The sequence below is a fragment of the Streptomyces sp. 3MP-14 genome (assembly GCF_006334905.2).
GTDB lineage: Bacteria > Actinomycetota > Actinomycetes > Streptomycetales > Streptomycetaceae > Streptomyces > Streptomyces triticirhizae.
Map to the genome: position 1 here is coordinate 115,344 of NZ_VDLZ02000003.1, position 115,343 is coordinate 230,686.

Below are 115,343 nucleotides of genomic sequence, written 5' to 3' on the forward strand. Positions count from 1 at the left end.
CGCGTCGTGAGCCACGACGGGGTGTGGCGCAGCTTGGTAGCGCGTCCGCTTTGGGAGCGGAAGGTCGTCGGTTCGAATCCGGCCACCCCGACCACGTACGATGACTAGCCTGTCCGCCTGTGGTGTGTCCGGATATGGAGCGCTTCAGCGACGTTCGTCTAACTCTCGATTGTCAGCCCCAAGGAGACCGACCGTGAAGAGCGCCGTGGAGACCCTGAACCCCACCCGGGTTCGGCTCACTGTCGAGGTGCCCTTCGATGAGCTGAAGCCCAGCCTCGACGCGGCGTACCGGAAGATCAACCAGCAGGTCCAGGTGCCGGGCTTCCGCAAGGGGAAGATCCCGGCCCGCGTCATCGACCAGCGCTTCGGGCGCGGCGCGGTGCTGGAGGAGGCGGTCAACGACGCGCTGCCGAAGTTCTACACCGAGGCGGTCAACGAGGGTGAGCTGACGCCGCTCGGCCAGCCCGACGTCGACATCACCGAGCTGAAGGACAACGAGACCCTCACGTTCACCGCCGAGGTGGACATCCGTCCCGAGCTGGAGATCCCCGACTTCTCCGGCATCGAGGTCACCGTGGACGCGGTCGAGGTCGCCGACGAGGACGTGGACAAGGCCGTCGAGCAGCTCCGCGAGCGCTTCGCCACCACCACCGTCGTCGAGCGCGAGGCCGCCGACGGCGACGTCGTCAAGATCGACCTGGAGGCCAGGGTCGACGGCGAGCTGCTGGACGACGGCGTCGCCCAGGGCGTCAACTACACCATCGGCTCGGGACAGATGCTGGACGGCCTGGACGAGGCCGTCATCGGCCTGGCCGCCGGCGGCACCGCCACCTTCACCAGCGAGCTGCGGGGCGGCTCCGGCGCCGGCAGCGAGGCCGAGGTCACCGTCACCGTCGAGTCCGTCTCCTCCCGCGAACTCCCCGAGCTGGACGACGAGTTCGCCCAGCTGGCGAGTGAGTTCGACACCCTTCAGGAGCTGCGCGAGGACAGCAGCCGCCGGCTGGCCGACGAGCGCAGGTACCAGCAGGCCACCGAGGCCCAGGAGAAGGTCCTCGACGCCCTGCTGGAGCTGGTCGAGGTCCCGCTGCCCGAGAAGCTGCTGGCCGAGGAGATCAAGACCCGCAAGCACAACCTGGAGCACCACCAGCTGCCGCAGCTCGGCATGGACCTGGACGCGTACCTCAAGCTCCAGGAGAAGACCGCCGAGGAGTTCGACGACGAGCTGAAGGAGCAGGCGGAGAAGGGCATCCGCACCCAGTTCGTGCTGGACGCCATCGCCCGCCGCGACGAGCTGAACGTGAGCCAGGAGGAGCTGACCGAGCACCTGGTGCGCCGGGCCCAGTCCTCCGGGATGAGCCCCGACCAGTTCGCCAAGGCCGTCGTCGAGGGCAACCAGGTCTCGATGCTGGTCGGTGAGGTCAGCCGGGGCAAGGCCCTCGCTTCCGTGGTCGAGGCCGCCACCGTCCGCGACAGCAACGGTGAGCTGGTCGAGCTGGACGACGACGAGAACGCCGACGAGAACGCCGCCGAGGGCTCGGCGGACGCGGTCGCCGAGGCGGTGGAGGCCAACGAGGCCGCAGCGGCCGGCGAGTCGACCGAGGCGAAGCCCAACGAGAGCTGACCGGGCGTCAGTCCAGAAGCCACCGGCTCATGGGAAGGGGGCGGACGCGGATGCGCGTCCGCCCCCTTCCCGTTCGGCCGGCGCCCGCAGCGCCGGCCCCACACTCCGTCACCCTCCCGCCGCCCCGGTCCCGCCGGGGAGGGGCGACCCTGCGCTCACAGCGAACAGTTCCCTGGTCGGGATGGGTCTGTCGGGACCGCGCGTTAGGGTCCCTAGAAACACGCCAGATGTCGAGTGACGGACGGGCTCACGTGGCCTGGACCGTCCAGGAATGAGCAGGTGGATACGTGACGCTCTTGATGCCCTCCGCCGCAGCGGAGCCGACAAGCGGCAGCCTCGGCGATCAGGTCTACAACCGGCTGCTCGACGAGCGCATCATCTTCCTGGGTCAGCCGGTGGACGATGACATCGCCAACCGGATCACGGCGCAGCTGCTGCTGCTGGCCGCCGATCCGGACAAGGACATCTATCTCTACATCAACAGCCCCGGCGGCTCGATCTCGGCCGGCATGGCGATCTACGACACCATGCAGTACGTCAAGAACGACGTGGTGACCATCGCCATGGGCCTGGCGGCGTCGATGGGGCAGTTCCTGCTGACGGCCGGCGCCCCCGGCAAGCGCTACGCGCTGCCCAACGCGGAGATCCTGATCCACCAGCCGTCGGCCGGGCTGGCCGGCTCCGCCTCGGACATCAAGATCCAGGCCGAGCAGCTGCTGCGCACCAAGCGCAAGATGGCCAAGCTCTCGGCCGAGCACTCGGGCGTCTCCGAGGAGCAGTGGGAGCGCGACGCGGACCGGGACCGCTGGTTCTCCGCCGAGGAGGCGCGGGACTACGGGCTGCTGGACCGGGTCATCACCAGTGCGGCGGACATCACGGGCGGCGGCGGCACGGGCGCCTGAGCCCACAGCTCGCCCCGAAAGCCCCGACGCTCACTGCCCGTTCGCAAGCCTAGACCCAAGGCGGTACACACACCGATGAAGAAGTTCCCAGGCTCCGGCCTCTACGACCGTCTGCCGGCCGAGTCCCGCTATGTGATTCCGCGCTTCGTCGAGCGCACCTCGCAGGGCGTGCGCGAGTACGACCCGTACGCGAAGCTCTTCGAGGAGGGCGTGATCTTCCTCGGGGTGCAGATCGACGACGCCTCGGCCAACGACGTGATGGCGCAGCTGCTGTGCCTGGAGTCCATCGACCCCGATCGCGACATCCAGATCTACATCAACAGCCCCGGCGGCTCGTTCACCGCGCTGACCGCCATCTACGACACGATGGTCTTCGTCAAGCCCGACATCCAGACGGTCTGCATGGGGCAGGCCGCCTCGGCCGCCGCCGTGCTGCTGGCCGCCGGCACCCCCGGCAAGCGGATGGCCCTGCCGAACTCGCGGGTCCTGATCCACCAGCCGTACTCGGAGACCGGCCGTGGCCAGGTGTCCGACCTGGAGATCGCCGCGCGCGAGGTCCAGCGGATGCGCAGCCAGATGGAGGAGATGCTGGCCAAGCACTCCACCAAGCCGATCGAGCAGATCCGCGACGACGTCGAGCGGGACAAGATCCTCACCGCGGCCGAGGCCGTCGACTACGGCCTGATCGACCAGATCATCACCACCCGCACCTCCACGGCCGGCTAGGCCACTGTCGGTACCTGTGCCGGATCACACATTCGGCGCGCGAAACGGCTCTGTCCCCTTTGACGGGAAGGCCCCGCCCAGGGGGATTCCCGTCAAGGGGGACCATTCCACCGGGCCAACGAGGTACCGTCGTCTTCTGTAAGCACTCGGCACCGTCGCCCCGGCGGTGCGCAGTCGAAGGGGAAGCACCTCGTGGCACGCATCGGTGATGGCGGCGATCTGCTCAAGTGCTCGTTCTGCGGCAAGAGTCAGAAACAGGTGAAGAAGCTCATCGCGGGCCCGGGGGTCTACATCTGCGATGAGTGCATCGATCTCTGCAACGAGATCATCGAGGAGGAGCTGGCCGAGTCGCCGGACTCCGACCTGGGGGAGCTGCCCAAGCCGAGGGAGATCTACGACTTCCTCGAAAGCTATGTGGTCGGCCAGGAGGACGCCAAGAAGGCGCTCTCCGTCGCCGTCTACAACCACTACAAGCGGGTGCGGGCCAGCGACGCCCACCCCTCGCGCGACGAGGAGATCGAGCTCTCCAAGTCGAACATCCTGCTGCTCGGCCCCACCGGCTCGGGCAAGACCCTGCTGGCCCAGACGCTGGCCAGGATGTTGAACGTCCCGTTCGCCATCACCGACGCGACCGCGCTGACCGAGGCCGGCTACGTGGGCGAGGACGTGGAGAACATCCTGCTCAAGCTGATCCAGGCGGCCGACTACGACATCAAGAAGGCCGAGCAGGGGATCATCTACATCGACGAGATCGACAAGGTCGCCCGAAAGAGCGAGAACCCGTCGATCACCCGGGACGTCTCCGGCGAGGGCGTGCAGCAGGCGCTGCTGAAGATCCTGGAGGGCACCACGGCGGCCGTGCCGCCGCAGGGCGGGCGCAAGCACCCGCACCAGGAGTTCCTCCAGATCGACACCTCCAACGTCCTGTTCATCGTCGGCGGCGCGTTCGCCGGCCTCGACGACATCATCAGGGCCCGCTCGGGCGCCCGTGGCATCGGCTTCGGCGCCGACATCCGCTCCAAGCGGGAGCGGGACAGCGCCGGGCTGCTGACCGAGGCGCTGCCCGAGGACCTGGTGAAGTACGGCATGATCCCCGAGTTCATCGGGCGGTTGCCGGTCATCACCTCGGTGCACAACCTGGACCGCGAGGCGCTGCTGCGCATCCTGGTCGAGCCGCGCAACGCGCTGATCAAGCAGTACCAGCGCCTGTTCGAGCTCGACGGGGTGGAGCTGGAGTTCGACCTGCCGGCCCTGGAGGCCATCGCCGACCAGGCCATCCTCCGCGGCACCGGGGCGCGCGGCCTGCGGGCGATCATGGAGGAGGTCCTGATGTCGGTGATGTACGAGGTGCCGTCCCGGCAGGACGTCGGCCAGGTCGTGATCACGGAGGACGTCGTCCGTTCCAACGTGAACCCGACGCTGGTGCCCCGTTCCCGGCTGGCCAAGCGCGACGCCTCCGTGCCGCCGCAGGAGAAGACCGCCTGAGCGGTCACCACCGCCAACGGGCGAGGGGCCCGGGACCAACGTGGTCCCGGGCCCCTCGTGTGTGTCCGGTCGGTGCCGGGTCCGTTACGGAACGGTCTCCTCGCCCGGGGCCTCGCCCTCGGTCTCGGTGCCGCCGTCGGTCCCGCCGGCGGTGTCCTCGACGAGCGAGGCGGTGCGCAGCGCGGCGCTGTGCGAGGCGGCCTCGTCCAGCGACATCTCCAGGCTGCCGGAGCCGGTCTGCTTCTGGAAGAAGGTGAAGCCGGCGGTGCTGTAGTCGGCCCAGACGCAGACCGGGACCCGCACCATCTCGCCGGTGAAGGCGTCCTCGGTCTCGGCCTCCTGGCACTTCATGGCCGCGCCGTCGAGCCCGTCCGGGTTCACGGCCTGCGGCTCGCCCAGCAGGCTCATGTCGTCACCGGCCGACGCCTGCTCGGCGCCGTAGGCCAGGAACGCGTCAACGGAGGCCTCGGGGTCCTCGATCTCGCCCCACATGCCGACCGCGAAGAGGGTGGTGACCTCGGTGGAGCCCAGCTCCGACGGGTCCATGATCCCGGCGACCTCCTCGGGCGTTATCCCGGCCACATAGACGCCCGAGGTGCCCTCGGCGTCGGCCAGCCCGACCTCGGCCAGCTCCTCCTCGGAGAGGGTGTCGGTGGAGGAGGCCGGCTCCATCAGCCGGAACTCGCCGCTGGTCTCGGGGAACTCCAACGAGTAGCTGGCGTCCGGGTCGCTGCCCGGGCCGCTGCCGCCGTCGTCGTCGCCGCCGAGGAGCAAGAACGCGCCGCCGCCGATCACGGCGAGCGCCACCACGACGGACAGCACGATGAGCAGCGTCTTGTTGCCGCCTCCGCCGCCGGCCGGCGGCTGGGGCTGGCCGTAGGGGGGCTGGCCAGGGAACTGCCCGGGGGGCGGCGGCTGTTGGCCGTAGGGTCCCGGCTGCTGCGGCTGGCCGTACGGGCCCGGCTGGCCGGGGAACCCACCGGGCTGGCCAGGGGCGCCGCCCGGCTGCCCCGGCATCCCGCCGGGCTGGCCGGGAGCGCCGCCCGGCTGCTGCGGGTATCCGTATCCGGGGCCCTGGGGGGCACCGCCCGGTGCGTACGGGTTGGGGCCGCCGGGCGGCGGGGCGCCCTGCGGCGGCGGTGCCCCGTACGGGCCGGGCTGCCCGGGCTGCTGGCCCGGCGGGGGCTGCTGCCCGTAGGGACCCGGCTGGTTGTGACTCATGGTGCTTCCCCTCAAGAGCCCGACATCGTCTGCGTCAGGCACATCCTGTCGGATGGGACGGCTTCCTGTACATCCACCCCAATCACATCCTCGGCGCCGGCGCAAGGCCCTGGGCGTCCCTCACCGCGACCGGTTCCGGCGGCCGATCTCCCGTGCGGGCGGCGGGCGTTGGACCCCGGCCCCGAACGCGTCACGGGCGCCGGGGCGGCCCGGGGAAAGGCGTGCGCGGAGTGTCAGCGGGGCGTTCTAGACTTACCGCCGTGACCGAGAACACTCAGCCGCCCGCCACCGGGCCCCACAGCGCCCCCGCAGATCTGCCGACGCAGTACACGCCGGCCGACGTAGAGGGGAAGTTGTACGAGCGCTGGGTAGAACGCGGTTACTTCGAGGCGGACGAGAAGAGCGAGAAGGAGCCGTACGCGATCGTCATTCCGCCGCCCAACGTGACCGGAAGTCTCCATCTGGGCCACGCCTTCGAGCACACGCTCATCGACGCGTTGACCCGGCGCAAGCGGATGCAGGGGTACGAGACCCTGTGGCAGCCCGGGATGGACCACGCCGGCATCGCCACCCAGAACCGCGTGGAGCGCGAGCTGGCCAAGGAGGGCGTCTCGCGGCACGACCTGGGCCGGGAGGCGTTCGTCGAGCGGGTCTGGCGGTGGAAGGCCGAGTCGGGGGGCACCATCTCCGGGCAGATGCGCCGCCTCGGCGACGGCGTCGCCTGGTCCCGTGAGCGCTTCACGATGGACGAGGGCCTGTCCCGCGCGGTCAACACGATCTTCAAGCGGCTCCACGACGACGGCCTGATCTACCGCGCCGAGCGCATCATCAACTGGTGCCCGCGCTGTCTGACGGCCATCTCGGACATCGAGGTGGAGTACCAGGACGACGACGGCGAGTTGGTCTCCATCAGGTACGGGGACGGCGAGGACTCGCTGGTCGTCGCCACCACCAGGGCCGAGACGATGCTGGGCGACACGGCGGTCGCCGTCCACCCGGACGACGAGCGGTACCGCCATCTCGTCGGCCGCCAGATCGACCTGCCGCTGACCGACCGCTCCATCCCGGTCGTCGCCGACGCCCATGTGGACCCGGAGTTCGGCACCGGCGCGGTCAAGGTCACCCCGGCCCACGACCCGAACGACTTCGAGATCGGCCGCCGGCACGGCCTCCCGCAGCTGACGGTCATGGACGAGCACGCGGTGATCACCGCGCCCGGCCCGTTCCAGGGCCTGGACCGGCTGGAGGCGCGCTCGGCCGTCGTCGGCGCGCTCCGCGAAGAGGGGCGCATCGTCGCGGAGAAGCGCCCCTACCAGCACTCCGTCGGCCACTGCTCGCGCTGCCACACCACGGTCGAGCCCCGGCTGTCCATGCAGTGGTGGGTCAGGGTCGCCCCGCTCGCCAAGGCGGCCGGGGACGCGGTCCGCGACGGCCGGGTCGCCATCCACCCCAAGGAGATGTCCTCCCGGTACTTCGAGTGGGTGGACAACCTCCACGACTGGTGCATCTCCCGCCAGCTGTGGTGGGGCCACCGCATCCCCGTCTGGTACGGGCCCGACGGCGAGGTCCGCTGCGTCGGCCCGGACGAGGAGCCGCCCACCGGCCCCGGCTGGACCCAGGACACCGACGTGCTGGACACGTGGTTCTCCTCGGGCCTGTGGCCGTTCTCCACCCTGGGCTGGCCCGAACGCACGGCGAGCGTCGCCAAGTTCTACCCGAACTCGGTCCTGGTCACCGGGTACGACATCCTCTTCTTCTGGGTCGCCCGGATGATGATGTTCGGCCTCTACGCGATGGACGGCGTTCCCCCCTTCCACACCATCGCCCTGCACGGCATGGTGCGTGACCAGTTCGGCAAGAAGATGTCCAAGTCCTTTGGGAACGCGGTCGATCCGCTGGACTGGATGGACGCCTACGGCTCGGACGCGGTCCGCTTCACCCTGGCCAGGGGCGCCAACCCGGGCGTCGACGTGCCCATCGGCGAGGACTGGGTCCAGGCCTCGCGGAACTTCGCCAACAAGATCTGGAACGCGACGCGCTTCGCGCTGCTCAACGGCGCCACCGTCGAGGGCCCGCTGCCGGCCGCCGAGGAGCTGTCAGCCACCGACCGCTGGGTGCTCTCCCGGCTGAACTCGGTGGTCGCCGAGGCCGACGCGTACTACGACGACTACCAGTTCGCCAAGCTCAGCGACGCCCTCTTCCACTTCGCGTGGGACGAGGTCTTCGACTGGTACGTCGAGCTGTCCAAGACCACCTTCGCCGCCGGCGGCCGGCCGGCCGAGGTCTCCCGGCGGGTCCTGGGCGAGGTGCTGGACGTCACGCTGCGCCTGCTGCACCCGCTGATCCCGTTCGTCACCGAGGAGTTGTGGACCACGCTCACCGGCGGCGAGTCCGTGGTCGTGGCCGACTGGCCGACCGACTCGGGCTTCCGGGACGCGGCGGCCGAGCGCGAGCTGGACGCCGTCCGGCAGCTGGTCACCGAGGTCCGCAGGTTCCGCGCCGACCAGGGCCTCCAGCCGGGGCAGCGGGTGCCCGCCACCCTCGACCTGGGGGAGACGGGCCTGGCCGCCCACGAGCCGGCGGTGCGCGCGCTGCTGCGCCTGGAGCCGGCGGGTGACGCGTTCTCCGCCACGGCGACGCTGCCGGTCGCCGGCGCCGTGGTCGCGCTCGACCTGTCGGGGGCGATCGACTTCGCCGCCGAGCGCAAGCGCCTGACCAAGGACCTGGCGGCGGCGGAGAAGGAGCTGGCCCAGACCACCGCCAAGCTGGGCAACGAGGCGTTCCTCGCCAAGGCGCCCGACCATGTGGTGGCCAAGATCCGCACCCGCCGCGAGGCGGCGGAGGCCGACATCGCCCGGATCACCGAGCAGTTGGCGAAGCTCCCGGCGTGACCGCGCCCCGGCTCCCCCGGCCCGCGCCGGGGGAGCCGACGCCCGGCCCCCGGGCGGCCCGGGCCCCTTCCGTAGACTGGCCACCGTGAGCGACGCGCAGCCCGACAACGGCCAGGAGCCGGACGACCTCCCGGCCATCCCCTCCATCGACGACGAGCAGAGCGAGGGCGGCGAGTTCGACGCGATCGTCGACGCCGAGCGCGACCGCGACCCGGACCTGGCGGTCATCGAGGCCGGCAGCCGTACCCTGCGCGCCCAGGCCGGCCCGCCCGGCGGCGACCTGCCGACCCGGCCCGAGGACCCCGAACTCGACCGCGCCCTCGCCGACGTCGAGAAGGAGCTGCTGGCCCGCTGGCCCGAGACCAAGCTCGACCCGTCGACGGCCCGGATGAGCGCGCTGATGGACGTGCTGGGCGAGCCCCAACGCACCTATCCGGCCATCCACATCACCGGCACCAACGGCAAGACCACCACGGCCCGGATGATCGAGGCCCTGCTCGCCGGCTTCGACCTGCGCCCCGGCCGCTACTCCAGCCCGCATGTGCAGTCCATCACCGAGCGGATCAGCCTGGACGGCGCCCCGATCCCCGCCGACCGCTTCGTCTCCGTCTACCGCGACATCCAGCCTCTGGTGGAGCTGGTCGACGCCCAACAGGAGCACCGGCTCTCCTTCTTCGAGGTGCTCACGGGCATGGCCTACGCCGCCTTCGCGGACGCCCCGGTGGACGTGGCCGTGGTCGAGGTCGGGATGGGCGGCAGCTGGGACGCCACCAACGTCATCGACGGCACGGTCGCCGTGCTCACCCCGATCAGCCTGGACCACACGGCGCGGCTCGGCGACACCCCCGAGCGGATCGCCGTGGAGAAGTCCGGGATCATCAAGCCAGGCGCCCGCGTGGTCCTCGCCCAGCAGCAGATCGAGGCCGCCTCGGTGGTGCTGCGCCGGGCCGTCGAGGTCGACGCCACGGTCGCCAGGGAGGGCATGGAGTTCGGGGTGCTCGCCCGCGAGGTGGCCGTCGGCGGACAGCTGTTGACGCTGCGCGGTCTGGGCGGCGAGTACCCGGAGGTCTTCCTCCCGCTGCACGGCGCGCACATGGCGCACAACGCGGCGGTCGCCCTCGCGGCCGTCGAGGCGTTCTTCGGCGTCGGCGACGGCCGGCCGGCCGAGCCGCTGGACCAGGACGTGGTGCGCGCCGCGTTCGCCTCCGTCACCTCGCCGGGCCGGCTCGAAGTGCTGCGCACCAGCCCGACGGTGCTGGTCGACGCCGCGCACAACCCGGGCGGCGCGCAGGCAACGGCCGAGGCGATCACCGAGGCGTTCGGCTTCAGCCGGCTGATCGGCGTGGTCGGCGCCACCGAGGGCAAGGACGTGCGGGGCCTGCTGGAGGCGTTCGAGCCGGTCCTCACCGAGGTGGTGGTGACCCGCAACACCTCCCAACGGGCCGTGGACGTCGACGCGTTGGCGGCCGTGGCGGTGGAGGTCTTCGGCGCCGAGCGGGTGGTCGTCGAGCCCAGGCTCGACGACGCCATCGAGGCCGCCGTGGCGCTGGCCGAGGAGGAGCACGAGTACGCGGCGGCCGGCGTGCTGGTCACCGGCTCGGTGATCACGGTCGGCGAGGCCAGGCTGCTGCTGAAGGGCGGACGGTGATGCGCACCCTGTGCGCCAGCACGCTGCTGGGCGAGTTCTTCGTCATCGGCCTCGCCGGGCTGGCCGCCAGCCGGCTGTCCACGGCCTCGACGGGCACCGTGTGGTGGGTGTGCGGCGTGGCCATGGCCGTGTCCCTGCTGCTGTGCGCGATCGCCGGCCGGCCGTCGGGCGTGTGGCTCGGCTGGGCGTTCCAGGCGGCGCTGGTCGCGGCCGGCTTCGTGCTGCCGGCGATGTTCGTGCTGGGCGCCGCGTTCGCCGGGCTGTGGTGGGCCTCGGTGTACTTCGGCGCCCGCATCGACGCGTTGAAGGCCGCCAGGGAGCAGGGCGCGCCCGCCGGTTGAGCCGCCCTGGGTGCGGCCGGCGGACGCCCGCCCGGTACTCTTACGCTCCCCGCGCGTCCGGCCCGCCGGACGGCCACGCGGGTCGCGCGACCCCGCGCGGCTGCCGCCCGCCGAGGTGCTCCCGCCGCCACACCGTGCTTCGCCGTTCTTCGTCAGGTCATTTCCCAGGATTCCCAGGAGCCGCCCCCATGAGCCAGCGCACTCTTGTCCTCCTCAAGCCGGACGCGGTCAGCCGGGGGCTGATCGGCGAGATCGTGGGCCGGGTGGAACGCAAGGCGGGCTGGCGGATCACCGCGCTCGAACTGCGCACCCTGGACCGCGCCACCCTGGAGACGCACTACGCGGAGCACGTGGGGCGTCCGTTCTACGAGCCGCTGCTGGAGTTCATGGCCTCGGGCCCCAGCGTGGCCATGGTCGTGGAGGGCGAGCGGGTCATCGAGGGCCTGCGCGCGCTGGCCGGGCCGACCGACCCGATCGCCGCCGCACCGGGCTCCATCAGGGGCGACTTCGGCACCGTGGTCCGGGAGAACCTGATCCACGCCTCGGACTCGGAGGAGTCCGCCGAGCGGGAGCTGAAGATCTTCTTCCCCGAGCTGCCCCGCTGAACTCCCTGTTGAACGGCCGTCAGCGCGGCACGTTCCCCGAGCCACGCCGGCCCGGCGGAATGCGATGTTCCGCCGTGGTCGGTAAGGTCGGTCAGGGGAACCCTTCACCCGAACGCGACGTCACCATGATGGAGGGTGGGGCTGGTTCCGCCGACAATGGCGAAAGCGGCGCTCCGGCGCTCCGTGTCAGACCGGCCGTGGATACGATGGCATTGCCGCGCCTCTTCCCCCAGCGGCGGGAGAGGTCCCGCGCACGCAGCCCATCGCACCCTCCGCCGACCTCCCCGCACAAAACGCTCCAGCTGGAAGGCCAGATGCATCCCTATGGCGAACAATATGTCGTTCATCGGTCGTGACATGGCAGTTGACCTCGGGACGGCCAACACGCTGGTGTACGTCAGGGGTCGAGGGATTGTCCTCAACGAGCCGTCCGTCGTCGCGATCAACACCAACACGGGTGGCATTCTCGCCGTTGGTGCCGAGGCGAAGAAGATGATCGGCCGGACCCCCGGCAACATCGTGGCCGTTCGCCCCCTCAAGGACGGCGTGATCGCCGACTTCGAGATCACCGAGCGAATGCTGCGCTACTTCATTCTGAAAATCCACAAAAGGCGTTATCTCGCCCGACCGCGCGTGGTCGTCTGTGTGCCCTCGGGCATCACGGGAGTGGAGCGCAGGGCGGTCATCGAGGCCTCGACGCAGGCCGGGGCGCGGCAGGTGCACATCATCGAGGAGCCGATGGCGGCCGCGATCGGCTCCGGGCTCCCGGTGCACGAGGCCACCGGCAACATGGTGGTGGACATCGGCGGCGGCACCACCGAGGTCGCGGTGATCTCGCTGGGCGGCATCGTCACGGCGCAGTCGATCCGGGTGGCCGGCGACGAGCTGGACAACGCGATCATCCAGCACATCAAGAAGGAGTACAGCCTCCTGCTGGGCGAGCGCACCGCCGAGAGCATCAAGATCACCATCGGCTCCGCCTACGAGTTGGACCAGGACGAGCACACCGAGATCCGCGGCCGCGACCTGGTCAGCGGGCTGCCCAAGACCGTGGTGATCTCCTCGGCCGAGGTTCGCAAGGCGATGGAGGAGCCGGTCAACGCGATCGTGGACGCGGTCAAGACCACGCTCGACAAGTGCCCGCCCGAGCTGTCCGGCGACGTGATGGACCGGGGCATCGTGCTCACCGGCGGCGGCGCGCTGCTGCGCGGCCTGGACGAGCGGCTCCGCCAGGAGACGGGGATGCCGATCCACATCGCCGAGGACCCGCTGGACTCCGTGGCGCTCGGCTCGGGCAAGTGCGTCGAGGAGTTCGAGGCGCTCCAGCAGGTGTTGGACGCCCAGCCCAGGCGCTAGCCCGGCCCAGGCGCCAGCCCGGTCCAGCCGGGCCGGCCCCGGGAGTCGACTGACCGATCCAGAAAGGCACGGCCGCCGCACGTGAGGGACACCCGAGAGAGCCGGCTGCTTCTCGTACTGCTGGTCTCCATCGCTTTCGCGCTGATCACGATGGACATCAGGGGCGGGGACAACTCCCCGCTCAACGGTCCACGGGAGGCCGCCGCGTCCTTCTTCGGCCCGGTGGAGGAGGGCGTCGCCGGCGCCGTCGACCCCTTCGCCAACGCCATCGCCGCCGTCCGCGAGTCCGGCGAACGGCACGACCGCATCAGCGAGTTGGAGCGGGAGAACGCCGAGCTGCGGCAGGAGCTGGGCAGCGAGGCGCACCGCGAGTCGCGGATAGCACAACTGGACGAGCTGCTGCGGACCGCCGGCGCCGGCCGGTACGGGATCGTCGGCGCCCAGGTCATCGCGGTCGGCGCCGGACAGGGCTTCTCCTGGACGGTGACCATCGACGCGGGCAGCGAGGACGGCATCGCCAAGGACATGACGGTGCTCAACGGCGACGGCCTCGTCGGCCGCGTCACCACGGTCGCCCGGGGCACCTCGACGGTGCTGCTGGCCAACGACCCGGGCTTCACCGTCGGCACCCGGCTCGAGGACAGCGAGGAACTGGGCTTCGCCACCGGGCGCGGCGACAACACCCTGGACGTGCAACTCCTCAACCAGCGCGCCGAGGTCGCGGAGGGCGACCGGATGGTCACCTTCGGCTCGGCCGACAACAAGCCGTTCGTGCCGGGCGTGCCCGTGGGCGAGGTGGTCAGCGTCGAGCGTTCCAACGGCGACCTGACCCGCACCGTCCAGGTCCGGCCCTATGTCGAGTTCACCCAGCTCGACCTCGTGGGCGTCGTCGTCGAGCCGCCCCGGGACAACCCGCGCGACTCCGTGCTGCCCGAGCGTCCCGAGGACGTCGAGCAGCGGGCTGCCCGCGAGGAGGCCGAGGGCGAGGAGGGCGGCGCCGAGGCCGGCGAGGACACCGGCCCGGTGGACGAGTTCCCCGAGCCCGACGGCCTGGCCCCGCCGCCCGACGAGGACGGCGGGGACGGCGGCGAAGGCGGCGACGCCGGTGACGGGGCTCAGGACGGCGGCGAAGGCCAGGACGGGGAGCCCGACTTCGGCGCCCTGGCGCCCGGCCGTGACCGGTTCGACCCAGCGAGCAGGAGCTGACCATGCGCCTCTACCGCACGCTGCTGGCCGCCGTGCTGATCTTTGTCGCGCTGCTGGCGCAGGTCACCATACTGGCCAGACTCGGGCTGCCCGGAGCCGTTCCCGACCTGCTGCTGCTCACCGTGCTGGCGCTGGCGCTGGTCTACGGGCACACCGGCGGCGCGCTGGTCGGCTTCGCCGCCGGCCTGCTCGCCGACCTGGCCCCGCCGGCCGACCACGCGGTCGGCCGCTACGCCCTGGTGCTGTGCGTGATCGGCTACGCCGCCGGGCTGACTCGGCCGGAGAACGGCCAACACCGGTCGGCCACCGTCCCGATGCTGGTGGTCGCCGGCGGCGCGCTCAGCTCGACGCTGCTCTACGCGGGCGTCGGCGCACTGGTCGGCGACACGCCCGCCCGCGACGTCGGGCTCACCAGCCTGCTGCTGACCGCGACCTGTTACGACCTGCTGCTCGCCCCGTTCGTGGTGCCGCTGATCATGGCGGCGGCCCGCCGGGGCGAGGGCGACCCGCTCTCCGGCGACGGCTCGGGCCCCGGCTCGGACAACCCGATCAGCTGGCTGAGCGGGGCGGGCGCTGGGCTGCGCCCGCGTTCGCCGCGCCGGAGTCGCTACGGGCGGACCGCGCGCGTCGGCGGGCGTTCCCCGCTGTTGGGCCGCTCCGCGCGGAACAGCGCGGGGCGCATCAAGGGAGTCAAGCGACTGTGACCAACATCCCCGAAACCGGCAGGACTTCGCGGATCACCATCCGGCTGGTCGTCATCCAGATATTGGTCTTCTCGCTGCTGCTGACCCTGGGCGGGCGGCTGTGGTACCTCCAGATCCGGCAGGGCGACGAGTTCGCCGCCGAGGCGGCGGGCAACCACGTGCAGCAGGTGGTGCAGCCGGCCGTGCGCGGCTCCATCGTGGACGCGCGCGGGGTGCCCATCGCGGACAACGAGACCCGGCTCGTGGTCTCCGTCGACCGCACCGAGCTGTCCAAGCTGCCCGACGACGGCGAGGAGGTCCTCGCCGACCTGGCCGAGCTGTTGGAGCTGAGCGAGGAGGAGGTCGCCCACCGCGTCCGGCTCTGTGACGCCGAGACCCCGCAGCCGTGCTGGAACGGTTCTCCCTATCAGCCGATCCCCATCACCGACGAGGCCACCACCGAGCAGACCCTCCAGATCCGCGAGCGCGCCGAGGAGTTCCCCGGCGTCAGCGCCGAGCCCACCGCCGTGCGCCGCTACCCGGCGCCCGAGGGCGCCAGGAGCGCCCAGGTGCTGGGCTATCTCTCGCCGGTCACCGACGACGAGGTCGCGGAGTCCGAGGACACCGACTCGCCGCTGCTGCGCTCCGACCAGATCGGCCGGTCCGGCCTGGAGCGCACCTACGACGGCTATCTGCGGGGCGAGTCCGGGGTGACCCGGTACGAGGTGGACAAGTTCGGGCGGGTTCTCGGCGAGGCGGAGAACGACCCGGCGATGGCCGGCGCCAACGTCGTCACCAGCCTCGACTCCCGGCTCCAGGCCGTGGTCGAGGAGGAGCTGGTCGGCGCGATGGAGCGCGCGCAGGCCGAACGCGACGACATCACCGGCCGGAACTACGAGGCGGACTCGGGTGCGGCCGTGGTCCTGGAGAACGACACGGGCCGGGTGGTGGCGATGGCCTCGGCCCCGGACTACGACCCCAACGTGTGGGTCGGCGGCATCTCCAGCGACGAGTACGCCAGGCTCACCGACGAGGACGCCAACGACCCGCTGATCAACCGGGCCATCCAGGGCCAGGGCCCGCCCGGTTCGACGTTCAAGGTGGTCAGCTCGACGGCTGCGGTCAACGCCGGCTACGACTTCGACGGCCGCTACAACTGTTCGTCCTCCTACGACATCGGCGGCCAGACGTTCCGCAACTTCGAGTCCAGCTCCTACGGTCCGATCAGCCTGGCGCAGGCCATCGAGGTCTCCTGCAACACCGTCTTCTACGGGCTGGCGCACCGCGAGTGGCAGCGGGACGGCGGCAACGACCCGGTGGACGAGCCGAACGACTACTTCTTCAACACCGCCCTCGGCTTCGGCCTCGGCACCCAGACCGGCATCGACCTGCCCAACGAGGTGCCGGGGCGCATCCCGGACCGGCAGTGGAAGCAGGACTACTGGGAGGCCAACCGGGACGAGTGGTGCGAGATCGCCGAGAGCGACCGGGACGACTACCCGGCGCGGATCGCGCGTGAGAACTGCACCGAGGGCATGAAGATGCGCGCCGGCGACATGCTCAACTTCTCCATCGGACAGGGTGACGTGCTGGTCACGCCGATCCAGCTGGCCAGCGTCTACGCGGCGATTGGCAACGGCGGCACGCTCTACCAGCCGTCCGTCGGCAAGGCCGTGGTCGCCGCCGACGGGCGGGTGATCGAGGAGTTCGAGCCGCAGGCGACGGGGGAGCTGCCGGCCGACGAGCAGACCATCGAGGACCTGCGGGACGCCACGGCCGGCGTGATCACCACGGGCAGCGCGGCGTGGAAGTTCGGCGGCTGGCCGCAGAACGAGATCCCGCTGCACGCCAAGACGGGAACGGCGGAGGGCGCCGGCGACCAGCAGACCTCGTCCTGGCTGGCGACGTTCACCGACGACTTCACCGTGGTGATGACCATCTCCCAGGCCGGCACCGGCTCGGGCGCCTCGGGTGACGCGGTGCGGCACATCTGGGAGGCGATCTACGGGGTGCAGGGCGGCGGCGTCAACGAGGACGCGGCGCTGCTGCCGGAGCCGATCACCGAGCTGCCGGAGATCGACGAGACCGGGGCCATCGTTCCGCCGCCGGACGAGGAGGCTGACGAGGACGCTGACGGGGAGCGCGACGCGGACTCCTCGGGCGAGGCGGGTCAGGAGTCCGGTCAGGATTCCGGTCAGCAGGGCGAGACCTTCGACCAGGGGGACCCGGGCGGTCAGGGCGAACAGCCGGAGGGCGCCGAGCAGTTCGTGCCCGGCGGCACGCCGGTGACGCCGGACGCCGGGGACTCGCAGGCGTCGTGGGACGCGCGCGCGTCGTGGTCAGGGCCGGCCTCGTGGTCCTGGCCGGCGCCCGTTCCGCTCGCCGAGGACCCGCCGGAGCGGGAGAACCAGACGCGGCGGGAAGACGAGTAAGGGCTAGTCGTTGAACAACCACCACCTGCGGGTCGACGGGCTGGGCCCCGACCCCGGCACCTGGCGTCGGCTGACCGCGCGCGACTCGGTGCTGCGCCGCGTCGACTGGGTGCTGCTGCTGGCGGCGCTGGCGCTGTCGGTGATCGGCATCCTGCTGGTCTGGTCGGCCACCAGGAACCGCACCGAGATCAACAGCGGTGACCCGCACTACTTCCTGGTCAGGCAGGGCATCAACCTGGCGCTCGGCCTCGGGCTGGCGGTCGGGGTGATGTGGCTGGGGCACCACCGGCTGCGGTCGGCGGTCCCGCTGTTCTTCGGGTTCTCGATGCTGTTCATGCTGCTGGTCTTCACCCCGCTGGGCACGGAGATCAACGGGCAGCGGGCCTGGCTGTCCATCGGCGGCTACACCCTCCAGCCGGGGGAGTTCGCCAAGGTCGCGATCATCCTGGGGATGGCGGTGATACTGGCCGACCAGGTGGACGCCGGCGACCGCGACTACCCGAGCCGGCGGGCGGTGCTCCAGGCGCTGGCGCTGGCCACCGCGCCGCTGTGCATAGTGGTCATAGACGACATGGGCATGGCCATGGTGCTCAGCGTGATCGTGCTGGGGATACTGCTGGCCTCGGGCGCCTCCCTGAAGTGGTCGATCGGGCTGATGCTGGCCGGGATCGTCGGCGCGGCGCTGGTGTGGACGCTGGGCGTGCTGGACGACTACCAGCTGGACCGGTTCGCCGCGTTCGCCGACCCGTCCCGGGACCCGGCGGGCGTGGGCTACAACACCAACCAGGCCAGGATCGCGATCGGCTCGGGGCAGTTGGACGGCAAGGGGCTCTTCCAGGGCACCCAGACCACCGGGCAGTTCGTGCCCGAGCAGCACACGGACTTCATCTTCACGGTGGCCGGCGAGGAGCTGGGCTTCCTCGGCGCCGGCGGGATCATCGTGCTGATCGGCGTGGTGCTGTGGCGGGCGCTGCGGATCGCGCGGGACAGCAGCGAGCTGTACGGGACGATCATCGCGGCGGGGATCGTCGCCTGGTTCGCGTTCCAGTGCTTCGAGAACATCGGGATGGCGCTGGGCATCATGCCGGTGGCCGGCGTGCCGCTGCCGTTCCTCTCCTACGGGGGGACGGCGATGTTCGCGGTGTGGATCGCCATAGGGCTGCTCCAGTCGGTGCGGATGAAGCGGCCGTTGACGGCGTGAGCGCCCGGCGCTCGCCGGTGGACGGGCGGGTGCTTAGCCGGTGGACGGGCGGGTGCTTCGCCGGTGGACGGGCGGGTGCGCGGGGGCCGGTACGCTGAATGGTCCAGCCTTCGTCAGCCTGATCGAACCCGAGCGGTGCGTTGCCGGTCTGGATCGGTCTTCGTCGCGAAAGACGCAAGCCATGCCCATCGAGTCGGTCTTCCCTCGCCTCGAGGAACTCCTCCCGCACGTTCAGAAGCCGATCCAGTACGTCGGCGGTGAGCTGAACTCCACCGTCAAGGACTGGGACGCGGTCGACGTCCGCTGGGCGCTGATGTACCCGGACGCCTACGAGGTGGGGCTGCCGAACCAGGGCGTGATGATCCTCTACGAGGTGCTCAACGAACGCCCCGACGTGCTGGCCGAGCGGACCTACAGCGTCTGGCCCGACCTCGAGGCGCTGATGCGGGAGCGGGGGGTGCCGCAGTTCACGGTGGACGCGCACCGGCCGGTCGGCGCGTTCGACCTGCTGGGGGTCTCGTTCTCCACCGAGCTGGGGTACACCAACCTGCTGACGGCGCTCGACCTGGCCGGCGTTCCGCTGGCCGCCGCCGACCGCACCGAGGACCACCCGGTGGTGGTGGCCGGCGGGCACGCGGCGTTCAACCCGGAGCCGATCGCGGAGTTCATCGACTGCGCGGTGATCGGGGACGGCGAGCAGGCCGTATTGACGATGAGCGACATCGTGCGGGACTGGAAGCGGGAGGGGCGGCCCGGCGGGCGCGAGGAGCTGCTGATGCGGCTGGCCCGCACCGGCGGGGTGTACGTTCCGGCGTTCTACGACGTGGAGTACCTGCCGGACGGGCGGATCGCCCGGGTGGTGCCCAACCGTTCGGGGGTGCCGTGGCGGGTCTCCAAGCACACCGTGATGGACCTCGACGAGTGGCCGTACCCGAAGCAGCCGTTGGTGCCGCTCGCCGAGACCGTTCATGAACGGATGTCGGTGGAGATCTTCCGGGGTTGCACGCGCGGGTGCCGGTTCTGCCAGGCGGGCATGATCACCCGGCCGGTGCGGGAGCGGTCGATCACCGGCATCGGGGAGATGGTCGACAAGGGGCTGAAGGCGACCGGCTTCGAGGAGGTCGGGCTGCTGTCGCTCTCCTCCGCCGACCACAGCGAGATCGCCGATGTCGCCAAGGGGCTCGCCGACCGCTACGAAGAGGACAAGATCGGGCTCTCCCTGCCCTCGACCCGGGTCGACGCGTTCAACATCGATCTGGCCAACGAGCTGACCCGCAACGGCCGTCGCTCCGGTTTGACCTTCGCGCCCGAGGGCGGCAGCGAACGCATCCGCCGGGTGATCAACAAGATGGTCTCCGAGGAGGACCTGATCCGCACGGTCGCGACCGCGTACGGCAACGGGTGGCGGCAGGTGAAGCTCTACTTCATGTGCGGGCTGCCGACCGAGACCGACGAGGACGTGCTGGAGATCGCCAGCATGGCCACCAAGGTCATCGCCAAGGGGCGCGAGGTCACCGGCAGCAACGACATCCGCTGCACCGTCTCCATCGGCGGGTTCGTGCCCAAGCCGCACACCCCGTTCCAGTGGGCGCCGCAGCTCGCGGCCGAGGAGACGGACGCGCGGCTGGCGAAGCTGCGCGACGCCATCCGCGAGGACAAGCGGTACGGGCGGTCCATCGGCTTCCGGTACCACGACGGGAAGCCGGGGATCGTCGAGGGCCTGCTCTCCCGGGGCGACCGCCGCGTGGGCGCGGCGATCCGCGCCGTCTGGGAGGCGGGCGGCCGCTTCGACGGCTGGCGGGAGTACTTCTCCTACGACCTGTGGATGGACTGCGCCGGCAAGGCGCTGGAGCCCTACGGCGTGGACGTCGCCTGGTACACGACGCGCGAGCGTGGCTACGAGGAGGTCCTGCCCTGGGACCACCTCGACTCCGGGCTGGACAAGGACTGGCTCTGGGAGGACTGGCAGGACGCCCTCGACGAGACCGAGGTCGACGACTGCCGCTGGACGCCGTGTTTCGATTGCGGCGTGTGCCCCCAGATGCAGACCGAGATCCAGGTCGGGCCGACGGGGAAGAAGCTGCTGCCGCTGAAGGTGTTGTGAGGGGCTGAGCTGGGGGGAGTGGGGCGCGGGGCGGGGCGTCGGTTGGCCGGGGCCGGCCTGCCGGACGTGAGTGGAGCGGCCCGTGTCAGGTGACGCGGTCATCGGGACCCGTGAACCGGTCCGGGAAGATCTGCGCGAGACCGTGGAAGACGAGCAGGAAGCTGAGCAGGGCGAAGGCGACTCGGAAGACGAGCCGCGTGGGCAGGACATCGGGGTCTCCGAAGCCGAAAGGGGAGAGGAACAACCCCGCGACGCGGTCTGGTCCGTCGGGCGTGACGAGCACCACCAGGCAGAGGACCCATGCCGTGAGGACAACGAGAATCATCGTTCGGTCACCTCGCGCATCGGCCCGGATGACCGCTCAGAGCGGATCGGCGATGCCGTGGCGGCCTCCTCCTCGGACAGGTCCACCGCAACACCCCGTGCGAGCGCGTCACGGGTCGCCAACCCTCGATCAGCGCGACGCACTTCGTCGTACGTCACCGTATACGTCAGCTTCTGGCCACGACGCCCCCCGGACCGGCGCCGCGTTTGCCGGGGGCGGCGCGGCGCCGGCCGGGGGTTGCGTGCGTGGGTCAGCGTTGGAGTCGCCAGGTCTGGGCGGGGGAGGCGTTGCAGGCCCACTGTCGGATCAGGCCGTGCAGGGCGTCGGAGCCGTTGGCCACCTCCAGGCAGTGGCCGTTGATGACGGCGCGGAGCTGGACGGTGCCGTTGCCCAGCGGTTCGATGCGCCAGTTCTGCGGCACGAACCCGTTGCAGGTCCACATCTGGATCTCGGTGCCCTCGTCCATGTCGCCGCCCGGCACGTCGAGGCAGTTGCCCATGGCCGAGAGGGTGAAGACGTTCGGGGCCTCGACCTGCCGCAGTGTCCAGCGTTGGGCGTTGGTGCCGTTGCACTCCCACTGCTGGACGGTGGCGCCGGCCTCGGTGTTGCTGCTCTGCACGTCCAGGCAGCGGTCGTCGGCGGTGGAGGCGACGAGGTAGTAGGTGCCGCCGTCCTCGAACAGGGGCTGCTCGCGCAGGGGTTCGGGGTCCGGCTCCGGCTCCTCCTCCTCTTCCGGCTCGGGCTCGGGTTCCGGCTCCGGCTCCGGTTCGGGCGGGGGAACGGGTTCCGGCTCGGGTTCGGGCTCCGGTTCGGGTTCCGGCTCCGGCTCCGGTTCGGGTTCCGGCTCCTCGGTGGCCGCGTCGCTGGGCTCCGGCTCAGGTTCCGGCTCGGGTTCGGTGGGCGCGGGGGCCGCCACCGGCGCGCTGTCACCGCTGGGGAAGACGGCGGCCACCAGCCGGACGGAGCCGGTGACCACCAGCGCCGTCACCAGCGCCCAGAGCAGGGAGGTGTAGACGCGTCTGCCGGGCAGCAACCCCCGCCGGGCGCGGGCGGGTTGGCGGGCGAAGGCGTCGGCGAACCGGCCGTCGGCGCGGCGCTGCTGTCGTCTCATCGGGGCCTCACGGATCGGGACGGGCGGTGGGTCAGGAGGTCGGGTCGGGCAGGTCGTTCTCGTCGAGGGTCATCAGGTCGGTGGGTTGGACGGCGGTCAGCTCGGCCACGCGCATCGCCTGGCGCTCCGTCATCCGTTGGAAGATCTGCCGGGCGCTGCGCCCGTTGCCGAAGCCCTCGGTCCGGGGGATGGCACCGATGTGCGCGGCCAGCGCCTTGCGGGCGCCCTCCGTCAGTTCGTAGCGGTGGCGGCGGGCGTGGTGTTCGACGATCTCCACCAGCTCGTCGGTGGAGTAGTCGCTGAAGAGCAGGCTGCGGGTGAACCGGGAGGCGAGCCCGGGGTTGGAGTCGACGAACCTGGCCATCTCGTCGGGGTAGCCGGCGGCGATGACGACGACCTCGTCGCGGTGGTCCTCCATCAGCTTCACCAGCGTGGCGACGGCCTCCAGGCCGAAGTCCTGGGTCACCCCCGAGGGGGTCAGCGCGTACGCCTCGTCGATGAACAGCACGCCGCCGCGCGCCCGTTGGAACGCCTCGGTGGTCTTGGGCCCGGTGTGGCCGATGTACTCGCCGACCAGCGCGCTGCGGTCGACCTCGACCAGATGGCCACGGGAGAGCAGGCCGAGGGCGTGCAGCAGCCGGCCGTAGAGGCGGGCGACGGTGGTCTTGCCGGTGCCTGGGTTGCCGGCGAAGACCAGGTGGCGGCTGAGCGGCGGCGCCGGCAGCCCGGCCTCCTGCCGCATCCGGACCGTCTGCATCAGCTTGACCATGCCGCCGACGTCCCGCTTGACGGTCTCCAGGCCGACCAGCTCGTCGAGTTCGGCGAGCAGGTCGGTCAGCGACTCGGCCGGCGGGTCGCCGGAGTCGCCGTCCCGGCCGGCGGGTTCGGGCGCGCCGTGGGCCGCCGCGCCGGGGCGCGGGGCCGAGGGTCCGGCCGGCGCCGGCGGGCCGGCCGGGCCGCTCGGGCCGGCGGGGCGCGGGGGCGGCGGGCCGTCGTCGCGGGTGCGGGGGGCGGCGCCCTCGCCGGCGGGGGCGCCGCGCCGGGCGGTGGGCAGCCGGGGCGAACCCACGTTGATCGCCACGCAGTTCTCGAAGACCGGGCTGGCGCCCTCGAAGACGCCCAGGTCGTGCGCCGAGTCGAAGACCCGGCAGCCCCGGAAGCGGGGGGCGGCGTCGCGGCCGACGTGCAGCGCGGGGAAGCCGCTGGCGATCACGTCGCAGTGGTCGAAGGTGCCCCGGGCGCCCTCGCCGACCATCACCCCGTGCTTGCCGCTGCGCGCGACCCGCACGCCCCGCACCCGGGCCTCGGCCCCGTTCTCCAGCTCGACGCCGTTGCCCCGCTGGCCCGTCAGGGAGGAGTGCAGCAGCGTCGACTCCTCGGGGGAGCGCAGCCGCACGCCGGTCTCGCCGCCGACCACCCGCACCCCGCGCAGCGTGACGCGGGCCTGGTCGCGCACCTCGACGCCGGTCAGCCGGGCGTCCCGCAGCGTGGTCTCCTCGATCTCGGCGCGCGCGGTGTGGTCCAGGCGGATGCCGGAGCGGGCCGCGTTCTCCACCCGGCAGTCGGTCAGCAGCGCCTCGGCGGCGTCCTGCACCAGCAGCCCGTTGCGGCCCGAGCCGTAGAGGCCGCTGGCGCGCAGCAGGACGCGGGAGGCGTCCCTGGCGCGCAGCGCCGAGCCCGAACCGCCGTGCACCCGCAGCTGGTCGGCGCGGAGCACGGCGGTGCCGGAGACGGCGACGCCGATGCCCTCGACGTCCTCGATGGCGGTGTCGTCGAGGCGGGCCAGCGCGTCGCCGGTCAGGTGCAGCGCGGTGTGCCGGGCGGCGCGCAGGGTGCTGCGGCGGGCGACCAGGACGCCGCCGGCGGTGGGGTCGGCCAGGTCGGCGGCGAGGTCGTGGTCGAGGGGGATGTCGGTGACCGGCCGGTCGGGGCGGGGGTTGGGGGTGCGGGAGCCGAGGACCTCGACGCGGCCCTGGCTGACCACGCACTGCTCCAGCGTCAGCCCGGCGGCGTCCTCGACCCGCAGCAGCGCCTCGCCGGGGTCGACGCCCCGCACCACCAGGCCGCGCACCCGGCAGTCGGGGGCGGCGACGGTCAGCGCGCCGGCGGCGGCCGGGAGGGCGATGACGACGGAGCCGGTGCCGTGCTGCGGGATCAGCGAGACCCGGCGGATCAGCCGGAAGGACTCCCGGTACTCGCCGGGCGCGATGCTGATCACCGCGCCGGCCGGGGCGGCGCCCAGCGCCTCGGTGATGGTCCGGTGGGCGCCCCGGCTGCGGGGCGCGACGCGGATCGGGTCGCCGGTCGTCATGGGCTCTCCCCCTGGGCTTCGGTCGTGGTCTCGTGGGCTTCGGTCGGGGTCTCGGGCGGTGGGACGGTGTCGGGCGCCGGCGGTGGCGGCGGTGGGGCGGGCGGCGCGATGTCCAGCCAGTCGCGGACCTCGGGCCCGATGACGAGCCCGGCCAGCGGCTTGTCCACGAGCTTGCCGATGATCGGGACCACCACGAAGTCGACGACGCCCTGCCGGTGGTACCAGCGGGCGCCGGCGGTGTTGGCCATCACGGCCTTGAGCAGGCCGGTGGTGGCGCTGCCCAGGACGGTGCCGAGGGCCGCCGCGCCGGAGAGCGCCAGCGCCTCGCCGACGGAGACGTCCTGCCACTCGCCCTCGGCGTCCTTGACGCCGAACGCCTCGATGGCGGCCAGGCTGCCGAGGAACGAGCCGAGCGGGGCGACGACGAAGCCGTCCTTGACGAAGTCGTAGGCGCCGCCGCGCCAGCGGAGCACGAACTCGTTGGACGCCCACTCCCCGGCCCAGTCGTCGTCGTCCTGCCGGAAGCGGTAGGGGAAGCCCCGGTCCTGCCAGTTGAGGCCGACGCGGAACTGCGAGTGGTGGGCGGCGAGGTTGTGCAGGCCGACGAACGTGCCCTTGACCGCGCCGGAGACCAGGGCGCGCAGCGCGGCGGCGGCCACGTCGGTGGCGCCGAACTCGCCGGGCAGCGCGGCGGCGATGGCCAGGCCGATCGCGAAGTCGAGGACGAACTCCTGGGAGAACTCCACCAGCATGTGCTGGACGTTGCGCACCGCGAAGGGCGTGTAGGTGGACTCGCCGGTGGCCGTGACGCCCGGGCCCCAGGGCGTGCGGCGCGGCTGGCGGTACATCCGCTCGAAGCCGCGGAACTCGTTGAGGTGGCCGATGTAGTAGGTCTCCCGGCCGACGAGCCCCAGGTCGCCCGCGTACCTGCCGCCGTCGGCGGCGGCGAACGAGGGCGCCGGGCGCTCCCTGACGTAGCCGGCGACCGAGCGCTCGGTGAGCACCTTCCACTCGCCGGTGGCGGCGTCGTGGCCCCAGCGCCGCCAGTGCTTGGCCATGCTCTCCAGTTCGAGGAAGGTGCCGTCGGGCAGCGCCGTCTTCCGGCGGGCGACGGCGCCGCTCTCGAACTCCCGCCAGGCCAGCCCCCGCAGGTTGTCGGGGGTGCGGGCGGCGCCGGTCAGCGAGGCCGCGTCGGGGAAGTACTCGCGCACCCGCAGCGGCCGGTCGTTGAACGCCCGGCGCACCGCGCCGCCCACCTCGGCGGGCAGCTCCTGGACGACGGTGTGGCCGGTCGGGGTGACGACCCGGTCCTCCCAGCGGCGCATGTCGTCGAACCAGACGCGGACGCGCTGGTTCTGGGTGCCGAAGGCCATGACGTTGCCGTGCCGGTCGACCTTGTTCCAGCGCCACACGTCGGGCGCGCCGCCGGTGCCGGGGACCTTCCACGCGACGACGGCGGTGTTGTCGGCCAACACCCGGTACTCGCGGACCAGTTCGCGCTGCCGCCCGGTGCCGGTGTAGTCGCGGTAGGACTCCCGGTCGAAGTACTGGTGGTGGTCGAACTGGTTGCGGGAGGCGAGGCTGCGGCTGCCGGTCAGGGTGCCGCCGTCGACGGACCAGGTGACCCGGCCGCCGCCGTAGCGGCTGACGATCCGCAGGTCGGCGCCGCCGGCGCCGGCGCCCACCCAGGTGTCCTTCCGCGCCACCAGCTTGCCCTGGTGGGTGGTCAGCACCCAGTCGGCCTCCTGGTAGCCGGGGGGCAGGGCCTGGCCGGGGGGACGGGAGCTGTCGCCGGCGTGCACGGTGCGCTGGAAGGCGAGGTCGCCGTTGCCCGCCGGGCCGCCGGTGTGCGGGCGGGGGCGGAAGTCGAGGAGCGTGCCGTCGCTGAAGCCCATCCGGGCCACGTGCCAGGTGTGGCCGCCGCCCCGGCTGTACCAGTCGCCGTTCGGCGGGATGTCGGAGCGGAACTGGTCCTGCCAGACGACGTCGGCCCTGGTCCTGCCGCTGCCGGCCGGCGGGTCGACGAAGTCGGCCGCGTGGAAGGTGCGGTGGCCGGAGAGCTTGCCCGCGCCCTCGCTCCACGGCAGGTAGCCGGCCTGGCGGGCGACGCCGGGCGGCGGGGCCACGGCGTCGCCGACGAGGAGGGTGTTGCCGTTGACCAGGGGCCGGTTCTCGCCCGTGATCCGGCCGTGGTGGGAGACGCTCACCGTGTTGTAGCCACGGGAGCTGGTGACCTGCACGCCGGTCTCGTGGACGGTGTCGCCCCGCCCTGTGCGGTAGTCGAAGGTCTGGAGCCGGGAGTCCATCACGAACGCGGCCTCGCCGCCGGCGCCCCGGTAGCGGTTCTCCCTGGGCAGGAACGGGTGCGGCAGCGCGAAGTAGCGGCCCCTGCCGGTGGTGAGGTCCATCGAGCGGAACTCGGACGACAGCAGCGCCCGGTAGAGGTTGGTGGGGCGCTGCTCGGCGATGCGGTGGGTCTCGATCCAGGAGCCGTCGGGCTGGGTGCGGCGGGTGCGGATCTCCTTGCCCTGCGGGGAGACGGTGACGAAGCCGTCCTTCGGCAGCCCGTCGGCGCCCAGCTCGTGGGCCCGGAAGCCGCGCGGGTCGTGCCGGGCCAGCGCGCTGACCTTGGCGTTGACGGGGGCGAGCGACCCGGTGCGCGGGTTGGGCATCTCGTCCTGCCAGCCGTTGCCGAGCCGGCCCCAGCGGCGGTCGCCGGTGGCCTGGAGGCCGAGGTCCCCGTCGAAGCGGTACCAGCGGCCGTCCTCGCCGGCGCGGAACGAGAGCCCGGAGGAGGACTGGCGGACGCTCAGCACATAGCCGCCCTGCGGGGTCTCCCGGTAGTGGCGGACCGGGCCGGTCAACGAGCGGGAGACATGGGTCTGTTCGCGGTAGTCGTAGAAGGTCCGGCGGCTGGTGCCCCAGATCCGCAGCCCGTCGCCCACCGGCTGGCCGGCGGCGTCCAGCTCCTGCCAGCGCTCGCGCTGGGTGGTGCCCAGCGGCACGCCGCCCTTCCGGTCGACGAGGGGGGCGACGGCGCCCGGCGCGTGCGCGTCGAGCACGCCGCCGCCCGGCTGCGGGCGGCGCTCGAAGGCGAAGCCGCGCAGCCCGTCCGCGTTCTGGGTGAGCAGGAAGACATGGCCCTGCCCGGCGCCCTTGGGGTCGACCCGGCCCCGGTCGAGCCAGGGCGCGACGGGCGGCGGCGGGGCGCCGCCGCGCCAGTGCTCCCAGGTGCCGCCGTTGACCCGGCCGGCCGCGTCGTGCTGGTAGACGACGCGGTAGAACTCGCCGTCGACGCGGCGGCCCCGGTAGACGATGTTGATCCGCTGCTCCAGCAGCCGCCCGTCGGCCCCGTACTCCCGGTACTCGCCGGCGCGCAGGCCCTGGGCGTCGCCGGTGTAGCGGTAGCCGGTGCCCTGCGGGGTGAGGTGGTGGCCGCCGATCGGGTTGAGGTCGGCGTCCAGCACCCGCCGGGCGCCGCCGACATCGGCGAACCGCCGGCCGGCGAGGTCGCCCAACTCGATGACCTGGAAGTCCCGTTGGGTGACGGCGCCGCCGGGCGCGGCGCGGTGCAGGGTGCTGACGTCCCGGACGCGGGTGGCGGGGTCGGGGGCGCCGATCCGGGCGACCAGCCGGGCCTCGCCGTCGAAGACCCAGGTCCGGTCGCCGGCCGCGTCGCGCACCCGGAAGCCGTGGCCGGGGTCGGCGTCGGTGGGGACGGCCTGGCGGCCGGTCACCACCCGGTCGGCGCGCACCACCAGGTGGGCGTCGAGCACGTCGTAGGCGCGGTGGACCCGGCCCCGGTGGGTCATCTCGTGGACGCGGACGAAGGCGCCGGCGGTCGCGGCGTCGCCGCCGGTCAACGCCCGCATCTCGTGCTGGAACGCGCCGGTGGCGCCGTCGTACCGGCCGACCACCGGGTTCCCGGCGCGGCGCAGCAGCAGGTCGCCGCCGGGCAGCCGGGTGACGGTGTCGCCGACCGCCTGGGCGCCGTCGGCGGCCCGGGGCGTGGGCAGCAGCTGGTCGTCGGCCTGCCGGACGAACGCGAAGGAGGTGGCGCCGGGCCGGGTCAGGGGGACGACCCGGTGGGTGGCGTTCCCGGTGGCCGGGTCGACGACGACGTGCGAGCGCTCGAAGCGCACCCGCACGGTGCCGTCCCGCTGGACGACGGCGGTGACGGACCGCTCGCGGGTGGCGCCGGGCGCGGTGACCCGGGCCTGGCCGAGGTCGTCGGGCAGCCGCAGCCGGTGGCCGTCGAGCGGGCCGCCGTGCACGGTCAGCCGCTCCTCGACGAACCGGCCGTCCGGGCCGTGGGTGCGGGAGACGCCGGTGGCGGTGTCGGTCACGGTGAACCGGCCGCCGGCGACGGCCAGGTCGGCGGTGTGGTCGGCGCCGTTGGCGGCGCGCAGCACCGGACCGCCGGGGCCGGCGGCCGGGCGGAGGACGAAGGCGTCGAACGGGTCGGCCGTGCCGGCGCGCGGCGTCAGCGGCAGCGCGGTGTGGGTGACCCGGCCGGTGCGGTCGACCACGGTGTGCGGGGCGGCAGGACCCTCGGCGAAGCGGTAGCCGTCGAAGCCAGCCCAGTGCTGGGGGACCACGTCCCTGGGCGGCGCGCCCGGGGTGTGCAGTCGCGGGGGCTGCCCGTCGTGCGGGATCACCAGGGTGCGGCCGGGGACGGTGCCGCCGGTCACCGGGTGGGTCTCGCGCAGCAGTTGGGCGGTGAACCCGCCGCCCGGGCCGGCCTGGGCCCGGTACTCGAAGGCGGCGCCGCCCCGGGTGAGGGTGAACCGGTCGGGCAGCGCCGGGTTGAACGCGACGCCCAGCGGTTGGAGTTGGCCGTGTGCGTCGGTGAAGAAGTGCGTGCCGCCGGGGCGTTGGGCCCAGGCGACCAGCCCGTCGGTGCCGTCGGGCAGGGTGGTCTCCACGACGCGGTGGCTGAGCCGGCCGGTGTCGTCGAGGACCACCTGGCGGCCTGGCACCCGGACCAGGTGGCCGTGGGCGCCCAGCGGGGTGACGGAGCTGCCGGCGACGGGCGCGCCGGCCCGCTCCAACCGGGGCCCGGCGCCGGGGGTGTTGGGCACCACCAGGTCGGCGCCGTCCAGGTCGCCGGCGTCCCTGACCCGGTGGGTCTCGCGCAGCAGCGCGCCGTCCGCGCCGTGCAGGGCGGCCGTCTCGCCCCTGCGGACCTCGATCGCGCCGCCCACGATCCGCACGTTCCCGCCGGTGACGACCTCGTGGGTGACCGCGTTGACGGCGCGCGGCGCCTCGCCGGGGCGGGTGGGGGTGTGCAGCGTCCAGTCGGAGGCGGTCCCGTCGCGGCGGGCGAGCGGCAGCGGGACGTCGGCCGGGGTGCCGGCGCGGGTGACGCCGGCGACGGCGTCGTCGGAGAGCAGCAGCAGCCCGTCGTCGCCCCGGTCCACGACCCGCACGTCGGTGGCGCCCCGGGCGTCGGGCCCGGCCAGCCGGGGGGCGCCGGCGCGCGGGGTGACCAGCCAGTGGCCGTCGAACGCCGTTCCGCCGCGCACCCGTTGGGCGACGTGCGCCAGGTCGCCGTCCGCGCCGTGCGCGGTGACGGTGTGCGGCTGGCCGAGCCGCCGCACCTCGAAGCCGTCGGCGACGCGCTCGACGGTGGCGCCGGCGACCCGGGAGCCGTCGGCCGCCTCCAGCCGGGCGCCCTCGCCGGGCGCCGGCCGGTCGGGCACCACGACGTGCTCGCCGGAGGGCGTGGCGCCGCGCCGCAGCGGGACGCTGACGCCCTGTCGCCCGCCGTCCAGGCCGATCACCACGGCGTCGCCGGCGTGCGGGGTGACGCGGAACCGGCCTTCGGTGAGGACGTCCACCGCCGCGTGGACGGCGGGCCGGCCGGGCGGCGGCACCAGCGTCGGGCGGGCGGTCGCGGCGCCGGCCCCGTGCGGCACCCGCACCTCGTGGCCGTTCCACTGGCCGCGCCACAGGTGGTGGACCCGCTCGCGGAGGGCGCCGGTGGCGAGGTCGTGGACGTCGCCGGTGTTGCCCCGGCGGACGGTGACCGTGTCGGCGGTGAGGGTCAGGTCGCCGGCGCGCGGCCGGCCGGCCGCATCCAGCAGCAGCGCGGGGCCCCCGCCGACCGGGGTGAACAGGTGGTCGCGCGCGGCGCCGCCGCCGGGCGGGCCCAGCGGCAGCACGGCGTGGGTGCGGGCGCCGGCGTGGTCCACCGCGAAGTGGCCGGTGGGCAGCGCCACATGGAAGCCGGAGCCGTCGGCGAGCGGGGTGGCGGCGTCGTCCACCGTCGTCATCGTGCCGGCCGGGTCGACGCGGTGCACGGTCAGCCCGCCGCCGGTCAGCCGCAGCCGCAGGTCGGCGGCGACGGGCACCCAGCGCTCGGTGTGCACGGTCTCGCCCTCGCGGACCACGCGCACCACGTCGCCTTCGGGGCCGGCCTCGTGGCGCGCCGTCAGCCGGGGGCCGCCGCTCGGCTGGCCCACCGCCGCGCTGGCGACCCGGCCGGTGGCGGGGTCGAACAGCAGCCGCAGCCGCGCCCCCTCCAGCCCGGGCAGGTCGAACGAGGCGAGCCGGGGGGCGGACGACGACCCGCCATGCCGCATGTGCCGGACCTCGACGTTCCGCAGGTGCTCCAGGCCCGGCGGCGACAACGCGGGCGGAGCCGTGGGCCGTTCGGCCAGCCGGGCGCGCACCAGGGCCTGGTCGGCGGGGCCGAGCCGGCGGTACTCGTCGACGTCGACGCGGTTCATCCCGGCGGCGCCCGGGTCGTCGGAGCGGAAGCGGCCCGTCCCGGCGTCGAAGGACACCGCCCTGCGGTCGGGGGTGTGCACGGTCAGGGACGGCGGGGCGTCCGCGCCCCCGGCGCCGGGGCGCGGCTCCACCCGGTGGTCGGGGAGCGTCCTGCCGTCCGCCGCGCGCGGGAACGGGTGGACCGTCCCGTCGGCGCGGACGACGGCGAACAGGTCGGGGCCGGCGGGCCGGCCGGTGAGCGGGACGACCCGGTGGGAGGCGCCGCCGGCCGCGACCAGGTGGTGGGCGGCGCCGGCCGCGACCAGGTGGTCGCCGGTGGCGAGCCGGGTGACGGTGGTCTCCGGCACCGGCCGGCCTTCGCCGTCGAGCAGGCGCGGGGCGCCGCCCTCGGGCGTCAGCAGGACCCGGCCGGCCAGCGGGCCCTCGGCGACCGGGGTCGACCGGCCGAGCACGGCGCCGTCCGCGCCGAGGAACTCGGCCGAGCCGTCCGGGTGTTCGCGGCGCAGCGCGGCGCCGTCCGGCCAGGCGGCGTCGTGCGCGCCCGTCCGCCCGGACCCTGCGGGCAGCGCGACGAGCCGGTCGCCAGCGCCGGGCACGGGGACGACGTCGTGGGTGGCCCGGCCGGAGCCGTCCAGCAGGACGCGCCCGGCGCCCGGCACCTCGACCACGGCCAGCTCGTCCCCGAACCGGGTGACGCGGGCGCCGGCGACCGTCCGCCCGGCCGGGTCGAGGACCAGGTGGCCGCCCGCCCCGGGGGCGAGGGTGACCCGGTGGCCGGCGAGCGCGCCGTCGGCGACGACGTGCCGGACCCCGGTGAACCGGCCGGCCAGGTCGTAGACGGCGACGGTGCCGGCGCCCTCGCGGCCGACGAGCAGCGCGCCGTCCCGGTGGGTGAGGGCGACGCCGCGCGCGGGGGTGCCGTCCGGCCGCAGCGCTGCGGGGGCGACGCCGTCGCGCAGCGGCATGGTGGCCAGGCCGTGCGGCGCGCCGTCGGCGCCGCGCAGCGGGATGACGTCGTGGGTGTGGGCGCCCGTCGCGTCGACCACGCCGGGCCGCTGTCCCGGCACGCGCACCAGCAGGCCGCCGTCGCCCAGCGCCGTGACGGTGGCGCCGGGCACCGGGGCGCCGTCCGCGCCGACCACCCGCGCGGGGCCGCCGTCGGCCGGGAACTCCAGCCGGTTGCCGGCGCCCAGCGGCCCGCCGGGGCGGGCGGCGCCCGAGCCGAGCAGCGCGCCGTCCGGCCCGTGCACGGTCTGGGTGGCGCCGGTGCGGACCACGATCCGGTGGCCGTCGAAGCCGCTGAGCACGTCGTCGGTCAACAGCCGCCCGTCGCCCCGGTAGACGGCGCCGGCGTGGCCGGTGCCGGGGTGCCCGGTGCCGGTCGGCGGGACGTAGACCAGCTCGGTGGGCCGGCCGTTGCGGTCGTGCAGGCGCACCGCGTCCGTCACCCGGCCGGTGTCGTCGACGAGCCGGGGCGGTCCCTCGCCGAGCTGGACCAGGACGCCGCGCCCGCCCAGCCGCGTCGCGGACCCGCCGCCGACGGCGGCCACCGAGCCGGCGCCCTCGTCGCGGAGCAGCAGCGGCGCGCCGCCCCGGCCGCCGGTCGGCACGGCCAACGTCCAGGCGCCGTCGCCCCGTTCGGTCAGCGGGAACGCGTCGTGGGTGTGGCCGCCGTCCCGGTCGAGGACCACCGCGCGGTGGCCCGGGCGTTCGACCAGCCATCCTTCGTCGCCGAACCGGCTGACCCGCGCCTCGGGAAGCGGCCGGCCGTCGGGGCCCGCGACATGGGCGGCGCGGCCGGCGCCGGCGGGCGTCATCAGCTCGTGGCCCTCGGGCCCCGGCAGGCGGTGGGCGGAGCCGAGGGGGCGTCCTTCGAGGGTGTGGAAGTCGACCGTGCCGGGGGCCCGGCGCACCGCCAGGGAGTCGCCGACCACCCGGGCCTGGTCCGGCAGGAGTTCGCCGCCCCGGCCGAGGAGCAGCGCCTCGCCCCCGCCGTCGCGGGGGACCGCGACCAGGCCGCCGGTCGGCGCGCCGTCGGCGCCGCGCAGCGTGACCACGTCGTGGGTGCGCGCGCCGGAGGCGTCCACCAGCGCGCCGCGCGCGGCGCCGGCCGGGGTGACGGCCCAGCCGAGGTCGCCGACGCGGGTGACGGAGGCGCCGGCGGCCGGCTGCCCGTCGAGGCCGAGCAGGCGGGGCGGCTGGCCGCCCTGGCTGAGCACGGCGTGGCCGGCCAGCGGCCCGGTGCGGTGCACGCTCAGCTCGGCCTCGCCCGCGCCCCGGGCGGCGGGCGCCGCTGGGGGCGCGGCGGGGGCGGTGAACGCGCCCTGGGCGGGCGGGACATGGGCCGGCGGGTTGACGGAGGTCACGGCGGCCGGCGGTGGCATGGCGGTGACGGGTGCGGGCGGGGGTGGGGACGCCGGGGCGCCGACCCGCTGGGTGACGGCGATGCTCTCGACCGGCACCACGCCGTTGGCCGGGCCGTGGGCGGCACCGGACCCGTTGGCCCCGCCCGCGCCGTTGGCCGAGCCGTTCGCCGAGCCGGGCCCGTTCGGCGCGCCGCCGACCGGCCCCTCGCCCGCCGGCCGGGCGCCGGGCGCGCCCTCGCCGCCGCCCCGGGGGACGGGCGGCGGAACGGCCGCCGCGATCCCGTCGGCCGGGGCGCCTGAGCGGCCGGCGATCGCTTCGAGCCGCACCGGCGCCACCCCGCCGACCAGCGCCCCGCCACCCTCCGGCGCGCCGGCGCGCACGCCCGGCTGCCGCACCGGCGCGACGCCGCCCTCCGCCGTGGGGGCGGCGGGGGCCGGCGGCGGCGCCAGGGAGCGGGCGGGCGCCGGGGCCTCGCCGCCGGCGTGCGGGAGGCCGCCCAGGGGCCGGGCGAGCGGAACGTCCCGGGTGGTCCCGGCGGCCGTCTCGCCGAGGTCGACCACGGCCCGGCCGTTCCCGCCCAGGTCCGCGCCCGCCTGCGGGGGCGGGGCCGCGCCGAGGGTCGCCTCCTGCGGGGCCGCGCCGCCCAGCGGCGGCCGGTCGGCGCCCCGGAGCGGCGCGCCCTCGACGGCGCCGGGGTGGAGATCCGTCAACTGCCGTGCGCCGGCGCTGATCTGGGAGGCGTCGGGGGCCGCCAGGCCCATGCCCTGGTCGGCGAGGCCGACGCGCAGCGGCGGCACCGAGCCCGGGGTCAGCCCCGTGGCGGCCTCGCCGCCCGCCGGCCGGCCGACGCCGGCCCCCGGCATCGCCGTCGTGTTGACGGAGGTCACGGGGGCGACGGGGGTGCCGGTGGCGTGGGTGCCGGCGAGCGAGCCGGTCTCGCCGCGCGGCGCGGTCACCCCGGCCGAGGGGACCGTCATCACCTCGCCCAGCTGGGGCATCCCGGTGGTGTTGACGACCGGCATCCGCCCGGCGCCGGCGTCGGTCGTGACCGTCCGGGCGGCGTCCAGGCCGCCGACCTCGGAGCGGATCGGGGTGAACGAGCCGCGCGAGACGTCGATGACGGCCTCGCCGCCTGAGGCCGCCGACCCGGTCGGCGCCCCGGTGACCGGCGCCGTGGTGGCGGGCGCCGGCGGCGCGACGGTCGGGGCCTGGGAGAGCAGCGGCATCTGCACGCCCACGGTCTGCCCGCCGGGCGCCGGCATATGGGCGACGACGGACGGCGGGGGCGCCACATAGAGGTCGCCCGGCAGGTGGGCGACGCCGCCTTCGACGGAGCCGAGCCCGCCCGCCGGCGCGAGGTCGGGGACGCCCATGCGCGTGCCCTGGTCGGCCATGTGCACGGAGATGGGGCTCACCGGCCGCATGTCGCCCAGCGAGAGGTCGATGGCGCCGGCGCCGGTGGGCGTGTTGATCGTGGTCGAGCCGGGCGGCGCGAAGCCCGAGCCCGGCGCCGGGTTGGTGAGGGAGAGGTCGGTCAGCGAGGCGTTGGGGGTGGGGATCGGGGACCGGGCGCCGGGGCCGATCAGGGAGACCGTCGAGCCGGTGCCGGGCGCGGGGTTGGTCAGCGAGAGGTCGACCATGGACGCGTTGGGGGTGCCGGGCGGGGTGAAGCCGGAGCCCAGGGTGATCACCGGCGCGGTGCTGATGTCGTCCAGGGCGTGGGACATGCCGCCGAGGAAGCGCCCGGTGGCCGCCGCGCCCGGCTGGTAGCGGGCCCAGGCGGCGGTGTTGATCATCGGCCGGCCGAGGCTGTCGAAGCCGTGGATGGCGCGGATGTCGATGGCCTGGGTGCCGTGCAGGATGGCGCCGGTCCGGTACTGGTTGAGGACGCCCCGGTTGTAGAGGGAGATCTTGAAGGCGCCCCCGAGGCCCGAGAGCGACCAGGTCTTGGCGCCCATCTCGCCGACGTTGACGGGGAGCAGGATCGCCGCCGGGCCCATTCCCCTGAAGTGGGCGGCGACATAGCCGGCGAAGCCGTCGGGCCCGCCGAGGCCGCGGAAGATCGCGTTGTCGGCCCAGGAGCCGCCGCGCATCAGCTGGCCGACGCCCCGGACGGTGGTGACGATGATCCCGCCGATGACGCTGGCGGTCGCGACGGTGAACCGGACGGGCAGCCGGGTCATGCCGACCATGATCTGGCGGAACGTCAGCTGCGTGAGCTTGGTCCAGCTGCGGGTGGTCCAGGAGCTGGCCGCCTTGAAGATGGCGCTGACGTTCAGGCCGCGGGTGGTCGGCACCAACATGCCGAGGACGGAGAGGACGAGTTCGGTGACGCTGGCCCGGCCGCCGGCGAAGTCGATGGCGGTCTTGACCATCAGCACGGCGCTGAGGGTGAGGAAGAGCAGCGCGGTCGGGCCGCCGAGGATGATCGCCGGGAGGATCAGCGCGAGGACGAAGTAGGTGAGGAACTTCCAGAACTCCTCGCAGGGGTCGATCATCGAGCTGATGTCGGAGCCGGCTGCCGAGACGGCGTTGGCGGCGGTGGTGGCGGCCTCCTTGAGCGCCTCACCGGCGTTCCGCGCGGTGGTGCGGTGCTCCTCCCACTCGGAGTCCTCCTTGTCCAGGCCGTCGGCGGCCGTCAACGCGGAGGCGGCGATGCCCTGTTGGGTGACCATCACGCCGTGGTAGGTGGTCAGGGCGTCGTGCACCGACTGATGGGCGTCGCGGAAGCTCTGCACGAACTTGCGGACCCGGTTGTCCATCTCCTCGCGCAGCGCGTCCGCCGTGTCGCCGATGAAGTAGGAGCTGTTCTCCTTCATCAGCTCGTCGAGGCCGTCGTCGATGTCGGCGGCGAGTTCGATGATCTGCTGCTGGGCCTCCAGCAGCTGCTCCAGCCGGTCGGGGTCGCCCGGGGTCGGGTCGTCGTCCAGGTCGAGGGCGCTCCAGTCGGTGGGCCGGGCCACGACGTTCCTCCCTTCCCTCGGCGGGGTCGCGACGTCCGGGGCCGCCGCCTGATCGGCCCCTCGCACCCTCTACGCACGAGGCGGCCGGAAGGTTCAGCGCCGAACGGGAGTGATCCTTCCGTTGTCGTTCCGGCCTCGTGAACCTTCCGCGGTGAAACCTTCCGCGGTGAACCTTCCGCGGCGCCGGTGCGTAAAGGGGGTGAGGGCGCGCCCGGCGCGGGCCGCCGAGGTGAACGACGCGGAGGGAGAGGCACGTTGGCGGACTTCGCGATGGACTACGACAAGCTCTACGCCATGCAGCGCGGCCTGCACGCCCTGGTGGAGCGGGCCGACTCGGCGGGCGGCCTCGGGGTGTGGGAGGAGGTGGGCGGCGGCACGGCCAGCTCCAACGAGTCGCTCTTCGGGGACTACAACCTGTCGTACGAGTTCCAGATCTTCTACGGCCTGTCGCGGACCCGGATCGACGAGGGCAAGGACAAGTTGGAGCGCTTCGGCGACATGTTCGGAGGCGTCGCCGACGCGCTGCTCACCCAGGACTCGATGATCGCGGGCAACGCGGCCGTGATGGCGGGCCAGACCATCTTCGACCGCTGGCTGGCGGAGAAGGAGGCCGTCGAGGACTGGGAGCGGCGCGACGAGGCGTGGAACGCCTACCTGGAGGAGATCGGCGCCGCCGACTACTTCGCGGAGCACCCGGACGCCAACATCTGGGAGGTCTGCTCGGCCACCGACGCCCCCGACTGGTGCCAGACCTGGCGGGACGACTACGGCGAGGACCGCCCCTCGCCGCCGGGCGAGCGCCCGGAGGACCCGCCGGAGCACCCGCCCAGCCGGATCAGGATCGGGGACGAGGAGGGCGGCACGGTCGAGGTGGAGCTGACCTACGACGACGACCACAACATCGTCGGCGAGAAGACCACCGTGGACACCGGCGACGGCAAGTCGGTGACCACCACCGTCGAGTACGAGGGCCCGCCCGACCCGAGCGACCCCGACAACCCGGACGAGTCCTTCGACCGCCGCGACTACACGATCACCACCGTCAACCCGGACGGCAGCGAGACCGTCGCGGACGTGGTGATCAACGACGACGGCTCGGGGACCCAGACCGTCACCACCACCTCGACCAACGACGACGGCGAGGAGGAGGTCGAGGTCACCGAGTACACCCGGGCCGGGCCGAGGGGCGACGACGCCGAGTGGGTGGAGGTGGACGGGGACGACGACTGACGGCCGGCCGGCGGCCGGTCACCGAGCAGGGACCCCAGTCACGACAGGAAGCGAGTGGTCATGCCCAACATCAGCATCACCTACGAGGACGTGGACTCCGCCGCGTCCGCGATGAAGACCGCCAACGACGACACCATCAGGCCGGCCAAGGACGCGGCGAAGGCGGCGATCGACGACGCCCTGGGCACCTCGCTGGTGCTGCCGGAGACCAACGCCGCGATCACCGACCAGTACAACATCCTCCACGAGCAGCTCAGCCAGCTGTGCGACGCGATCGACAGCTTCGCCGACCAGTTCGTCGCCATCAAGGAGGGCATGATCGACTTCGACCAGCAGTACGCGGAGAACATCCGCAACCCGAAGTGAGGTCGGGACCATGGCAGACATCTCCGCCGACTACGCCGGGATCGCGGAAACCGCGGGCAAGCTCAGCACCCAGTGCAACATCATCGTGCCCGAGATCTACAGCCTGCTGAGCCGGGTGGGCACCCTGCTGGACGACGGCCTGTATCTGGAGCAGGCGTCCCCCGCGCTGAAGACCGCCTACGAGGAGTTCAGCAAGTCCATGCACATGGCGGCCAGCAACATCCAGAACTGGGCGAACCTGTTCACCGGGCTCAACGACGCCTTCCAGAACAATGACGCCGAGTTGTTCGCGGCGACCCTCTCCAGCATCGACGGGGAGGGCGGCCTGGAGCTGACCGCCGAGGAGGTCACCACCGACACCGAGGACCCGCCGGAGTGGGGCCCGCCGAACGGTGACCTCGGCGGCACGCCGGTGACCTGGAACGAGGACCGCTCCGCCATCACCCAGGGCTGACGTTCCGCGAGCGCTGGCGTTCCGGGAGCGTCGAACGGCCGGGCCCGCACGCCGGGTTGAGCGTGCGGGCCCGGCCGTTCGCGCGGCGCCGCCGGTCAGCGCCGCCGGTCAGCGCCGCGGGGTCAGCGGAGCACGGTCAGCGGAGCACCGTCAGCGGCACCTGGACCGCCGTCAGGCGCCCGTCCCGCTCGGCCGTCCAGGCCCGTCCGGGGACGGGCGCCGGGCGCAGCTGTTCCGCCGTCAGCCGGGCGCCGATCAGCTCGCCCTCGTTGAGGTTCTTGGGCCCCAACAGCAGCCCGCGCCGCCCCCGGCGGGCCACCCCGATCCAGCCCATGGTGGTCATCCCCTCGGCCGGGCCGGCCAGCAGCAGCCCCAGGCCCCGGTCGCGGCCGGAGGAGCCGACCGCGCGCAGCGGCCGGTCGACCCGGCTGTTGACGAGGAGTTCGGCGTCGTCGACCACCACCACGGCCGGCCGGTCGCCCAGCTCGGCCAGCGCCTCCTCCAGCGTCTCGGGATCGGGGTCGACCTCGGCGATCACCCGCGCCAGCCCGTGCCGGGACAGCTGGCGCAGCGGCGACTCGCGCGGGGTGAGCACGACCAGCGCGGTGCCGCCCATCACCAGCGAGACGCACATGGCGGCCAGCGCCGTGGAGCGCCCGCTGTGCGGGGGCCCGGCGACCAGGAACGATCCTGAGCCCTCGGCGAAGTCGTAGCCCAGCGGGCCGCCCTCGTCGCCGCCGACGCCGAGCAGCGCCCACAGCGGCCGGCGCCGCTCGTCGTCGATCCGGTCGGCGACCTCCTGGAAGCCGACCATGTCGGGGAGCGCCGCCACCGTGAACGGCCGCGACTCGTCGGCCACCCCGCCGTCCCGCAGCGTCGCCTGCCGGCCGATGGCACGCAACGCGTCCGCCTGGTCGCCGTTCTTGGCGAGCGCCGACAGCGGCAGGGTGAGGATCTGCCCCTCGACACCGCCGGGCGAGGACCAGCCGCGCCCGGGCGGCACGTGCTCGGGCACCATCCGGCGGTTGACGCCGACCACGCCGTAGTCCATGCGGTCGGGCTGGCGCAGCAGCAGCCGCCGGTCGTTGTGCTGGCCGGCCCGCCCGCCGAGCAGCATCCGCTCCGAGGTGGCGATCACGTGCAGCCCGGCGGTGGCGCCCTCCCGCAGCAGCCGCAGGAGTTCGTCGGTGGTCCGGCCGCCGTCCTGCTTCTCCAGCATGGTCACCAGGGCGTCCCAGCCGTCGATCAGCAGCAGCAGATGGGCGGGCCGCTCGGGCGCGGGCAGCCGGGGGCGCAGCTCGCTGAGGGAGGTCACGTCGTGCCGGGCGAGCAGCGCCTGGCGGCGGGTCAGCTCGTCGACCAGCCGCCGGACCAGCCGGTCCAGCCGCTCCCCGTCGTGCCGGGCCACCACGGCCCCGCAGTGCGGCAGGGCCTCCAGCGCGGCCAGGCCGCCGCCGCCCGCGTCGATGCCGTAGACGTGCAGCTGGTCGGTGGTCAGGTGCAGGGCGGCCGAGCCGGCGATGGTGCGCAGCGTCTGGGTGCGCCCCGAGCGCGGCGCGCCGACCACGTACAGGTGGCCGAAGGAGTCGAACTCGATGTGCCCCAGCCGCTGGTCCTGGTGGGCCGGCAGGTCGAAGAGGACGTACGGCACGGGCGGCAGCGCGGTCGCGCCCGGCCTCGGGTCCTGCTCCGGGGCGGTGAGCGGCACCTCCTTCGGCAGCGGCGGCAGCCAGGGGCGGCGCTGCTCGGCGAAGTCGTCCAGCGCTTCGGCGGCGGCGCGCACGGCGGCGACCAGCACGGTCAGTTCGGTGGGCGGGTCGCCCGCCGTCCCGTCGCCGGCCGGTTGTGGTCCGCCGGCCGCGTCGGTCGCGCCGGCCGCGTCGGCCACGTCCGCCGTGTCGGCCCCTTCGGCCGCCTCGGGCTCGCCCAGGGCGGGCGGCTCGTGGACGACCTGGGGCGGCGGCAGCGGCTGGCCCAGCTGCTCCAGGCTCAGCTCGGCGCCGCGCGCGGTGCGGGGCCGCGCCCGCTCCGCCGCGCCCTCGGCGTCCTCGGGCGGACGTTCCGCGCCGGCCCAGGCGGTCTGGAACGGCAGCGGCGGGCCGTCGCCCCGGCGGACCAGGGCGCGGCCGGGGGTGGCGGGCGAGATGGCGGCGGCGGAGGGCGCGTTGATGATGTCGGTGGACTCGGTGCGGTCGGTGACCCGCAGCGCGATCCGCAGGTTGGTGTTGGCGCGGATCTCGTGCGAGACGGCGCCGGCCGGGCGCTGGGTGGCCAGCAGCAGGTGCAGGCCCAGGGAACGGCCGCGCTGCGCCAGGCCCACCAGCCCTGGCACGAACTCCACCAGCTCCCGCACCAGGGTCGCGAACTCGTCGATGACCAGCAACAGCCTGGGCAGCGGGGGGAGTTCGGGCTCCCGCGCGCGCCTGGCCTGGTACTCGCGGTGGTCCTTGACGCCGACGTCGGCCAACACCTGTTCCCGGCGGCGGAGTTCGGCGTCGAGCGAGGCCAGGGCCCGCTGCACCAGGTGGCCGTCGAGGTCGGTGATCATCCCGAGGGTGTGCGGGAGTTCGGCGCACTCGCGGAACGCGCTGCCGCCCTTGTAGTCGATCAGCACGAAGGTCAGCTCGTCGGGCCGGTTCACGGCGGCCAGCGAGGCGATCACCGTCTGGAGCAACTCGGACTTGCCGGAGCCGGTGGTGCCGCCGATCAGCCCGTGCGGCCCGTCGGTGGCCAGGTCCAGGAACGTGGTCCCGTCATAGCCGGCGCCGACGGGGAAGCGGGTGCTGGCCGGGGTGCGGCGCCAGGCGCGCACCAGGGCGGCCGGGTCCGGGGGCTCCTGGCCGAGCAACGGCAGCAGCCGCACCTCGGACGGCATCCCGGCGTCGGCCTCCACGGTGACGTCGCGCAGCGGGGCCAGCGCGCGGGCGGTCTGCTCGCACCACTCGGGGGTGACCTGGTCGGCGCGGATGTCGGGCACGCTGGGTGTGCCGGAGACCCGCATCGTCAGCCGGTTCCCGGCGGCGGTGACGACGGCGGAGCACTCCTCGGGCAGCAGGTGTTCGCGCTCGTCGAGGCAGAGGCTGTAGATCCGCACCTGGGGGCCCTGGCGGAGGATGCCGACCACGCCGGGGACGTCGCGCAGTCGGTATGCGCCGTCCATCACGACCAGCACGTCGGGTTCGCCCGGCACCGCCTGGCGCCCGGTCGCCTGGCCGGCGGCGGCGAGCCGGGACTGGACGTCCGCGTACAGCTCGCTGACCCGGCGGGCGGTGGACTCCGGGTCGCGGCCGAAGGCGACCAACGGGGCGCGCGCGCCGGCGCGCACCGGGCGCAGGTGTTCCAGCCAGCGCGCCCAGGCCCAGTCGGCGGTGTGCGCCTCGTCGGTGAGCACGACGATCCGCAGGTCGCGGGGGCTGTGCAGGACGGCGGACTGGGCGACGGCCCAGCGCGCGACGGCGCGCACGGTGCGGTCGGTGCCGGTCATCCCGAGCACGCCGAGCAGCGGTAGTTCGGCGCCGACGGGCACGTCGGCCAGCCGCCAGTGCACCTGGCGGTGGTTGCTCTCCCTGGCCTGGTCGGTGATGCGCTTGAGCGAGGCGCGGGTCACGGTGCCCAGCCGGAGGGTGAGGTAGTCGGCGTGGTGGCGGCGGCGTTCCCACAGTTGGCTTCCCGGTCCCGAGGCGGTCAGCAGCACGGAGGCCGGGTCGGGCGAGGTGTTGTTGCGCTGCTGGCGCTCCTCCACCGTGGCGCGGCGCATCTCCCGTTCCAGCGCGGCCCGCCGCAGCCGGTAGCGGCGCAGCTGGTCCTCGTGCCGCTTGCGGTTGGTGCGGCGGCCGATCATCCAGTTGCCCAGCGCCATCAGCGGGGTGAACAGGATCAGGATGAGGAAGTAGAAGGAGCGGAAGATCGCCACCATGGCCATGCCCATGATCATCGGGGAGATCATCAGCATGAAGGGGAACGGCCGGGGCCCCTGCGGCGCCGGCGGCCCGGGGAGGCTGAGGTTCTCGGCGTCCAGGTGCGGCAGGATGCGCGGCGGCCGGCTGTACTCGACGGCCAGCCCGTCCTCGGCCGGCCGGACGGCCGCGTCGGCCTCGAACGGCGGCGCCAGCCGCAGCAGATGGTCGCCGAGGGTCAGGTCGGCGAAGAGCGGCCAGCGCACCGCGCCGTCGTCGGGCGGCGGCCGGTGTCCCGGCGGCGGCAGCGGCGGAGGAACGGGGAGGCCGTCCTCGCCGGCGGGCGGGGGCTCCTCGCTGTGGCCGCCGGGGCCGCCGTCGCGGGCGCCGGCGGGCTCCTCGTCGGTGAGTGGGGTGCCGGTCTCGGGGTCGACCGGCGGGGGCGGGGTGAGGCTGCGCAGCCCGCACCGCTCGGGGTCGGCGTCCTCGGGCAGCCGGAAGGTCACCGTGCCGTCGGTGTGCACCGTGATCCAGGTGCCGGACCCGGGGGTCCCCGACTCCTCGGCCGGCACCCCCGAGGCCCCCGGTCCCGCGGGCTCCGGGTCGGGGTCGGCGAGGCGGACGGCGCAGCGGCGGTCGGTGCCGACCTCGTAACTGCCGGGCCCCAGCCGCCACACCTGGCCGGCGCCAGGACCCGAGACATGGCGCAGCTCCAGCAGCACCGGGTCGGTGGCGGGCGGGCGCCAGGCGTGCGCGGCGTCCTCGTCGGCGGGCACGGGGGCGCCCAGGCCGAGCAGCGCGCCGTCGCGCACGCCGCCCGCGCCCAGCGGGGTGCCGGAGTCCAGCGGCCGGTCGCCGAGGTAGAGGCGGGGGGTGGCCAGCACGGCGGCGAGTTCGCCGACGGTGGCGTCGCTCGGCAGGTCGAGCAGGTGGTCCCTACGCCGCCCCTGGGGGTCGGCGGTGGTCAACGTGAGCTTCAAGGGCCTTCCAACGGACGTCGAGAACGAGTCGGAACGGTGCGGGAACGAGCGGGAACGGTGCGGGGGCGGGACGTGGGCCGGACGTGGGCGGGGGACGTGGGCTGAACGTGGGCGGGGGACGTGGGCTGAACGTGGGCGAAACGGAACGGTGCGGGTACGGAACGGTTCGGGCGCGTCAGGGCCGGGTGGAACGGGCCGAAGGGACGGGGGCGTTGGGGCTCTCCGGCGCCTCGGCCGGCTCGACCTCGTCCCCGTGCTCGCCCTCGCCCTCGGCCTCGTCCTCCCGCTCGGCGACCGGCGGCGCGGTGCCGGCGGTCGCGGTGGGGGCCGTGGGCAGCGGGTCGCCCTCCTCGGCCTCCTCGTCGGCCTCCTCGTCCAGCTCAGCGAAGGTGCGCGCGCTGCCCTCGGCCCCGCCGCCGGGTGGCTCGGGGGGCAGCACGGGCGGAATGAGGGAGAGCACCCGCGCCACGGCGCGGCCCAGCGCGTTGCCCTCGGCCACCAGGGGCGTGCCGACGACGGTCAGCTGGCCGGCGCCGTCGGTGAGCAGCGTCCGCAGATAGGCCCGGCCGCCGCCGCGCAGCAGCAGCCGCAGCTCGGGGAACTCGCCGGGCGGACCGGTCAGTTCGGGCGGCAGCGGGGCGGGCGGCTCGACGGCCGAGAGCACCGGCGCCAGGCCGGCCCGGGGACGCAGCCGCGTCGCGGTGCGGTAGGCGGCGCGGACCGGCAGGCCGTCGAACCCGCGGTGCACCCCCTCGGCCACCACCACCATGCCCTCGGGCAGCCGCACGTCCAACTGCGCGGTGAGCGCCTGGTGCAGGGCGACGGCGGCCCGCGCCTCGCCCTCGACGCAGACCACGGGCGGCCCGGACGCCAGGTCCAGCAGGACGCACGCGCCGCCGGTCTCGCCGACGGCCACCAGCACCGGGGGCGCGAGGCCGGGCACGGGGACCACGGGGGGCAGTTCGGCGCGCTCGGCGCTCCAGTGGTCGGCGGGGTCGCCCTCGGCGACCCACCAGGGCCCGTCGTCCGGCGGGTCGGCGCCGGGGCCGGTGAGCAGCACGGTCACCAGCCGGTCGGTGACCAACACGGCGTAGGGAACGGCCCCTTGGGGCCCGGCCGCCTGGCGGGCGGCGGCCAGGGCCAGTTCGGCGTCGCGCCAGGTCTCGGGGGCGCGCAGGCCGTGCACCAGCGCGCGCAGCGAGCGCCGGTGGCGCAGCCAGGCGCGCACGGGTGCGGCGAAGGCGTGTGCGGTGATGGCGCACTCCCGGCGCAGCCGGGCCCAGGCGGCGCGCCAGCCGCCCAGCCGCATGGCCACCGCGCGAACCACCAGGAAGAGCACCAGCAGCACGGCGAGCAGGCCGAGCACGCGGAAGATGGTCTCCCGGTGACGGTTCAGGAAGTCGATGGGGTCGGTGGTCCTCATCCGGCCGGGAACTCCCGTCGCAGGGTGGACAGGGCGTAGTGCAGCCGGGACTTGACGGTCCCCTTGGGTATGCCGAGTAAGCGCGCCGTCTCGTCCCGGGTGCGGTCGCAGAGGTGGACATGCGCCAGCACGGCGCGGTGCCCGGGGCTGAGCCGGGCCAACGCCCCGACCAGGGCGGCGCGGTCGGCGACGGACTCGGCCACGTCGGGGCCGGCGGCGGCCTGTCGCAGCAGCCCGGTGGGGGTGATGCCGACGGGCACGCTGCGCTCGCGGCGGCGGGCGTCCACCGCGAGGTTGCGCGCGACGACGTGCAGCCAGGCGGCGAGGCGGTCGTCGTCCTGCCGCGACCGGCCCTCCTCGCCGGCGCCGGCGAACTCGTCGGCGGCGAGCCAGGCGCGGAGCATCGTCTCCTGGACGATGTCCTCGGCGCGGTGCGGGTCGCCGTCGGTGAGCCGGTTGACATAGCGCAACAGACGGACCCGGTGCCGCTCCGCCGCCGGCGGGCGCGGGGCCGGACGGGCCACCGGCTGCGGGACCGGCATCCGGGGGAGGGCGACGGCCTGGTGGGGCTCGCCGCGCGGGGCGGGCACGGCGGCCCGTCGGGCGAGGGGGCGTGATGACTGAGGGTGAGACATCGCTTTGGGCTCCAACAGCGCGCTGCGGAAGGGCGCCTCCGAGGCTAGGCCGGGAGGGACCGACGAGGGTTTCGGCTGCGTTGCGTCCCTTGCTTTTATAGGGGCGAAAGACACCAGATGTAGCTCAAGGAAAGCTCTGAACTTGATCTGTCTCATTCGAAACGCTGTCAACTCCCGTCAAAAACCGCGCTGGTGAGGTGCCATCGGGTGCTGCCCCGAGCGTCGCGGCGGCCGGGCGCCCCGCCCGGCCCGCCCGTTCCGCCCCCGCCCGGCCCGCCGGCGCCCGGCCGTGGCCCGCACCGGCTCAGCCGAACTGGACCGACCGCTTGGCCAGCCCCATCCAGAAGCCGTCGATGACGCTGCGCTGCGCCGTGAGGTCGCCGGTCGCTTCGGCCGCCCCCAGCGCCACGAACAGCGGCGCGAAGTGCTCGGTGCGCGGGTGCGCCAGCGCCCCGGCCGGCGAGGCGTGCGCGAAGTCCAGCAGGGCGTCCGCGTCCCCGCCCTCCAGCGCCCGCCGCCCCCAGTCGTCGAACTCGGCCGACCACCCGGGCACGCCGTCCTCCCGGAGCGCGGCGAGGTTGTGGGTGAAGAAGCCGGAGCCCACGATCAGGACGCCCTCGTCGCGCAGCGGCGCCAGCCTGCGGCCCACCGCCATCAGCCGCTCCGGGTCGAGGGTGGGCAGCGAGACCTGGAGCACCGGGACGTCGGCCTCCGGGTACATCTCCACCAGCGGCACATAGGCGCCGTGGTCCAGGCCCCGGTCCGGCACGTCCCGCACCGGCAGGTCGTCAGAACGGAGCAACGCCCGTACGGACGCGGCCAGTTCGGGTGCGCCGGGCGGGGCGTAGCGCACCCGGTAGTAGCGCTCGGGGAAGCCCCGGAAGTCGTAGACGAGCGGGACGGGCGTGGTGGCGCCGAGGGCCAGCGGGGCCTCCTCCCAGTGCGCGGAGACCATCAGGATCGCGCTGGGCCTGGGCAGCGCGGCGGACCAGGCGGCGAGCTGGCCGGGCCAGAGCGCGTCGTCGGCCAGCGGCGGCGCGCCGTGCGAGAGATAGAGCGCGGGCATACGCCCCGACGCGGGTGCGACGGACACGACAGCTCTCCTTGAAGGTTCAACTTCTCTCGGCCAGCGTACTCCCCGTCGCCCACTCCACCGGCGCCGCCCGGCCTGGAGACGGCCCGTCATCACCGGGAAGCGGGCTACGACTTCCGGCCATCACCGCCTCACCGCCTACACGGCCGACGACGCACACCCGCAAGCGCAGGACCCGCCCGCCTGCGCGGCCTGGGTCGAGGTGCGCGCACACGCGCTGGAACCGGAGCTGTTGCTCACGGCCCTCAAAGCCGGGCACTTCAACTCCAGCACCGGCCCGCAGCTGTTCGACGTCCACTTGACCGAGGAGACCGTCGAGGTGCGCTGCTCGCCGGCACGCGAGGTCTTCCTCTCCGGCGGCGCACCGGGCGCCCGGGTCGTGGCGGGGACGGCGGTGACGGAGTGCTCGTGCCCCGAGCTGTCACATTCCGGGGCGCCTCGGCGTCTCAGTGGGGAGACGAACACTGCGTCCACCGAGCGGAAGGCCCGGTGGGTGTTCCTCTGGTTTCTCGGGAGATCCGCCATGACACGCACGAAGAAGTTCATCGCCGCGCTCTGCCTCGCCCTTGGCCTCGTGGGCGCCGTCGCCACGCCGTCCCTGGCCGACAAGCAGAAGCCGGTCTCCGGCGCCGATGTCGCAACGTTCGGCAACAGCAGGCCCTGAGCCAAGGGACCGCGACCGGTTCGGGCCGGCCACCCCGGCGGTACACCTTCTGACGCGGAGACGCGTCGGAGCACTGGCGTGTGGTCACCTTCGCGATCAGCGAGGTGACCGCACGCCCGAGGCCGGCCCGGCCGGGACGTCGTCGGGCGGGGGACTACGGGCAGGCGGGGCCCGCCTCGGGAGGGGGCTACGCCCCCGGTTCCGGCCTCTTCGTCGGCATCGCCGTCCCGGCGGCCCGGGCGCCCGGTTGCCCGCTGTCACCTCCGCCGCCCGCGCGCCAGGGCCCTGGCCGCCGTCACCTCCGTCGGGGGCCGGGCGTTCAGACCTCGATCGCCAGGCGGCTGATGCGGCCGGCGTGGAGGGTGAACTGGTAGCGGAGGGTCACGGTGCCGCCGGGGAAGCTGCCGTCGAGCCTGATCCGGACGACCGGATGGGTGGGGTCGGTGACGCGCTGGCCGACGCGGGTGCTGGTGTAGGTGTACGCGGTCGATGACCTTTCGAGCCAGGCGCGGATCGCCTCGGTGCCCTCGTGGGTGCCGCCGTCGTCGAGGACGGTCGCGTCCGGGGCGAAGGCGGCGAGGGCGTCGGCGTGCCGGTCGGCGTCGTGGGCGTCGAGGAACGCGACCACCGGCGTGGGCAGGGTCGCGGGGTCGTAGTCGGTGAAGGTGTCGGCCACGGGGTGCTCCGTTTCAGGTGGTGCGGACGGTTCCGCCGTCGACGACGATGTCGGCACCGAGGATGCTGGCGGCGGTGTCGGAGGCGAGGAACGCGATGACGTCGGCGATCTCCTCCGGGGTGGCGAAGCGGCCCAGCGGCACGCCGCCCAGCGCGGCGACGAGCGAGTCCCAGGCGGCGTCGCCGTCGCCGTCGAACCGTTCGGTGAGGCGCTCGACGAGGCGGTCGGCGGCCTCGGTCTGGATGCCGCCGGGGGAGACCGAGTTGACGCGGATGCCGTGGGCGGCGAGTTGGCCCGCCAGGCCCTTGCTGTAGGTGCGCAGCGCCGCCTTGGCCGCCGCGTAGGCGAGGGTCCCGTCCCACAGCGGCATCCGCGCCTGGATCGATGCGACATGGATGATCGTTCCCCGGCCCGCTTCGATCATCGCCGGAACGAGTGCGCGGTCCAGACGAACGGCCGACAGCAGGTTCAGGTCCAACTCCCGTGCCCACTCGGCCTCGCCCAGGGCGGCGAAGCCGCCGGCCGGCGACCCGGAACCGCCCGCGACATGCACCAGCACGTCCGGGGCGCCCAGGGCGAGAACGCGCCGGGCGGCCTCGGCCGCCGCGTCGGGGTCGGTCAGGTCGGCGGGAACGAAGCGAACGGCCCCGTTCTCCGCGTCCCCGTCTCCGGGGGTGCGGGCGATGACCGTGACGTCCATCCCCGAGGCGCGCAGCCGGCGCGCCACCGCCGCGCCCGTCCCCCGGGTCCCGCCCGTCACGATCGCTCGCGGGGTTGTCACTTCTATTTTCGCAGTCATGGTGACTGCTAGATTAGCAGTGAGCGGTGGACGCGTCGAATGGTGGACGCGTCGAATGGGGGCCGGCGGGCCGGAGGGCCGGCTGGCCGGCGAGGACTGGAGGAGGGGCGGAATGTCGCCACGTGTGCGAGGCGAGGACCGCGAGTGCCCGCTGTCGACGGCGGTCTCGTACGTCGGTGAGTGGTGGACGATCCTGATCCTCCACGACTGCTTCGACGGCTATACGCGCTTCGATCAGTTCGAGGCGAACATCGGGCTGTCGTCGAGTATGCTCACCAGCCGGCTCAGGACCCTCGTCGACAACGGCATTCTGACCAGGCGCGTTTACCAGGAGCGGCCGAAGCGCTACGAGTATGTGCTGACGGAGTTCGGGCGGTCCCTGCGGCCCGTCCTGGTGGCCCTGGCCGCGTGGCGGAACGCCCAACTGGCCCCGTCCGAACGGGCGATGGTGCTCGTGGACACGGAGACCGGCCGCGAGGTGGAGCCGGTGACGATCGATCCGGCCACCGGACTGCCGGTGTCGGACCCGCGCTTCGCGTTCCGCGCCGGCCCGGCGGCGGGCGAACGGATGCGGGCACGCTACGCCTCCCCGCCGCCCGGCGCCGGGCGCGGCGCTGCGGAGGGCGGCTGAACGGGGGGATGGGGGAGGGGGCGTGGCGCCACTCGACGGCGCTTCCTTCTGCCCGCCCTCCGCTGGTCGCTCCAGCGCGCGCTTTCTGGGCGGTATGCCGGAGGCGGCGGCTGTGTGGCGCGGACGCGCCGGGCCGTTTCGCCCTGCCGTATGTCGTTTCTTGGCGCGGGACGAGCGGTCTTGAGCAGCAGAGTGTCATCAAATGCACACCCCCTGTCGAAGTTGATCGGGGCGTAGGGCATACTGCTCGGTGTCTCTCTGGCACGAGAGCTTCACGGTGCGTAGTCCATCTGATGGTCTGCGCCCGCTCGTTCCGTGGGACGTTGCCTTGGCGGCTGGACGGCTGGACGGGAGCCGGTGGGAGCCACGGTCCGAGCCACCGCCGATGAAACGAGGGGGGGGAACCACATGACGCGTGTCGTGATGACCGGGAACTGCGGGCAGGGGGGCGCCGGATGACCTTCTGGCCGTCGACGCCGGTGGAGCCGGACGCGGAACAGGCAGGCCAGTACCCAGCGTTGGGGTTCGTGCCCTGTCCTGGTAGGCAGAGCGCCATTGACCATGTGGCCGAGCAGGTCAGGAGCACCACCACTGCGCTCGGCGACATCGTCGCGCTGCTGCGCGGGGCCGGGCAGGGCCAGTGGCGCGGGCAGTCGGCCGAAGCCTTTCGTGAGCGCTTCGACGACGACTTCAAACCCAAGGTGGAACAGGTCCACGAGTCTTTCCTGCTCGCTGCACAAGCACTGGAGGAATGGGCTGAGTTCGTGCCGGGGCAGCAGCGTGTCGCTCGCTCCCTGGAGGGGCAGGCCCAGGAGATCCAGACCTCCTTAGACGCGTTACCTCCCGCACCTGGCTGGGACGAGCTTCTCGGTCGCGAGGATGACCAGCGCGATGGGGGCGATGCGGAGAACCAGGAGGAGGCCGAGCGAGCGGCCCGGGAGCGGATGCGACTGCTGGAGCAGCATCAGCAGTTACAGGAACAGCTGGCCGAAGTGCGCCAGCAGGCCGAATGGTTACGCGACTACTTCATCGAGCAGGGCGACGCCATCGCCGACCGTATCGCTCGGGCGATGGCGATGGCGCCCAACGAGCCGGGCTTCTTCTCGCGACTCGGTAGTGCTTTGGTCGATGCCGCCACCGATATCGTCGAGGCGGTTGGCGAGATCGCGACCGCCGTCGGTGAGTGGATCGTCGAGCACGCGGCGATGATCGCAGCCATAGGTGACGTGCTGTCGTTCGTCAGCACGGTGGTCGGGCTGGCGGCCCTGGTAGCAGGCCCAGCAGCTCCTGTACTCATCGGCGTTTCGGCAGGTCTCGCGGCCGGAGCGTTGGTCGCTCACGGTACGGCGCGGCTCGCCGGTCATGACGTTCCACTGCGCAGTTTCGGGCAGGACCTGCTCGGCGCCATCCCAGTGATCGGAGCCTTCGGCCGTACCGGCGCCGCTATCGCCCGTACGCAAGGGGCCAACACGCTGAACAACGTTGGCACGCTGGACAGTGTCATTGGGCTCGTTGAGGACCCTTCGGTATTTGAGAGCTTCGTTCCCACGAACCCACGCCAGTGGCTCCAGGCCTTCTCGGGAGGCCATCTGCTCGTCGGCTTCGAGAACGCCTGGCAATCCGGTGCTCAGGAAGGCTGAGTCATGCAACGACCGGGAGTGATCCATGCCCGTTGAGGACTACGTTCCCGCGTTTGACGGTGCCGCGGCCGTCGAGGTGAAGATTTTTCGGGATGTGCACGAAGTCATCGCAGTTGCCCATGAGTTCGGCTACGTCCTGTCCGAGCATCGAGTGCAGTCGACGGGGGGACCTATCCGGCTGCGGTTCATTCGCGATGACGGTGAGGTTGCCCAGAGACGGGCGGCGTGGGCGCGTTACCACTACCGCGTGAATGGTTCATGGTGGGCGACGGCGCTGCCTCCGGGCGTGCCCCCGGGGGCGATCTCGCCGCAGGAGGCAGGCAAACACCGGCTGAAACTGTTTCTCCTTACGCGCCATTCGCTGCCAGCCGTCAGGCTCCGAGCCGTACTGTTGATGATGGGGTTGGTGGTCATCTCGGTGTGGCTGTTCTTTGTCAGCTGGGTGCTGATTCCGCTCTGCCTTGGAGTGGGAGTGCTTTATCTGGTGAACAACCCGGTGGGGCCGGGGCGAAGGGCCGAACTGGAGGCTCGCTACCGAGGCGCGTTGGCGAGATTCGAGGCGCAGCGCGTGTTCTGGAGTTATGACGGAAGGGGAGAGAGCGGCTGATGTTCGCCAGTTTCGAGACACCCGAGTGGTTCGCTCAGCTGCCCATCGGGATGACACCCGAGGAGACCTACGCTCTGGCTGCCGAGCGGGCTCGGGCCTACGCGGGTGGGGATGCTGATCGGGAACGGTCCTACCTCAACGAGGTACATGCCTGTTCCCTCGCGATGGAGCGGGCGGGAGCCGTCTACGCCGGTGCGGTGATGGGCTATCTGGAGGACGAGCTGTCCCTTGCGGTACTCACCGTCGCAGTCCGGGAGTTGGACTACGGTCCTGATACTCGCGTCGCGGCGGAGGGCGTCCTGCAATCCCTGGTCGCGTCGCGAGGCCCGCTGTGGTCCGGCGACGTGTACCCCCTGCCCTGCGGGCAGCCGGCCGCAGTGGTGACCGGACCCCGGGGATTCCGGTCGCCCGGCATGGAGCCGTCCGAGGTGCCCTTTGCGGAGTTACAGGCGTACGTTCCAGTACCCGAAGGAAGTGCGAGCACCGAACAGCGGATGCTCATTGTCACCTTCAGTACGCCCGCCGCTGGACACTGGGAGCGGTATATGCCATTGCTGGTGAGGCTGTTGCGCAGCCTGACATTCTCCGAGTCGCGGACCTCCATGGCGACCGAACTGAGCACCGGCTGACGTGGCCACTCAGGTCTGCCCCACCCCATGTTCCCATCCAGCCCTCGGGAGGCATCTGTGAGCAGTAGCGACCTGTATCTGGACTACGAAATGCTGAGCACCAATCGCGACAACATCCGCAGTATCGCGCAGCTGTTGGAGCAGCCCTGCCGGGCCATGGCCGACGTCAATGGTTCCGACATGGGCGTGGACCGGTTGGAACAGCGGATGGATGACTTCGGCGATGAATGGGAGTACGGAATCGGCAAGTTGGCCGAGTTCTCCGACGCGGCTGCCACGTGCCTGGACGAAGTGCTGGTCGCGTTTCGCGATATCGACGAGGCGCTGGCCAGGACCTTTGACGAATGCTGAGTTGTCCTCGTTCTCGCCGGTCGGGAGGCCGGGCGCTCCTCGCCATCGCGGCGGGGGCGGCTGAGCCCTGCCCCCGCCGGCGGCACGCCCCCGCCGCCGGCGGGACGCCCCCGCCGGCGGCGGCCGGGCCGCCGCCGGTGTCCCGCCCCCGCGTGTATCTGCTTTGTATGCGTCCGCGCTTGAATCGCCGCGTCATCGAGCCCGGCAGGACAGGGGAGTAACCATGCGCAGACGTTCCCACAGGTTATGGGCGGCTCTGGGGGCGGTCGCCGCCGTGGTGGTGGCCGCTCCGCTCGCGGGCGCCGCGCCGCAGGGCGGCTCGGCGGAGGGTGGCTCGGCGGAGGCCGCCGCCTCGGACGTGGACGCGCTGGCGCGGCCCGCGTTCCGGATGCCGTTCCGCTGCGACCAGGTGTGGACCGGCAGCAACTGGAACGGCCACAGCCCGGCGCACTCCATCGACTGGAACCACTACGACGCCAACGGCAACCCCGACGACCTGGGCCGGGTCGTGCTGGCCAGCGCCGGCGGCCGGGTGGTGTCCTCGCACTACTCCACGACCACCGGCTACGGCAACACCATCGTGATCGACCACGGCGACGGCTGGCGCACCCGCTACGCGCACCTCAAATCCCGGGGCGTCGCGGTGGGCGCGCAGGTGACGCGCGGCCAGCGGATCGGAACGGTCGGCGCCACGTCCGCGAAGTACAACCTGTCGCCGCACCTGCACTACGAGCAGATCCACAACGGCTCGGTCGTCGTCTCGGTGGTGCAGGGCGTCCGCTGGTCCGACTTCCTCAAGCGCACCCAGCGGAGCACCAACAACTGCTGACCCACCGCCCGCGCGCCGCCCCGCGAGGCGCCCACCCTGCGGCCCGTCAACCCGCCCGAAAGCTACGCGCGTTGACGGGCCGCGTGGTCAGCGCACCCCGCGGAGCTTGGCGTCGACCAGCTCGGCCTGGTCGCGGGCGTCGAGCCGGCGCCAGGCCGACAGGGAGCGGTGGAAGTAGCGCCGCGCCGTGTGCTCCCGCCCGGTCGCCCGGTGCAACTCGCCCAGCAGGCACGCCACCCGGGCCTCGGCCCGGCGGTCGCCCAGCTGCCGCTGCGCGGCCAGCGCGTCGACCAGCAGCGCCGAGGCCCGGCCCGCGTTGCCCTGCCGCAGGCACAACTCCCCGATGCTCTGCCGCACATAGGCGGCGCAGTGGGTGTCGGCCAGCTCGTCGAAGATGTCGAGGGCGCGTTCCAGTTCGCCGTGCGCCGCGTGCGGCTCGCCGCGCTGCTCGTGCGCCACCGCGATCCGGCGGCGCACCTGCGCCTCGCGGTGCCGGTCGCCGACGTCGCGGGAGAGTTCCAGGGCGCCGGCCAGCCAGGGCGCGGCGGCGTCCGGGTCCCGCCGCTCCAGCCACACCGAGGCGATGGCGTTGTGCGCCACCGCCTCCCCGTGCCGGTCGCCGGCCGCGCGGAAGTCGCGCAGCGACTCGGCGAACGTGTCGAGCGCGGCGTCGAGGTCGCCGAGGACCCGGTACACCGAGCCGGCGCCCACGGCGGCGACCGCCTCCCCGGACCGCAGGCCCAGCGCGGCGAAGATCTCGCGCGAGGCGACGAACGCGGCCACGGCGTCGGCGTAACGGTCCTGGTAGAGGTGGAGTTGGCCGAGGTTGCGGAGCAACGCGGCGGCGCGGGCGTCGGTCGGCAGCGCGGCGGCGCGCGCGTCCACCGGCGGCACGGGTGGCGCGAGCGGCGCGGGCGGGGCAGCGGCGGTGGCGTTCGGGGTCCCGGCCGGCGCCGGCCGCATCGCGTCGAGGACCAGCCGGTGGGTGCGGAGCCACTCGTCGTAGTAGCCGCGCATGTCGAAGAAGCTCGCCAGCTCAATGGCCAACTCGGCCGCCCGCGCCACCTCGCCGAGCCGCAGCGCCGACTCCACGGCCGCGACCAGGACCCGGCGTTCGGTCTCCAGCCACTCGACGGGCCTGGCCCGCACGGCCGGCGCTACGGCGGCGGCCGGCCCGGTCGGCGGCACCGCCTCGCCGAGGACGCCGAGGAAACGGGTGGGCATCGCCGCGTTGGCGCAGCGGGCGAGCGCGATCAGGGCGTCGAACGACCGGAGTTGGCGGGTGCGCCGCAGCTCGGATCGTTCCTCCTCGGCCAACTCCCGCGCGTAGCAGCGCAGCAGGTCGTGCATCCGGAAACGCCGCAGCCCGAGCGGGTCGGTGGCCACCACCTCCACCAGGTGCTCGTCGAGCAGCGTCTCCAGGCCGCCGGGCCGCTCGTCGGCGTGCCCGGCCGCCACCGCGACGAGCCAGCCGGCGACCGGCTCGTCGGGCAGCTGCCCGAAGACGCGGAACGTCTCGGCCGCCGGCCCCGGCAGGTGGCGGTAGCTCAACTCGGCGCTGGCGCGCACCTCCAGCTCGCCGGTCCGCAGCTGGTCCAGCCGGCCGCGCTCGTCGTGCAGGAAGTCGGCGAGGGTGCCGAGCGTCCAGCCCGGCCGGTTCGCCAGCCGGGAGCCGGCGATCCGCACCGCCAGCGGCAGCGCGCCGCAGCCGGCGAGCACCCGGTCGGTGTCGGCACCCGCCCGCCGCAGCCGGTCCGGGCCGACGATGGTGGCGAGCAGCGCGCGGGCGTCGTCGAGCGGCATCACGCCGAGCGGGCAGTGGTGCGCCGGCAGCCCCGGCAGCCGGCGGCGCGAGCTGACGATGACCGCCGAGCCGCCCGTGCCGGGCAGCAGCGGGCGCACCTGCGCGCCGTCCCCGGCGTCGTCGAGCACGATGAGGAACCGGCGTTGTGCCAGCCGGGAGCGGAACAGCGCGGCGCGTTCGCCCAGTTCGGCGGGGATGGCACCGTCGATGACGCCGAGGCCGCGCAGCATCTCGGCCAGCACGTCGGCCGGTTCGCGCGGCTGGTCGCTCATCCCGCCCAGGTCGACGAAGAGCTGCCCGTCGGGGAAGGCCGCGCGCACCCGGTGCGCCACGTGCACCGCCAGCGTCGACTTGCCGGAGCCCGGCGGCCCCGACACCACCAGGACCACCGGCGCGCCGCGCGCCGCCGACAGCCGGCGCTCCAGCGCGCCGACCTCCTCGGCCCGGCCGGTGAAGTCCGGGATGTCCACGGGGAGTTGGCAGACCGGTGCCGGCGCCGTGGCGCGCCGGGGCCCGGCGTAGCCGTTGACCTCGGCGCCCACGGTGCGCAGCGGCGCGCTGGGGGCGACGCCCAGCTCGGCGGCGAGCGTGCGTTCCGCCCTGGCGTAGGCGTCGCGCGCCTCGGCGGTGCGGCCGGCGCCGTGCAGCGCCTGCACCAGCATCCGCCACAGGTCCTCGCGCAGCGGGTCGGCCACCAGCCGGGTGCGCAACTCGGCGACCAGCGGCGGGTAGTCGCCCAGGCGCAGCCGCACCTCAAGGCAGCGGTCGGCCGCGACCGAGCGCAGCTCCTCGGCCCTGGTGACCGCCGGGTCCCAGACCACGCTGGGCGGCAGGTCGGCGAGGACGCCGCCGCGCCACAGCGCGAGCGCCGCCTCGTAGCCGTGCAGCGCGGCGGTGTCGTCGCCGCGTTCGTCCGCCGCCCTGGCCTGGTCGAGGCGCCGCTCGAAGAGCGACATGTCGACCTCGTGCGGCGCGACGTCCAGCGCGTAGCCGGCCGGCTCGGTGCGCAGCCCGTCGGTGGGAACGCCGGCGGCCGTCAACGCGCGTCGCAGCGTGCGCACATAGGTGCGGACGTTGGCGACGGCGGACCGGGGCGCGCCGCCGGGCCACAGCACCTCGGTCAGCAGGTCCAGCGAGACGAACCCGCCGGGTTGGAGCAGGAGCGTGGCGAGGACGGCCCTCGGCTTCGGCCCGCCGACGGGGACCGTCGGGCCGGCGGCGGGGGCCGTTGGGCTGGCGGCGGGCACGGTCGGGCCGGCGGGCGCCCGCACCTGGAGGGGCCCCAACACCCCGAACGTCGGCTCCCCCATCGGCGCGCCTCCGCGATCGTCCGACAACTGCGGCGAGCGTACTGGTGTCCGAAGGTCCGGGAACAGAGTGCCTGCGGGGGCGGGGCGCCGGGGCCACGGTGCGTCGGCCCCGGCGCGGAACGGGGCGCGGCGTGGCGGGAGTTGGGGCGTCAAGGGGACAGCGGCGGGGACAGGGGAGGGGCCGGCCGGCGCTGCCCGGGACCGTCGGAAGCGTCGGAAGCGTCGGAAGCGTCGGGAACCTCGGGAGCGGGGGCGGGCTGCCAGCCGGGGCCGCGGAACATCCGCCCCGCCCGTTCCCGCCAGCCGTGCGCGGCGCGGAGGTCGCGGGCGATGGCGGCGTACTCGTGGGTGGCGACGCGCAGCGGGTTGTGGGTGGTGATGTTCTTGGTCAGGCCGTAGACGGGCCGCTCTACCTCGCCGGCCCAGGAGCCGAAGAGCCGGTCCCAGACGATGAGGATGCCGCCGAAGTTCCGGTCCAGGTAGCTGCCCTGGGACGCGTGGTGCACGCGGTGGTGGGACGGCGTGTTGAGGACGAACTCAACGGGGCGGGGCAGCCGGTCGATGCGCTCGGTATGAATCCAGAACTGGTATACGAGGTTGAGGGAGGAGCAGAACGCGAGGGCCGCCGGGTGGACGCCGAGCGCGATCAGCGGCAGGTAGAACGGCCAGGACGTCACGCTCGTCCAGGGCTGGCGGAGCGCGGTGGTGAGGTTGAACTTCCGGCTGCTGTGGTGCACCACGTGGCAGGCCCACAGGACGCGGATGACGTGGTGGCCCCGGTGCGACCAGTAGTAGAAGAAGTCCTGCGCGAGCAGCATCAGCGGGACCGTCCACCACGTCAACTCGACCCGGAGCGGGGTCAGTTCATAGACGGCGGTGTAGATCGCGACGATCGGGATCTTCCACAGTATGTCGAAGAAGAGACTGCCGAGGCCCATGCTGAGACTGGTCGCGGCGTCCTTGGTTTCGTATCCGGCCTTGTCATCGTCGGGATGGAGGCGGTAACTGACCATTTCCACGACGGTGAGCAGCACGAACGCCGGTATGGACCACAGCACGATATCGGGCAGGTTCGGCATGGGACGACCGTAGAGCCGGGTGCGGGACCCGGCTAGCCCCCGTTACCGACAAGTAGAACGAGGCGGGGCGGGCCGGGCGTTGTCAGTTCCCCACAGAGGTGGCTCAGGCGCGTTCGTTGGTCTCGGCCGGTTCGGCCGGTTCGGCCGGTTCGGTCGGTTCGGCTGGTTCGGCGAGCAGGGTGAGGTCGTTGTCGCCGGTGAAGGCCGGGCGCACGGTCATGGTGCCGGTGCCGGTGCCGGTGCCGGTGCCGGTGGCGTCGCCGGTTCGGAGGGGCGCGGCGGGGTGGGCGTCCGTCCTGCGGCGGTCGGGGGTGTCGCCGGCGATGCGGGCGAGCGGGGCGGTGTGGCCCTCGGGGGTGGTGAGGTGGAGGCGCCAGGTGCGGGGCTCGGCGGGCGCGGGCGCGGTCCGGGGTAGCGGCAGGTCGGCGTAGGCGAGGGTGGCGGCGAGCTGGCCGTCGGCGGTGGGGGTGACGGTCAGCGGGGTCTCGCGGCCGGTGGCGTCGCGCGCGGCGACGCGGCTGCCCGGCGCGAACGGGGTCCCGACCACGATGGTCGCGGTGGTGTCGGTGGTGCGGATCGCGGTGACCTCGGCGTGGTGGGGGCGCTGCCAGGTGCGGAGGGTGAGGTTGCCGTCCTTGGTGGGGTAGGGAATCCAGGCGGTGGCGCCCTTCGGGGTGGGGCGGGGCCGGGCGCCGACCAGGGCGGCGGTCTCGACGAGGCGGGCGGCGAGGCGTTGCGGCTTCGGCCGTTCGGCGGTGGCGAGGAAGGCGTCCCAGCGGCCCTCGGCCAGGGTGTGCTCGGCGCGGTGGACGGTGGCGCGGCCGTGCCGGTCGAACGGCACGCGGACGGACCGGCGTTGGGGGTCCCTGCGCAGCCGGAGGAGGAGTTCGCCCCGGGTGGGGCGGTCGAGGGTGACGGTGAGGGAGCCGTCGGGGGCGGCGACGGCGTGGGTGGTGGGGTGCTCGGGCGGCGCCGGTTCGGGGCGCGGCTCCTCGGCGGCGGCGGGGCGGGCGCCGAACAGGCTCCGCAGGCGGGCGAGTCGGCCGGTGCGACCGGCTCGGGCGGCGGGGCGTAGCCGGGCCGTCAGGTCCTCGAACTGCTGAGCAATCAGGTCGGGGGAGTAACGCCGGGCGGTGGCCAGCGCGTTGGCGGCGAGGTGGCGGCGGAGCGCCTCGTCCTTCATCAATGTGCGCAGGCCGGCGGCTATGCCGGGCACGGCGTCGTCGTCGGGGTCGCCGCCGGCCGGGACCAGGTAGCCGTCCCGGCCGTGGGTGATGAGTTCGGCGGGGCCGTGCGGGCAGTCGGTGGAGAGGACGGGAACGCCGCAGGCCATGGCCTCGACGATGGTCAGGCCGAACGACTCCCACTGCGAGGTGACGGCGGCGACGGCGCCCTTGGCCCACTCGGTCTCGATCGGCGCGACCGCGCCCATGAGGCGGGCCCGGTCGGCCAGGCCGTGGCGGGCGATCCGGGCGCGGAGGGCGGGCCGTTCGGGGCCGCGTCCGTAGATGCGCAGGGTCCAGTCGGGGAACTCGTCGGCGAGCTGGGCGAAGGCGTTGATCAGGCGGTCGTAGCGCTTGGTCGCCACCAGGCGGCCGGCGGCGACGACGGTGCGGGTGGTGCCGGTGGCGGGCGAAACCTCGGGCAGCGGTGAGCAGTTGGGGAGCCGCTCGATGAGGGTGCGGGCCTCGGGCAGGGCCTGCCGGTAGGCGGTGGCGTCGGCCGCCGAGACGGGGGTGAACGCGTCGAGGAGCGGGACGGCCTCCAGCCGGAGGGCCTGGCCCTCGGGTGGGCGGGTGGCGAGCGGGGCGTGCTCCTGGCCGATGCGCAGATAGCGGCCGGTGCCGTAGTGGCCGAGGTAGACGCTGAGGGTGGGTCGGGTGGACACGACGACGTCGGCGTCGAGTTCGGCGAGGTGCGCGCGGACGCGTTGGTCGCTGAGCAGACTGACGCCGTCCTGCCAGGCGGGCAGCAGTTGGCTGGGGCGGGAGGCGGCGGGCAGCGACGGGTCAGCCGAGCCCTCGCGCTCGTCGATCAACGCCTCGACGGGCACGCGGGGATCGAAGGCGAAGCTGGTCGTGTCGCGGTGACGGTAGAGACTGGTGATGCTCACCGTGTGTCCGCGTTCCGCCAGGCCAGCGGACAAGTTTGCTACGGACCGGATGGTGCCGCCGATGCCGTAGGCGTTGTTCAGCAGGAACACGACCTTCACGAAAGCCCCCCACAGGCCATGCGACGCACCCGTCCCCCACGTCTGCGTCACCGTTTGGTTGATGGTTCGTCATGGTGGCACAGGGGGTTACGGGGTGTTGACGTACAGGCGTCAAGTGGGTGGGGGTGGTTGCGAGGTGTTGGTCGAGGGTGCGTCGCCGAGTCAACTCCGCTGTATACACGATGAGTTGAGCGAGCCGGCGAGGCGTGATGTACGCGCTCGGTCGCGACGGCGTGACGCCCTGGTGGTCGATACGGTGTGGCGCACATCACGATCACCGTTGATCTGAATCTTCTTGGTTATGCCTGAATGTCCATCAGCCTCGATCTGTTCGTGTCGTTTGCGTCGCCATAGAGTGACGGCCCGTCACGCCTCCATGGGGGGATGTGTGTGATCCGTGGAGGGGGTTCGACCGATGCGTGGGTCCGGAAACCTGGGCGGGACGAGACCGCTGCGGCTGGGCAGGGTTGCTCCCGCTGCGCGGGGGACGGCCGTCCGCCGAGGGGCGCCCGCGCGTTCCGCCGCCGCCCCGTCCCGGCGGGTGTCATTGGCGCTGGCGCTGTTGATGATCGGCTCGCTGTTGCAGGCCGCGACGATGAGCACGGCGACGGCCGACGACAGCGGGCGGCCGGAGTTGCCGGCGTCGGAGCCGTCGGTGCCCGGCACCGACGGGCTGCCGGTGCCGCCCCGGCCGGAGTCGCACGAGGTGACGCCGGCGCCCGAGCCGGCGGCCGCGTGGCCCGAGCCGGCACGGGTCGAGGTGCCGCTGCCCGGCGCCGCGAGCGCCGGGTTCAGCCCGGCCGTCGCCGACTCGGCGGTGCGGCTGGTCGCCCCCCGGGTGGCCCCGCCGATGGCCCAGCAGCCGCCCGCCGAGGGCGCGCGGGCCGGGCGAACGGCGACCGTCGAGACCTACGACCCGGCGGCCGCCGAGGCGACCGGCACCCGAGGTGTACTCCTCGCCGTCACCCTCCCCGAGGACGCCGGGAACGCCCAACAGACGGCCCCCGCCTCCCCGTTGAACCCGGCCGTCGCCCAACAGGTCGGCGTCGAACTGGACTACGCCGCCTTCGCCGACGCCTACGGCGGCAACTACGGCTCCCGTCTGACGTTCGTCCAGCTCCCCGCCTGCGCGGCGGAGCGCCCCGAGGACGCCGACTGCCGCGAGCGGCGGCCGGTCCGTTCCGTCAACGACACCGGCCGGCAGACGCTGACCGCCCCCGACGTGACGCTCGAACCCGGCGAGCCGCTGCTGCTGGCCGCCGTGGCGGCGGACGAGGGCGAGCAGGGCGACCACACGGCGTCGCAGCTCTCGCCGTCCGCCAGCTGGGAAGTCGGCCTCAACACCGGCGACTTCACCTGGTCGTACCCGATGCCGGCGCCCGACGTGCCCGGCGGCCTGGTGCCCGAGCTGTCGCTTGACTACTCGGCCGCGACCATCGACGGCCGCACCGGCGGCACCAACAACCAGGGCTCCTGGGCCGGCGACGGCTTCGACCTCGGCGCCGGCTTCATCGGTCTCCTTCGTGGATACCCCCGGCTTCAGCCGGGGGAGAGAACGAAGCTCGCGCGGAGCGGGGCAGGGAAAGCCGGTTCGCCGTTGGGGCGGACCGGCGTCCACCGGTCACCAAGCAACGTCCGGCGTCTACACGAGCGTTGATAGAGTGTGCGGTGTGACGCGGCAGGTCAGGCGGGCTTTTCGGTACCGCTTCTACCCCACGAGCGAGCAGGCGGTGGAGCTGTCGCGCACGTTCGGCTGCGTCCGCCTCGTCTACAACAGGGCGCTGGAGGAACGCACCCGCGCCTGGCACGGTGAGCGGCGCCGGGTCTCCTACGCGGAGTCGTCGGCGATGCTGACCGGGTGGAAGAGGACCGAGGAACTGGCCTTCCTGGCCGAGGTGTCCTGCGTCCCGCTCCAACAGGCGCTGCGTCACCTTCAGACCGCGTTCACCAATTTCTTCGGCAAGCGGGCGAAGTATCCGCGTTTCAAGTCGAGGAAGAGGTCCCGGGCTTCGGCTGAGTACACCCGCTCCGCGTTCACGTTCCGTGACGGGCAACTCACGCTGGCGAAGATGGTCGGGCCGTTGGATATCCGTTGGTCGCGTCCCCTGCCCGAGGGTGTGAGTCCTTCGACGGTGACGGTCTCCCGCGACGGGGCGGGGCGTTGGTTCGTCTCGATGCTGTGCGAGGACACGATCGCCCCGGCCCCGGCCACGACGAACGCGGTCGGTGTCGACGTCGGGATCGCTTCGCTGGTGACGCTGTCCACCGGGGAGAAGATCGCCAACCCGAAGCATGAGTGCCGGGATCGCGCTCGCCTGGCTCGCGCGCAGCGGGAGTTGTCGCGCAAGGCGAAGGGCTCCAACAACCGGGCCAAGGCCCGGCGCCGCGTCGCCAAGGTGCACGCCAGGATCGTTGACCGGCGTCGGGACCACTTGCACAAGCTGTCGACTCGGCTCGTCCGTGAGAACCAAACGGTCGTGATCGAGGACCTGTCCGTCCGCAACCTGCTGAAGAACCACTCGCTCGCCCGCGCCATCTCCGACGCCGCATGGAGCGAGCTGCGCTCCATGCTGGAGTACAAATGCTCCTGGTACGGGCGTGAACTGGTGGTGATCGACCGCTACTTCCCCAGCGCCAAGCTGTGCGGGGCCTGCGGCACGATCCGCGAGAAGCTGCCGTTGCACGTCCGGACTTGGACGTGTGAGTGCGGCACCACGCATGACCGTGATGGGAACGCGGCACGCACCATTCTGGCGGCCGGGCTCGCCGCGTCTGCCTGTGGAGACGGTGTAAGACCTCAACGGGAGTCCTCCCGGACAGGGCAGTCGTCGATGAAACAGGAAACCCAGCGGGCGACCACTGGAATCCCCTGCCTTTAGGCGGGGGAGGAAGTCAACGAGCGCCGCTATGTCTCCGACTGGGGCACCCGCTCCGCCCACCTCACCGGCACCGCCCGCGAGACGACGTTCACCTCACTCGACCAGGGCGCGGGCGAGGAGTGGCGCACCACCCAGCGCTCCCACAGCTATGACACCGTCGCCGGCCGGCTGGTCCAGACCGACGACCGGGGCGACCTCGCGGACGACGCGGACGACCGCTGCACCCGCACCAGCTACGCGCCCGGCGACCTGCTGACCCTGCCCAGCCGGGTGGAGACCGTCGCCGTCGCCTGCTCGGCGACGCCCGACCGCGCGACCCAGGTGATCACCGACCAGCGCCTCGCCTACGACGGCCTCGGCTACGGCAGCACCCCCACCGTCGGCGACCTCACCGCCACCGCCCAACTCACCGCCCACGACGGCACCACCGCCACCTACCGCGAGTCCGGCAGCACCTTCGACCGCTACGGCCGCCAGCTGACCGCCACCGACCTGACCGCCGACGTCACGGCCACCGGCGACACGGTCGAGCGCACCGCGCGGGACGACGGCCGCACCGTCACCACCGCCTACCAGCCCGCCACCGGCCTGCCGGCCACCGTCACCCAGACCTCGCCGCCGGCCGACCCCGACGACCCGGCCACCGCGCAGACCAACGTCATCGCGCTCGACCCGCTGCGCGCCCTGCCGGTGCGCACCACCGACACCAACGGCCACCAAACCGTCCTGCGCCACGACGCGTTGGGCCGCGCCAGCCACGTCTGGCTGCCCGACCGCGACCCCGACGACACCCCGACGTACCAGTTCGACTACCGCTTCGTCGAGGGCTCGCCCGTCGCCGTGCGCACCCGCACCATCGGCGTGGACGGCGAACAGGACTCCTCCTACGTCCTCTACGACGGCCTGCTGCGCGAACGCCAGACCCAGGACCCGGGCCCCGACGGCGGGCGGCTGCTGACCGACACCCTCTACAACGCCCTCGGCCTGCCGCACCGCACCCACGCCCCGTACCACGGCTCGGGCGCGCCGGCCAACCAGCTCTACCTGCCGGACGTGCCGCAGATCGAGACCCAGACCCGCCTCAGCTACGACGCCCTCGGCCGGGAGACCAGGCGGCAACTCGTCGCGGGCAACGGCGACGGCGGCGCGGTCCTCGGCACCACCGAGATCCACTACTTCGGGGACCGCACCACCGTCATCCCGCCCGAGGGCGACACCGCCACCACCACGATCCAGGACGCGCGCGGCCGCACCACCGAACTCCGCCAGCACCACGAACGCACCCCGGACGCCGCGTTCGACGCCACCCGCTACGCCTACACGCCCGGCGACCAGCTGGCCCGGGTCACCGACCCCGCCGGCAACGAATGGACCTACGAACACGACCAGTTGGGCCGCCTCACCCGCGCCCACGACCCGGATGCCGGCACCACCGTCACCGTCCACGACGACCGCGACCAGGTCACCAGCACCACGGACGCGCGCGGCGAAACCCTCGCCTACGCCTACGACAACCTCGGCCGCCGCACCGAACTCAGCGACGGGGCCGGCGAGACCCTCGCGACCTGGGAGTACGACACCGTGCCCGGCGCCCAGGGGCAGTTGGCCGCCGCCACCCGCCACGAGGACGGCGAGCCGTACACCACCCGCGTCCTGGAGTACGACGCGCTCTACCGCGCCCTGCGCACCGAGGTCACCATCCCCGAGTCGGAGGGCGCGCTCGCCGGCTCCTACGAGACGGCCACCAGCTACGCCGCCTCCGGCCTGCCCGAGGCGTACACCTACCCGGCCGCCGGCAACCTCTCCCCGTTGACCGTGACCCCGCGCTACGAGGACGGCACCCGACGCCAGGTCGGACTCGACGGCTCCCAGGGCCTGTACACCCGGACCAACTACAGCCTGACGGGCAAGCCGCTCCAGTTCGAGATGAAGCTCGACCCGGACGCGTACGAGGCGGCGTGGGTCACCAACACCTACGAGTGGGGAACGCAGCGCCTCAAGACCTCCTGGACCATGCGCTTCCTCGCCGGCGGGCCCGACCGGTACGAGACCTACTCCTACGACGAGGCCGGCAACGTCACCTCCATCAACGACGTCTCCCTCACCGGCAGCGAGACCCAGTGCTTCCGGTACGACCACCTGCGGCGCCTCACCGAGGCCTGGGCCCAGACCGAGGAGGAGTGCGCGGCCGACCCGGCCGACGCGACCATCGGCGGGCCCGCGCCCTACTGGCACTCCTACGCCTACGACCTGTCAGGCAACCGCCTGACCGAGACCTTCCACGAGCGGGACACCACCCGCACCTACGCCTACCCGGAGGCCGGCGGCCCGCAGCCGCACACCCTGACCTCCGTCGTCGAGGAGACCCCCGAGGTCACCTCGCTGGAGGAGTACGCCTACGACGAGGCCGGGAACACCGTCTCGCGCCAGACCGGCGGCGACACCCAGGAGTTGGCGTGGAGCGCCGAGGGGCGGCTGACCGAGGTCACCGAGGCGGACGGCACCCGCACCGAGTACCTCTACGACGCCGAGGGCAACCGCCTCATCGGCCGCACCCCGACCGAGACGACGCTGTACCTCGGGCACACCGAGGTCGTCCTCCCGGCGGGCGCCACCTCGGCCCGGGCCACCCGCTATGTGGACGCCGGCGGCGGGCACCTGGTCGTCCTGGAGGACAACGGCGACATCTCCTACACCCTCGCCGACCACCTGGGCACGGCCCGGGTCGCCGTCGACGCGTGGACGCTGGAGGCCAGCCAGCGACGCGTCCTGCCCTTCGGCGAGATCCGGGGCGCGGACGCCGACTCCTGGCCCGGCACCCGGGGTTACGTCGGCGGCACCACCGACACCTCGACCGGCCTGACGCACCTCGGCGCCCGCGAGTACGACCCGGCCACCGGCCGTTTCCTCTCCCTCGACCCGGTGCTGGACCTCACCGACCCGCAGCAGATCCACGGCTACACCTACGCCAACAACAACCCGCTGACCTTCGCCGACCCGTCGGGGCTGTTCTTCAAGGACATCGTGCGGGGCATCAAGAGCGGGGTGCGGAAGATCACCAACGCGACCCGCCAGACCGTCGGCAGCGCCGGCCGCACCTGGAGCAACCGGGCCAGCCAGGCCGCACGCGACTACCGCTGCGGGTTCAGCTGCTCACGCCAGGACGCGCAGGGGTACCAGCCGCAGTGCGACGACGCGTGCCGCGCCGCCGCGCTGTACCGCTGCGGCTGGGCGTGCACGGACGAGATGCCGGTGCCCGAGCAACCACCGGTGTGGATGCAGGCGTTGGGGCAGTTCCTCTACAGCGCCATTCCGCTGGTGGACCTGCCCACCTGCCTCGCCGACTCCGACGTGGGGGCCTGCCTCGACACCGGCACCGACCTGGCGGGCAGCCTGAAGGCGGCGTTCATCGCCGTCCGAGCCGTCGTCCCCGACACGACACGCCGCTCCGGCGACGGCGCGCTGTGCAACAGCTTTGTCCCCGGCACCCGCGTTCTGATGGCCGACGGCACCAGCCGTCCCATCGAGGAGGTGCGGATCGGTGACGAGGTGGTGGCGACGGACCCGGAGACGGGCGAGACCAGCGCGCGGACGGTGACCGCCGAGATCGCCACGACGGGGACCAAGTACCTGACCCGGTTGGTCGTCGACACCGAGGACGGCCGGGCCGTCCTCGTCGCCACCGACGACCATCCGGTGTGGAACGAGACGACCCGCTCCTGGACCGAGGCGGCCGACCTGCCGCCCGGCGCCAAACTGGCCGCCCCCGACGGCACGATGACCCGCGTCGCGGCCTCCACCCGGCACACCCGGGGCACCGCTGTCCACAACCTCACGGTGGAGGGCCCGCACACCTACTATGTGCTGGCGGGGGCTACGCCGGTGCTGGCGCACAATGCGGATTGCATCATTGGAACCCGGCAACTAGACCATGCCTGGGAGCAGCATTCGCATGGCGGCTCCTACCATCGGGATGGGCGGATGGAGAATGTATTCGCTGAAGACATCGACAAGTCACGTTTCGGTGGGATGGTGAATGAGGCGGTCGAGAACGGAGTGGAAGTTCCGAGGGCGAATGCTGACCCGCGTAGTGGTCATTACATTGACTATGACTTCGGAGATGTCGAGGTAGGTGCGATGGGGCAGAACGGTATGAGGGTCGTTGTCGATGGTGCAGGGAATTTTGTTACTGCCATGCCACGATTCATTTACTAGGGAGCTTCATGTTTTCCATAAGGTTTCTCCCTCGTCTCGATGACCCATCCTGGCGAGCGGGGGTTTCGGCGGGTGTGGCGCTTCGCGAGTTGACTGCGGATGATCTGACGTTCCACTGCTATCGTGCTGATGTAGTCATCGATGACGGAGCGAACGAGATCAGTCTGAGGACTCCCGGTCTGCCCGTCGTAGATTTTCTCCTCATGATGGTGCAGCTGCGTCGTGAGGTAATGTCCGCCGGAAAGTCCGTTGTTGAGTCGTCTCAAACCCAAGACCTCATCACGGCGGTGAGGTCCGGTGACGAGGTGGAGATCCAGTACAGCTTCTCGCAAGTGGTGTCACGAGTCTCTGTGCCCGAATTTCAAAGAATTCCTGAAGTTACACTGAAATCCGCTCTGTCTGTGCTCTACGGAGCCCATCCCGAGTTGAGGTTCAATCGCTATCTGGTTGGTCTCCCTCGGCTTGTCCGATCAGATTGACCGGATTTTTCGCCAGATCCATATCTCTGGCGGCGCTTCAATGGCCAGCTCCCGCGCTGGCGACGGTGGAAGGCGACCGGCGACGGCGCGCTGTGTGGCAGCTTCGTCCTCCGCACCCGCGTGTTGATGGCCGACGGCACCAGCCGTCCCATCGAGGAGGTGCGGATCGGTGACGAGGCGGTGGCCACGGACCCGGAGACGGGCGAGACCAGCGCGCGGACGGTGACCGCCGAGATCGCCACGACGGGGACCAAGTACTTGACGCGGTTGGTCGTTCACACCGAGGACGGCCGGGCCGTCGTCGTCGCCACCGACGACCATCCCGTCCTGGACCGAAGCCGCCGAGCTGCCGCCCGGGGCCGAACTGGCCGCCCTCGACGGCACGTTGAGCCGCGTCGCGACCGCCACCCGGCACACCCGGGGCGCGTTTGTCCACAACCTCACGGTGGAGGGCCCGCACACCTCCTATGTGCTGGCGCGCGACTCGGGAGCGTGCACCAAGTTGACGATCAGCCCACCACCCGGCAACGCGTCAGTTCGATCACAAGCTGGGATGCCAGGAACCACGACGCCGCCGGGTGGCCGTAGGGGAGGTAGTCGCTGGACGGCGACGGGAGAAGGCCGTTCGCGGTGGGGGTGAAGATCCCACCGAAGACGCCCCAGATCCGAGGCTTGCGGGAGCGAACGAACAGCGGGTCGGCGAGGTGTGGGCAGTGGCGGGTGGCGAGATCCGCGCACGGTTCACACAACGGTGGCTTGGTGGACAGCGCGCCTTCGGCCCAGTCGTGCGATGCCTCCCCACCGGCCGGGCGTGGCAGCAGAAACAGCACGCCTCGGGGGGTTCGGCTGGCGGGCCCGCCGCACACCTGGCAGAGCATCTCGAACATGCTGCGGCGCTGCCGGTTCGCGTGCAGGGAGCTGAAGTCGGGGCGTCCCTCGCCCGGGGCCTCCGTCATGCGGGCCCACAGGACGCCGTGCCGGTCGCGGTCGGCAGGTGTCTCGTCCCGGTAGGCCAGGCCGATACCACTGGGCTGGGTGGTGAGCGCGTTCCCAACGGAGGCCGTCTCCTCGCTCCACGCGGTGGCATAGGGGACGGGCAGGTTGTTCCGGCCCCACGTCAGAGGAAGCACGGGCGTCGTCAGGCGGGCAGACATCAACGTGGTTCTTTCCTGGTTGGTTAGCGAGGACGTTGGTTCTAGTGGTGGTGGGGGACTTCTCGGGACCGGAGGAGCGCGGCAGGGGTCGCCGGGCGGGTCGGGGCGATGGTGGCGCCTCAGGCGCGGGGCCTCAGCTCCAAGTCCGCCCAGACGCGTTTGCCCCACGGCAGCGGGTCCGCTCCCCAGCGGGTGGTCACGGCCTCCACGAGGGTCAGGCCGCGCCCGGAGCCGTCCTCGGCGCCCGAGGTCCGGGGCACGGGGAGGCAGTGGGACTTGTCGACGACCGCGACCCGCACGCTCCCCGGTGCGAGCCGCGTGACGCGGACCCTGATCGCATGGCACCTGGTGTGTTGGACCGCGTTGGCGACCAGTTCGGAGACGACCAACGCCACCTCGTCCGTGAGTTCGACCAACCCCCAGGTCGCCACCCGACCGTGATCTCGGGTCATCTCCAGACCGAGGGCTACGCTCGGGCGCTGCACGAGCTGACCAAGCCCGTTGACGAGACCACCACGGAGTTCGGGCAGAAGAGCGTTCAACTCCGCGTGAGGCGGAAGGAGGCCATCACCCGCGACGAGGAGCCGGTGAAGATCTGGGGCGTCCTCTACGAGCCCGCCCTGCGCTATGTCATCGGCGGTGCGGACGTGATGCGCCGGCAGTACGCTGAACTCGCCGAGCTGGCCGGCCGGGACAACGTGACCCTGCAGGTCCTGCCGCAGGCGGGGAGTGGCTATGTCGCCTACCATGACGTTAACATCATGATTCTGGGCGATGGTCTGCCCTCGGCGGTCCAGACGGACACCGCTTGGTTCACCGTCGCGGTATCGGACAAGCCCCGCGATGTGGGTCGCTTCTCCCGCATGTTCGACGCGATGGTGGCCGGGGCGCTGCCTCCGGGGGCCACCCCGAAGTTTCTCAGCAACGATCGAGAGCGATCACCGAATGAACAACCACCCTGCCGAGGTCCTGGCATCCGTCCTGGCGGATGCCGCGTGGTTCACGTCCTCGTACAGCAACGGCGGGGGCAACTGCGTCGAGGCCGCCGACCTGACCGCCACGCGCTGTGGCGCCGTCGCTCTCCGCGACTCCAAGGTCCATGGCGGCCCGGTGCTGCTGCTGGCCCCGGAATCCTTCGCCGCGTTCATCGACGACGTGCGCGAAGGCCAGTTGACCGCCTGATCCCAGCCGATCCGGTACGCGACGGTGGTTGGTGTGGGGGCGTGGGATCGGCCCCCCAACCACCGTTGCGGTACCAGCCGGCCGTTCACCCGTCCGTCGGGACGAAGCGGAGCGTGTTGCGGCGGGCGGTGGGGGCGGAGACCGTCGCGGGGAGGACGACGTGGTCGAGGGGGTCGGCGGCGCCCTCGATGCGGCGGTGGAGGCGGCGGACCGCCTCCTGCCCCATCGCGCTGGCGGGCAGCCGCGCTGAGACCACGGTCAGGAGGGCCAGCCCGGCCGGGCCCGAGTCGTCCGTGCTGGCCAGCTCGACGGAGTGCGGCAACTCGCGGTCCAGGGACAGCAGGTCGTTGACGGCGAGCGCCAGCGTTACCGCGTTACCGCGTTGCCGCAGATCAGCGCGGTCAGTCCCAGCGGGGAGTCGAGGAGGGACAGCAGCCGTTCGCGGCGCCGCTCGGGCGGCAGGTCGACGTAGCTGACCAGGGCGGAACGGTCCGGATGGCCGACGAGCCCCCGGTCGTGGAGCGCGCGCAGATACCCGCTGAACCGGTCGCGGACGCTGGTGACGTCCGACTCGCTCCACAGCACCGCCGGCGCCGCGTGCCCCCGCTCCAGCATCGCGTCGGTGACGGAGTGGCCGACGGCGAAGTCGTCGAAGAGGACGGCGTCGGTCGGCACGTCCCCTGGCACGGCCCCGCCGGCGCGCTTCCCGCTCGGCCCCTTCGTCCCGCACGGCGGCAACCCGATCCTGCGGACCAGGGGCGAGAGTTGGGAGTCGAGCAACCTGTACAACCCGGCGGCGATCGTCGTCGACGACGAGGTGGTGCTGCTCTACCGCGCGCACGCCGACGACATCGTGTCCCACATCGGGATCGCCACCAGCGCCGACGGTTTCACCTTCCGGCGCGAGGAGACGCCCGTGCTCTCGCCCGAGCACGACTGGGAGGCGCGCGGTTGCGAGGACCCGCGCGTGACCCGGATCGGGGACACCTTCCATCTGACGTACACCGGCTGGGACGGCGTTGCGGCCCGGCTGTGCCCGGCGACCTCGACCGACCTGCGCGCCTGGACCAAGCACGGGCCGATCCTCCCCGACGGTTTCGACACCTTCGCGACGACCAACCCCCGCCCCGGCGGCACCTGGCACAAGGCCGGGGTGATCGTTCCCCAGCGCATCGGCGGCCGCTGGCACCTGTACTTCGGCGAGGGCGCGATCTTCCACGCCACCTCGGACGACCTGCTGCACTGGACGCCCTGCCCCAACGACCAGCCCCTGTACGGCCCGACGCCCGGCGCCTGGGACGAGCTGCTGGTCGAGATCGGCCCGCCGCCGGTGCTGACCGAGGACGGGCTGATGGTGTTCCTGACCAACGGCGCGCGGCGCGGCGAGACGACCGACGTCGACTACCGCTGCGGCCAGATCGCGATCCCGCTCGCCGAGCCGACCGAGGTCGTCGCGGCCGGGACGGGTGCGGAGCCCTCCGGCGCCGTGTCCGGTGGGCCGGCGCGACGTCGTTCCCGGGGCGGCGCCAGCCCGTTGTCGGCGCGGTCCCGGCGCCACCTCCCGCCCGTATCGGCTGGTGTTCCCACATCCGGCCGGCGGTGCCATGCTGCCGACACCGGGTTGTCCATCGTGAGACAGCCCAACTCCCGTGCATCGTCCAGCGATTCAGGAGGAGATCCCTTGACACCCCCACGCAGAAGGACCGTTGCCGGCCTCGCCGCCGTGGCCTCCGCCACGGTGCTCGGCACGCTCGCCGCCGCCTCCGTCACCAGCGCCGCGCCACCGGCGGAGCCGAACGCCCAGGCCGGAACGTGCGCGACCTCCGTCGTCAACGTCACCCCCGATGCCGAAACCCAGTCGGCCTGGGCCGACTTCGGCAACGGCTCCCAGCTCGGCCAGTGGGCCGCCGCCGACGGCACCTACTCCGCCGCGCTGCCCGACGGCCGCACCGCCTGGCTCTTCAACGACACCTTCCTCGGGCCGGTCGAGCCCGACGGGAGCATCCCGCCGCAGGGCCTGCTCCACAACACCATCGTCACCAGCGGAACCGACTCCCCGCTCCCCGCCGAGACGATCATCGGCGGCACGCCCGAGGACCCGGCGCCCGTCGTCGGCTACGAGGGCAACGACCAGCCCTGGTACTGGAACACCGACGGCATCGCCCACGGCGACGAGCTGTTCGTCTTCGAGGCCCAGCAACAGCTCGCCGGCGACGGGCACTTCGGCTTCGAGTGGATCGGCACCGACATCGCCGTCTTCTCGCTGCCCGACCTCACCCTCGACCGGATCGTCCCCACCTACGACGGGGCCGGCATCACCTGGGGCGTCGAGCTGCTGCCCGCCGGCGACCACACCTACATCTACGGCGTCCGGGGCGACGAGAACCCGCCGCACGCCAAGTCGGCCTTTGTCGCCCGCGCCGCCGGCGGCCAACTGGAGGGCGACGGCTGGGAGTTCTGGGGCGGCTCAGGCTGGGTCGCCGACGAGAACGCGGCAGCGCCCATCGCCGACGGGGTCGGTTCCTCGTTCGGAGTCGCCGAGGTCCAGGGCCAGTTCGTCATGGTCACCACGGACAGCCACCTCAACCCGGGCATCGACACGCTCATCGCGCCCAGCCCCTGGGAGTTCGCGGACGCGCCGCGCGAGCGGATCTACGAAGCGCCCGAGGGGCAGCCGGAGTTCGACGAGGGCGCGGCCGGCGACATCTACGCCTACAACGTCGCCGTGCACCCGGTGCTGAGCGAGGACGACACCCTCGCGGTGTCGTACAACGTCAACTCCTCCTCGCTGGACGACGTGTTCGCCGATGTCAGCCTCTACCGCGCCCGCTTCCTGGAGTTGGCGTTCGCCGCCACCGAACCCGCCTGCTGAGCACGGACGTTGGAGGGCCCGGCCGGAGGCGTTTCCCGGCCGGGCCCGTTTCGTGCGACGCCGGTTCAGTCGGTGGGCGGCAGCCCCGGCGGGTTGATCTCGGACGCCTCGACGGCCTCGTCAGAAAGGCCCCAGCGGGCCAGCACCTCGCCGTAACTCCCGTTCTCGATCGCCTCGTTGAGCGCCGCGTGCAGCGCCTCGACCAGCCCGTTGTCGCGCAGCGTGGTGGCGGCGATCTCGCCCTGGATGTCGTCGCCGGCGCCGGAGAACGTGCCGACGATCCGGGTCTCGCCGGTGACCCGGGCGTGGTAGGCGGTGCTGGGGCTGGGCCCGAGGTAGGCGTCGAGGCGGCCGGAGGAGAGCGCCAGGTAGTAGTCGGTGGAGTTCTGGAAGTACCGGATGTCGGTGGGCTCCAGCCCGGCGGCCTCGTTCTGCTCGCTCCAACTGATCAGGATCGCCTCCTGGTTGGTGCCCGAGGTGACGCCGATGCTGCGGCCGGCGACGTCCTCGGGACCGGTCACCGTCCAGTCGGCGTCGGCCCGCGCCTCGAAGGCGATGTTGTCCAGCCGGTAGGTCGCGAAGTCGTACTTCTCCTTGCGCTCCTCGGTGACCGTGATGTTGGAGAAGCCCACGTCGTAACGGCCGCTGTCCAGGCCGACGAAGATGTTCGCCCAGTCCACCACGTGGTAGGTGACCTCCAGGTCCAGCACGTCGGCGACCAGCGAGGCGATGTCGGTCTCCACGCCGATCACCGTCTCGTCGTCGGTGGCGTAGAACGACAGCGGCGGCACGGTGCCGGACGTGCTGACCACCTCCAGGGTGCCCCGTTCCCTGATCTCCTCGGGGACCAGCGCGGCGATCTCGGGCACCGCCTCGGTGGTGACGCGGTCCTGGTCGGGGGAGAGGTTGACCTCCTGGGCCTGGCCGCCGGCGTTCTCCGAGGCCGGCTCGGTGCCGCCGTCCTCGGGGTCGGCGCAGCCGGCCAGCGCCAGCGGCAGCGCGACGGCCAGGGCCAGGGCGACGGGCAGCCGCGCGGTGGCGCGGGCGCGGGGCGGGCGGACGACGACGTTCATCGGGGCCTCGTTTCGTTGGCGGGGCGAGCGGGCTGGTCAGCGGACCTGGGCGAGGAAGGCGCGGGTGCGCGGGTGGCGGGGGCGGTCCAACACCGCCTCCGGCGGGCCCTGTTCGACGATCCGGCCCTGGTCCATGAAGACCACCGTGTCGGCGATCTCGCGGGCGAAGCCCATCTCGTGGGTGACGACGAGCATGGTCGTGCCGCCCCGCGCCAGGTCCCTGATCACGGTCAGCACCTCGCCCACCAGCTCCGGGTCGAGCGCCGAGGTGGGCTCGTCGAACAGCAGCACCCCGGGGGAGAGGGCCAGCGCGCGGGCGATGGCCACGCGCTGCTGCTGCCCGCCGGAGAGCTGGCGCGGGTAGGCGTCCAGCCGGTCGCCGAGGCCGACGCGCTCCAGCAGCTCCGCCGCCTCCCGCCGGGCCCGCGCTCGCGGGTGGCGCAGCGCCCCGAGCGGGGCCTCCGCCACGTTCTCCCACGCGGTGAGGTGCGGAAACAGGTGGAAGTTCTGGAAGACGAAGCCGATCCTGGCCCGCTGCCGCAGCACGGCGCGCTCCCGCAGCTCGTGGAGGCGCCCGCCGACCCGCCGCAGGCCCATCAACGCGCCGTCCACGCGCACCAGTCCGGCGTCGGGGCGTTCCAGGTGGTTGATGGCGCGCAGCAGCGTGGACTTGCCGGAGCCGGAGGGGCCGAGGATCACGGTCACCTCGCCGGCGGCCACGCTCAGGTCGATGCCGTGCAGCACCTCGACCCCGCCGAAGCTCTTCCGCACGCCGCGCACCTCGACCATGGGCGTGCCCGGGCTCACCGCGCGCCCCCCGCCCGCGCTCACCGCGCGCCCCCCGCCCGCGTCTCGCGCTCCCCGGGCGCGCCCGGCGGTGCCTGCCCCCGGCGCGGCAACCGGCCCGCCCACGGCCGCCGTTGAAGGACCTCGCGGACGCGCCGGAACGCGCCCGGCGTCTGCTCCCGCTCGGCGCCCCGCGCGAACCGGCGCTCCACGGCGTGCTGGACGACGGTCAGCACCGTGGTGAGCACGATGTACCAGACGGTCGCCACCATCAGCAGCGGCACCACCCGCCCGTTGCGGCCGTAGATCACCTGCACCTGGTAGAACAGCTCGCCCAGCGCCATCACCGAGACGATCGAGGTGCCCTTGAAGAGGCTGATGATCTCGTTGGCCGCGTTGGGCAGGATGCCGCGCATCGCCTGCGGCAGCACGATGCGGCGCAGCTGCCGCGCCTTCGGCAGGCCGAGCGCGGCGGCGGCCTCCCGCTGCCCCGAGTCCACGGCGATGATCCCGCCGCGCACGATCTCGGCGGCGTAGGCGGCCTGGTGCAGCGCGAGGCCGATCACGGCGGCGGTCAGCGGCCCGACCAGGTGCATCGTCTCGAACGTCCAGAACACCGGCCCGAACGGGATGCCGAGCCCCAACTCCCGGTAGAGATAGGCCAGGTTGAACCAGAACAGCAGCTGCACGATCAGCGGGATCGAGCGGAACGCCCAGACGTAGGTCCAGGCCACGGCGCGGAGCACCGGGCTGCGTGACAGCCGCATCACGGCCAGCAGCACGCCGAGCGTGAATCCCAACGCCGTTCCGTAGAAGGTGAGTTGGATGGTCAGCCAGACGGCCTTGAGGATGCTCTCGGCCAGCAGGTAGTCGAAGAAGGTGGGCCAGTCCCAGCCGGGGTTGGTGGCCAGTCCGTGCAGGAACTGCGCCGTCAGCACCACGACGAGCGCCCCGGCCAGCCAGCGGCCGTAGTGCCGGGCTGGGACCACCGGCAGGGTGGCCAGCTCCGCGAAGTCGTCGTCCGGCGGGGCGTGTTGGGCGGGCAGGGGGGCGGCGGGCGGGGCGCTGCTCACGGGGGCCTCCGGTCGGGGTGCGGTCAGGTGCGCGGGGCGGCGGTCGTCGCGGCGGGGGGCGGGAGGCGCTTCTCGAACGGCAGCAGGCGGAGGGTCTCGGGGTCGGCGGCCAGGTCGAACAGCGGGGCGTAACCGGCGTTCAGATACAGGTACTTGGCCTCCGGCTGCCGGGGCCCGGTGGTCAGCCAGACGCGCCGGTAGCCCCGGTCGGCGGCGGCCCGTTCCAGTTCGGCCACCACCCGGCGGGCCAGGCCACGGCGGCGGTGCGCCGGGTGGGTCCAGATGCGCTTCAACTCGGCGGTGTGTTCGTCGAGTCGGCGGTAGGCGCCGCCGGCGACGGCCGCGCCGTCGTGCAGCAGGAGCAGCAGCAGGCCGTGTGGCGGGGCGAACTCGGCCGCCGGATAGCGGCTCAGCTCGTTGGCCGCCGAGCCGTAGCGGGCGGTGTACTCGTGCGCCAGCCCGCGCAGCAGCGGCCGGACCAGCGGGTCGGAGAGCAGCGCGGGGGCGACGGTCAGCTCGTCGGAGGACGGCGGGGACGGCGGGGACAGTGGGGACGGCGGGGATGGCGAGGTCATGACGTGGCGGGCCCTTCGCTCGGGGCAGGGCGGAACGGCTCGGGTCGGGGTGCGGGAAAGCGCGCCGGCGCGCGGGTGAAGAACGCGGCGGGAGCGCGCGCCGGCGCGAGGGTGGTGAACGCGGGCGCGCGCGGGCCGGACGCCACCGGCGCGGGCGGGAACGCCGTCGCGCGGCGTCAGCGGGGGTGAGCGGTCAGGCGCGCCCCGTCGGTCCTCGCCGACGGCGCGCCGGGGGCATCAGCCCGGACAGCAGCCAGGACAGGAGGCCGACCACACCCGACCGAGGTCGATGTGGCCGCGCGTGGTCAAAGCCAACTCGGCGCTCACGGTGACTAGTTGACCGCAACCGCAGGAACGAGTCAACCGTTCGCCGGCCGCTTCACCGCCCGCCACCCCGGGCGGCGGCCAGGCGCGCCACCACGCTGACCTCGTTCCGGTTGTGGTGCAGCTGCCGCGCCAGCAGGACCTCGTACCGCCGGCCCAGCAGGTCCAGGCAGGAGCGCACCGTCCGCTCCGGCGCGCCCTTCCCGAGCTTGAGGGTGACGACGGCCAGCGCGCCGGGCCGCAGCACCCGCGCGACGTCGAGCATGGTCTCGCAGGACAGCTTCGGCGGCATCCGCATGTCGTTGACGGCCAGGTCGAACCGCACCGGGGTGCCCGGCAGGAAGCGCCCGACGGTGGTCCGCTCGTGGTGCACCAGCGGGTCCCGCGCCAGCGCCGGCGCCAGGTCGCCCGGGTCAACGGACCAGACCTCAAGGCCGCGTTCCCGCAGGATGCGGGTCCAGCCGCCGGGGCTGGCGCCCAGGTCGATCGCCCGGCCCCGGCGCGGGAACGGGAGGTCCGTCGTCGAGATCAGCTCCTCCAGCTTGAACTCCGCGCGCGAGACGGAGTCCCTGGAGCGGGCCAGCCGCACCCGCCCGCCGGGCCAGCCGCACAGCGCCTCGTCGGCGGCGGCCAGCCCGAGCGAGACGCCCCGGTCGTGGACGCAGGCCGAGAGCACCCACTCCGGGCCGGTGCGCCGCACGGCGCGGCCCGAGGCGCCCAGCGCGTCGGCGATCTCCCGGAAGAGCGCCGCCGAGCCGAAGCCCGTGCGGTCCTGCCCGCTCACCCAGCACTGGAGCGCCAACTCCCCGCCGGCGGGCAGCCGTTCGTCCACCACGGCGACGGCACGCGCGGCGACCGCCGGCAGCGTCACGCCGTCCAGCGGCAGCCGGGCCGCCTCGCCCGTGAGGTGCTTGGCGAAGACGACGGGCGCCTCGCGCACCACGGTCGCCAGCTTCCCGAGGCCCATGCCGTCGAGGGTGACCCCGGCCAGGTCGGGCCCCAGCCGCTCGATTCCGACCACCGGGGCCTCCCGGCGCAGCTCGCGTGAGACCGGCGCGAAGTACTCCTCGGCGAAGGAGACGAGGACGGGGGCCTGCGACGTGCTTCCGGTCATCGGGGCAGCGTACCGGGGCCCCGGCGCCCGCCCCGCCCCCGGCCGGGGGCGGGAACGGGACGGGTCACCCGGGGCGGGGGCAGGGGCGCGCGGGGTCTATGCCGCGCAGTACTCGTTCTCCAGCCCGGCCGCCCGGTAGACGCAGTCCGCGTAGGAGAGCAGCGTCAGCACGGCCTCCCGGTTGCGGGCGGTCTCCCGGTCGATCACGCTCCCCGGCGGATAGAACCCGCCGCCCGCCTGCGACGGCGGGTACATCTCGAAGGTGAACGAGAAGATCCCCTGGTCCGCCCAGGCCCAGTCGTTGATCGAGCCGTCCGTGATGTACAGGTCGCTGGACTGCTGTGCGGTGTAGCCGTTGGTGTCGGCCATGGCCGTGCCCAGCGCCTCGAACGCCGCCGCGTCGTCCTCGGTGAGGCCGGGGCCGGTGGCGTCGTAGGTGTAGCCGTAGGGCCACAGCACCAGCTCGGCGTAGGTGTGGAAGTCGATGTGCGCGGTGATCTGCTGCTCGCCGCCGATCACGCGACCGCGCACGAAGTCGGCGACCACCGCCGTCTCGGTGCCCGACTCGGGCGCCGAGCCCCGGTAGGTGTCGCTGCCGGGCGAGCCGGACGAGCCGCCGCAGCAGCCCCACTCGTGGTCCCAGTTGCGGTTCAGGTCGGTGCCGACGGCGGACGAACCCGCGTTGGGTTGGCGGTTCTTGCGCCAGTTGAGGAACGAGCCCGACTCCTGGTCGTAGACCTTGCCGTCCGGGTTGACCGAGGGGATCAGCCAGATCTCGCGGCTGTCGAGCAGCGCGGTGACCTCGGGGTCGGTGCCGTACTGGGAGGTCAGCTCGTCGAGGGTGTAGAGCGCCATCTCGACGGTCAGATGCTCGCGGGCGTGCTGGTTGTGGGTGAACAGCACCTCCGGCTCGTCCTCGTCGGCGGCCACATTGGCGCTGATCTTGACCGCGACCAGGTCGCGGCCCTCGTGGGACTGGCCGATGACCTGGCTGCTGACCAGGTCCGGATGGGCGGCCTCGGCCTCGGCGACCAGGGCGAGCGCCTCGTCGTAGGTGTGGTAGTCGGCGGGTGCGGCGGCGCTGACGCCGCGCTCGGCCGGCGCGCCGAGCGGGGTCAACGCGTAGCCGAGGTCGGCCAGTTGACGGGCGTGCCCGGCGTCGGCGGTGATCACCACGGACCCGGCGCGCACCTCGTCGATCGCGGTGCCGGTGCGGGCCAGCTCGGTGCGCTGCTCGGCGGTCGCGACGCCCGCGACCTCGTACTGCCGAACGGCGCTCTCCTCCCAGGTCTGCCGCGCCGCCACGGTGTCGGGGGCCGCGGTGGCCTGCGCGCCGAAGGCGAGGGCCAGGGAGAGGGCGAGAACGGTGGTGGCGAGGGCGGTCCGCCTGCCACGGGAAGGTCTGCGCATGACGCGCCTCCAGGGGTGGGGGTGGCGTCATGATCGCGACAATGGCATGGCCCGGTCAAGAACGCCTCCGGCCCGGCGACTCCGCTGAGCCGCCGGGCCGGGGCGTGCCCCCGTTCGATATCACTTGTGGGTGGCGCAGGCGCGAATCTCGCCCGAGGGCGTGTGCACGCTCCAGTGGAGCTTGGCGCGGGTCTCGGACCCGTAGATGCCGTCGGCTTCGGCGCCCCGCAGGCGCTGCGCGTTGGTCAACGCACGCTGGGTGGCCGGCCCGAACTCGCCGTCCACCACGAGCGAGGACTGCTCGTTGCAGTGCTTGAGCGCGGATTGGAGCGCGTTCACGGCCGGTCCCGAGGCGCCGGAGCCCAGCGTGCAGTTCCCGCTGCCGGTGGCCTTGTGATACGGCTGCGCCAGGTAGGTGCCGCCCGGGTGCGGGATGCGCTTGACCCCGTCGCACCAGCCCACGGAGCTGGCGGCGCTGGCGGTGGTCGGGCCGGTGAGGCCGAGCCCCCCGGCGAGCAGAGCGGTCGCGGCGGCGAGTGTGGCGAGTCGACGGCGCATGGTGGTTCCCCCTCGGGTCTGTGGTTCCCCCGCCGGAGCGGCCGGCGGGGGCCGGGGGGTGGGCCGCCCGGCCCCACGGTTCCCCCCGGCCCGACGAGGATGGCGGGGGCCGCTTGCGCCGCGCTTTCCTGCCGGTTCCCCCGGGATGGGCGGGAACGTCGCGGCGCTCACCGTTCGTGGTGGTTGGGTGGCTGTGGGGTGGGTTGGGGGTCCTTCGGGTGTGAGGGCCGGCACAGGTCGTTGGTCCTCTACGAGGCCGGGTCGTGGACGGGCGGGGGGTGTGGGCGTGGTGTCGTGGCGGGGTGTGGGGTGGGTCGAAGGTCCCGGGGTGTGGGGGTGTTTTCGCAGGTCAGGGCTTTGCCATGGAGGTGGTCGGCGGTGCATGTTGGGTGTCGGCCGCCCACCAGCGACCCGCACCCCCGCCCCCTTTCACGAAAGAGGACGCCTTCATGACCGCCAGCACCCACGGCACCTTCCGGACCATGACCCGTCCGGTCGTGATGGCCGGCATCGTGACCGTCGGCGCCACGGCCCTGACGCTCCCCTTCGCCACCACCGCCACCGCCGACGACACCACCCAGGCCGGCATCACCACCGCCACCGCCGACCACACCACCGCCCCCGCCGCCTACACCCCCCACGGCCCCGACGGCCTCCTCGGCAAGCCCACCACCAGTGACGACGCCGACGACAACGGTGACAACGGCGACGCCGACCACGCCGACGACGGCGACAACGCCGACGCCGAGGAGGGCGGCAAGCCCGCCGAGAAGACCCAGCCCGAGGACGAGAACCAGGCCGCGGAGGACGGCAAGCCCGCCGAGGGCGTCATCGACGGCCACGCGGACGGCTTCGACGCCGACACCGGCCGGGGCGAGAAGTACCACCAGGACGGCTCGCTGGTCGTCATCCCGCAGAACGAGCAGCCCAAGCCCGAACCCGCCTCCAGCGAACAGATCGACGGCTGGATCAAGGAAGCCCTCAAGATCATGGAGAAGGAGGGCATCCCCGGCACCTACGAGTCCATCCACCGCAACCTGATGCGCGAGTCCGCCGGCGACCCCCTGACCATCAACCTCTGGGACACCAACGCCGAACAGGACATCCCCTCCAAGGGACTCCTCCAGGTCATCGACCCCACCTTCGAGCAGTACCACGTCGACGGCACCAGCGAGAACATCTACGACCCCGTCGCCAACATCACCGCCGCCTGCAACTACGCCGCCGACCGCTACGGCTCCATGGAAAACGTCGACAGCGCCTACTGACCGACCGAGACCAGACAACAAACAGCAGGCACAGCCAGCAGGGCCCGGGCTCCGGTCACCACGACCGGAACCCGGGCCCTCGGCCCGTGCGGCCGGCGCGGGCTCAGCCCGCCCGGGCGACCTGGAGCGCCGGCCGCGCCGCGAAGTCCTCTATCGCGTCGAAGCCCGGCGCCGCCTCGATCTCCGCGCCGATGGACGCCGCCTTCGCCCGGTAGGAGTCCTCGCGGCGCAGCGTCGCGATGGCCTCCCCGATCTCCTCCCGGCTCGGCGAAGCGCTGCTCATCTTCAGTCCTGCCCCCGACCAGTGGACCCGGGCCGCCACCTCCGGCTTGTCCTCGGTGTCGCCGGCGATGACCAGCGGAACGCCGTGCCGCAGCGCGAGGTTGACCCCGCCGTAGCCGCCGTTGGTGACCAGGATGTCGACCTGCGGGAACAGCCAGTCGTAGTCGATGTACGAGCCGATCCGCACGTTCGCCGGCACCGCGCCGAGCGCGTCGACGATGGCGGCCTCGACCTCCGCCTCGGGCCGGCCGCCGCCGCTGACCACGACCAGCTCGTCGGAGTCCGCGAGCGCGGCGACCGTGGGGATGATGAGCGCCGACAGGTCGGCGTTGGCGACGGTGCCCTGGGTGACGTGCACCACGGTGCGGCCCTCCAGGTCGGGGGCCCAGTCGGGGCGGGTCCCGCCGATGGACTTCGACGGCAGCGGGCCCATGTAGATGATCTCGGTGCGGGCCGAGGGGCGGGGATACTCGAACCCCTGCGTGCCCAGGTGGAACAGGGCGTCGCCAAGACCGGGCATCTCGAAGAAGGAGCAGGGCAGCCGCTTTCCGACCAGCCTCCGCATCGCCCGCGAAAGGTATTTCTGCGCCGGCCGCAACACCACCGCCCGCGCCAGAACGCGGAGCGTCGCGTTCCGCACACGTTCCGCCGTGTTGGTCGCGGGAAGGAGCCCCATTCCATAGGGGGGAAGTCCCGGCGCCTTGAGCGTGAGCGGGCTGATGCCGAGTATCCCTATGCGTGGTCTCTCCTCGCGCGGCAGCAGCGTCAGCGGATAGACGCCGGCGAACAGCATCTCGGTGAGGATCACATCGGTCTTCTCGGCTTCGAGCGCGGCGGTCATCGCCTCGTACTGCGCGTCGATCGGCTTCGAGAACACTTCGAGCACGGCCGCGCTGAGTCCCTTGATTCCGGTCAGCTCGGCCACCTGCGGAAAGGCCGACCGCATATCGCGGTCGTCGAAGTCGGCGCCGGGCGGCAGCGGCAGAAACCTGACGCCGGCCGCCTCGACCCGTTCCTTGTGCCGGGTGCCGGTGAGAAAGCGAACCTGGTGACCTCGGCGGGTCAGCTCGGCGCCGATGGTCAGACAGGGGGAGACATGTCCGAGAAGGGGTGAACTGGCGATCAGGAAGGAAGTCAACTGCTCTCCTCAGTCAGGGGCGTGGGTGAGTCGTTGGGGGTGCGCACCGCCGTGATCACGGCGGCGGCGACGACGCCGGCGGTGACCAGCAGGGTGGTGGGGGTGGCGGCGGTGAATCCGGCGGCCGAGGAGTCGCCGTCGTTCCAGGCGAAGACGGTCGCCGCCACGGTGACGCCGAGCAGCACGCCGATCTCCCGGACGGAGTTGCCGACGCCCGAGGCGATGCCCTCGTCCTCCGAGCTGGCGAAGAAGATCGCCTGGCCGGTGATCAGGGCGAAGAAGACGCCCATGCCGAGGCCCGCGCAGACCAGCCCGGGCAGCAGCAGCGCATAGGGCACGTCGGAGCGCAGCACCAGCGCGAACCAGCCGAGCGCGCCCGCCTGGAGCGCCGTGCCGACGACCAGCGGCCACTTCATACCGACCCGGCTGGCGAGGATGCCGGCCGCCGGCGCCGCCACCAGCGGCACCAGCGTCCACGGCAGCGTCGCGAGCCCGGCGCGCAGCGGGTTGTAGGCGAGGACGACCTGGAGGTACTGCGTCATCAGGAAGACCGCGCCGAACACGCCGGCGCTGGTGAGCAGCGCCGTCGCCAGCGACAGCCGGAAGCCGCGCGAGCCGAGCAGGCGCGGCGGCAGCATCGGCGCCGGCAGTCGAAGCTCCACCTGCCAGAACGCCGCGATCAGCGCGAGGCCGAGCAGGATGAGGCCGCCGCTGTCGGCGCGCGGCCAGCCGGAGTGTTCCGAGCGCAACAGGCCGAAGAGGAGGCCGGTGAGCCCGAGCGAGAGCAGGACGATGCCGGGCACGTCGATGCTGGCGCGTGCGACGCGGGCGGTGCCCCGGAACGAGAGCGCCGCCAGCGGCACCAGGACGCCGGCGATCGGCACGTTGAGCCAGAAGATGACGTGCCAGTCGACGCTGTGCACGAGCCAGCCGCCGACGAACGGGCCGAGGGCGATGGCGAGTCCGTTGATGCCGCCGAGGATGCCGAGCGCGATCGGCCGCTCCTTCTGCCGCACCACCCCGATGAGCAGGGTCATCGCCAGCGGGATGATCATGGCGGCGCCGATGCCCTGGACCGCGCGGAAGAGGCTGAACCAGAGCATCGTCGGGGCCAGCGCGACCAGCGCGGAGGACGCCCCGAACACCGCGATGCCGACCGTGAAGATCAGCACCCGCCCGTACCGGTCGCCCAGCGCGGCGGCGGCCAGCATGAACACGGAGAACGCGATCGTGTAGGCGTTGACGGTCCAGGTCAGATCCGAGACGCCAACCTCGAACGAGGCCCGGATCGCGGGCAGCGCGGTGGTCACGACAAGGTTGTCGAGCCCCGCCATGAAGGTCGCGAGTCCGGTGATCAGATAGGCCAGAACAAGCCGTGCGGTGGAGAGTTCGGGTGGCCTGATCTCCACGGCTGAAGTCGCCATCATCGTGAGTGATCTTTCTGGTGATCTTTCCGATCCGGTGATCTCTCCGGCGATTGGCCAGGGGGTCACCGATCAGAGATCACTGACCAGACGCGCGGAGTGGTACGCGTGCGCGCCGAAGTGATCGCGGATGCGGGAAGTGCGGCTGCCCGTCCAACGGTTCCCGGCCTCTGCCGGAGTGGTTTCTCCCGGCGTGCGGCGGCGGTGCCGAAGTGTCGGCTACCCGTGGGAAATCGGCCGTGACGGCAGCGTGAACCTGCGCGAGTCGAGCGCGCTCAACATTCGGAACTCCATTTCGCTTGGCACCCCGTTGAGGACGTCGCCGGCCCTGGTCAGTGGAGCTATTCGGCGTGCGAAGACGTCCTCCCGGTCGCCACGATACTCACGCGGCGGTAGGAGAAACAAGCTTTCCCAGAGGGCTGTTGAATGCCTTTCGGGTTTCGCTTTGGGTGCCGTGTGACGTTCTGTCGGTTATGGCGCTCGGGGCGTTCGCCGGCGCGCGCCACCCGGCCGGCGGTCCCGCCCGCGCGCCCGCCCCCGCGCCCCGCGCGCCGCCGGTACGCCCCCCGCGCCCCCGCCAACTGACCGCCGCACCCCGGGAGTCTGCGACTTCTGAACGCGCGGGACCGGACTTGTCCCGGTTCCCGTTCGATCCATTGACACAAAATTTGCCGGTCTCTAGGTTCAAGCGCCAGAGAGCGCTCTCAGCCGTCCCCCTTCCCCCCACCGGTTGCGAGGTACGACATTCATGCGGCCACTCACCCACCCCAGACGCGTCGTCCTGGCCCTGACCGCCGTCGCCACGGCGGTCGCCGGACTGACCCTGGTCCCGGGCTCCGCGACCGCCGCCGAGATACCGGTCGGCAGCGGCAGTTACTCGGACACCAGGCCGGACGGCGCGGTCGGCCCGTTGGACTCCAACGGCAACCCGGTCCTGCCCCAGGTCACCGAGAACGTCGCCGACCAGCCCGTGCCCACCAACGACTGGTGGTCGTCGCTGGTCTTCAAGCGGTACGCGGACATCCCACACTCCCAGCCCATGTACGGGCACCCGCTGAGCTACCAGGCCGTGGCCAACGGCCTTGAGGTCGGCTACCAGACCCAGGCGGCCGTCGACGGCGGCTCCTACAACTTCCCCCACGTCGCGGACCTGACCCTCGGCCTGGCCGGGCTCAACTCCCCCGACACCAAGGCCGACGGCTGGTCCGACTGGACCGTCACCCCGTACTGGGAGGACGACGCCCACACCTTCCGCGCCACCATCGGCCACGGCAGCCCGTTCGTCTACGCCGAGGGCACCGGCGGCGACGCCGAGATCACCACCGGCGCGGCGCCCGAGGTCTTCGCCGACGAGGGCAGCACCCTGGGCGTCACCGTCAACGGCCGGAACTACGCGCTGTTCGCGCCCGGCGGCAGCGCCTGGACCGTCTCCGGCAACACCATCAGCTCGGACCTCGGCGGCAACGGCTACTACTCCGTCGCCGTGCTGCCCGACCAGTCCGCGCTCGACCTCTACGCCCAGTACGCCTACAGCTTCGTGACCGGCTCCACCGTCGACTGGTCCTACGACGAGGCCGGCGGCCAGGTCAGCGCGACCTACACGCTCCAGACCGAGGCCAGGGAGGGCGAGGAGACCGGCACCATCCAGGCCCTCTACCCGCACCAGTGGCAGCACACCACCGACGAGTTGACGGACTACGAGTACGTCTCCCCGCGCGGCACCATGCGGGTCCGGGACGGCGCCTCGTTCACCACCACCCAGAGCGTCGTCGGCGTGCTGCCGACGCTGCCCGAGAGCGGCGGCCCGGACCAGGCCCAACTCGCCTCGTTCGTCAACGAGGTGGCGGCCGACGCCACCGTCGGCTTCGGCGACACCTACTGGAGCGGCAAGCAGTTCGGCCGCCTCGCGCAGGTCGTCGGCATCGCCGACCAGATCGGCGAGACCGCCGCCAGGGACACCATCCTGGACGCCATGAAGGCCGGCTTCGAGGAGTGGTTCACCGCCGGCGGCGCCGCCCAGTTCGTCTACGACTCCGACTGGCGCACGCTCACCGGCTACCCCGCCTCCTACGGCAGCGACCAGGAGCTGAACGACCACCACTTCCACTACTCCTACTTCGTCTACGGGGCGGCCGTGATCGCCCAGTACGACCCGGAGTGGGCCGCCGAATCCGCCTGGGGCGGCATGGTGGAGGAGCTGATCGCCGACGCCGCCAACCCGGCGCGCGACGACGACCGTTACCCGTTCCTGCGCGGCTTCGACGTCTACGCCGGCCACAGCTGGGCCGCCGGCCACCAGGGCTTCGCGGCCGGCAACAACCAGGAGTCCTCGTCGGAGTCGGTCAACCTCAGCGCCGGCCTGATCCTGTGGGGCTCGGCCACCGGCGACACCGAGCTGCGCGACCTCGGCGTCTACCTGCTGACCACCGAGTCCGAGGCCATCCGGCAGTACTGGTTCGACGGCAACGAGGAGAACTTCCCGGCCGACTACCAGCACAACACCCTCGGCATGGTCTGGAGCAACGGCGGCGCCCACGCCACCTGGTGGACCGGCAACCCGGAGGAGATCCACGGCATCAACGTCCTCCCGGTGACCGGCGGTTCGCTGCACCTCGCCCAGGACCAGGACGCGATCGTCCGCAACCTGGAGGAGCTGGTCGAGGAGAACGGCGGCCCGCCCGTGGAGTGGAAGGAGATCCTCTGGGAGTTCCAGGCGCTCGCCGACCCGGCGGCGGCCCGCGCGGCCTACGACGGCGACGGCGGCGGCAGCTACACGCCGGAGGCCGGCGAGTCCTGGGCGCACGTCTACCACTGGATCTACACCCTGGACGCGGTCGGCGCACCCGACACCTCGGTGACCGCCGACAGCCCGACGGCGGCGGCCTTCTCCAACGGCTCGTCGACCACCTACACCGCGCACAACTACGGCGACAGCGAGCAGACGGTGACGTTCTCCGACGGCGCCACGCTCACCGTCCCGCCGAACTCGTCGGCCACCGGGACCGGCTGACGGGACCTCCCGGCCCGGGCCCCCCACACCGTCACGCCGGGCCGAAGAACCCCCCACCGCGCGCCGCCCCGTGCCCCGCTCCCGAGCGGGCCACGGGGCGGCGCCGTTCACGACGATGAGTTTCGGGTGCCGCCCCGGTCCACCTCCGAGAAGACAACCCCTCCCGGAGGTGCGCCCCATGGCCACGAACGAACCGACCACCACGCTGGACCCCGAGTTCAGCGCGCCCGGCGCCGAGCCCACGCCCTGGTCGGCCGCCCTCGAACTGCTGGAGAACGCCGAGGTCTTCTGGCTCTCCACCGTCCGCCCCGACGGCCGCCCGCACGTCACCCCGCTGCTGGCGATCTGGCGCGAAGGCCGCGCCTACTTCACCACCGGCGCCACCGAGCGCAAGGCGCGCAACCTCGCCGCCAACCCCGCCGTCGTCCTGACCACCGGCCGCAACGCCCTCGCCGAGGGCCTGGACATCGCCGTCGAGGGCGCGGCGGCGCGGGTCACCGACCCGGCCGTGCTGCGCCGGCTCGCCGACTCCTACGCCGCGAAGTACGGGCCCGACTGGGCGTTCCGGGTCGGCGACGGCGTGCTCACCCACGACGAGGGCGGCGAGGCGTTGCTCTTCGAGGTCACCCCGGTCCGGGCCTTCGGCTTCGCCAAGGGCGCCTACGCGCAGACCCGTTGGGACCTCGACTGACCCGCCGACGGCACACGCCGGCACCCGCCGGCCGGCCCGGCGAATCCCGCGAACCGCCCCGGAACGGCCCTCCGGAAGGGTCCCCGGAAAATCCGGGACGGCTGTCGCTGCCCGTAGTCCCGCTCTGACCTGGCGTTATGTCAACGGGCCCGCCGACGCCGCCCGAGGCGCTGTTGCCGGGGGCTGACCAGGCCCCCAGGATGGTTCGGTGCCCATGTTGATCACACCTCGCAGTTCTCTGCGGAACACGTTTCTTGACGCCGTCCGTGAGTTCCAGGGCGAGGGGCGCGGCAGCGCCTCCGACGACACCCTGCTCGGCCACCAGATCACGGTCTGGCGGGACCGCTGGGCCGAGCAGGGCGGGTTCGACGAGTACGTGAGATCGCTGATCGCCGACGCGCGCCCCGAGACCCCGCGCCCCGCCGGCATGGTGCCGACCACCACGCTCTGGTTCGTCGAGGGCGACACCTGGCTCGGCCGGCTCTCCCTCCGCCACCAACTGACGCCCCGGCTGCGGGAGTGGGGCGGCACCATCGGCTACGACGTCCGCCCCTCGGCCCGCAACCGCGGCCACGGCCGCGCCATGCTCCGCGCCGCGCTGCCGCACGCCTGGGGCCTCGGCTTCGACCCGGTGCTCGTCACCTGCGACGCCGACAACGCCGCCTCCCGCAAGGTCATCGAGGCCACCGGCGGCGTCTTCGAGGACCAGCGCGGCGAGAAGCTCAGGTACTGGGTGCCCACCTCCCCGTCGTAACCTGGGAATCCGAGGGGCCCGTGACACGGGCACCCGCCGCGCGCCACCGACGACGGCCGGCGCGGCCCCTGAGCGACCGAGGGACTGAGGACAAACTGGGCAAGCGACAGCCCGTAGGACCGCCGCCGGCACCCGTGGTGCAGCGCGTGCGGCTGCGGTACACCAAGCGCGGCCGCCTGCGGTTCACCAGCCACCGCGACTTCCAACGCGCCTTCGAGCGGGCGCTCCGCAGGTCCGAGGTGCCGATGGCCTACTCGGCCGGGTTCACCCCGCACCCCCGGGTCTCCTACGCGAACGCCGCGCCCACCGGCACGGCCAGCGAGGCGGAGTACCTGGAGATCGCGCTCGCGCAGCCCCGCGACCCCGAGGAACTGCGGCAGCGGCTGGACGCCTCGCTGCCCGACGGGCTCGACATCGTGGCGGCGGTCCCGGCCGCCACCGGCGACTTCGCCGAGCGGCTGGCCGCCTCCGAGTGGCGGCTGCGGCTCGACGGGGTGCCGCCGGCCGAGGCGGAACGGGCGGTGGCGGCCTTCCTCGCCGCCGACGAGATCCCCGTCCGCCGCCAGACCAAGAAGGGGATGCGGGACTTCGACGCCAGGGGCGCCGTGGTCACGCTGGGCGTCGAGCCGGCCGAGCCGGGTGGGTCCGATAGGCCCGGGTCCGCTCCCTGTGCGATACTGCGCCTGGTGGTACGGCATCTCACCCCCGCCGTACGACCCGACGACGTCCTGTCCGGTCTCCGCGCTGTGGCCGACCTGGCGCCGCCGGTCCCCGCAGCGGTGACCAGGCTGGCGCAGGGGCCGCTCGATGAGGAGACCGCCACGGTGCTCGACCCGTTCGCGCCCGACCGCGACGCCGCCCCCGCCGTGTCCGTCACGGCCGGTGGGCAGCCACCCGCGGCGGCGCCGGGAGCCACCGGACAGTGAGGCCGTCGCAGCGCCGCGAAACGGCCTGGTCCGGGAGCCACCCGGGCCCGACAGTTCCGGCCGGCGCATCGACCAGCAGACTTTCGCCGTAGCCGGACCTGGTCGGTCCGGAACCGGCGAGTGACACAACAGCTCCCGAGCGGCGCCCGCCGTGACTGGGTGGGGTGCCCGGGAGCGTGACGGGAGAACCGCCCGCAATGCACGATCGACACGACTCCGCCCAGGCGGACGGTGCGGAACGCACCGACGACCAGAGCACACAGGACCCGCAGACCCCGAGCGACACCCTGCCGCCGCGCCGCCGGCGCCGCGTGGCCAGCCGCCCGGCCGGGCCGCCGGCCCCCACCGCCGAAACCGCTTCCGGCGCCGCCGCTTCGGCGGAGCCGACGTTCGCCGAGCCGGCGAGCGTGCCGCCCGCCGAGTTCGTGGCGGCGCCCGAACCCACGGTCGTCGAGGAGCCGGCCCCGCCGCGCCGCCGGCGCCGCGCGACCCGCCCGGTCTCCGAACCGGCGCCCGTCGCCGGCCAGCCGGCCGCCGAGCAGCCCGCCGAGACGCCCGTGACCGCCGAGGAGACCGCGCCGGTCGCCGAGCCGACCGGGGTGCCCGAGGTCGCCGAGCTGGTGGACGTGGCCGAGCCCGTCGCCACCGGCGCCCCGGCCGAGGTACCGGCCGCCGAGGAGGAGCCGGCCCCGCCGCGCCGCCGGCGCCGGGCGACCCGTCCGGTCTCCGAGCCCGAGGCCGAGCCGCCGGTGCGCCGCCGCCGGGCGGCCAAGGCCGCCGAGGCGAAGGCCGTGGCCGACGCCGGGCCGGCCGAGACCGGGGCGGCGTCGGCCGCCGAGGTCGTCGCCGAACCGGCCGACGGCGGCGCCCCCGAGGTCGTCGAGGCGGCCGAGGCCCCGGCCCCCACCCGCCGCCGGCGCCGCGCCGCCCGTTCCACCGCCGGCGCCGAGCCGGGGGCCGAGGCCGCCGAGCAGCCCGCTGAGCAGGCCGACCAGCCCGAGGAGAAGGTCGCCGCCGAGGCGCCGGAGCAGCCCGCGGAGGCGCCCGAGACGCCGCGCCGTCGGCGCCGCGCCGCCCGTTCCACCGCCACGACCACCACTGCCGCAGCCGAGCCGGAGGTCGAGAGCCGGGACGAGCCCAAGCGGGCGCGCCGGGCCGCCGAGCCCGTGCCCGAGGAACGGCAGCCGCAGCCGCCGGCCGCCCCGGCGGCGCCCACCGCCGTGTTCCGCGCGCCGGTCTTCCAGGCGCCCATGTTCCAGACGCCGCAGCGCGCCGCCGAGGAGGCGTACCGCAGCGCCGACGCCGAGCCGGACGAGCACGACGAACTGGCCGAGGAGACCGACGAGCTGACCGAGGCGACCGCCGCCGAGGACGCGGAGCCGACCGCCGAGGCCGGCGAGCCGGAGGCCGACGCCGAGGAGCCGGGCGACGAGGGCGGCCGGGAGCGGCCGTCCCGCCGGCGCCGCAGGGGCGGCCGGCGCCGCCGCAGGGGCGAGCTGGCCGAGCGGGCCGCCGCCACGGCGGGCGGCGAGCCGGAGGCGGCCGGCCCGGCCGAGGCCGGCGAGCCCGAGCCGGAGCCGGAGGCCGAGGCGGCGGAGGCCGGCGCCGAGGAGGACTCCGCCGAGGACGGCGAGCAGCGGCGTTCCGAGGAGGGCGGCGGCTCGTCCCGCCGCCGCCGTCGGCGCCGCCGGCGCAGCGGGGACGGCGCCGAGCCGGCGGCCACCGAGGACGACCCCGAGCGCACCGTGGTCAAGGTGCGCGAGCCGCGCCGCAAGCGGGACGAAGCGTCCGAGGCCGCCGACGGGGTGCAGTCCATCAAGGGCTCGACCCGCCTTGAGGCCAAGAAGCAGCGCCGCCGCGAGGGCCGCGAGCAGGGCCGCCGCCGGGTGCCGATCATCACCGAGGCCGAGTTCCTGGCCCGCCGCGAGTCCGTGGAGCGGGTGATGGTGGTCCGCCAGCAGGGCGAGCGGACCCAGATCGGGGTGCTGGAGGACGACGTCCTCGTCGAGCACTTCGTCAACAAGGAGCAGTCCTCGTCCTATGTGGGCAACGTGTACCTGGGCAAGGTGCAGAACGTGCTGCCCTCGATGGAGGCCGCGTTCGTCGACATCGGCAAGGGCCGCAACGCGGTGCTCTACGCCGGCGAGGTCAACTTCGAGGCGCTGGGCTTCGGGCACGGGCCGCGCCGGATCGAGACCGCGCTCAAGTCGGGCCAGCCGGTGCTGGTGCAGGTCACCAAGGACCCCATGGGCCACAAGGGCGCCCGGCTGACCAGCCAGATCTCCCTGCCCGGCCGCTATCTGGTCTATGTCCCCGAGGGCTCGATGACCGGGATCAGCCGGAAGCTGCCCGACACCGAGCGGTCGCGACTGAAGCAGATCCTGAAGAAGATCGTTCCCGACGACGCGGGCGTGATCGTGCGCACCGCCGCCGAGGGCGCCACCGAGGACGAGCTGACCCGCGACGTGGAGCGGCTCCAGGCGCAGTGGGCCGAGATCCAGAAGAAGAGCAAGAAGGGCAACGCGCCCAGCTTGCTCTACGGCGAGCCGGACATGACCGTCCGGGTGGTCAGGGACATCTTCAACGAGGACTTCTCCAAGGTCATCGTCAGCGGCGACGCGGCCTGGGAGACCATCCACGGCTATGTCGCGCATGTGGCGCCCGACCTGACCGACCGGCTCCAGCGCTGGACCTCCGAGGTGGACGTCTTCGCCACCTACCGGATCGACGAGCAGCTGATGAAGGCGCTGGACCGCAAGGTCTGGCTGCCCAGTGGCGGTTCGCTGGTGATCGACCGGACCGAGGCCATGGTCGTCATCGACGTCAACACCGGCCGGTTCACGGGCCAGGGCGGCAACCTGGAGGAGACCGTCACCAGGAACAACCTGGAGGCGGCCGAGGAAATCGTTCGTCAGCTGCGGCTGCGCGACCTCGGCGGGATCATCGTGATCGACTTCATCGACATGGTGCTGGAGTCCAACCGGGACCTGGTGCTGCGCCGCCTGCTGGAGTGCCTGGGCCGGGACCGCACCAAGCACCAGGTGGCCGAGGTCACCTCGCTGGGGCTGGTCCAGATGACCCGCAAGCGGGTCGGGCAGGGCCTGCTGGAATCGTTCTCCGAGTCCTGCGCGCACTGCAACGGGCGCGGCGTCATCGTGCACATGGAGCAGGCGCACCTCGCGGGCGGTGGCGGCGGCAAGAAGAGCCGCCGGCGCGGCAAGGGCGGGAACGCGCCCGAGCCGACCGAGGTCCCGGAGCCGGTGGGCGCCACCGAGGCGCCGGAGCCGGTGGGTTCGGAGGAGGCCGTCGAGCCGATCGTTCCCGAGGAGACCGCCGAGGTGGTCGCCGAGCCGGAGCCGGTCGAGCCGTTGGCGTCCTCGGAGGCGGCCGAGCAGGTCGAGCCGGCCGAGCCCGCGACCGGGCGTCGGCGTCGGCGGGCCACCCGCAAGGTGAGCGCGCCGGCCGGGCCGCCGAAGGTCGCGGAGGAGGGCGTGGTCACGGTGGTGACGACGCCGGAGCCGGAGCCCGTGGCTGTTGCCGAGCCGCAGCCGGAGCCCGAGCCGGTGGGCGTCGAGGAGCCCAGGCCGGCGCGTCGGCGGGGCAGCCGCAAGGTGACCGTCCCGGCGGGCGCCCCGCGCGCCACGGCCGAGCCGGCCGTGCTGGTGGTGTCCCACGAGTCGGCGAACGGCGCGGCCGCCGAGCCGCAGCCGGAGCCGCAGCCCGAGCCCGAGCCCGTCGCGAGCGAGGCGCCCGCCGCCGCGCCGGCCCGCCGCCGGGTGGCCCGCCGGGCCGCCGGCTCGCCGGAGGGCGCGGAGGAGGCCGTGGTCACGGTGGTGACCGCCGAGCCCGCCGAGGCTGAGGCCGAGCCGGCCGAGCCCGCCGCCAGGAAGACCACCGCGAAGAAGGCCACGACGAAGAAGGCCACCGCCAAGAAGACGACGGCCAAGAAGTCCACGGCCAAGAAGGCGGCCAAGAGCGCCCCGGCGAAGAAGTCGGCGGCGAAGAAGGCCACCGCGAAGAAGGCCACGACGAAGAAGACGACCGCCAAGAAGACGACGGCCAGGAAGGCATCCTCCACGGCGGCCGAGGACTGACCGGCCGAGGACTGACCGGCCGAGGACTGATCCGACCCGGGTGTGACGGTCGCCCGCCCACCGGCGGGCGGCCGTCACCACGGCGGATTTGACCGGCTTGTTGAGCCGTCCGTATTCTTGGCGATCGGCGTGTCACTGGACACGCCCTGCCTCTGAGCACCTTCCTCCCGACGACTGCCAACGGCCGTTCGCCGCGCGGTCGGGAGAGGCCGGGCGCCTCGCCGCCCGTCGCTGGCATCAGGGGTTCCGCATCGAGTGAGAGAGAGTTTGGCGTGTACGCGATTGTGCGCACCGGCGGTCGACAGCAGAAGGTCGCCGTGGGCGACGTCATCGAGGTCGACCGGCTGGCGACGAAGGAGGTCGGCGACACCGTCGAACTCTCCACCCTGCTCGTGGTGGACGGGGAGACCGTGACCAGCGACCCGTGGGTGCTGGCCGGCGTGAAGGTTCAGGCCGAGGTGCTTGACCACCACAAGGGCGAGAAGATCCGGATTCAGAAGTTCAAGAACAAGACCGGCTACCGCCGGCGGATGGGTCACCGTCAGCTGCACACCCAGCTGAAGGTCACCGAGATCCCCGCCCCGGCCGCGAAGTAAGGGACTGAAGCGAGATGGCACACAAGAAGGGCGCGTCCTCGACGAGGAACGGCCGTGACTCCAACCCCCAGTACCTTGGCGTGAAGCGGTTCGGCGGCCAGGTCGTCAACGCGGGCGAGATCCTGGTCCGGCAGCGCGGCACCCACTTCCACCCCGGCAAGGGCGTGGGCCGTGGCAAGGACGACACCCTGTTCGCGCTCCAGCCGGGCGCGGTGCAGTTCGGCACCTACCGTGACCGTCGGGTCGTGAACGTGGTGCCGGTCGCCGCCAGCTGAGGCGCGGCCGGGAGAAGCATCCGGGGCGGACCGCACTTCCCTCGCCGGGAAGCGGTCCGCCCCTGGCGTTGTTGCCCCAGCAGGACACCCCTGTTCGGAACAGTTCGAAACCGCCGGGAGGCACCTGTCATGACCACCTTCGTGGACCGCGTCGAGCTGCATGTCGTCGCGGGTAACGGGGGCCACGGCTGCGCCTCCGTGCACCGGGAGAAGTTCAAGCCGCTGGGCGGCCCGGACGGCGGCGACGGCGGGCGCGGCGGGGACGTGATCCTCGTGGTCGACCCCGAGGTCACCACGTTGCTCGACTACCACCACCGCCCGCACCGCAAGGCCACCAACGGCAAGCCGGGCGCGGGCGGGAACCGCACCGGCGCGCTCGGCAAGGACCTGGTGCTGCCGGTGCCCGACGGCACCGTGGTGCTCAGCCCCTCGGGCGAGGTGCTGGCCGACCTGGTGGGCGCGGGCACCTCGTTCGTCGCGGGGCAGGGCGGCCGGGGCGGCCTGGGCAACGCGGCGCTCGCCTCGCCGCGCCGCAAGGCGCCCGGCTTCGCGCTGCTGGGCGAGCCGGGCGAGAGCCGGGACCTGGTGCTGGAGCTGAAGACCATCGCGGACGTGGCGCTGGTCGGCTACCCGAGCGCCGGCAAGTCCTCGTTGATCTCGGTGCTCTCGGCGGCCCGGCCGAAGATCGCGGACTACCCGTTCACCACCCTGGTGCCCAACCTGGGCGTGGTGACGGCCGGCGAGACCGTCTACACGGTGGCCGACGTGCCCGGGCTGATTCCGGGCGCGAGCGAGGGGCGGGGCCTGGGCCTGGAGTTCCTGCGCCATGTGGAGCGCTGCGCGGTGCTGGTGCACGTGCTGGACTGCGCGACGCTGGAGACGGAGCGCGACCCGCTCACCGACTTCGAGGTGATCGAGCGGGAGCTGGCCCAGTACGGCGGGTTGGACGACCGGCCCCGGCTGGTGGTGCTCAACAAGACGGACATTCCCGAGGGCCAGGATCTGGCGGACATCGTGCGCCCCGAACTGGAGGCGCGCGGCCTGCGGGTTTTCGAGGTCTCCGCCGTTTCCCGAAAAGGTCTTCGGGAACTCTCCTTCGCGCTCGGCGAGCTGGTCGCCGCCGCCCGCGCCGCGAAACCGCGCGAGGAGGTCAAGCGCGTGGTGATCAGGCCCAAGGCCGTTAACGAGGTCGGCTTCACCGTTAGCCCGGAAGGTGAAGGTTTGTTTCGGGTTCGGGGAGAGAAGCCGGAACGTTGGGTGGTGCAGACCGACTTCAGCAACGAGGAGGCCGTCGGTTATCTGGCGGACCGGCTCAACCGGCTGGGCGTGGAGGACGAACTGCTGCGCCTGGGCGCCAGGGAGGGCGACGGCGTCGCCATCGGGCCCGAGGACGACGCGGTGGTCTTCGACTGGGAGCCGTCGGTCACGGCGGGCGCCGAGATGCTCGGCCGACGTGGCGAGGATCACCGGATGAACCCGCTGCGCCCGGCGGCCCGTCGGCGCCGCGACCGGGAGGCCCAGCGCCGGGACGCCGCCCAGCGGGAATTCGAGGAATTCCGGCCCTTTGACTGATTTGCGCGATTCGGGGCTTGTAAGCAACGCGTGAAAACCCCTGCTCCGCTGGCCGTTTGGGGGCCCCGCAGGGTAACGGTACGCTGTCTCAAAGCGATAACGGTCAACAACGTTAGTCCGGCTTGGGGGTCAAGCTTCGACGGGGGTTAACCTTCTCCTCGCGTAGGCGACACTTCTTGATACCGGCAGGAGCTTCCTTGACCATGCAACCCAAAGGGCCGTCCCCGCACACCACAGCGGTCGTTCTCGCCGGTGGCACGGGCCAGCGTGTGGGGCTTTCCATACCGAAGCAGCTGATCAAGGTCGCCGGTAAGGCCGTCATCGAGCACACCCTGGCCATCTTCGAGGAGGCCGACGACATCGACGACGTCATCGTGCTGATGGCCCCCGGGTACGCGCAGGACGTCGAGCGCATCGTCGCCAAGAGCGGGCTGACCAAGGTCAGTCGGGTCCTGGAAGGCGGCGCCACCAGGAACGAGACCACCCAGCGCGCCATCGAGGCGCTGGGCGAGGGCCTCGCCGAGGGCGAGGACCGCAACGTCCTCTTCCACGACGCCGTGCGCCCGCTGCTCTCCCAGCGCGTGATCAGCGACTGTGTCCGGGCGTTGGAGCGCTACCAGGCGGTGGACGTCGCCATACCGTCCGCCGACACCATCATCGTCACCCGCACCCACGGCGAGGACGGCGAGTTCATCACCGACGTCCCCGACCGCTCCCGGCTGCGGCGCGGCCAGACCCCGCAGGCGTTCCGGCTCTCCACCATCCGCCGCGCCTACGAGATCGCCGCCGACGACCCCAACTTCCAGGCCACCGACGACTGTTCCGTGGTGCTGAAGTACCTGCCCGACGTGCCGATCCACGTCGTGCCCGGCGACGAGTTCAACATGAAGGTGACCCAGCCGGTCGACGTGTTCCTCACGGACAAGCTCTTCCAGCTGGCCTCCACGGCCGCCCCCGCGCAGTCCGACGAGGACGCCTACCGCGAGCGGCTCGCCGGCAAGACCGTGGTGATCTTCGGCGGCTCCTACGGCATCGGCAAGGACATCGCCGACCTGGCCGCCGGCTACGGCGCGACCGTCTACCCGCTGGGCCGCTCCACCACCGGCACCCACGTGGAGAACCCGGAGGACGTCGCCGCCGCGCTCGCCAAGGCGCACGCCGACACCGGCCGCGTCGACTACGTGGTGAACACCGCCGGCGTGCTGCGCATCGGCAGGCTCGCCGAGACCGACGACGCCACCATCGAGGAGGCGCTCAAGGTCAACTACCTGGCCCCGGTGCGGATCGCCAGGGCCGCCCACCGCTACCTCGCGGAGACCGGCGGCCAGCTGCTGCTCTACACCTCCAGCAGCTACACCAGGGGCCGGGCCGAGTACAGCCTCTACTCCTCCACCAAGGCCGCCATGGTCAACCTCACCCAGGCGCTCGCCGACGAGTGGGCCGCCGACGGCATCCGCGTCAACTGCGTCAACCCCGAGCGGACCGCGACGCCGATGCGCACCAAGGCGTTCGGGCAGGAGCCGGCGGGCACGCTGCTCTCCTCCGAGGCCGTCGCCCGCACCTCCCTCGACGTGCTGCTGTCCACCATGACCGGCCACGTCATAGACGTCCGCCAGCAGGACCCCACCGCCGACGCCACCCAGGCCGGCTCCTTCGAGCGCGCCCTGGCCGCCGCCCTCAGCTCCGACGCCGCCGGGGGGGTGGCATGACGGCAGGACTGCTGCGCCGCCTCGCCGGCGTGACGACCACCGCCGAGCTGCTGGCGGCGCTGGTCGTGGTGGTCAGCTACCCCGTGATGCTGCTCACCGCACTGCTGCCGGCCACCGGCGGCTTCGTCGTCGCGGCGGCCGCGAGCTACCTCGGCGACCACTACCTGCACCGCAGCGGCAGCTATCTGCTGGTGCGGATGGGCAAGGCCAGGGTCGGCCTCACGGTCCGCTTCCTGGTCCGCCAGCTGCTGCTGGTGCTGCTGCTGGCCCGCACCGGCTGGACCGAGGAGACGGTGGCCCAGGTCGCCGTCGTCGGGCTGCTCGCGTTCTACGCGCTCCAGATCCCGCACACCGCGCTGGTCACGGTGCTGCGCCGCAAGCGCAGGCTGCCGTTCGCCACCCGCAACATCGACCTGTCGACGATGCCGGTGCCCGACGGCGCCCCGCGTTGGCTCACCCACCGCGCGGTCGAGAAGGTCCTGCACGCCGAAGTCCCCATGTTCGCCGGCCTGTTGGCGGTGGTGATCACCGAGGACACCCGCTACGGCTACGTCGGGATCGTCGCCGCCCCCGCGCTGGTGCTCGTCTACCTACTGGTGCTGCTGCCGTATCTGCGCGCCGCCAAGCTGCCGCCCGACCCGGACGCCGCCCTGGAGTGGTTCGACGGCTGGCTGCGCGAGCACCGGCCGGAGACCGCGCTCTACTTCTCCGGCTCCAAGGAGTCCGTCTACCAGGTCGACATGTGGCTGGAGACCATGGAGCGGCTGGACACCAAACCGCTGGTCATCCTGCGGGAGCGGGCCATCCTCAACCGGCTGGCCACCACCACCGTGCCGGTGGTGTGCGTGCCCAGCGCGGTCCACCTGATGAACATGGACCTCTCCATGCTCCGCGTCGGCCTCTACCCGGCCAACGTCGGCAAGAACCTCCACCTGCTGCGGGTGCCCACCATGAAGCACGTCTTCATCGGGCACGGCGACAGCGACAAGATCGCCAGCATCAACCCGTACGCCAAGGCCTACGACGAGGTGTGGACCGCCGGCCGCGCCGGCCGGGACCGCTACGCGCTGGCCGACGTCGGGGTGCGCGACGAGGACATCGTCGAGGTGGGCCGCCCCCAGCTGGCGTCCATCCTGCCGGCGAGCGCCCGCCCCGAGGGCCGCATCCCCACCGTGCTCTACGCCCCCACCTGGGAGGGCTGGACCGACGACCCGGGCAACACCTCGCTCATGCTGGCCGGCGAGAACATCGTCCGCCGGCTGCTGACCGCCGAGCGCCCGGTGCGGGTCATCTACAAGCCGCACCCGTTCACCGGCACCCGCAACCCGGCCGCCGGCGCCGCCCACCAGCGGATCGTCGCGCTGGTCGAGGAGGCGGCCGTCGCGCGCGCCGCCGACCCGCGCTGGGCCGCCGAGGCCGAGCGCACCGCCGCCGAGCGGGCGGCGGCGCGGGCCAGGCTGCGCGCCATCGACGAGGCCGGCCGGGGCCGCGGCGCCACGCTCGCCGCCGTCTGGGACGACGCCTCGGTCTCCCGCGACGCCCAGACCCCGGCGGACCAGGCGGCCGTCGAGGAGCGCGGCTTCGCCGAGTGGAACGAGGCGTTCTGGCGCTCGTTCGGCTGGTGGGAGCACCGGGTGATCACCGGCTCCGAGCCGCGCCTGTTCGACTGCTTCAACGAGTCCGACGCGCTGGTCTCCGACATCTCCAGCGTGGTCTCCGACTGGATCGCCAGCGGCAAGCCCTACGCCGTCAGCGACTCGGCCGAGCTGGGCCCCGAGGAGTTCCGCCGACAGAACACCGCCGTGCGGGCCGCCGTCATCCTGTCCAACGACGCATCCCAGATCGACGAGTTGCTGGACGCGGTGACCACCGGACCCGACCCGCTCGCCCAGGACCGCGTCGAGCTGCGGCACTACCTGCTCGGCCCGGACGAGCCCAGCTCGCTGGAGCGGTTCAACACGGCGGTCAACGCGCTCGCGGCCCGGGCCGAGGCGCGCAACCAGGCCCTGGGCGAGACCGGGGCCGCCGCCGTGGTGAGCACGTCCTGACCCTTGGGCAGCAGCCGGCGCCCCGCCGGCCAGTCCCACCGCCCACTGGTTCGTAGTAAGAGGAAGAGGCACGAGGTCCGTGGTCGCGAAGCCTGAAGAGATGATCCCGGAGGAACTCCGGCGACGGATGCGGTTCCTCCCGGAGGCCACCGGGGCGGAGCGCGAGGAGTTCTTCGACGCGGTCGCCGCGTTCCTGGCGGAGGCCGACGAGAACAAGCTGCGGAAGTTCCCGCCGGTGGCCCGGATCAAGTGGCACCTGGCCAGGGAACGCCGCGTCGACGAACTGCTGGCCGTGCTGAACTTCGAACGGGACAACCCGACGGCGTTCCCGGTGCGCGGCCGGCTGCGGCCCTGGGTCGCGATACCGGGCGTCGACACGGCCCGGCTGCCGTCGGCCGTCAACCGGCTGCGGCTGCGGGAGATGCCGGTGCGGGCCAAGGCCACCGACGTGCTGTGGCAGGACGGCAAGCTGGTGCTGCGCGGCTTCGGCTATGTCGTCAACCTGCCGGACGGGGCGCACGCGCCGCTGCCGAGGCTGGCCTGGCTGCGGGCCAAGGGCGGCCGGCGGGTCCCGGTCAAGCTGCGCGCCGAGGAGTCGACGCGCGCCACCCGGGACTCCAAGCAGGCCCTGCACAACTACGACCACGCCGGCTTCGAGCTGGTCATCGACCCCAACAAGCTGAAGTCGCGGGGCCGTTGGCGGGCCGGCACCTGGGGCCTGACGCTGGCCCTGCCCCGGCCGGGCGGCTACGTGCCGGGCCATGTGGACCGGGTGGACGTCGGCTCAGCCGGCCACTCCCAGTCCCGCGACCTGGGCGACGGCGCCCGGCTGGTGGCCAGCTTCGTCGAGGGCCGCTTCCAGGTCGCCGTCGAGCTGCCCGAGGCCGAGGTCACCGACCAGACGCTGGTGGACGGCGAGACGCTGCGCCTGGGGCTGCGCGCCCCGGCCGGCGGCAAGGTGCCCACCAAGCTGCGGATCGCGCGCAAGGGCCAACAGGCCGGCCCCGCCTACCCGTTGACCGCCGGCGAGTCCAACGAGGCGGGCTTCCGCCGGTTCACCGCCGACGTCCCGCTGGACGACCTGACGGCGGCCGCCACCGCCACCGAGAAGACCATCGACTTCATCGCCCACATCGAGTTCGTGGACGGCAGCGACCGCCGCGCCACCGTTCGCGAGGGCTTCGCGCCGGGCCGCTACGCCCGCCCGTTGAACCGCGAGGTCGCCGTCACCACCGACGGGCCCGGGCTGCTCAAGCTCCACGACCGGGCCCGGCAGGCCGTCGTCGACTCGCTGCGCTGGGAGGGCGGGGCGCTGCTCGTCGAGGGCGCCTACGAGGGCCCCGGCGACACCAAGCGCTTCATCCTGCGCCACGGCGAGCGCTTCGAGGAGCACGTCCTGCCGCTGGAGTGGGCCGACGGCCGGTTCAGCGTGCGGATCAAGCCCGACCGGATGGCCGTCTACGACGCCACCCTGCCGCTGCGCGCCGGCCGTTGGTACATGTGGCTGCGGGACCGGGACGCCTGGGGCAACGGCGCCGACACCCCGGTCAAGCTGCGCGCCGACCTGATCGACACCGCCCTGCCGGCGCGCAAGCGCGTCGCCGGCCGCACCTACACCGTCAACCGCCGCTACTACGACCGGCTCTTCCTCGGCTCCGGCCCGGTGCTGAAGGCGGAGGAGCGCGGCGCCTGGCGCCAGCGGCAGCTGCGGCAGGTCCACACGCCCCGGTTCAAGAAGGAGCCGCTGCGCGAGGCGGTCTTCTACAACAGCTTCGGCGGCAAGCAGTTCTCCGACTCGCCGCGCGCGATCTACGAGGAGTTCGTGCGGCGCGGCATCGAGGTCGAGCACCTGTGGTCGGTCGCCGACGAGCAGGTCGCGCTGCCCCCGGGCGTCCGCCCGCTGGAGTGGCACAGCACCGAGTGGTACGAGGCGCTGGCCCGCAGCCGCTACGTCGTCACCAACGTCGGCCTCGGCGACTGGTACGAGCGGCGCGAGGGCCAGTGCGTGGTGCAGACCTGGCACGGCACCCCGCTGAAGAAGATCGGCGCCGACCTGCTGGGCACGCCCAAGGCCAACCTCGCCTACATCGCCAGCCTGCCGCACCGCTTCCGGCAGTTCGACATCGTGGTCTCGCCCAACGCGTTCACCACCCCGATCATGCGGAACGCGTTCCGCTGCGAGGGCGAGGTGCTGGAGGCGGGCTACCCGCGCAACGACATCTTCCACCGGCCCGACCGGGAGAAGATCGCCCAACGGGTCCGCGCCACCCTCGGCATCCCCGAGGGCAAGAAGGTCGTGCTCTACGCCCCGACCTGGCGGGACGACCAGCGGCACACCGCGTCCAAGTTCAAGCTGGACCTCCAGGTGGACCTGACGGCGGCCGAGCGGGCGCTCGCCGACGACCACGTCTTCCTGTTCCGCAAGCACCCCAAGATCCTGGACGCCATCCCCGGCGCCGGGCAGGGCTTCGTCTGGGACGTCTCGGCCTACCCGGACATCGCCGAGCTGTACTTGATCACCGACGTGCTGATCACCGACTACTCCTCGGTGCTCTTCGACTTCGCGCACTCGGGCCGGCCGATGCTGTTCTTCACCTACGACCTGGAGCACTACCGCGACACGCTGCGCGGCTTCTACTTCGACTTCACCGAGAAGGCGCCGGGGCCGCTGATCAAGACCTCGGAGGAGCTGGTCTCCGCGATCCGCGACATCGACGACGTGGAGCGGGAGTACGTCGGCAAGTACGCCCGGTTCGTCAAGGACTTCTGCGAGCCGTCGGACGGCCTGGCCACCAGCCGGGTGGTCGACCGGATGCTGGAGATCGCCAAGCGGTACGCGGACGGCGGCCGCGCGTAGCGGCGCGGCTCCTTACGAACGTCGGACAAACGTCAACGGCGGGCGCGCACCCGGTCCTTCGGGCGGCGCGCCCGCCGTTGACGTTCGCGTTCCCGTTCAGCCGTTCCGCTCGGCGGGGCGCTCCGCCTGCGGCGGGGTGGCGGCCGGTTCGGCGGCCTGGGGGTTGGCCTGGGGGTTGGCCGGCTTCGCCGGTTTCTTCTCCTCCGGGCGGAAGAACCAGCGCATGTTCGGCTCGACCAGCGGCCGCAGCAGTCGTTGCACCGGCGTCGAGCAGAGCAGCGAGATGCCGACGGCGGAGACCACCGAGGTGATCAACAGCGCGGTCGGGGTGTCCCGCATCAGCTCCGGCTCGTACCAGCCCCACTCCACGGAGCCCCTGATCAGGAAGCCGTGCAGCAGATAGCCGTAGAGGGTGCCCGCGCCCAGCGCGGTGAACCAGCCGTGCCTGCCCGGCACCCACGCCAGGAAGCAGCAGGTCAGCAGCACCGAGCAGCCGAAGAGCGCGAAGGTCATCAGCACGCCGACCCACCAGGGCTCGCCCAACTCCTGGGCGCTGCCCCGGTGGTAGAACCAGGCGTACTCCATCCTCGGCTCCGCCCAGTACGCGAACAGCGCGGCCCCGGCGCCGACCGGCAGCGCCAGCAGCCGCGCCGACCGGCGGCGCAGCATCCGGAAGTGCTCGGCCTTCAGCGTGGTGCCCAGCACGAAGAACGGCAGGAACTGCACCACGCGCTGGAGCTGGAGGTCGCCGCCCATCGTCGGCGAGGCGGTCGCCACGGCGGCCAGCCCCAGCGCCAGCGGCACCGGCCAGCGCACCGCATTCCACAGCGGAACGGTCAGCCGCCAGATGAACAGCGCCACCAGGAACCACAGCAGCCAGCGCGGCTCGAACAGCGGCAGGTAGTCGTTGTCGTTGCCGTCGAGGCGGCGCAGGAAGTAGGTGTAGGCGATCTGGAAGATCACATAGGGCACCAGCACCCCGGTGACCAGCCGCCGCACCCGGTCGGGGCGGCCGTCCCAGTTCCGCGAGAAGTAACCCGCGATCAGGATGAACGCCGGCATGTGGAACGCGTACACGAACATGTACAGCGCCGTGACCGCGCGGGAGTCGCCGCGCAGCGGCTCCCAGGCGTGGCCCATGGCGACCAGCACGATCGCCAGGTACTTGGCGTTGTCGAAGAACGCGTCGCGCTGCTTGGGCGCCGCGCCCTGTCTCGGCAGGCGCAGCGCCATGGTCTGCTCGGCGGGCCGCTCGGTGGGGGGCGGCGGCGAGCCGGTCACGATGCCCTCCGGGGTGCGCGGGGGCGGGTGTGGGGAGGGGAACAGCTCATCACCCTGGCACCCTAACGGCAGTGGGCGCCCCGGTGACCCGGCGGTGTCCACTCGGTGTCCCGCCCGTGTTCCGGCGGGGCCGGCGGCAGACTGGCCCCATGACGGCAGCGACGAGCGGGACGCGGCGCGCGGACCGACGGCAGACGGTGGCGACGGACGCGGGCGAGGCCCGGATCAGCTGGTGGGAGGCGCGGCGGGCGCGCACGGTGCTGGCGCTCGGCCACGGGGCGGGCGGCGGGATCGAGGCGCGCGACCTGGCGGCGCTGGCCGCCGCGCTGCCCGCGCGCGGGGTGAGCGTGGCGCTGGTCGAGCAGCCCTGGCGGGTGGCGGGCCGGCGGGTCGCGCCGGCGCCGCGCACCCTGGACGCCGCGTGGCGCGGGCTGGCGCCGGCGCTGGCCCAGCCGGGGCTGCCGGTGGTGGTCGGCGGGCGCAGCGCGGGCGCGCGGGTCGCGTGCCGCACGGCGGGGGAGACGGGCGCGGCCGGGGTGCTGGCGCTGGCCTTCCCGCTGCACCCGCCGAGCCGGCCGGAGCGCTCCCGCGCGGCCGAACTCCCGCTGGACGGCCCGCCGTTGCTGGTGGTCCAGGGCGGCCGGGACCCGTTCGGCCGGCCGTCGGAGTTCCCGAAGGGCGTGGAGCTGACGGAGATCCCGGAGGCCGACCACTCCTTCGCCGTCCCGAAGCGGGCGGCCCTGAACCAGGAGGAGGCGCTGACGCTGCTGACGGAGACGGTGGGTGAGTGGCTGCTGGCGCGAGGCTTCTCACACGGAAGCGGTCGGTGACCGGCCGGCGCGCTATGGCGCGAACGCCCCCGCCCTTCGCGGCGGGGGCGTTCGTCCGCCTGGCCTCCCGTAGGCGGTCACTCGTCCCCCGATGGGACGACGAAGCCTCGGGACGGCCCCGAACCCGGTCTCCCCTCGGGGAACTTGGCGGTAACGGACGCCAGCACGTCAGCGGTCACATCCCGGCGCGTGACCGGATCGGCCGTGTCGTACACGCGCCACGGCCCTGACGCGTTCTCCGGGTCTTCCGGCGCGACCTCTCCGGGAATGCCCAACCGCCGAAGCACGGCGGCCACATGCCGGGCCTGTTCAGCGTCCACTCGTCCGCCCTCCCTCCGAAGCGGCGCCAGCCTCGCCACCCTCACCTCCGCCGTCGCCGCCCGAGCAGTGCGCGGCGCATCCGCCCGGATTGATCGGGCCACAGCCGCCGGGCTTCGGCGTGTGGGAGCAGTTCGCCACCACCGACACCAGGGCCTTGCCTGGGCCGGTCCACAGTTCGCTGTCCGCGGTGTGCCCGGTCCGCTCGATGAAGGTCACCGTACGCGTGAGGGCGTGATCGTCGTGTCGCCCGACATCGGGACGCTCGGGCCAGTGGTGCACGAAGCGTCCCAGGCACCGGCACAGTCGCTCGTACAGTTTCGTGTGCAGGATCAGGGCGTGCCACCCTTCGTCCACCACGTTGGACGGCGTGATCCTGGCGGCGGGGAACTGCGCGGCCGCGTCCATGAACTTGAGTGCTTCCACCACGACCCGCTCAGCCGTGGGCACCGCCATGCCGGGGTTGTTGTCGATGACCGTCGCGACGACATCCCCGAATGCGGCGGGGGTGAGTAATGCCCGTACATCGTGCATGTGTGTTCCTCCCTGTCGCGGCCGCCCGGCGGACTACCGGCGGTCCGTGGCATTCGATGGTCCTTCGGATGCGAGGAACTTTCTCCGACGATGCGCGTTGTCGGCTAAAGATCATCGACGGCAGTGCGCGGCCCAGGTCCGTAGACGTTCTCTGGCCTGTTCTCCGAAGAGCGCGTGTTCTTCGTATCTGGCGAAACGCTGAACAAGGTCCTGCACGTCCTGACCCGAGCGGAACACGATGGCGCCCAGGTCGAGTTCGGCGGTGGCCAGGGTGTCGTCGTAGATGGTGAACGTGTTCAGGGCGCCGGAGGTGAAGTGGACACCCATGGGGATCACGCCGATGCGGATGTTCGGTTGGTGGGTGAGGGATGCCAGGCGGTCGATCTGTATGGCCAGTTCGCCGGATGGGACAAGCGGATACCTGACGGCTTGCTCGGTCAGGATGAACGTGAAGTGCTTGGAACGATCGAACAGGACCCTCTGCCGGTCGAGCTTCATCGCCACGGCCTTCGCCCGCTGCTCCGGTGGAGCCTGGGCCAGGCTCGCACGGACGTACTCGGGCGTGGCCAAGAGTCCTGTGACCATGGAGAGAAGGAAGTAACGGAACGTCGTTGTCGACGCTTCGAGGCCCGCCAACTGCCCCTGCTTCTTGTCGATGCCCTTCCTTCGCAGGGTTCTGCCGTCCTGCCATTCCGTCTGGGCGATGCGCGCCAAGGCCATGACGTCGGCCGCCAGAGCGGGCGGGGCGTCAAGGCCCCGAAGGAGCTGTTCCACGTCGAGAAGTGACGGCCGGCTCTTGTTGCCCTCGATCCTGCTGATCTTGGATTGGGACATGTTGCAGCGCGCGGCGAGCCGGACCCCCGAGAGTCCGGCCTCTTCGCGGAGACGTCTGAGGATCGCCGCCAGTTCGCGACCGCTCTGGTCTAGCTTGTCAGGCTCGATGGCCACCGTTTCACGTACTCCCCGAACGGTGTCGACTCCGCGAGGGCGATGCGCTGGTACTCGATGTAGGGGGCGGGATCGCCCTCGTGGAGTTCACGGCCGATCTGCGTACCATCGTCGTCGTAGTGCATGAGGACAACTTCCGTGCGGTCGAACAACCAGAAGTCCGGGACCCCTTCGAGGGGGTTGGCGCGGTCCGTCACGTCGAGAATGCGGATATCGTCCCCTGCCAGGGAGTGGGCCTCGTAGTACATGAACTCGAAACGCAGATAGTCCGTCAGAGGCCGGGTGACGATGTGCACGCGCCCCTTCGTCCTTCCCTCGGCCCGGATTCTCCGTAGGCCCTCCGTATAGTTGGAGGAGTAGTTCTGAGGAGAGATTCGACGCCCGGCAAGGAAGTCGCGGATATCCCCGTCCTCGCTCGGAACTCGGTACCACGGAAGTGTTTCGAGCCTCCATGCCTCCTGACGGAAGTCCTGGACCCTGGCGATCCAGGCTTCACCATCCAAGAGCACGTACGGCCTCCCTCAGCACGCTTTCGGGGATCTCCACGAGCCCTTCTCCCTCGGGGGGACGGAAGGCGTGGGACACGTCGCCCTGAACGATGAAGGTGCCTCGCGCGGTCCGGTAAACGTTGGAACAGTCATCGTTGTTGCAGTTCCCGTTCCCGTTGCCGGTGATTCGGGTCAGTTCCTCATGCGTCATGGTTACGAGCCTTCTCGCTCCGGCCCAGGCAGGGCTCACTGATCTCGACGGTACGAGTCGGGGCGGCGACCCGTCTATGCGGGAACGCGACGATGCGCGTCATTGCATAAAGTGCCCTCGGCGAGCACGCCGGCCGGTGCTGCTCCCCGCTCCGCGCGCGCCGCGCGGCGGGCGTGCGCCGTCACTCCCGGAGCCCCGCAGGGCTCCCGCTCCCGCTGCGGGCGCGGCGCGCCGCCGCCCTGGCGCACAGCGCCGTCACCGCCCGCTGGAAGCGGACCTGGGACGGCGGCTCGGTCGGGCCCAGCAGGAAGGCCCGCAGCTCCTGGCGCGCGCCGGCCAGCCGGTCCCGGCGCGGGTCGACGACGGAGGCCAGCAGCTCGGGCAGCTCCGAGGCGTCGGGGCTGAGCACCGTCGCCGCCCTGACCGTCGGGTTGGCCGCGCGGAACTCCTTCGCGTCCAGCCCGCTGGTGTTGACCACCGCATAGGGCTTGGCGCTGGCCAGATAGTCGGCGACCACGCTGGAGACGTCGGTGACCAGCACGTCGGACTGGTTGTAGCAGCTGTAGAGGTCGGGGCGCTGCCCGGTCAGCACCAGGTGGCCCTCCGGGTCCTGCGCCGCCCAGAACGCCGCGCGCCAGGCGCGGGTGGCGGCGGCCACCGCCTCCGTGTGGCCCTCCTCCGGCGCGGACTGGCACATCATCCGCTCCATGTCGTCCGCGCCCGGCCGCCCGCCGCGCGCCGTCAGCTCCTCCAACCGCTCGGTGCGCCGGGCGAGTTCCCTGGTGGTCGTCGCGTCGTGCGGCGCGCGGGTCGCGGTCAGCGCGCCGCGTTCGGCGATGGGGCCCGCCGAGCGGCGCAGCAGCGCGCGGCGGGACGCGAGCGCGGGGGCGGGCGCGCCGGCGCGGGCGGCCCGGCGGGCCTCGGCCGCCTCGACCAGCGCCCGCAGCCGCCGGTCCGCCTCGCCGAACCGGGGGTCGACGGAGCCCGTCATCGGGTGCGGCTTGTAGAGCAGCCGCACCCTCGGGTCGGCCAGCAGCGCGGTGACCAGCTGCTCGCCGGCCAGCAGCACCGAGCTGTTGCCCGGGTCGGTGGTCCAGCCCTCCCAGGTCGGGGCGTAGAGCACGGTGATCGGCCCGTCGGCCGGCGGCGGCCCGGCGTACGGGTGGACCGGCGCCAGCTGCGGCCGGCCCACCTCCACCACGTCGCGGTCGTCGACGCCCACGTCGGCCAGCGCGTACCGTTCCCTGGCCGCCGGGCCGGCGACCCACACCTCGTCGTAGACCTTGGCGTACGGGTTGCAGCTGGAGAGCTTGTCGCTCTCGCCGTGGTTGACGAAGGCGTGCTTGATCGTGGGGATGCGCAACACCTGGGACGTCTTGGGCGCGTTGGCCGGGTGGATGAGGACCTTGAGCGTGGAGTGCTCCAGCAGCATCAGGTGCACCACCTTCGGCAGGCACACCACCGGCAGCTCGGTCGGCGCCAGCTGCTGCACCATGGGCCGCTCCCGCAGCACCACCATCGCGTTGCCCTCCAGCGCCGCGATGGCGCCCAACCACATGTTGGCCTGGTAGGCGGTGCCGCTGCCGCCGGAGAAGTAGAGGCCGACCTCGGGCCGGTAGGAGTCCAGCCAGCGTTGGAACCAGGCGATGACCTCCTCGGTGCCCGGCGGGCGCCTGCCCGGCAGCAGCCAGGTCGCCAGCCAGGCGGCGCAGCCGGCGAAGAGCAGCAGCGAGCAGCCGACGCCGAGCAGGCTCCAGGCGGCCTGCCCGGTGGCCACGGTGAGCAGCATCCCGACGGTGCCCGGCACCGCGAACAGCGGCATCCGCCGGTGCGCGCCGGTCAGCAGCCGGGGCGGGGCCGGGGACAGCCGCAGCCCCGAGGTGTCGATGTTGCGGGTGACCACCGGCAGGGTCCGTCTGCGGCGCACCAGCACCGCCAGCCCGCGCGTCAGGAAGTGCGCGCCATAGCTGGCCAGCAGCCCGGCGACCACCAGCAGCCGGACGGCCGTCGAGACCTCGGCCAGCTGCGCCAGGCCCAGCAGCACCAGCAGGTCACGCAGCAGCTGGCGCACCGTCTCGTCGCAGCGGACCCGGCCCAGCGGCACCAGCGGCGCCGGCCACCACTGCCGCAGCGCCAGGTCGAGGGCGAGCCCGGCGCCGCCGGCCACGCAGAGCAGCGGCGCGTTGGGGAGTTGGGCGCCCACCAGCTGGGCGCAGAGGAGCAGCAACAGCGCGCCCAGGGCGAGCCCTTGGGCGACGCGGGGCGACGACGGTCCAGCAGCCACGGGAAGTCAGCTCCGGTTCGGGCGTGGGGCGTTCGGGGCCGGGGCCCGCGAACGTGGTCGGGGGGAAACGGGGGTGCGCCTCGGCCGGCACGGGGCGGCCGGCGGGGCGGCCGACGAGGAGGCCGCGCGGAACGGCGGACGCCCCGGCGGGGCCCCGGCGGAAGGGCCAGGAGAACGCAAGTACCGCACGGAACGGCAGGGATCACCCGGGAAACGGTGGAATTCACCCTTGCGGGTGGCCGCGCCCGGTGTCGCCCGTTGAGACGGCGGGGCGCGCGGCGGTCACGTTGACATACATTGCATACGTCTCGGTCGGCGGACCGGCCGGGCGCCGGGGCGCTTCGGCGACCCGAAGTCCCAGGTCGCGCGGGGAGCCACGGCGGCCGAGCGGTTCGGGCCCGTGGTCTCCGACACGTCCCTAGACGCGGGGGCGCGCGGCCCTGGGTATCGCGCCCCAGGCGCGCGGGCCGGACGGCCAACGCGCACCCGCACGCGCGCTGGGACGGGAACTTGGACGCGAACAGGAAGGTGCCATGACAGCGGCACGGCAGGACGTCTCCGACGCCCGCAGGATCGTCGTCAAGATCGGCTCATCCTCGCTGACCACGGCGGCCGGCGGGCTGGACGCCGACCGGGTGGACGCACTGGTCGATGTGCTGGTGAAACAGGACGGGAGGCAGATCGTACTGGTTTCGTCGGGTGCGATCGCCGCCGGGCTCGCGCCGCTGGGCCTCAGCCAACGACCGCGTGACCTCGCCCGCCAGCAGGCCGCCGCCAGCGTCGGCCAGGGCCTGCTGCTGGCCCGCTACACCGCCTCGTTCGCCCGCTACGGCCGCCGCGTCGGCCAGGTGCTGCTCACCACCACCGACACCAGCCGCCGCGCGCACTACCGCAACGCCTACCGGACGTTGGACCAGCTCTTCGCCATGGGTGCCGTGCCGGTGGTCAACGAGAACGACACGGTGGCGACGGACGAGATCAGGTTCGGCGACAACGACCGGCTGGCCGCCCTCGTCGCCCACCTGGTGCGGGCCGACCTGCTGGTGCTGCTCTCCGACGTCGACGGGCTCTACGACGGCGACCCGTCCCGCCCGAACAGCCGCCGGATCGGCGAGGTCACCGGGCCTGCCGACCTCGCCGGCGTCGAGCTGGGCCGCGCGGGCCGGGCCGGCGTCGGCACCGGCGGGATGGTCACCAAGGTGGAGGCCGCCGGCATCGCCACCGAGGCCGGCATCCCCGTGGTGCTGACGGCGGCCAGCCAGGTCGCCGACGCCCTGGCCGGCGCCGCCACCGGCACCTACTTCCGCCCCACCGGGCGCCGCGCCACCGGCCGGCTGCTGTGGCTGGCGCACGCCTCGGTGCCGCGCGGCGCCGTGGTCCTGGACGCCGGCGCCGTGCTGGCCGTCACCGAGCGCGGCGGCTCGCTGCTGCCGGCCGGAATCGTCGACGTCCAGGGCGAGTTCGTGGCCGGCGAACCCATCGAGCTGCGCGACGAGGCGGGCCGCGCCATCGCCCGTGGGCTGGTGAACTTCGACGCCAAGGAGCTGCCGCTGCTGCTCGGCCGTTCCACCAGGGAACTGGCGCGCGAGTTGGGCCCCGACTACGAAAGAGAGGTCGTTCATCGCGATGACCTGGTGCTGTTGCGGGCATAAGTCATCCTGAGGGGGCCGCACACGGCGGGCTTGCCGAGCCGGTGCCGGATCTGTGAAAGACCAGCCTTTCCACCGAAGGTTCGGGGAAAAGCGCCCGGCCGCGCCGGTGAGCTGGTCCACTCGTGCGTGGTGCCCAGCCGGCACCCGAACTTCACACGCAAGCGACGACCATGCCCGGAACAGCACCATGTCAGGAGGCTGTCGGTGAGACGACTGGCCAGCGTCGAAGGAGGCCGGCCGGCCCGCGAGCGGGACAGTCCCGCCCAGGCGGAGCGAGCACGGGGGACCACCGAGGCACCCGAAGGCGAGGAACAGCACGCGCGGCTGTGGCACATCACCCTGAGCGTCGCCGGGCGGGCCCAGCCGCTGCCCGACGTGCGGCGCGCCCTGGAGCGGCTGGCGGACGACCACCCGTTCCTGCTGACCAGCCGCTACGCCGAGGACCACGCGGAGATCAGGTACTGGGAGGAGGCCAGGGACCTGCACGACGCGGCGGCCCTGGCGCTGCGGCTGTGGGGCGAGCACCGGCGCACCGCCAAGCTGCCGGCCTGGGAGATCGTCGGGCTTGAGGTCATCGGCCGGGAGACGTACCAGCAGCGGATCTCCGAGGGCTACGGCCCGCCGCCGGCCCACCCGGTGGGGGTGCACCCCTTCTGAGGTTCTGAGTGCTTCTGCGGCCGGGCGGTTCGGTGCGGTCCGGTGCGGTCGCCGGGCTCCTCGGTTGTCGGTGCCGGCCGCTAGGCTTCCTGGCATGAGCAGCTCCGCGCCCTCCACCACGACCGACGCCGTTTCCTCGTCCGTGACCTCGCCCGTCATCGCCACCGCCCGCCGCGCCCGCGCGGCGGCGGCGGACCTCGCGCCGCTGCCGCGCACCGCGCGGGACGCGGCGCTGGCCGCCGTCGCCGACGCGCTGGAGGCGCGGTCGGCCGAGGTGATCGAGGCCAACGCCGAGGACGTCGCGCGCGCCAGGGCCAACGGCACGCCGGACGCCATCGTGGACCGGCTGACCCTCACCGAGCGGCGGATCGCCGCGATCGCCGCCGACGTGCGGGACGTGATCGCGCTGCCCGACCCGGTGGGCGAGGTGGTGCGCGGCTCGACGCTCCCCAACGGCCTCGAACTCCGCCAGGTCCGCGTCCCGTTGGGCGTGGTCGGCATCATCTACGAGGCCAGGCCCAACGTCACGGTCGACGCGGCGGCGCTCTGCCTGAAGTCGGGCAACGCGGTGCTGCTGCGCGGCTCGTCCTCCGCCTACGCGTCCAACACGGCGCTGGTGTCCGTCCTGCGGGACGCGGTGGCCGGCGCCGGGCTGCCGGCGGACGCGGTGCAGCTGGTGCCGGGCGAGAGCCGGGAGTCGGTGCGCGAGCTGATGACCGCGCGCGGCCTGGTGGACGTGCTGATCCCGCGCGGCGGCGCCTCGTTGATCCAGACCGTGGTCGCCGAGTCCACGGTCCCGGTGATCGAGACCGGCACGGGCAACTGCCATGTCTATGTGGACGCGGCGGCCGACCTGGAGATGGCCGTGGAGATCCTGGTCAACTCCAAGGCCCAGCGGCCCAGCGTGTGCAACGCGGCCGAGACGGTCCTGGTGCACGAGGCGATCGCCGACCGCTTCCTGCCGAGGGCGCTGGCCGCGCTGACCTCGGCCGGGGTGACGGTGCACGGCGACGAGTCCTGGCGGAAGGCCGGGGCCGAGGCGGGCGTCGAGGTGCCGGCGGCCACCGACGAGGACTGGGCGGTCGAGTACCTCAGCTACGACATCGCCGCCGCCGTGGTGCCGGACCTGGACGCGGCCGTGGCGCACATCCGCCGCTGGACCTCCGGGCACACGGAGGCGATCGTCACCTCGGACACGGCGGCCGCGCGCCGCTTCGTCTCCCGGATGGACTCGGCCGCGGTGATGGTCAACGCCTCGACCCGCTTCACCGACGGCGGCCAGTTCGGCTTCGGCGCCGAGATCGGCATCTCCACGCAGAAGTTGCACGCCCGGGGCCCGATGGGGCTGCCGGAGCTGACCTCGACGACCTATGTGGTGACGGGAGATGGTCACACCCGGGGGTGAATTCCCGTCGGGCCTCCCTAAGCCGCGCTCTTCCGCCTACGCTGGGAGACGTGCCGGACGACGTGGGAGGCCCGCCGTTCCCGGACGGTGAGGGGCCCGACAGCCAGGACTCGGGTGCGGCGGACGAGGACTTCCCCGCCGTGGTGCTCGACGAGGACTTCGTGTCCGCTGCCCAGATCCACGAGCCCAGCGCGGCGGAACGGGCCCGCACCGCCGCAGCCGGCCGGGCCGACGCGGAGGGCCCGGCGTTCTACCGCGACCCGGACCTCGACCCGGGCGGGCTCGGCGGCCGTTCGTCGGGCGGCCGGTTCGACGAGGCGGACCAGGACGCGACGGACCTGGACGGCGTCGATCTGGACGGCGTTGACCTGGACGAGTTCGACCGCCGCGATCCCCAGGGCAGGCTGGACGAGTTGGCCGGTCCCGACCGACTGGACGACCTCGACGGCCTCGACGACCTCGACGGGTTGGGCGCCCTGGGCGGGATGGACGATCCCGACGACGCGGACGACGAGGGCCGGTTCGACCGCTCCGACTACACCCGCTACCTCACCGAACCCGTGGAGATCTGGGAGCCGCCCGAGCGGTCCGTGCGGCCCGGGTCCTCGGGCGCCGGCGCGCGGCGGCCAGGGCCGGGCGCCGGGGCGTCCGCGCCGGGGGAGCGCCGCCCGGCCCGCCGCCCGATGCGCTGGCAGCGCCCGATGGCCTGCCTGTTGGCCATGGTGATGAGCCTCAGCGTCATCGCGCTGACCCTGATAGCGATCCAGCGCGCCAACTCCACCCGCGAGCAGCACCCGGCCCCGCCGCCGCCCGCGAGCCACCCGGACGAGGACGCCACCCAGGCCCTCGCCGAGCAGGCCGAGCCGTTGGTTGACCGGGTGGTCGAGCCGGCGGCGGACGACGGCCGATGACCGCCGCCGCACGGTCGCACCGGCCCGGCGTCGCGCCCCAACACGCGCCCCGCACCCCGTTCTTGACCACCGGACGGACAAAGTTCCGGCGGCGGGGGCTTTTGACACCCCCACCGGCGACTTAGGCTGGAGAGGTGGCCGGGAGAGCTGACCCTCCCGAAGGAGGCCAGAGTGGCGCTCCGGGTGCGGGGGACGAGGAGTACCGATCGATCGTCTTCGACGACTCGTTCGTCCAGGCTGCCCGCCTCCAGGAGTACTCGGCGGAGCAGCGGCTGGTCGATCACACCGTCGCCGTCCGCGACCGGGAGCCCGAACAGCCCTTGGGCATCGGCCGCACGGTGCCCAAGCAGGGCCTGGCGCTGGCCATGATCATCCTGTTGGCGTTCGCCGCCGCGATCTATCTGGGCGCCAACAACCCCTACCAGTCCCCGCGTTCGCTGGCCGCCGGCCGGCCGGCCGGCGCCACGGTGGCGCTGGTGCCGGACGGCGCGGTGCCCGGCGAGGTCGACGTCGAGGTGCTCTTCGGCACCGGCCCGGTGCGGGAGTTCGGCGTCGGCTCCGGCGGCCTGGAGCTGCCCGACCCGCGCTCCACCGCGCACTTCTCCCGCGAGCAGGTGCTGACCGCGCTCACCCTCGCCAAGGAGTATCTGACCGCCAGCGCGCTCAACCCGGACGTGCTGGTCGGCGGCTCCCTCGCCGAGGTGCGGCAGCTGCTGGGCGCCGAGCAGCAGGGGCAGTTCGACGTGGCGATGGAGGGCGAGGCCGGCCCGTCCTGGGCCACGGACTGGCTGGTGCGCTTCGACCGGGGACGGGTCGAGATGGCCGACCCGCACGTGCGGGTCAGCGGCGTCTTCACGTTCACCGAGGCGACGGAGGACGTGCTGGAGATAGCCGGCCACCATGTTTTCGTCTACGCCCTGCGCTCCCCGGACTCGATGGGCGCGCCCGCCTCGCTCTTCGGGGTGCGGCGCGAGGTGCGGTTCCAGTTCGGCAAGGAGGAGCTGCGGGACCGCAACGTGGTGCTGCGGCAGGTGGACACGCTGGCCGGGCCGATGGCCTGCGAGGCCGACCCGGCCGACGCCTTCGACCCGCTGCTGGCCGGGGAGTCCGCGCCCCAGCGGGTGGTCACCGGCATCGACCCCCTCGCCCCGGAACACGAACGCCCGGTGCTCTGCGCGGCCCTCACCCCCGGCCAGCTCAACGCGTCCTAGGGTTTTTCCTCCGGATCTTCCTGGATCAGTGGTGGGTGGGTGGGTGGGTGCGGGTGGGGTGGGTGGTGCGGGGTTTGTCTGCGGGCCGGTGGCCGGTGCGGGGCAGCCCGACTGGTCGTTTCGTTAGTCGACGAGACTCTGCGGTGTGGTGGAGGCTCTGGCGCGGACCACGACGCCTGGCCTAGATGGCGCACGATCGGCCGGGTGCGGGCGTAACGAATGCCGGCGGGAGGCTGGCTGGGAAGGGGGGCGCGGCTTCCGGGAGGTGGAGTTCGTTGCCGCCAGGGTGATCGGGAGTGCGGTGCGTGCCCTCCGGGCGCGGGGACTGCGGCTTGTTCGAGGGACGGCCGGCGGCTGGGGGCGTGCGTAGCGCGCACCGGCTTCGCCGGCCTGCCCCGGCATGTCGCCCGTCTCGAAGTGTTGCGGAGCGTCGGGCTTATCGAGGGGACGGTGGCGGTCCACTGATGGGCAGGCGGTAGGTGATGGGTTCGGTCAACGACCACGCTGCCGCGCGAACATCGCCTGCCGGTGGGGTAGTCCGCGCCTTGTCGGCTTCCGGGCAGGGGGGTGGGGGCCTCTTTCTGTAGGTGCCCGTCTAGAGTTGAACGATCTGTTCACTTCCAAACGGGCACCTAGAAAAAAGGTCCCCCACCCCCCGCGCCCGCCCTCGGAAGTCGACGGCCCGCGGACTACCAAGACGGCAGGCGATGTTCGCGCGGCAGCGTGGTCATTAAGC

81 protein-coding genes, 1 tRNA gene and 1 pseudogene are annotated in these 115,343 nt (G+C 73.0%); 49 read left to right on the forward strand and 34 right to left on the reverse strand.

What is annotated here, in order from left to right:
• Nucleotides 1-17: 17 nt before the first annotated feature.
• From FH609_RS05150 to clpX, 5 genes are all read left to right on the forward strand, one after another.
• A tRNA-Pro gene (locus tag FH609_RS05150) sits at nucleotides 18-94 on the forward strand.
• A 99-nt stretch (nucleotides 95-193) separates the two neighbouring features.
• A complete protein-coding gene (gene tig / locus FH609_RS05155; protein WP_139665989.1) occupies nucleotides 194-1,621 on the forward strand; it encodes a trigger factor in 1,428 nt (475 codons plus the stop codon).
• 287 nt (nucleotides 1,622-1,908) lie between these two features.
• Nucleotides 1,909-2,523: an ATP-dependent Clp protease proteolytic subunit gene (locus tag FH609_RS05160; protein ID WP_319789580.1), complete on the forward strand. Its 615-nt coding sequence runs from the start codon at nucleotides 1,909-1,911 to the stop codon at nucleotides 2,521-2,523.
• A gap of 75 nt (nucleotides 2,524-2,598) precedes the next feature.
• A complete protein-coding gene (locus FH609_RS05165) occupies nucleotides 2,599-3,249 on the forward strand; it encodes an ATP-dependent Clp protease proteolytic subunit (RefSeq protein ID WP_139665990.1) in 651 nt (216 codons plus the stop codon).
• Between the two features lie 192 nt (nucleotides 3,250-3,441).
• Complete coding sequence (gene clpX / locus FH609_RS05170) at nucleotides 3,442-4,734, forward strand: ATP-dependent Clp protease ATP-binding subunit ClpX (protein ID WP_139665991.1); 1,293 nt, start codon at nucleotides 3,442-3,444, stop codon at nucleotides 4,732-4,734.
• 84 nt (nucleotides 4,735-4,818) lie between these two features.
• Here the strand turns inward: clpX and FH609_RS05175 are convergent, their stop codons facing one another.
• Complete coding sequence (locus FH609_RS05175; protein WP_226961417.1) at nucleotides 4,819-5,955, reverse strand: hypothetical protein; 1,137 nt, start codon at nucleotides 5,953-5,955, stop codon at nucleotides 4,819-4,821.
• A 260-nt stretch (nucleotides 5,956-6,215) separates the two neighbouring features.
• On the opposite strand from FH609_RS05175, the gene FH609_RS05180 reads away from it, so the two are divergent.
• The 10 genes from FH609_RS05180 (at nucleotide 6,216) to FH609_RS05225 (ending at nucleotide 20,422) form a co-directional block, all read left to right on the forward strand.
• A complete protein-coding gene (locus tag FH609_RS05180; RefSeq protein ID WP_139665992.1) occupies nucleotides 6,216-8,846 on the forward strand; it encodes a valine--tRNA ligase in 2,631 nt (876 codons plus the stop codon).
• A gap of 136 nt (nucleotides 8,847-8,982) precedes the next feature.
• The gene (gene folC / locus FH609_RS05185) at nucleotides 8,983-10,494 is read left to right on the forward strand and encodes a bifunctional tetrahydrofolate synthase/dihydrofolate synthase (RefSeq protein WP_226961456.1); all 1,512 of its coding nucleotides are present in this window, start codon (nucleotides 8,983-8,985) and stop codon (nucleotides 10,492-10,494) included.
• Nucleotides 10,494-10,835 (forward strand): DUF4233 domain-containing protein, encoded by a 342-nt coding sequence (locus FH609_RS05190; RefSeq protein WP_139665994.1) that lies wholly within the window; start codon nucleotides 10,494-10,496, stop codon nucleotides 10,833-10,835. Before folC ends, FH609_RS05190 begins: the two co-directional genes overlap by 1 nt.
• A 188-nt stretch (nucleotides 10,836-11,023) precedes the next feature.
• Nucleotides 11,024-11,440: a nucleoside-diphosphate kinase gene (gene ndk, locus FH609_RS05195; protein ID WP_122182309.1), complete on the forward strand. Its 417-nt coding sequence runs from the start codon at nucleotides 11,024-11,026 to the stop codon at nucleotides 11,438-11,440.
• 336 nt (nucleotides 11,441-11,776) lie between these two features.
• On the forward strand, nucleotides 11,777-12,796 hold the full coding sequence (locus FH609_RS05200) for a rod shape-determining protein (RefSeq protein WP_122182308.1): 1,020 nt from the start codon (nucleotides 11,777-11,779) through the stop codon (nucleotides 12,794-12,796).
• 81 nt (nucleotides 12,797-12,877) lie between these two features.
• Nucleotides 12,878-14,002: a rod shape-determining protein MreC gene (mreC, locus tag FH609_RS05205; protein WP_139665995.1), complete on the forward strand. Its 1,125-nt coding sequence runs from the start codon at nucleotides 12,878-12,880 to the stop codon at nucleotides 14,000-14,002.
• 2 nt (nucleotides 14,003-14,004) lie between these two features.
• On the forward strand, nucleotides 14,005-14,706 hold the full coding sequence (gene mreD / locus FH609_RS05210) for a rod shape-determining protein MreD (RefSeq protein ID WP_139665996.1): 702 nt from the start codon (nucleotides 14,005-14,007) through the stop codon (nucleotides 14,704-14,706).
• Nucleotides 14,703-17,117 carry a penicillin-binding protein 2 gene (gene mrdA, locus FH609_RS05215; RefSeq protein WP_139665997.1) on the forward strand — a complete coding sequence of 805 codons (2,415 nt, stop codon included), beginning with the start codon at nucleotides 14,703-14,705 and terminating at the stop codon, nucleotides 17,115-17,117. Before mreD ends, mrdA begins: the two co-directional genes overlap by 4 nt.
• A gap of 10 nt (nucleotides 17,118-17,127) precedes the next feature.
• Nucleotides 17,128-18,318 (forward strand): FtsW/RodA/SpoVE family cell cycle protein, encoded by a 1,191-nt coding sequence (locus FH609_RS05220; protein ID WP_139665998.1) that lies wholly within the window; start codon nucleotides 17,128-17,130, stop codon nucleotides 18,316-18,318.
• A 181-nt stretch (nucleotides 18,319-18,499) separates the two neighbouring features.
• The gene (locus FH609_RS05225) at nucleotides 18,500-20,422 is read left to right on the forward strand and encodes a TIGR03960 family B12-binding radical SAM protein (protein ID WP_139665999.1); all 1,923 of its coding nucleotides are present in this window, start codon (nucleotides 18,500-18,502) and stop codon (nucleotides 20,420-20,422) included.
• Nucleotides 20,423-20,507: 85 nt separating this feature from the next.
• Here FH609_RS05225 and FH609_RS05230 read toward each other — a convergent pair whose 3' ends face one another.
• From FH609_RS05230 to FH609_RS05245, 4 genes are all read right to left on the reverse strand, one after another.
• Complete coding sequence (locus FH609_RS05230; RefSeq protein WP_139666000.1) at nucleotides 20,508-20,747, reverse strand: hypothetical protein; 240 nt, start codon at nucleotides 20,745-20,747, stop codon at nucleotides 20,508-20,510.
• Nucleotides 20,748-20,997: 250 nt separating this feature from the next.
• Nucleotides 20,998-21,858 carry an RICIN domain-containing protein gene (locus FH609_RS05235; protein ID WP_139666001.1) on the reverse strand — a complete coding sequence of 287 codons (861 nt, stop codon included), beginning with the start codon at nucleotides 21,856-21,858 and terminating at the stop codon, nucleotides 20,998-21,000.
• 31 nt (nucleotides 21,859-21,889) lie between these two features.
• Complete coding sequence (locus FH609_RS05240; protein WP_139666002.1) at nucleotides 21,890-24,169, reverse strand: right-handed parallel beta-helix repeat-containing protein; 2,280 nt, start codon at nucleotides 24,167-24,169, stop codon at nucleotides 21,890-21,892.
• Nucleotides 24,166-36,231 (reverse strand): hypothetical protein, encoded by a 12,066-nt coding sequence (locus FH609_RS05245; protein WP_139666003.1) that lies wholly within the window; start codon nucleotides 36,229-36,231, stop codon nucleotides 24,166-24,168. Before FH609_RS05245 ends, FH609_RS05240 begins: the two co-directional genes overlap by 4 nt.
• Before the next feature lie 255 nt (nucleotides 36,232-36,486).
• Between FH609_RS05245 and FH609_RS05250 the strand changes: the two genes are divergently transcribed.
• Genes FH609_RS05250 through FH609_RS05260 form a run of 3 tightly spaced genes read left to right on the forward strand, consistent with a single transcriptional unit; the run spans nucleotide 36,487 to nucleotide 38,281 of the window.
• Nucleotides 36,487-37,461, forward strand: a complete 975-nt coding sequence (locus FH609_RS05250) for a serine/arginine repetitive matrix protein 2 (RefSeq protein WP_139666004.1) — start codon at nucleotides 36,487-36,489, stop codon at nucleotides 37,459-37,461.
• A 60-nt stretch (nucleotides 37,462-37,521) separates the two neighbouring features.
• On the forward strand, nucleotides 37,522-37,827 hold the full coding sequence (locus tag FH609_RS05255; RefSeq protein ID WP_139666005.1) for a hypothetical protein: 306 nt from the start codon (nucleotides 37,522-37,524) through the stop codon (nucleotides 37,825-37,827).
• 10 nt (nucleotides 37,828-37,837) lie between these two features.
• On the forward strand, nucleotides 37,838-38,281 hold the full coding sequence (locus FH609_RS05260) for a hypothetical protein (RefSeq protein ID WP_139666006.1): 444 nt from the start codon (nucleotides 37,838-37,840) through the stop codon (nucleotides 38,279-38,281).
• Nucleotides 38,282-38,417: 136 nt separating this feature from the next.
• On the opposite strand, the gene FH609_RS05265 is transcribed toward FH609_RS05260, so the two are convergent.
• The 4 genes from FH609_RS05265 to FH609_RS05280 form a co-directional block, all read right to left on the reverse strand.
• Nucleotides 38,418-43,157 carry an FtsK/SpoIIIE domain-containing protein gene (locus FH609_RS05265; protein ID WP_139666007.1) on the reverse strand — a complete coding sequence of 1,580 codons (4,740 nt, stop codon included), beginning with the start codon at nucleotides 43,155-43,157 and terminating at the stop codon, nucleotides 38,418-38,420.
• 175 nt (nucleotides 43,158-43,332) lie between these two features.
• A complete protein-coding gene (locus FH609_RS05270) occupies nucleotides 43,333-44,580 on the reverse strand; it encodes a hypothetical protein (protein WP_139666008.1) in 1,248 nt (415 codons plus the stop codon).
• A complete protein-coding gene (locus FH609_RS05275) occupies nucleotides 44,577-45,215 on the reverse strand; it encodes a sigma-70 family RNA polymerase sigma factor (protein ID WP_226961418.1) in 639 nt (212 codons plus the stop codon). The genes FH609_RS05270 and FH609_RS05275 overlap by 4 nt, the downstream gene beginning before the upstream one ends.
• 304 nt (nucleotides 45,216-45,519) lie before the next feature.
• Nucleotides 45,520-46,281, reverse strand: coding sequence for a dioxygenase (locus tag FH609_RS05280; RefSeq protein WP_139666254.1), 762 nt, complete (start codon nucleotides 46,279-46,281; stop codon nucleotides 45,520-45,522).
• 229 nt (nucleotides 46,282-46,510) lie between these two features.
• On the opposite strand from FH609_RS05280, the gene FH609_RS05285 reads away from it, so the two are divergent.
• Complete coding sequence (locus FH609_RS05285; RefSeq protein WP_139666009.1) at nucleotides 46,511-46,972, forward strand: hypothetical protein; 462 nt, start codon at nucleotides 46,511-46,513, stop codon at nucleotides 46,970-46,972.
• Nucleotides 46,973-47,291: 319 nt separating this feature from the next.
• Here FH609_RS05285 and FH609_RS05290 read toward each other — a convergent pair whose 3' ends face one another.
• A complete protein-coding gene (locus tag FH609_RS05290) occupies nucleotides 47,292-47,648 on the reverse strand; it encodes a nuclear transport factor 2 family protein (RefSeq protein WP_139666010.1) in 357 nt (118 codons plus the stop codon).
• 13 nt (nucleotides 47,649-47,661) lie between these two features.
• A complete protein-coding gene (locus FH609_RS05295; protein ID WP_139666011.1) occupies nucleotides 47,662-48,447 on the reverse strand; it encodes an oxidoreductase in 786 nt (261 codons plus the stop codon).
• A 112-nt stretch (nucleotides 48,448-48,559) separates the two neighbouring features.
• On the opposite strand from FH609_RS05295, the gene FH609_RS05300 reads away from it, so the two are divergent.
• The 6 genes from FH609_RS05300 to FH609_RS05325 all read left to right on the forward strand — a co-directional run bounded on the left by FH609_RS05300 (nucleotide 48,560) and on the right by FH609_RS05325 (nucleotide 53,134).
• The gene (locus FH609_RS05300) at nucleotides 48,560-49,078 is read left to right on the forward strand and encodes a winged helix-turn-helix transcriptional regulator (protein ID WP_139666012.1); all 519 of its coding nucleotides are present in this window, start codon (nucleotides 48,560-48,562) and stop codon (nucleotides 49,076-49,078) included.
• Between the two features lie 455 nt (nucleotides 49,079-49,533).
• A complete protein-coding gene (locus FH609_RS05305; protein ID WP_139666013.1) occupies nucleotides 49,534-50,718 on the forward strand; it encodes a putative T7SS-secreted protein in 1,185 nt (394 codons plus the stop codon).
• 25 nt (nucleotides 50,719-50,743) lie between these two features.
• A complete protein-coding gene (locus tag FH609_RS05310; RefSeq protein ID WP_139666014.1) occupies nucleotides 50,744-51,325 on the forward strand; it encodes a hypothetical protein in 582 nt (193 codons plus the stop codon).
• Nucleotides 51,325-51,954, forward strand: a complete 630-nt coding sequence (locus FH609_RS05315; RefSeq protein WP_139666015.1) for a hypothetical protein — start codon at nucleotides 51,325-51,327, stop codon at nucleotides 51,952-51,954. Before FH609_RS05310 ends, FH609_RS05315 begins: the two co-directional genes overlap by 1 nt.
• Before the next feature lie 57 nt (nucleotides 51,955-52,011).
• Complete coding sequence (locus tag FH609_RS05320; protein ID WP_226961419.1) at nucleotides 52,012-52,305, forward strand: hypothetical protein; 294 nt, start codon at nucleotides 52,012-52,014, stop codon at nucleotides 52,303-52,305.
• 223 nt (nucleotides 52,306-52,528) lie between these two features.
• Nucleotides 52,529-53,134, forward strand: a complete 606-nt coding sequence (locus tag FH609_RS05325) for a M23 family metallopeptidase (protein ID WP_139666017.1) — start codon at nucleotides 52,529-52,531, stop codon at nucleotides 53,132-53,134.
• A gap of 87 nt (nucleotides 53,135-53,221) precedes the next feature.
• Here FH609_RS05325 and FH609_RS05330 read toward each other — a convergent pair whose 3' ends face one another.
• From FH609_RS05330 to FH609_RS32075, 3 genes are all read right to left on the reverse strand, one after another.
• A complete protein-coding gene (locus FH609_RS05330; protein WP_139666018.1) occupies nucleotides 53,222-56,248 on the reverse strand; it encodes an AfsR/SARP family transcriptional regulator in 3,027 nt (1,008 codons plus the stop codon).
• A 149-nt stretch (nucleotides 56,249-56,397) separates the two neighbouring features.
• A complete protein-coding gene (locus tag FH609_RS05335; protein WP_139666019.1) occupies nucleotides 56,398-57,327 on the reverse strand; it encodes a sterol desaturase family protein in 930 nt (309 codons plus the stop codon).
• Between the two features lie 103 nt (nucleotides 57,328-57,430).
• Nucleotides 57,431-59,539, reverse strand: a complete 2,109-nt coding sequence (locus FH609_RS32075; RefSeq protein WP_139707850.1) for a glycosyltransferase family 4 protein — start codon at nucleotides 59,537-59,539, stop codon at nucleotides 57,431-57,433.
• A gap of 541 nt (nucleotides 59,540-60,080) precedes the next feature.
• Between FH609_RS32075 and FH609_RS05345 the strand changes: the two genes are divergently transcribed.
• The 3 genes from FH609_RS05345 (at nucleotide 60,081) to FH609_RS05355 (ending at nucleotide 66,633) form a co-directional block, all read left to right on the forward strand.
• The gene (locus FH609_RS05345) at nucleotides 60,081-61,196 is read left to right on the forward strand and encodes a hypothetical protein (RefSeq protein WP_139666021.1); all 1,116 of its coding nucleotides are present in this window, start codon (nucleotides 60,081-60,083) and stop codon (nucleotides 61,194-61,196) included.
• 13 nt (nucleotides 61,197-61,209) lie between these two features.
• Nucleotides 61,210-62,418, forward strand: a complete 1,209-nt coding sequence (locus FH609_RS05350) for an RNA-guided endonuclease InsQ/TnpB family protein (RefSeq protein WP_139666022.1) — start codon at nucleotides 61,210-61,212, stop codon at nucleotides 62,416-62,418.
• Nucleotides 62,419-62,688: 270 nt separating this feature from the next.
• Entirely contained in the window at nucleotides 62,689-66,633 is a 3,945-nt protein-coding gene (locus FH609_RS05355; RefSeq protein WP_139666023.1) for an RHS repeat-associated core domain-containing protein, read from the forward strand.
• 988 nt (nucleotides 66,634-67,621) lie between these two features.
• On the opposite strand, the gene FH609_RS05360 is transcribed toward FH609_RS05355, so the two are convergent.
• Both FH609_RS05360 and FH609_RS05365 read right to left on the reverse strand, forming a co-directional pair.
• Nucleotides 67,622-68,266: a hypothetical protein gene (locus FH609_RS05360; protein WP_139666024.1), complete on the reverse strand. Its 645-nt coding sequence runs from the start codon at nucleotides 68,264-68,266 to the stop codon at nucleotides 67,622-67,624.
• A 119-nt stretch (nucleotides 68,267-68,385) separates the two neighbouring features.
• Entirely contained in the window at nucleotides 68,386-68,718 is a 333-nt protein-coding gene (locus FH609_RS05365) for an ATP-binding protein (protein ID WP_139666025.1), read from the reverse strand.
• On the opposite strand from FH609_RS05365, the pseudogene FH609_RS31455 reads away from it, so the two are divergent.
• Both FH609_RS31455 and FH609_RS05370 read left to right on the forward strand, forming a co-directional pair.
• Nucleotides 68,605-69,129: pseudogene (locus tag FH609_RS31455) on the forward strand (DUF5753 domain-containing protein); the annotation flags it as partial. The gene FH609_RS05365 and the pseudogene FH609_RS31455 overlap by 114 nt on opposite strands.
• An 82-nt stretch (nucleotides 69,130-69,211) precedes the next feature.
• Nucleotides 69,212-69,448, forward strand: a complete 237-nt coding sequence (locus FH609_RS05370) for a DUF397 domain-containing protein (RefSeq protein ID WP_139666026.1) — start codon at nucleotides 69,212-69,214, stop codon at nucleotides 69,446-69,448.
• A gap of 85 nt (nucleotides 69,449-69,533) precedes the next feature.
• On the opposite strand, the gene FH609_RS05375 is transcribed toward FH609_RS05370, so the two are convergent.
• Together FH609_RS05375 and FH609_RS05380 are read right to left on the reverse strand one after the other, a co-directional pair.
• Nucleotides 69,534-69,770, reverse strand: coding sequence for a hypothetical protein (locus FH609_RS05375; protein ID WP_139666027.1), 237 nt, complete (start codon nucleotides 69,768-69,770; stop codon nucleotides 69,534-69,536).
• A 44-nt stretch (nucleotides 69,771-69,814) separates the two neighbouring features.
• Entirely contained in the window at nucleotides 69,815-70,123 is a 309-nt protein-coding gene (locus tag FH609_RS05380; RefSeq protein ID WP_193317776.1) for a hypothetical protein, read from the reverse strand.
• Here FH609_RS05380 and FH609_RS31460 point away from each other — a divergent pair.
• The gene (locus tag FH609_RS31460; protein ID WP_226961420.1) at nucleotides 70,071-72,320 is read left to right on the forward strand and encodes a hypothetical protein; all 2,250 of its coding nucleotides are present in this window, start codon (nucleotides 70,071-70,073) and stop codon (nucleotides 72,318-72,320) included. The two genes, FH609_RS05380 and FH609_RS31460, sit on opposite strands and share 53 nt — an antisense overlap.
• A gap of 65 nt (nucleotides 72,321-72,385) precedes the next feature.
• On the opposite strand, the gene FH609_RS05390 is transcribed toward FH609_RS31460, so the two are convergent.
• The 7 genes from FH609_RS05390 to FH609_RS30925 all read right to left on the reverse strand — a co-directional run bounded on the left by FH609_RS05390 (nucleotide 72,386) and on the right by FH609_RS30925 (nucleotide 79,233).
• The gene (locus FH609_RS05390) at nucleotides 72,386-73,393 is read right to left on the reverse strand and encodes an ABC transporter substrate-binding protein (protein ID WP_139666029.1); all 1,008 of its coding nucleotides are present in this window, start codon (nucleotides 73,391-73,393) and stop codon (nucleotides 72,386-72,388) included.
• A 36-nt stretch (nucleotides 73,394-73,429) separates the two neighbouring features.
• Nucleotides 73,430-74,182, reverse strand: a complete 753-nt coding sequence (locus FH609_RS05395) for an amino acid ABC transporter ATP-binding protein (RefSeq protein ID WP_139666255.1) — start codon at nucleotides 74,180-74,182, stop codon at nucleotides 73,430-73,432.
• Between the two features lie 38 nt (nucleotides 74,183-74,220).
• Nucleotides 74,221-75,252, reverse strand: coding sequence for an amino acid ABC transporter permease (locus tag FH609_RS05400; protein WP_405378826.1), 1,032 nt, complete (start codon nucleotides 75,250-75,252; stop codon nucleotides 74,221-74,223).
• A gap of 23 nt (nucleotides 75,253-75,275) precedes the next feature.
• The gene (locus tag FH609_RS05405) at nucleotides 75,276-75,827 is read right to left on the reverse strand and encodes a GNAT family N-acetyltransferase (RefSeq protein ID WP_139666031.1); all 552 of its coding nucleotides are present in this window, start codon (nucleotides 75,825-75,827) and stop codon (nucleotides 75,276-75,278) included.
• A gap of 379 nt (nucleotides 75,828-76,206) precedes the next feature.
• A complete protein-coding gene (locus FH609_RS05410; protein ID WP_139666032.1) occupies nucleotides 76,207-77,265 on the reverse strand; it encodes an SAM-dependent methyltransferase in 1,059 nt (352 codons plus the stop codon).
• Nucleotides 77,266-77,361: 96 nt separating this feature from the next.
• Complete coding sequence (locus tag FH609_RS05415) at nucleotides 77,362-78,675, reverse strand: M14 family metallopeptidase (RefSeq protein ID WP_139666033.1); 1,314 nt, start codon at nucleotides 78,673-78,675, stop codon at nucleotides 77,362-77,364.
• Between the two features lie 120 nt (nucleotides 78,676-78,795).
• Nucleotides 78,796-79,233: a peptidoglycan-binding domain-containing protein gene (locus FH609_RS30925; protein ID WP_193317777.1), complete on the reverse strand. Its 438-nt coding sequence runs from the start codon at nucleotides 79,231-79,233 to the stop codon at nucleotides 78,796-78,798.
• 449 nt (nucleotides 79,234-79,682) lie between these two features.
• Between FH609_RS30925 and FH609_RS05425 the strand changes: the two genes are divergently transcribed.
• Nucleotides 79,683-80,501 (forward strand): transglycosylase SLT domain-containing protein, encoded by an 819-nt coding sequence (locus FH609_RS05425; RefSeq protein WP_139666035.1) that lies wholly within the window; start codon nucleotides 79,683-79,685, stop codon nucleotides 80,499-80,501.
• A 103-nt stretch (nucleotides 80,502-80,604) separates the two neighbouring features.
• Here FH609_RS05425 and FH609_RS05430 read toward each other — a convergent pair whose 3' ends face one another.
• Together FH609_RS05430 and FH609_RS05435 are read right to left on the reverse strand one after the other, a co-directional pair.
• Nucleotides 80,605-81,921 carry a glycosyltransferase gene (locus FH609_RS05430; protein ID WP_139666036.1) on the reverse strand — a complete coding sequence of 439 codons (1,317 nt, stop codon included), beginning with the start codon at nucleotides 81,919-81,921 and terminating at the stop codon, nucleotides 80,605-80,607.
• The gene (locus FH609_RS05435) at nucleotides 81,918-83,348 is read right to left on the reverse strand and encodes an MFS transporter (protein ID WP_139666037.1); all 1,431 of its coding nucleotides are present in this window, start codon (nucleotides 83,346-83,348) and stop codon (nucleotides 81,918-81,920) included. Before FH609_RS05435 ends, FH609_RS05430 begins: the two co-directional genes overlap by 4 nt.
• A gap of 745 nt (nucleotides 83,349-84,093) precedes the next feature.
• Between FH609_RS05435 and FH609_RS05440 the strand changes: the two genes are divergently transcribed.
• The 11 genes from FH609_RS05440 to FH609_RS05490 all read left to right on the forward strand — a co-directional run bounded on the left by FH609_RS05440 (nucleotide 84,094) and on the right by FH609_RS05490 (nucleotide 101,877).
• The gene (locus FH609_RS05440; RefSeq protein WP_139666038.1) at nucleotides 84,094-86,355 is read left to right on the forward strand and encodes a glycosyl hydrolase; all 2,262 of its coding nucleotides are present in this window, start codon (nucleotides 84,094-84,096) and stop codon (nucleotides 86,353-86,355) included.
• Nucleotides 86,356-86,533: 178 nt separating this feature from the next.
• Nucleotides 86,534-87,046: a pyridoxamine 5'-phosphate oxidase family protein gene (locus FH609_RS05445; protein WP_139666039.1), complete on the forward strand. Its 513-nt coding sequence runs from the start codon at nucleotides 86,534-86,536 to the stop codon at nucleotides 87,044-87,046.
• A gap of 214 nt (nucleotides 87,047-87,260) precedes the next feature.
• The gene (locus tag FH609_RS05450; RefSeq protein WP_139666040.1) at nucleotides 87,261-87,800 is read left to right on the forward strand and encodes a GNAT family N-acetyltransferase; all 540 of its coding nucleotides are present in this window, start codon (nucleotides 87,261-87,263) and stop codon (nucleotides 87,798-87,800) included.
• Between the two features lie 137 nt (nucleotides 87,801-87,937).
• Nucleotides 87,938-88,726 carry a TIGR03936 family radical SAM-associated protein gene (locus FH609_RS05455; RefSeq protein WP_139666256.1) on the forward strand — a complete coding sequence of 263 codons (789 nt, stop codon included), beginning with the start codon at nucleotides 87,938-87,940 and terminating at the stop codon, nucleotides 88,724-88,726.
• Nucleotides 88,727-88,923: 197 nt separating this feature from the next.
• Nucleotides 88,924-92,820 (forward strand): Rne/Rng family ribonuclease, encoded by a 3,897-nt coding sequence (locus FH609_RS05460; protein ID WP_139666041.1) that lies wholly within the window; start codon nucleotides 88,924-88,926, stop codon nucleotides 92,818-92,820.
• A 272-nt stretch (nucleotides 92,821-93,092) separates the two neighbouring features.
• Nucleotides 93,093-93,416: a 50S ribosomal protein L21 gene (gene rplU / locus FH609_RS05465; RefSeq protein ID WP_139666042.1), complete on the forward strand. Its 324-nt coding sequence runs from the start codon at nucleotides 93,093-93,095 to the stop codon at nucleotides 93,414-93,416.
• A gap of 14 nt (nucleotides 93,417-93,430) precedes the next feature.
• Nucleotides 93,431-93,691, forward strand: a complete 261-nt coding sequence (rpmA, locus tag FH609_RS05470; protein ID WP_122399804.1) for a 50S ribosomal protein L27 — start codon at nucleotides 93,431-93,433, stop codon at nucleotides 93,689-93,691.
• Nucleotides 93,692-93,820: 129 nt separating this feature from the next.
• Nucleotides 93,821-95,263, forward strand: a complete 1,443-nt coding sequence (gene obgE, locus FH609_RS05475; protein ID WP_139666043.1) for a GTPase ObgE — start codon at nucleotides 93,821-93,823, stop codon at nucleotides 95,261-95,263.
• Nucleotides 95,264-95,466: 203 nt separating this feature from the next.
• Nucleotides 95,467-96,972 (forward strand): bifunctional cytidylyltransferase/SDR family oxidoreductase, encoded by a 1,506-nt coding sequence (locus FH609_RS05480; protein ID WP_139666257.1) that lies wholly within the window; start codon nucleotides 95,467-95,469, stop codon nucleotides 96,970-96,972.
• A complete protein-coding gene (locus FH609_RS05485; RefSeq protein ID WP_139666044.1) occupies nucleotides 96,969-99,020 on the forward strand; it encodes a hypothetical protein in 2,052 nt (683 codons plus the stop codon). Before FH609_RS05480 ends, FH609_RS05485 begins: the two co-directional genes overlap by 4 nt.
• Nucleotides 99,021-99,120: 100 nt before the next feature.
• Nucleotides 99,121-101,877: a CDP-glycerol glycerophosphotransferase family protein gene (locus tag FH609_RS05490; protein ID WP_226961421.1), complete on the forward strand. Its 2,757-nt coding sequence runs from the start codon at nucleotides 99,121-99,123 to the stop codon at nucleotides 101,875-101,877.
• A 96-nt stretch (nucleotides 101,878-101,973) separates the two neighbouring features.
• On the opposite strand, the gene FH609_RS05495 is transcribed toward FH609_RS05490, so the two are convergent.
• Nucleotides 101,974-103,110 carry an acyltransferase family protein gene (locus tag FH609_RS05495; RefSeq protein ID WP_139666259.1) on the reverse strand — a complete coding sequence of 379 codons (1,137 nt, stop codon included), beginning with the start codon at nucleotides 103,108-103,110 and terminating at the stop codon, nucleotides 101,974-101,976.
• Between the two features lie 197 nt (nucleotides 103,111-103,307).
• Between FH609_RS05495 and FH609_RS05500 the strand changes: the two genes are divergently transcribed.
• Nucleotides 103,308-103,988, forward strand: coding sequence for an alpha/beta family hydrolase (locus FH609_RS05500; protein WP_139666045.1), 681 nt, complete (start codon nucleotides 103,308-103,310; stop codon nucleotides 103,986-103,988).
• Between the two features lie 77 nt (nucleotides 103,989-104,065).
• Here the strand turns inward: FH609_RS05500 and FH609_RS05505 are convergent, their stop codons facing one another.
• The 6 genes from FH609_RS05505 to FH609_RS32080 form a co-directional block, all read right to left on the reverse strand.
• On the reverse strand, nucleotides 104,066-104,308 hold the full coding sequence (locus FH609_RS05505; RefSeq protein ID WP_139666046.1) for a hypothetical protein: 243 nt from the start codon (nucleotides 104,306-104,308) through the stop codon (nucleotides 104,066-104,068).
• Nucleotides 104,298-104,840 carry a glycine-rich domain-containing protein gene (locus tag FH609_RS05510; RefSeq protein ID WP_139666047.1) on the reverse strand — a complete coding sequence of 181 codons (543 nt, stop codon included), beginning with the start codon at nucleotides 104,838-104,840 and terminating at the stop codon, nucleotides 104,298-104,300. The genes FH609_RS05505 and FH609_RS05510 overlap by 11 nt, the downstream gene beginning before the upstream one ends.
• 111 nt (nucleotides 104,841-104,951) lie before the next feature.
• Nucleotides 104,952-105,788, reverse strand: a complete 837-nt coding sequence (locus tag FH609_RS05515) for a Scr1 family TA system antitoxin-like transcriptional regulator (RefSeq protein ID WP_139666048.1) — start codon at nucleotides 105,786-105,788, stop codon at nucleotides 104,952-104,954.
• Entirely contained in the window at nucleotides 105,764-106,297 is a 534-nt protein-coding gene (locus tag FH609_RS05520) for a DUF6879 family protein (protein WP_139666049.1), read from the reverse strand. The genes FH609_RS05515 and FH609_RS05520 overlap by 25 nt, the downstream gene beginning before the upstream one ends.
• Nucleotides 106,281-106,487, reverse strand: a complete 207-nt coding sequence (locus tag FH609_RS31465; protein WP_139666050.1) for a hypothetical protein — start codon at nucleotides 106,485-106,487, stop codon at nucleotides 106,281-106,283. The genes FH609_RS05520 and FH609_RS31465 overlap by 17 nt, the downstream gene beginning before the upstream one ends.
• Nucleotides 106,488-106,668: 181 nt before the next feature.
• Entirely contained in the window at nucleotides 106,669-108,771 is a 2,103-nt protein-coding gene (locus tag FH609_RS32080) for a CDP-glycerol glycerophosphotransferase family protein (protein ID WP_264372750.1), read from the reverse strand.
• A gap of 533 nt (nucleotides 108,772-109,304) precedes the next feature.
• On the opposite strand from FH609_RS32080, the gene proB reads away from it, so the two are divergent.
• The 5 genes from proB to FH609_RS05555 all read left to right on the forward strand — a co-directional run bounded on the left by proB (nucleotide 109,305) and on the right by FH609_RS05555 (nucleotide 114,607).
• The gene (proB, locus tag FH609_RS05535; protein WP_139666051.1) at nucleotides 109,305-110,423 is read left to right on the forward strand and encodes a glutamate 5-kinase; all 1,119 of its coding nucleotides are present in this window, start codon (nucleotides 109,305-109,307) and stop codon (nucleotides 110,421-110,423) included.
• Between the two features lie 204 nt (nucleotides 110,424-110,627).
• Nucleotides 110,628-111,080 carry a hypothetical protein gene (locus FH609_RS05540; protein WP_226961422.1) on the forward strand — a complete coding sequence of 151 codons (453 nt, stop codon included), beginning with the start codon at nucleotides 110,628-110,630 and terminating at the stop codon, nucleotides 111,078-111,080.
• A gap of 94 nt (nucleotides 111,081-111,174) precedes the next feature.
• Nucleotides 111,175-112,485: a glutamate-5-semialdehyde dehydrogenase gene (locus tag FH609_RS05545; RefSeq protein ID WP_139666052.1), complete on the forward strand. Its 1,311-nt coding sequence runs from the start codon at nucleotides 111,175-111,177 to the stop codon at nucleotides 112,483-112,485.
• 50 nt (nucleotides 112,486-112,535) lie between these two features.
• Nucleotides 112,536-113,396, forward strand: coding sequence for a hypothetical protein (locus FH609_RS05550; protein WP_139666053.1), 861 nt, complete (start codon nucleotides 112,536-112,538; stop codon nucleotides 113,394-113,396).
• A gap of 134 nt (nucleotides 113,397-113,530) precedes the next feature.
• Nucleotides 113,531-114,607 carry a hypothetical protein gene (locus FH609_RS05555; protein WP_139666054.1) on the forward strand — a complete coding sequence of 359 codons (1,077 nt, stop codon included), beginning with the start codon at nucleotides 113,531-113,533 and terminating at the stop codon, nucleotides 114,605-114,607.
• Nucleotides 114,608-115,343: the final 736 nt, after the last annotated feature.

Excerpts from the sequence above, each read along its gene's own strand:
- FH609_RS31465 (WP_139666050.1), bottom strand. The coding sequence starts at position 106,487 with ATGACGCATGAGGAACTGACCCGAATCACCGGCAACGGGAACGGGAAC.
- rpmA (WP_122399804.1), top strand. The coding sequence starts at position 93,431 with ATGGCACACAAGAAGGGCGCGTCCTCGACGAGGAACGGCCGTGACTCC.
- FH609_RS05275 (WP_226961418.1), bottom strand. The coding sequence starts at position 45,215 with ATGTCTCACCCTCAGTCATCACGCCCCCTCGCCCGACGGGCCGCCGTG.
- FH609_RS05365 (WP_139666025.1), bottom strand. The coding sequence starts at position 68,718 with ATGACCCGAGATCACGGTCGGGTGGCGACCTGGGGGTTGGTCGAACTC.
- FH609_RS05330 (WP_139666018.1), bottom strand. The coding sequence starts at position 56,248 with ATGGGGGAGCCGACGTTCGGGGTGTTGGGGCCCCTCCAGGTGCGGGCG.
- FH609_RS05485 (WP_139666044.1), top strand. The coding sequence starts at position 96,969 with ATGACGGCAGGACTGCTGCGCCGCCTCGCCGGCGTGACGACCACCGCC.
- FH609_RS05310 (WP_139666014.1), top strand. The coding sequence starts at position 50,744 with ATGCCCGTTGAGGACTACGTTCCCGCGTTTGACGGTGCCGCGGCCGTC.
- FH609_RS05260 (WP_139666006.1), top strand. The coding sequence starts at position 37,838 with ATGGCAGACATCTCCGCCGACTACGCCGGGATCGCGGAAACCGCGGGC.
- FH609_RS05360 (WP_139666024.1), bottom strand. The coding sequence starts at position 68,266 with ATGTCTGCCCGCCTGACGACGCCCGTGCTTCCTCTGACGTGGGGCCGG.
- FH609_RS05415 (WP_139666033.1), bottom strand. The coding sequence starts at position 78,675 with ATGCGCAGACCTTCCCGTGGCAGGCGGACCGCCCTCGCCACCACCGTT.
- FH609_RS05200 (WP_122182308.1), top strand. The coding sequence starts at position 11,777 with ATGTCGTTCATCGGTCGTGACATGGCAGTTGACCTCGGGACGGCCAAC.
- FH609_RS05450 (WP_139666040.1), top strand. The coding sequence starts at position 87,261 with ATGTTGATCACACCTCGCAGTTCTCTGCGGAACACGTTTCTTGACGCC.
- FH609_RS05480 (WP_139666257.1), top strand. The coding sequence starts at position 95,467 with ATGCAACCCAAAGGGCCGTCCCCGCACACCACAGCGGTCGTTCTCGCC.
- mreD (WP_139665996.1), top strand. The coding sequence starts at position 14,005 with ATGCGCCTCTACCGCACGCTGCTGGCCGCCGTGCTGATCTTTGTCGCG.
- FH609_RS05225 (WP_139665999.1), top strand. The coding sequence starts at position 18,500 with ATGCCCATCGAGTCGGTCTTCCCTCGCCTCGAGGAACTCCTCCCGCAC.
- FH609_RS05390 (WP_139666029.1), bottom strand. The coding sequence starts at position 73,393 with ATGAACGTCGTCGTCCGCCCGCCCCGCGCCCGCGCCACCGCGCGGCTG.
- FH609_RS05440 (WP_139666038.1), top strand. The coding sequence starts at position 84,094 with ATGCGGCCACTCACCCACCCCAGACGCGTCGTCCTGGCCCTGACCGCC.
- FH609_RS05335 (WP_139666019.1), bottom strand. The coding sequence starts at position 57,327 with ATGCCGAACCTGCCCGATATCGTGCTGTGGTCCATACCGGCGTTCGTG.
- FH609_RS05545 (WP_139666052.1), top strand. The coding sequence starts at position 111,175 with ATGAGCAGCTCCGCGCCCTCCACCACGACCGACGCCGTTTCCTCGTCC.
- FH609_RS30925 (WP_193317777.1), bottom strand. The coding sequence starts at position 79,233 with ATGCGCCGTCGACTCGCCACACTCGCCGCCGCGACCGCTCTGCTCGCC.
- FH609_RS05190 (WP_139665994.1), top strand. The coding sequence starts at position 10,494 with ATGCGCACCCTGTGCGCCAGCACGCTGCTGGGCGAGTTCTTCGTCATC.
- FH609_RS05175 (WP_226961417.1), bottom strand. The coding sequence starts at position 5,955 with ATGAGTCACAACCAGCCGGGTCCCTACGGGCAGCAGCCCCCGCCGGGC.
- ndk (WP_122182309.1), top strand. The coding sequence starts at position 11,024 with ATGAGCCAGCGCACTCTTGTCCTCCTCAAGCCGGACGCGGTCAGCCGG.
- FH609_RS05255 (WP_139666005.1), top strand. The coding sequence starts at position 37,522 with ATGCCCAACATCAGCATCACCTACGAGGACGTGGACTCCGCCGCGTCC.
- FH609_RS05235 (WP_139666001.1), bottom strand. The coding sequence starts at position 21,858 with ATGAGACGACAGCAGCGCCGCGCCGACGGCCGGTTCGCCGACGCCTTC.
- FH609_RS05165 (WP_139665990.1), top strand. The coding sequence starts at position 2,599 with ATGAAGAAGTTCCCAGGCTCCGGCCTCTACGACCGTCTGCCGGCCGAG.
- FH609_RS05425 (WP_139666035.1), top strand. The coding sequence starts at position 79,683 with ATGACCGCCAGCACCCACGGCACCTTCCGGACCATGACCCGTCCGGTC.
- FH609_RS05490 (WP_226961421.1), top strand. The coding sequence starts at position 99,121 with ATGATCCCGGAGGAACTCCGGCGACGGATGCGGTTCCTCCCGGAGGCC.
- FH609_RS05510 (WP_139666047.1), bottom strand. The coding sequence starts at position 104,840 with ATGCACGATGTACGGGCATTACTCACCCCCGCCGCATTCGGGGATGTC.
- FH609_RS05410 (WP_139666032.1), bottom strand. The coding sequence starts at position 77,265 with ATGACCGGAAGCACGTCGCAGGCCCCCGTCCTCGTCTCCTTCGCCGAG.
- FH609_RS05500 (WP_139666045.1), top strand. The coding sequence starts at position 103,308 with ATGACGGCAGCGACGAGCGGGACGCGGCGCGCGGACCGACGGCAGACG.
- FH609_RS05240 (WP_139666002.1), bottom strand. The coding sequence starts at position 24,169 with ATGACGACCGGCGACCCGATCCGCGTCGCGCCCCGCAGCCGGGGCGCC.
- FH609_RS05270 (WP_139666008.1), bottom strand. The coding sequence starts at position 44,580 with ATGAGGACCACCGACCCCATCGACTTCCTGAACCGTCACCGGGAGACC.
- FH609_RS05305 (WP_139666013.1), top strand. The coding sequence starts at position 49,534 with ATGACCTTCTGGCCGTCGACGCCGGTGGAGCCGGACGCGGAACAGGCA.
- proB (WP_139666051.1), top strand. The coding sequence starts at position 109,305 with ATGACAGCGGCACGGCAGGACGTCTCCGACGCCCGCAGGATCGTCGTC.
- FH609_RS05370 (WP_139666026.1), top strand. The coding sequence starts at position 69,212 with ATGAACAACCACCCTGCCGAGGTCCTGGCATCCGTCCTGGCGGATGCC.
- FH609_RS05295 (WP_139666011.1), bottom strand. The coding sequence starts at position 48,447 with ATGACTGCGAAAATAGAAGTGACAACCCCGCGAGCGATCGTGACGGGC.
- FH609_RS05280 (WP_139666254.1), bottom strand. The coding sequence starts at position 46,281 with ATGCCCGCGCTCTATCTCTCGCACGGCGCGCCGCCGCTGGCCGACGAC.
- FH609_RS05395 (WP_139666255.1), bottom strand. The coding sequence starts at position 74,182 with ATGGTCGAGGTGCGCGGCGTGCGGAAGAGCTTCGGCGGGGTCGAGGTG.
- FH609_RS05230 (WP_139666000.1), bottom strand. The coding sequence starts at position 20,747 with ATGATTCTCGTTGTCCTCACGGCATGGGTCCTCTGCCTGGTGGTGCTC.
- FH609_RS05300 (WP_139666012.1), top strand. The coding sequence starts at position 48,560 with ATGTCGCCACGTGTGCGAGGCGAGGACCGCGAGTGCCCGCTGTCGACG.
- obgE (WP_139666043.1), top strand. The coding sequence starts at position 93,821 with ATGACCACCTTCGTGGACCGCGTCGAGCTGCATGTCGTCGCGGGTAAC.
- FH609_RS05460 (WP_139666041.1), top strand. The coding sequence starts at position 88,924 with ATGCACGATCGACACGACTCCGCCCAGGCGGACGGTGCGGAACGCACC.
- FH609_RS05405 (WP_139666031.1), bottom strand. The coding sequence starts at position 75,827 with ATGACCTCGCCATCCCCGCCGTCCCCACTGTCCCCGCCGTCCCCGCCG.
- FH609_RS05495 (WP_139666259.1), bottom strand. The coding sequence starts at position 103,110 with ATGGCGCTGCGCCTGCCGAGACAGGGCGCGGCGCCCAAGCAGCGCGAC.
- FH609_RS05315 (WP_139666015.1), top strand. The coding sequence starts at position 51,325 with ATGTTCGCCAGTTTCGAGACACCCGAGTGGTTCGCTCAGCTGCCCATC.
- FH609_RS05325 (WP_139666017.1), top strand. The coding sequence starts at position 52,529 with ATGCGCAGACGTTCCCACAGGTTATGGGCGGCTCTGGGGGCGGTCGCC.
- FH609_RS05435 (WP_139666037.1), bottom strand. The coding sequence starts at position 83,348 with ATGATGGCGACTTCAGCCGTGGAGATCAGGCCACCCGAACTCTCCACC.
- FH609_RS05445 (WP_139666039.1), top strand. The coding sequence starts at position 86,534 with ATGGCCACGAACGAACCGACCACCACGCTGGACCCCGAGTTCAGCGCG.